Source organism: Citrobacter werkmanii, from assembly GCF_008693645.1.
Lineage (GTDB): Bacteria > Pseudomonadota > Gammaproteobacteria > Enterobacterales > Enterobacteriaceae > Citrobacter > Citrobacter werkmanii.
The window spans coordinates 574,743-690,085 of the sequence record NZ_CP044101.1; the positions used below are offsets into that span (position 1 = coordinate 574,743).

103 protein-coding genes, 5 tRNA genes and 3 rRNA genes (2 of these 111 cut by a window edge) are annotated in these 115,343 nt (G+C 53.1%); 51 read left to right on the top strand and 60 right to left on the bottom strand.

The features are described from left to right. The 3 genes from nrfF to gltP all read left to right on the top strand — a co-directional run. Positions 1-1,223: the 3' portion of a heme lyase NrfEFG subunit NrfF gene (nrfF, locus tag FOB24_RS03430; protein ID WP_150344512.1), read on the top strand. Its footprint begins 991 nt before the window's first position; only the last 1,223 of its 2,214 coding nucleotides appear in the window; the start codon falls outside the window, past its left edge; the stop codon is at positions 1,221-1,223. Continuing rightward, on the top strand, positions 1,220-1,840 hold the full coding sequence (gene nrfG / locus FOB24_RS03435; protein WP_150344513.1) for a heme lyase NrfEFG subunit NrfG: 621 nt from the start codon (positions 1,220-1,222) through the stop codon (positions 1,838-1,840). Before nrfF ends, nrfG begins: the two co-directional genes overlap by 4 nt. Positions 1,841-2,184: 344 nt before the next feature. Next, the gene (gltP, locus tag FOB24_RS03440; RefSeq protein ID WP_038636320.1) at positions 2,185-3,498 is read left to right on the top strand and encodes a glutamate/aspartate:proton symporter GltP; all 1,314 of its coding nucleotides are present in this window, start codon (positions 2,185-2,187) and stop codon (positions 3,496-3,498) included. 53 nt (positions 3,499-3,551) lie between these two features. Here gltP and yjcO read toward each other — a convergent pair whose 3' ends face one another. Then, positions 3,552-4,241 carry a Sel1 family TPR-like repeat protein YjcO gene (yjcO, locus tag FOB24_RS03445; protein WP_038636323.1) on the bottom strand — a complete coding sequence of 230 codons (690 nt, stop codon included), beginning with the start codon at positions 4,239-4,241 and terminating at the stop codon, positions 3,552-3,554. A 90-nt stretch (positions 4,242-4,331) separates the two neighbouring features. After that, the gene (gene fdhF / locus FOB24_RS03450) at positions 4,332-6,479 is read right to left on the bottom strand and encodes a formate dehydrogenase subunit alpha (RefSeq protein WP_079225655.1); all 2,148 of its coding nucleotides are present in this window, start codon (positions 6,477-6,479) and stop codon (positions 4,332-4,334) included. Positions 6,480-6,767: 288 nt separating this feature from the next. On the opposite strand from fdhF, the gene FOB24_RS03455 reads away from it, so the two are divergent. Then, complete coding sequence (locus FOB24_RS03455; protein WP_121529846.1) at positions 6,768-7,499, top strand: response regulator transcription factor; 732 nt, start codon at positions 6,768-6,770, stop codon at positions 7,497-7,499. 3 nt (positions 7,500-7,502) lie between these two features. On the opposite strand, the gene FOB24_RS03460 is transcribed toward FOB24_RS03455, so the two are convergent. The 6 genes from FOB24_RS03460 to FOB24_RS03485 form a co-directional block, all read right to left on the bottom strand. After that, complete coding sequence (locus FOB24_RS03460) at positions 7,503-8,507, bottom strand: carbohydrate kinase family protein (protein WP_121529848.1); 1,005 nt, start codon at positions 8,505-8,507, stop codon at positions 7,503-7,505. Next, positions 8,504-9,364, bottom strand: a complete 861-nt coding sequence (locus FOB24_RS03465) for a ketose 1,6-bisphosphate aldolase (protein WP_110496213.1) — start codon at positions 9,362-9,364, stop codon at positions 8,504-8,506. Before FOB24_RS03465 ends, FOB24_RS03460 begins: the two co-directional genes overlap by 4 nt. 14 nt (positions 9,365-9,378) lie before the next feature. Then, entirely contained in the window at positions 9,379-10,062 is a 684-nt protein-coding gene (locus FOB24_RS03470) for a D-lyxose/D-mannose isomerase (protein ID WP_087856526.1), read from the bottom strand. A gap of 118 nt (positions 10,063-10,180) precedes the next feature. Continuing rightward, positions 10,181-11,122 (bottom strand): ABC transporter substrate-binding protein, encoded by a 942-nt coding sequence (locus FOB24_RS03475; protein ID WP_042312943.1) that lies wholly within the window; start codon positions 11,120-11,122, stop codon positions 10,181-10,183. Positions 11,123-11,210: 88 nt separating this feature from the next. Then, entirely contained in the window at positions 11,211-12,206 is a 996-nt protein-coding gene (locus FOB24_RS03480) for an ABC transporter permease subunit (RefSeq protein ID WP_150344514.1), read from the bottom strand. Then, the gene (locus FOB24_RS03485; RefSeq protein WP_038636350.1) at positions 12,199-13,722 is read right to left on the bottom strand and encodes a sugar ABC transporter ATP-binding protein; all 1,524 of its coding nucleotides are present in this window, start codon (positions 13,720-13,722) and stop codon (positions 12,199-12,201) included. The genes FOB24_RS03480 and FOB24_RS03485 overlap by 8 nt, the downstream gene beginning before the upstream one ends. A 114-nt stretch (positions 13,723-13,836) precedes the next feature. Here FOB24_RS03485 and FOB24_RS03495 point away from each other — a divergent pair, with 114 nt between their 5' ends. From FOB24_RS03495 to FOB24_RS03510, 4 genes are all read left to right on the top strand, one after another. Further along, positions 13,837-16,101, top strand: coding sequence for a hybrid sensor histidine kinase/response regulator (locus tag FOB24_RS03495; RefSeq protein ID WP_150344515.1), 2,265 nt, complete (start codon positions 13,837-13,839; stop codon positions 16,099-16,101). Between the two features lie 69 nt (positions 16,102-16,170). Further along, positions 16,171-16,500, top strand: coding sequence for a DDRRRQL repeat protein YjdP (yjdP, locus tag FOB24_RS03500; protein WP_069325126.1), 330 nt, complete (start codon positions 16,171-16,173; stop codon positions 16,498-16,500). Positions 16,501-16,655: 155 nt separating this feature from the next. Next, the gene (locus FOB24_RS03505; protein ID WP_038636359.1) at positions 16,656-16,958 is read left to right on the top strand and encodes a type II toxin-antitoxin system RelE/ParE family toxin; all 303 of its coding nucleotides are present in this window, start codon (positions 16,656-16,658) and stop codon (positions 16,956-16,958) included. Between the two features lie 19 nt (positions 16,959-16,977). Then, positions 16,978-17,319 (top strand): HigA family addiction module antitoxin, encoded by a 342-nt coding sequence (locus FOB24_RS03510; protein ID WP_038636361.1) that lies wholly within the window; start codon positions 16,978-16,980, stop codon positions 17,317-17,319. 51 nt (positions 17,320-17,370) lie between these two features. Here FOB24_RS03510 and phnP read toward each other — a convergent pair whose 3' ends face one another. The 16 genes from phnP to FOB24_RS03590 all read right to left on the bottom strand — a co-directional run bounded on the left by phnP (position 17,371) and on the right by FOB24_RS03590 (position 29,218). After that, entirely contained in the window at positions 17,371-18,129 is a 759-nt protein-coding gene (phnP, locus tag FOB24_RS03515; protein ID WP_150344516.1) for a phosphonate metabolism protein PhnP, read from the bottom strand. An 8-nt stretch (positions 18,130-18,137) separates the two neighbouring features. Continuing rightward, positions 18,138-18,572 carry an aminoalkylphosphonate N-acetyltransferase gene (phnO, locus tag FOB24_RS03520; protein ID WP_150344517.1) on the bottom strand — a complete coding sequence of 145 codons (435 nt, stop codon included), beginning with the start codon at positions 18,570-18,572 and terminating at the stop codon, positions 18,138-18,140. Next, a complete protein-coding gene (phnN, locus tag FOB24_RS03525; protein ID WP_137347414.1) occupies positions 18,559-19,113 on the bottom strand; it encodes a ribose 1,5-bisphosphokinase in 555 nt (184 codons plus the stop codon). Before phnN ends, phnO begins: the two co-directional genes overlap by 14 nt. 2 nt (positions 19,114-19,115) lie before the next feature. Beyond that, on the bottom strand, positions 19,116-20,252 hold the full coding sequence (phnM, locus tag FOB24_RS03530; RefSeq protein ID WP_038636374.1) for an alpha-D-ribose 1-methylphosphonate 5-triphosphate diphosphatase: 1,137 nt from the start codon (positions 20,250-20,252) through the stop codon (positions 19,116-19,118). Beyond that, a complete protein-coding gene (gene phnL / locus FOB24_RS03535; RefSeq protein WP_150344518.1) occupies positions 20,249-20,929 on the bottom strand; it encodes a phosphonate C-P lyase system protein PhnL in 681 nt (226 codons plus the stop codon). The genes phnM and phnL overlap by 4 nt, the downstream gene beginning before the upstream one ends. A 106-nt stretch (positions 20,930-21,035) precedes the next feature. Further along, positions 21,036-21,794 carry a phosphonate C-P lyase system protein PhnK gene (gene phnK, locus FOB24_RS03540; protein ID WP_003826710.1) on the bottom strand — a complete coding sequence of 253 codons (759 nt, stop codon included), beginning with the start codon at positions 21,792-21,794 and terminating at the stop codon, positions 21,036-21,038. Next, complete coding sequence (gene phnJ, locus FOB24_RS03545) at positions 21,791-22,582, bottom strand: alpha-D-ribose 1-methylphosphonate 5-phosphate C-P-lyase PhnJ (RefSeq protein ID WP_230592289.1); 792 nt, start codon at positions 22,580-22,582, stop codon at positions 21,791-21,793. The genes phnK and phnJ overlap by 4 nt, the downstream gene beginning before the upstream one ends. 46 nt (positions 22,583-22,628) lie before the next feature. Then, on the bottom strand, positions 22,629-23,696 hold the full coding sequence (locus FOB24_RS03550) for a carbon-phosphorus lyase complex subunit PhnI (RefSeq protein WP_085049655.1): 1,068 nt from the start codon (positions 23,694-23,696) through the stop codon (positions 22,629-22,631). Further along, on the bottom strand, positions 23,696-24,280 hold the full coding sequence (phnH, locus tag FOB24_RS03555) for a phosphonate C-P lyase system protein PhnH (RefSeq protein ID WP_003031824.1): 585 nt from the start codon (positions 24,278-24,280) through the stop codon (positions 23,696-23,698). The genes FOB24_RS03550 and phnH overlap by 1 nt, the downstream gene beginning before the upstream one ends. Then, positions 24,277-24,729, bottom strand: a complete 453-nt coding sequence (gene phnG, locus FOB24_RS03560; protein WP_110496201.1) for a phosphonate C-P lyase system protein PhnG — start codon at positions 24,727-24,729, stop codon at positions 24,277-24,279. The genes phnH and phnG overlap by 4 nt, the downstream gene beginning before the upstream one ends. Then, positions 24,730-25,455, bottom strand: coding sequence for a phosphonate metabolism transcriptional regulator PhnF (phnF, locus tag FOB24_RS03565; protein WP_121529854.1), 726 nt, complete (start codon positions 25,453-25,455; stop codon positions 24,730-24,732). A 20-nt stretch (positions 25,456-25,475) separates the two neighbouring features. Next, positions 25,476-26,255: a phosphonate ABC transporter, permease protein PhnE gene (phnE, locus tag FOB24_RS03570; RefSeq protein WP_038636402.1), complete on the bottom strand. Its 780-nt coding sequence runs from the start codon at positions 26,253-26,255 to the stop codon at positions 25,476-25,478. An 80-nt stretch (positions 26,256-26,335) separates the two neighbouring features. Further along, entirely contained in the window at positions 26,336-27,352 is a 1,017-nt protein-coding gene (gene phnD, locus FOB24_RS03575; protein ID WP_038636405.1) for a phosphonate ABC transporter substrate-binding protein, read from the bottom strand. Between the two features lie 23 nt (positions 27,353-27,375). Beyond that, entirely contained in the window at positions 27,376-28,164 is a 789-nt protein-coding gene (phnC, locus tag FOB24_RS03580; RefSeq protein ID WP_150344519.1) for a phosphonate ABC transporter ATP-binding protein, read from the bottom strand. Between the two features lie 132 nt (positions 28,165-28,296). Continuing rightward, positions 28,297-28,743, bottom strand: coding sequence for a VOC family metalloprotein YjdN (gene yjdN / locus FOB24_RS03585; protein WP_038636411.1), 447 nt, complete (start codon positions 28,741-28,743; stop codon positions 28,297-28,299). 139 nt (positions 28,744-28,882) lie between these two features. Then, entirely contained in the window at positions 28,883-29,218 is a 336-nt protein-coding gene (locus FOB24_RS03590) for a zinc ribbon domain-containing protein YjdM (protein WP_003031835.1), read from the bottom strand. 538 nt (positions 29,219-29,756) lie between these two features. Between FOB24_RS03590 and crfC the strand changes: the two genes are divergently transcribed. Both crfC and FOB24_RS03600 read left to right on the top strand, forming a co-directional pair. Next, positions 29,757-32,114, top strand: coding sequence for a clamp-binding protein CrfC (crfC, locus tag FOB24_RS03595; RefSeq protein ID WP_150344520.1), 2,358 nt, complete (start codon positions 29,757-29,759; stop codon positions 32,112-32,114). Beyond that, positions 32,111-33,004, top strand: a complete 894-nt coding sequence (locus FOB24_RS03600) for a diguanylate cyclase regulator RdcB family protein (protein WP_069325135.1) — start codon at positions 32,111-32,113, stop codon at positions 33,002-33,004. Before crfC ends, FOB24_RS03600 begins: the two co-directional genes overlap by 4 nt. Positions 33,005-33,034: 30 nt before the next feature. Here FOB24_RS03600 and kdgT read toward each other — a convergent pair whose 3' ends face one another. Continuing rightward, complete coding sequence (gene kdgT / locus FOB24_RS03605) at positions 33,035-34,033, bottom strand: 2-keto-3-deoxygluconate transporter (protein WP_051594499.1); 999 nt, start codon at positions 34,031-34,033, stop codon at positions 33,035-33,037. Between the two features lie 699 nt (positions 34,034-34,732). On the opposite strand from kdgT, the gene proP reads away from it, so the two are divergent. Next, complete coding sequence (proP, locus tag FOB24_RS03610; RefSeq protein WP_038636419.1) at positions 34,733-36,235, top strand: glycine betaine/L-proline transporter ProP; 1,503 nt, start codon at positions 34,733-34,735, stop codon at positions 36,233-36,235. A gap of 153 nt (positions 36,236-36,388) precedes the next feature. Then, positions 36,389-36,478 (top strand): LpxT activity modulator PmrR, encoded by a 90-nt coding sequence (pmrR, locus tag FOB24_RS03615; protein ID WP_038636421.1) that lies wholly within the window; start codon positions 36,389-36,391, stop codon positions 36,476-36,478. Here the strand turns inward: pmrR and pmrB are convergent. The 11 genes from pmrB to FOB24_RS03670 form a co-directional block, all read right to left on the bottom strand. Continuing rightward, positions 36,472-37,554: a two-component system sensor histidine kinase PmrB gene (gene pmrB / locus FOB24_RS03620; RefSeq protein WP_038636424.1), complete on the bottom strand. Its 1,083-nt coding sequence runs from the start codon at positions 37,552-37,554 to the stop codon at positions 36,472-36,474. The two genes, pmrR and pmrB, sit on opposite strands and share 7 nt — an antisense overlap. Further along, complete coding sequence (pmrA, locus tag FOB24_RS03625) at positions 37,555-38,223, bottom strand: two-component system response regulator PmrA (RefSeq protein WP_038636427.1); 669 nt, start codon at positions 38,221-38,223, stop codon at positions 37,555-37,557. It lies immediately after the preceding gene. 4 nt (positions 38,224-38,227) lie between these two features. Beyond that, the gene (eptA, locus tag FOB24_RS03630; protein WP_150344521.1) at positions 38,228-39,865 is read right to left on the bottom strand and encodes a phosphoethanolamine transferase EptA; all 1,638 of its coding nucleotides are present in this window, start codon (positions 39,863-39,865) and stop codon (positions 38,228-38,230) included. 117 nt (positions 39,866-39,982) lie between these two features. Then, positions 39,983-41,320 carry an arginine/agmatine antiporter gene (gene adiC / locus FOB24_RS03635; protein ID WP_150344522.1) on the bottom strand — a complete coding sequence of 446 codons (1,338 nt, stop codon included), beginning with the start codon at positions 41,318-41,320 and terminating at the stop codon, positions 39,983-39,985. A gap of 128 nt (positions 41,321-41,448) precedes the next feature. Then, on the bottom strand, positions 41,449-42,210 hold the full coding sequence (locus tag FOB24_RS03640; RefSeq protein ID WP_069325137.1) for an AraC family transcriptional regulator: 762 nt from the start codon (positions 42,208-42,210) through the stop codon (positions 41,449-41,451). A 311-nt stretch (positions 42,211-42,521) separates the two neighbouring features. Next, the gene (adiA, locus tag FOB24_RS03645) at positions 42,522-44,789 is read right to left on the bottom strand and encodes an arginine decarboxylase (RefSeq protein WP_137347434.1); all 2,268 of its coding nucleotides are present in this window, start codon (positions 44,787-44,789) and stop codon (positions 42,522-42,524) included. Between the two features lie 284 nt (positions 44,790-45,073). Then, positions 45,074-45,706: a DUF2238 domain-containing protein gene (locus tag FOB24_RS03650; RefSeq protein WP_087856515.1), complete on the bottom strand. Its 633-nt coding sequence runs from the start codon at positions 45,704-45,706 to the stop codon at positions 45,074-45,076. 147 nt (positions 45,707-45,853) lie between these two features. Then, positions 45,854-47,500, bottom strand: a complete 1,647-nt coding sequence (gene fumA, locus FOB24_RS03655) for a class I fumarate hydratase FumA (protein ID WP_038636444.1) — start codon at positions 47,498-47,500, stop codon at positions 45,854-45,856. Positions 47,501-47,596: 96 nt separating this feature from the next. Next, positions 47,597-48,937, bottom strand: coding sequence for an anaerobic C4-dicarboxylate transporter DcuB (dcuB, locus tag FOB24_RS03660; RefSeq protein WP_003031873.1), 1,341 nt, complete (start codon positions 48,935-48,937; stop codon positions 47,597-47,599). Positions 48,938-49,655: 718 nt separating this feature from the next. After that, positions 49,656-50,375: a two-component system response regulator DcuR gene (dcuR, locus tag FOB24_RS03665; RefSeq protein WP_038636447.1), complete on the bottom strand. Its 720-nt coding sequence runs from the start codon at positions 50,373-50,375 to the stop codon at positions 49,656-49,658. Continuing rightward, positions 50,372-52,003 carry a sensor histidine kinase gene (locus FOB24_RS03670; RefSeq protein ID WP_038636450.1) on the bottom strand — a complete coding sequence of 544 codons (1,632 nt, stop codon included), beginning with the start codon at positions 52,001-52,003 and terminating at the stop codon, positions 50,372-50,374. Before FOB24_RS03670 ends, dcuR begins: the two co-directional genes overlap by 4 nt. A gap of 569 nt (positions 52,004-52,572) precedes the next feature. On the opposite strand from FOB24_RS03670, the gene FOB24_RS03675 reads away from it, so the two are divergent. From FOB24_RS03675 to rrf, 4 genes are all read left to right on the top strand, one after another. Further along, positions 52,573-54,112 (top strand): 16S ribosomal RNA (locus FOB24_RS03675). Positions 54,113-54,197: 85 nt separating this feature from the next. Continuing rightward, positions 54,198-54,273 (top strand) — tRNA-Glu (locus FOB24_RS03680). 209 nt (positions 54,274-54,482) lie between these two features. After that, positions 54,483-57,387, top strand: a 23S ribosomal RNA gene (locus tag FOB24_RS03685). Between the two features lie 98 nt (positions 57,388-57,485). Continuing rightward, positions 57,486-57,601: ribosomal RNA gene (rrf, locus tag FOB24_RS03690) — 5S ribosomal RNA — on the top strand. Together the 16S, 23S and 5S rRNA genes with 1 tRNA gene alongside form the textbook arrangement of a ribosomal RNA operon. A 539-nt stretch (positions 57,602-58,140) precedes the next feature. On the opposite strand, the gene FOB24_RS03700 is transcribed toward rrf, so the two are convergent. The 6 genes from FOB24_RS03700 to aspA form a co-directional block, all read right to left on the bottom strand. Beyond that, positions 58,141-58,216 (bottom strand) — tRNA-Phe (locus tag FOB24_RS03700). Between the two features lie 311 nt (positions 58,217-58,527). Further along, the gene (locus FOB24_RS03710) at positions 58,528-59,103 is read right to left on the bottom strand and encodes a transcriptional regulator (protein WP_006686267.1); all 576 of its coding nucleotides are present in this window, start codon (positions 59,101-59,103) and stop codon (positions 58,528-58,530) included. Between the two features lie 36 nt (positions 59,104-59,139). Further along, the gene (locus FOB24_RS03715) at positions 59,140-60,849 is read right to left on the bottom strand and encodes a protein-disulfide reductase DsbD (RefSeq protein ID WP_150344523.1); all 1,710 of its coding nucleotides are present in this window, start codon (positions 60,847-60,849) and stop codon (positions 59,140-59,142) included. Continuing rightward, on the bottom strand, positions 60,825-61,172 hold the full coding sequence (cutA, locus tag FOB24_RS03720; RefSeq protein WP_003025447.1) for a divalent cation tolerance protein CutA: 348 nt from the start codon (positions 61,170-61,172) through the stop codon (positions 60,825-60,827). The genes FOB24_RS03715 and cutA overlap by 25 nt, the downstream gene beginning before the upstream one ends. A gap of 128 nt (positions 61,173-61,300) precedes the next feature. After that, on the bottom strand, positions 61,301-62,602 hold the full coding sequence (gene dcuA / locus FOB24_RS03725; RefSeq protein WP_038636462.1) for an anaerobic C4-dicarboxylate transporter DcuA: 1,302 nt from the start codon (positions 62,600-62,602) through the stop codon (positions 61,301-61,303). A 114-nt stretch (positions 62,603-62,716) separates the two neighbouring features. Continuing rightward, positions 62,717-64,153, bottom strand: a complete 1,437-nt coding sequence (gene aspA, locus FOB24_RS03730; RefSeq protein ID WP_032940252.1) for an aspartate ammonia-lyase — start codon at positions 64,151-64,153, stop codon at positions 62,717-62,719. 337 nt (positions 64,154-64,490) lie between these two features. Between aspA and FOB24_RS03735 the strand changes: the two genes are divergently transcribed. Next, positions 64,491-64,967 carry an FxsA family protein gene (locus tag FOB24_RS03735; protein WP_006686272.1) on the top strand — a complete coding sequence of 159 codons (477 nt, stop codon included), beginning with the start codon at positions 64,491-64,493 and terminating at the stop codon, positions 64,965-64,967. Between the two features lie 47 nt (positions 64,968-65,014). On the opposite strand, the gene yjeH is transcribed toward FOB24_RS03735, so the two are convergent. Then, complete coding sequence (gene yjeH / locus FOB24_RS03740) at positions 65,015-66,280, bottom strand: L-methionine/branched-chain amino acid transporter (RefSeq protein ID WP_038636468.1); 1,266 nt, start codon at positions 66,278-66,280, stop codon at positions 65,015-65,017. A gap of 274 nt (positions 66,281-66,554) precedes the next feature. On the opposite strand from yjeH, the gene FOB24_RS03745 reads away from it, so the two are divergent. The 3 genes from FOB24_RS03745 (at position 66,555) to FOB24_RS03755 (ending at position 69,143) form a co-directional block, all read left to right on the top strand. After that, positions 66,555-66,848 carry a co-chaperone GroES gene (locus tag FOB24_RS03745; RefSeq protein WP_000027827.1) on the top strand — a complete coding sequence of 98 codons (294 nt, stop codon included), beginning with the start codon at positions 66,555-66,557 and terminating at the stop codon, positions 66,846-66,848. A gap of 43 nt (positions 66,849-66,891) precedes the next feature. Then, the gene (groL, locus tag FOB24_RS03750) at positions 66,892-68,538 is read left to right on the top strand and encodes a chaperonin GroEL (protein WP_006686275.1); all 1,647 of its coding nucleotides are present in this window, start codon (positions 66,892-66,894) and stop codon (positions 68,536-68,538) included. Between the two features lie 251 nt (positions 68,539-68,789). Continuing rightward, on the top strand, positions 68,790-69,143 hold the full coding sequence (locus tag FOB24_RS03755) for a DUF4156 domain-containing protein (RefSeq protein WP_038636474.1): 354 nt from the start codon (positions 68,790-68,792) through the stop codon (positions 69,141-69,143). A gap of 88 nt (positions 69,144-69,231) precedes the next feature. Here the strand turns inward: FOB24_RS03755 and yjeJ are convergent, their stop codons facing one another. After that, positions 69,232-70,095 carry a YjeJ family protein gene (yjeJ, locus tag FOB24_RS03760; RefSeq protein WP_150344524.1) on the bottom strand — a complete coding sequence of 288 codons (864 nt, stop codon included), beginning with the start codon at positions 70,093-70,095 and terminating at the stop codon, positions 69,232-69,234. A 184-nt stretch (positions 70,096-70,279) separates the two neighbouring features. Further along, positions 70,280-71,308, bottom strand: a complete 1,029-nt coding sequence (gene epmB / locus FOB24_RS03765) for an EF-P beta-lysylation protein EpmB (RefSeq protein ID WP_038636478.1) — start codon at positions 71,306-71,308, stop codon at positions 70,280-70,282. A gap of 41 nt (positions 71,309-71,349) precedes the next feature. On the opposite strand from epmB, the gene efp reads away from it, so the two are divergent. From efp to ecnB, 3 genes are all read left to right on the top strand, one after another. Further along, the gene (gene efp, locus FOB24_RS03770) at positions 71,350-71,916 is read left to right on the top strand and encodes an elongation factor P (RefSeq protein WP_006686282.1); all 567 of its coding nucleotides are present in this window, start codon (positions 71,350-71,352) and stop codon (positions 71,914-71,916) included. Between the two features lie 57 nt (positions 71,917-71,973). Further along, positions 71,974-72,108 (top strand): lipoprotein antitoxin entericidin A, encoded by a 135-nt coding sequence (gene ecnA, locus FOB24_RS03775; protein WP_016151394.1) that lies wholly within the window; start codon positions 71,974-71,976, stop codon positions 72,106-72,108. A 107-nt stretch (positions 72,109-72,215) separates the two neighbouring features. Further along, positions 72,216-72,362, top strand: coding sequence for a lipoprotein toxin entericidin B (gene ecnB / locus FOB24_RS03780; protein ID WP_032940256.1), 147 nt, complete (start codon positions 72,216-72,218; stop codon positions 72,360-72,362). A gap of 30 nt (positions 72,363-72,392) precedes the next feature. Here the strand turns inward: ecnB and FOB24_RS03785 are convergent, their stop codons facing one another. Next, complete coding sequence (locus FOB24_RS03785; RefSeq protein ID WP_150344525.1) at positions 72,393-72,992, bottom strand: helix-turn-helix transcriptional regulator; 600 nt, start codon at positions 72,990-72,992, stop codon at positions 72,393-72,395. A gap of 256 nt (positions 72,993-73,248) precedes the next feature. Here FOB24_RS03785 and sugE point away from each other — a divergent pair, with 256 nt between their 5' ends. Then, a complete protein-coding gene (gene sugE, locus FOB24_RS03790; protein WP_038642963.1) occupies positions 73,249-73,566 on the top strand; it encodes a quaternary ammonium compound efflux SMR transporter SugE in 318 nt (105 codons plus the stop codon). Here the strand turns inward: sugE and FOB24_RS03795 are convergent. Then, the gene (locus FOB24_RS03795) at positions 73,563-74,096 is read right to left on the bottom strand and encodes a lipocalin family protein (RefSeq protein WP_038636486.1); all 534 of its coding nucleotides are present in this window, start codon (positions 74,094-74,096) and stop codon (positions 73,563-73,565) included. The genes sugE and FOB24_RS03795 overlap by 4 nt on opposite strands. A 92-nt stretch (positions 74,097-74,188) precedes the next feature. Then, positions 74,189-75,334: a CMY-2 family class C beta-lactamase gene (gene blaCMY, locus FOB24_RS03800; protein ID WP_150344526.1), complete on the bottom strand. Its 1,146-nt coding sequence runs from the start codon at positions 75,332-75,334 to the stop codon at positions 74,189-74,191. A gap of 131 nt (positions 75,335-75,465) precedes the next feature. Here blaCMY and ampR point away from each other — a divergent pair, with 131 nt between their 5' ends. Continuing rightward, positions 75,466-76,341 carry a LysR family transcriptional regulator AmpR gene (gene ampR, locus FOB24_RS03805; RefSeq protein WP_069324727.1) on the top strand — a complete coding sequence of 292 codons (876 nt, stop codon included), beginning with the start codon at positions 75,466-75,468 and terminating at the stop codon, positions 76,339-76,341. A gap of 41 nt (positions 76,342-76,382) precedes the next feature. On the opposite strand, the gene frdD is transcribed toward ampR, so the two are convergent. The 4 genes from frdD to frdA are packed head-to-tail and all read right to left on the bottom strand — an operon-like array spanning position 76,383 to position 79,673. Continuing rightward, on the bottom strand, positions 76,383-76,739 hold the full coding sequence (gene frdD, locus FOB24_RS03810) for a fumarate reductase subunit FrdD (protein WP_003025535.1): 357 nt from the start codon (positions 76,737-76,739) through the stop codon (positions 76,383-76,385). A 10-nt stretch (positions 76,740-76,749) separates the two neighbouring features. After that, positions 76,750-77,145 (bottom strand): fumarate reductase subunit FrdC, encoded by a 396-nt coding sequence (gene frdC / locus FOB24_RS03815; RefSeq protein WP_006686290.1) that lies wholly within the window; start codon positions 77,143-77,145, stop codon positions 76,750-76,752. 10 nt (positions 77,146-77,155) lie between these two features. Continuing rightward, complete coding sequence (gene frdB / locus FOB24_RS03820) at positions 77,156-77,890, bottom strand: fumarate reductase iron-sulfur protein (protein ID WP_006686291.1); 735 nt, start codon at positions 77,888-77,890, stop codon at positions 77,156-77,158. Further along, positions 77,883-79,673, bottom strand: a complete 1,791-nt coding sequence (gene frdA / locus FOB24_RS03825) for a fumarate reductase (quinol) flavoprotein subunit (protein ID WP_038636496.1) — start codon at positions 79,671-79,673, stop codon at positions 77,883-77,885. The genes frdB and frdA overlap by 8 nt, the downstream gene beginning before the upstream one ends. A gap of 324 nt (positions 79,674-79,997) precedes the next feature. Here frdA and epmA point away from each other — a divergent pair, with 324 nt between their 5' ends. Beyond that, the gene (gene epmA, locus FOB24_RS03830) at positions 79,998-80,975 is read left to right on the top strand and encodes an elongation factor P--(R)-beta-lysine ligase (RefSeq protein ID WP_003830517.1); all 978 of its coding nucleotides are present in this window, start codon (positions 79,998-80,000) and stop codon (positions 80,973-80,975) included. 213 nt (positions 80,976-81,188) lie between these two features. Next, a complete protein-coding gene (gene yjeM / locus FOB24_RS03835) occupies positions 81,189-82,691 on the top strand; it encodes a glutamate/gamma-aminobutyrate family transporter YjeM (protein ID WP_038636500.1) in 1,503 nt (500 codons plus the stop codon). Between the two features lie 94 nt (positions 82,692-82,785). On the opposite strand, the gene mscM is transcribed toward yjeM, so the two are convergent. From mscM to rsgA, 3 genes are all read right to left on the bottom strand, one after another. Continuing rightward, on the bottom strand, positions 82,786-86,100 hold the full coding sequence (gene mscM, locus FOB24_RS03840) for a miniconductance mechanosensitive channel MscM (RefSeq protein WP_038636503.1): 3,315 nt from the start codon (positions 86,098-86,100) through the stop codon (positions 82,786-82,788). A 17-nt stretch (positions 86,101-86,117) separates the two neighbouring features. Further along, positions 86,118-87,086, bottom strand: coding sequence for an archaetidylserine decarboxylase (gene asd, locus FOB24_RS03845; RefSeq protein ID WP_061382723.1), 969 nt, complete (start codon positions 87,084-87,086; stop codon positions 86,118-86,120). 91 nt (positions 87,087-87,177) lie between these two features. Continuing rightward, positions 87,178-88,230 (bottom strand): small ribosomal subunit biogenesis GTPase RsgA, encoded by a 1,053-nt coding sequence (gene rsgA, locus FOB24_RS03850; RefSeq protein WP_170973222.1) that lies wholly within the window; start codon positions 88,228-88,230, stop codon positions 87,178-87,180. A gap of 105 nt (positions 88,231-88,335) precedes the next feature. Between rsgA and orn the strand changes: the two genes are divergently transcribed. The 4 genes from orn to FOB24_RS03870 all read left to right on the top strand — a co-directional run bounded on the left by orn (position 88,336) and on the right by FOB24_RS03870 (position 89,543). Then, the gene (gene orn, locus FOB24_RS03855) at positions 88,336-88,881 is read left to right on the top strand and encodes an oligoribonuclease (protein ID WP_006686300.1); all 546 of its coding nucleotides are present in this window, start codon (positions 88,336-88,338) and stop codon (positions 88,879-88,881) included. Positions 88,882-89,122: 241 nt separating this feature from the next. Then, positions 89,123-89,198: transfer RNA gene (locus tag FOB24_RS03860), tRNA-Gly, on the top strand. A 37-nt stretch (positions 89,199-89,235) separates the two neighbouring features. Beyond that, a tRNA-Gly gene (locus tag FOB24_RS03865) sits at positions 89,236-89,311 on the top strand. A gap of 156 nt (positions 89,312-89,467) precedes the next feature. Further along, a tRNA-Gly gene (locus FOB24_RS03870) sits at positions 89,468-89,543 on the top strand. A gap of 268 nt (positions 89,544-89,811) precedes the next feature. Here the strand turns inward: FOB24_RS03870 and queG are convergent. Then, positions 89,812-90,951, bottom strand: coding sequence for a tRNA epoxyqueuosine(34) reductase QueG (queG, locus tag FOB24_RS03875; RefSeq protein ID WP_150344527.1), 1,140 nt, complete (start codon positions 90,949-90,951; stop codon positions 89,812-89,814). Between queG and nnr the strand changes: the two genes are divergently transcribed. The 15 genes from nnr (at position 90,950) to FOB24_RS03950 (ending at position 108,584) form a co-directional block, all read left to right on the top strand. Continuing rightward, positions 90,950-92,497 (top strand): bifunctional ADP-dependent NAD(P)H-hydrate dehydratase/NAD(P)H-hydrate epimerase, encoded by a 1,548-nt coding sequence (gene nnr / locus FOB24_RS03880; protein WP_150344528.1) that lies wholly within the window; start codon positions 90,950-90,952, stop codon positions 92,495-92,497. The genes queG and nnr overlap by 2 nt on opposite strands. After that, complete coding sequence (gene tsaE / locus FOB24_RS03885) at positions 92,469-92,930, top strand: tRNA (adenosine(37)-N6)-threonylcarbamoyltransferase complex ATPase subunit type 1 TsaE (RefSeq protein WP_008786002.1); 462 nt, start codon at positions 92,469-92,471, stop codon at positions 92,928-92,930. The genes nnr and tsaE overlap by 29 nt, the downstream gene beginning before the upstream one ends. 16 nt (positions 92,931-92,946) lie before the next feature. Beyond that, positions 92,947-94,278 (top strand): N-acetylmuramoyl-L-alanine amidase AmiB, encoded by a 1,332-nt coding sequence (amiB, locus tag FOB24_RS03890; protein WP_150344529.1) that lies wholly within the window; start codon positions 92,947-92,949, stop codon positions 94,276-94,278. A gap of 9 nt (positions 94,279-94,287) precedes the next feature. After that, positions 94,288-96,141 carry a DNA mismatch repair endonuclease MutL gene (gene mutL / locus FOB24_RS03895; protein ID WP_150344530.1) on the top strand — a complete coding sequence of 618 codons (1,854 nt, stop codon included), beginning with the start codon at positions 94,288-94,290 and terminating at the stop codon, positions 96,139-96,141. Beyond that, positions 96,134-97,084, top strand: coding sequence for a tRNA (adenosine(37)-N6)-dimethylallyltransferase MiaA (gene miaA, locus FOB24_RS03900; RefSeq protein ID WP_038636521.1), 951 nt, complete (start codon positions 96,134-96,136; stop codon positions 97,082-97,084). Before mutL ends, miaA begins: the two co-directional genes overlap by 8 nt. Before the next feature lie 84 nt (positions 97,085-97,168). Continuing rightward, positions 97,169-97,477: an RNA chaperone Hfq gene (gene hfq, locus FOB24_RS03905; RefSeq protein WP_003025584.1), complete on the top strand. Its 309-nt coding sequence runs from the start codon at positions 97,169-97,171 to the stop codon at positions 97,475-97,477. 74 nt (positions 97,478-97,551) lie between these two features. Then, positions 97,552-98,832: a ribosome rescue GTPase HflX gene (gene hflX, locus FOB24_RS03910; RefSeq protein WP_003025589.1), complete on the top strand. Its 1,281-nt coding sequence runs from the start codon at positions 97,552-97,554 to the stop codon at positions 98,830-98,832. 120 nt (positions 98,833-98,952) lie between these two features. Further along, a complete protein-coding gene (gene hflK / locus FOB24_RS03915; protein ID WP_069324734.1) occupies positions 98,953-100,206 on the top strand; it encodes an FtsH protease activity modulator HflK in 1,254 nt (417 codons plus the stop codon). Positions 100,207-100,208: 2 nt separating this feature from the next. After that, entirely contained in the window at positions 100,209-101,213 is a 1,005-nt protein-coding gene (hflC, locus tag FOB24_RS03920; protein ID WP_003830491.1) for a protease modulator HflC, read from the top strand. Between the two features lie 82 nt (positions 101,214-101,295). Continuing rightward, entirely contained in the window at positions 101,296-101,493 is a 198-nt protein-coding gene (locus tag FOB24_RS03925; RefSeq protein ID WP_085048470.1) for a DUF2065 domain-containing protein, read from the top strand. A gap of 102 nt (positions 101,494-101,595) precedes the next feature. After that, a complete protein-coding gene (gene purA / locus FOB24_RS03930) occupies positions 101,596-102,894 on the top strand; it encodes an adenylosuccinate synthase (protein WP_003025606.1) in 1,299 nt (432 codons plus the stop codon). Positions 102,895-103,110: 216 nt separating this feature from the next. After that, a complete protein-coding gene (gene nsrR, locus FOB24_RS03935; protein WP_038636528.1) occupies positions 103,111-103,536 on the top strand; it encodes a nitric oxide-sensing transcriptional repressor NsrR in 426 nt (141 codons plus the stop codon). Between the two features lie 38 nt (positions 103,537-103,574). Further along, a complete protein-coding gene (gene rnr, locus FOB24_RS03940; protein ID WP_085048469.1) occupies positions 103,575-106,037 on the top strand; it encodes a ribonuclease R in 2,463 nt (820 codons plus the stop codon). Between the two features lie 72 nt (positions 106,038-106,109). Then, complete coding sequence (rlmB, locus tag FOB24_RS03945; RefSeq protein ID WP_038636534.1) at positions 106,110-106,841, top strand: 23S rRNA (guanosine(2251)-2'-O)-methyltransferase RlmB; 732 nt, start codon at positions 106,110-106,112, stop codon at positions 106,839-106,841. A gap of 120 nt (positions 106,842-106,961) precedes the next feature. Next, on the top strand, positions 106,962-108,584 hold the full coding sequence (locus FOB24_RS03950; protein ID WP_150344531.1) for an isovaleryl-CoA dehydrogenase: 1,623 nt from the start codon (positions 106,962-106,964) through the stop codon (positions 108,582-108,584). Between the two features lie 76 nt (positions 108,585-108,660). Here the strand turns inward: FOB24_RS03950 and yjfN are convergent, their stop codons facing one another. Continuing rightward, the gene (gene yjfN, locus FOB24_RS03955) at positions 108,661-108,936 is read right to left on the bottom strand and encodes a DUF1471 family protease activator YjfN (RefSeq protein WP_077223936.1); all 276 of its coding nucleotides are present in this window, start codon (positions 108,934-108,936) and stop codon (positions 108,661-108,663) included. Between the two features lie 147 nt (positions 108,937-109,083). Further along, on the bottom strand, positions 109,084-109,413 hold the full coding sequence (gene bsmA, locus FOB24_RS03960; RefSeq protein ID WP_038636544.1) for a biofilm peroxide resistance protein BsmA: 330 nt from the start codon (positions 109,411-109,413) through the stop codon (positions 109,084-109,086). 181 nt (positions 109,414-109,594) lie between these two features. On the opposite strand from bsmA, the gene yjfP reads away from it, so the two are divergent. Beyond that, positions 109,595-110,344 carry an esterase gene (gene yjfP / locus FOB24_RS03965; RefSeq protein WP_150344532.1) on the top strand — a complete coding sequence of 250 codons (750 nt, stop codon included), beginning with the start codon at positions 109,595-109,597 and terminating at the stop codon, positions 110,342-110,344. Here yjfP and ulaR read toward each other — a convergent pair. Next, complete coding sequence (gene ulaR / locus FOB24_RS03970; RefSeq protein WP_006686325.1) at positions 110,341-111,096, bottom strand: HTH-type transcriptional regulator UlaR; 756 nt, start codon at positions 111,094-111,096, stop codon at positions 110,341-110,343. The two genes, yjfP and ulaR, sit on opposite strands and share 4 nt — an antisense overlap. A gap of 108 nt (positions 111,097-111,204) precedes the next feature. Next, positions 111,205-112,269 carry an L-ascorbate 6-phosphate lactonase gene (gene ulaG, locus FOB24_RS03975; RefSeq protein WP_038636551.1) on the bottom strand — a complete coding sequence of 355 codons (1,065 nt, stop codon included), beginning with the start codon at positions 112,267-112,269 and terminating at the stop codon, positions 111,205-111,207. Positions 112,270-112,635: 366 nt separating this feature from the next. Here ulaG and ulaA point away from each other — a divergent pair, with 366 nt between their 5' ends. The 4 genes in view from ulaA to ulaD are tightly spaced (at most 15 nt apart) and all read left to right on the top strand, a layout consistent with a single transcriptional unit that may run on beyond the window. After that, a complete protein-coding gene (gene ulaA, locus FOB24_RS03980) occupies positions 112,636-114,033 on the top strand; it encodes a PTS ascorbate transporter subunit IIC (protein WP_038636554.1) in 1,398 nt (465 codons plus the stop codon). 15 nt (positions 114,034-114,048) lie between these two features. Continuing rightward, positions 114,049-114,354 (top strand): PTS ascorbate transporter subunit IIB, encoded by a 306-nt coding sequence (ulaB, locus tag FOB24_RS03985; protein ID WP_001577590.1) that lies wholly within the window; start codon positions 114,049-114,051, stop codon positions 114,352-114,354. 11 nt (positions 114,355-114,365) lie between these two features. Continuing rightward, positions 114,366-114,833, top strand: a complete 468-nt coding sequence (gene ulaC, locus FOB24_RS03990; RefSeq protein ID WP_038636563.1) for a PTS ascorbate transporter subunit IIA — start codon at positions 114,366-114,368, stop codon at positions 114,831-114,833. A 12-nt stretch (positions 114,834-114,845) separates the two neighbouring features. Beyond that, positions 114,846-115,343: the 5' portion of a 3-keto-L-gulonate-6-phosphate decarboxylase UlaD gene (gene ulaD / locus FOB24_RS03995; RefSeq protein WP_032940270.1), read on the top strand. Its footprint extends 153 nt past the window's final position; only the first 498 of its 651 coding nucleotides appear in the window; the start codon lies at positions 114,846-114,848; the stop codon falls past the right edge of the window.

Sequence of the window (115,343 nt, forward strand, 5' to 3'; positions counted from 1 at the left end):
TGTACGCCTGGCGAGGCCAGCAAATTCGCCAGAATGCGCGTTTTGGCGGCTGGTCGCGCGAGATGCTGATTCTGGTCGCGCTATTACTTTTTTGCGCGGTGCTACTGATTGTGCTGATTGGCACGCTCTATCCGATGATTTACGGGTTGTTCGGCTGGGGGCGGCTCTCCGTTGGCGCGCCGTACTTTAACCGCGCCACGCTGCCGTTCGGGCTGCTGATGCTGCTGGTTATCGTGCTGGCAACGATCAGAAGCCGCAAAGTCTCTTTGCGTTGTCAGCTTCCGGCACTGCTGGCGCATGCCGGGGTATTGGTGTTTGCGGCTGGGATCGTCTTTTCCAGCGGTAGTCGTCAGGAGATAAGCCTGAACCTGAGTCCGGGGCAGCAGGTCGCGCTTGCGGGCTACATTTTCCGTTTTGAGCGTCTCGACCTGGAAGCAAAAGGTAACTACACCAGTGAAAAAGCGCTGATTACCCTGTGGCAGAATGAGAAGCGCATCGGTAGCCTGCAGCCCGAAAGGCGCTTCTATGCCGCGCGTCGTCAACAGATGATGGAGCCGGGTATCCGCTGGAATCTGATGCATGACTGGTACGCGGTGATGGGCGAAAAAACCGGACCGGACCGTTACGCCATGCGCTTATACGTGCAGACTGGCGTGCGCTGGATTTGGGGAGGAGGATTGTTGATGGTGTTTGGCGCGCTGCTGAGCGCATGGCGAGGGAGGAAGTATCCTGAGTTATTGCCTGATGGCGCTGCGCTTATCAGGCCTACGAGTGAAAAGCAGGGTAGGCCGGATAAGGCGTTCACGCCGCCATCCGGCAAAACGATGTTACTTGTGGCTTTACTGATTTTTCTGCCTTTTGTCACCCATGCCCAGGTGGTGGACACATGGACGTTTGCCAACCCGCAGCAGCAGGAGAAAGCGCTGTCTATTGCCAGTCAGTTGCGCTGTCCGCAGTGTCAGAACCAGAACTTGCTGGAATCCAATGCGCCCGTGGCGGTCAGTATGCGCCATCAGGTTTACAGCATGGTTGCCGAAGGTAAAAGCGAAGCAGAAATCACCGCCTGGATGACCGAGCGTTACGGTGATTTCGTGCGCTACAACCCGCCGTTGAATAAGCAAACGCTGCTGTTGTGGGCGCTGCCGTGCCTGCTGTTATTGCTGGTGGGCGTGGTGATCTGGCAGGTGAGGAAGCGTCAGCACGCAGAAGAGGGCGAACAATGAGCCAGGCCGAACATTCCACTGCGCCGTTACGTCCCATGCCCGTGAAGCGGCTGGCTGCTGCGGCGGTGCTGATGGTGGTGGCCTGCATCGGCGGTTACCTGTTAACGCCAAAATGGCAGGCGGCACGTCAGGAGCAGGCGCGTCTGGCAGACCCCTTACATGCTTTTTCTGATGAAAATATTCAGGAAAAACAGCTATTTTCTCTGCAATCGCAAATTCGTGCGAATCCGCAGGACGCAGTGAAATGGGCGCAACTGGGTGAGTACTATCTGTGGCAAAACGCGTATCATAATGCGCTGCTGGCCTACGAGCAGGCGCTGCGTATACGCGATGAAAACGCCGAAATCTATTCCGCGCTGGCGACGGTGCTGTACTATCAGGCCGGGCAACATATGACGCCGCCCACCCGCGAGATGATTGATAAGGCTCTGGCGCTGGACCCGACAGAGGTCACTGCGCTGATGCTGTTAGCTTCCGATGCGTTTATGCAGGCAGACTACGCTCAGGCTATCTCAGTGTGGCAAAAGGTTATGGATTTAAACTCGCCGAGGGTGAATCGGGCACAGCTCATTGACTCTATTAATATGGCGAAGTTGTTGCAGAATCGGCAAAAATAAATTTGTTTTATTTGTGATTTGTATCATTTTGCCTGTTTAAAAAACAGGCAAACGAACAAGCGAGCAAAAAAAACTCATGCCCTGACTTCTTCATTTTTGAACATATTAAAATTCTTTTATAACAAAAAGTTATTCATCATCACCCCGATAAAATTGCATTTTTATGCAAATAATCAGCGAAAGGCCCTGTTCTCAGAGGGTTGCGCTGAATGCCATGCAGATGATAATGATAATAAGCGTTAAAAAACTCCATAAACGAACGCAACACAAATCATACCCTTTCAGTATGTACTATTCCCACACGCTGCATGTGGAATAGCGCTCCATCGAGGAAGTCCGTTGTTATGAAAAATTTGAAAGTCAGCCTGGCATGGCAGATTCTAATCGCTATGGTGCTGGGCATTCTGCTAGGGAGTTACCTGCATTACCATAGTGACAGCCGTGAATGGCTGATTGTAAACCTGCTGTCTCCGGCGGGCGATATCTTTATCCACCTGATCAAAATGATCGTCGTGCCGATTGTCATCTCTACGTTGATTGTCGGCATAGCCGGGGTGGGCGATGCCAAACAACTGGGCCGTATTGGCGCCAAAACGATTATCTATTTCGAAGTGATCACCACCGTGGCGATTATCCTTGGTATCACGCTGGCGAATGTGTTCCAGCCCGGTACCGGGGTTGATATGTCGCAGCTGGCAACCGTCGATATTTCGAAATATCAGAGCACTACCGCAGAAGTACAGAGCCACGCGCATGGCCTGATGGGCACGATTTTGTCACTGGTGCCGACCAACATCGTCGCGTCGATGGCAAAAGGCGACATGCTGCCGATTATCTTCTTCTCGGTACTGTTCGGTTTAGGTCTGTCTTCTCTGCCGGCAACTCACCGCGAGCCGCTGGTTACCGTGTTCCGCTCGATCTCCGAAACCATGTTTAAAGTGACGCACATGGTGATGCGTTACGCGCCAGTCGGGGTTTTTGCGCTGATCGCTGTTACCGTCGCGAACTTCGGTTTTGCCTCCCTGTGGCCGCTGGCGAAACTGGTGCTGTTGGTGCATTTCGCCATCCTGTTCTTCGCGCTGGTGGTGCTGGGGATCGTCGCGCGCATCTGCGGTTTGAGCATCTGGATCCTGATCCGCATTCTGAAAGATGAGCTGATTCTGGCCTACTCGACCGCCAGTTCTGAGAGCGTGCTGCCGCGTATTATTGAGAAGATGGAAGCCTACGGCGCGCCGGCGTCAATCACCAGCTTTGTGGTGCCGACCGGTTACTCATTCAACCTTGATGGCTCAACGCTGTACCAGAGCATCGCCGCTATCTTTATTGCTCAGCTGTACGGTATCGATCTGTCGCTGTGGCAGGAAATCGTGCTGGTGCTGACGCTGATGGTGACCTCAAAAGGGATTGCGGGCGTGCCGGGCGTATCGTTTGTGGTGCTGTTGGCAACGCTTGGCAGCGTGGGGATCCCGCTGGAAGGTCTGGCGTTTATTGCCGGTGTTGACCGTATCCTCGATATGGCGCGTACTGCGCTGAACGTGGTGGGTAATGCGCTGGCCGTGCTGGTTATCGCCAAGTGGGAACACAAATTTGACCGCAAGAAAGCGCTGGCCTATGAGCGCGACGTGCTGGGCAAATTTGATAAGACTGCTAATCAGTAATTAATGACAGATTGCCGGATGGCGCTTGCGCCGCCATCCGGCAATGCAAACCATTAGCCGTTGGCTAACTTATCAAACTCTTCGCAGCCGGTATCGAATCCTTCCATACAGCTCAGATTCAACCAGTGCAGCGCTTTCTGTTTATTCTTCTCGATAAAACCCTGCTCGCCGTTTAAGAACATCATCCCGGCCCAGTATTCGGAATACCCGGTGCGGGAAATGGCTGAACTACGCTTGAAATACCACGTCGCTTTCTCATCGTCAGCAGGAATACCGACGCCGTTGGCGTAAATCAGTCCGAGCAGCATTTGCGCGTCGACGGCGGAGTCATTTTCCAGATCCTCGGAGGCGTTTTGCAGCAAGGTAATGGCTTTGGGGTAATCGGTGCGGCCTGCCTGGGTGTTCACCAGAATACGCGCCAGCGTAATTTCCCCCGCCTTACTGCCCGCCTGCGTCGCTTTTTCCGCCAGCGTTTTGGCCTGAGGGTAATCCAGACTGACCGGATTGGTTATCTTAATTTGCGCCAGCAAAGCATATGCATCCGCATCACCGTTGTCGGCGGCTTTTTGCGCCCAGTATTCGGCTTTGCTTAAATCGCCGGAACTGAACCAGGTATCGGCGAGGAAATACTGCGCGCGTCGGTCACCTGCCTCTGCTGCCTGTAGATACTGGCTTCCGGGTTCAGTATCACTGGCATGGGCAAAGAATGTCACGAAGAACATCAATGCAAGAAGTTGTTTCATTTTGAGTTTTATTTAGGGTACGGAGTAGACAGTATAAAGAGATCGCGTGCATAAAAAAACGGCCTCCGAATGGAGGCCGTAGGCTCAGGCTTAACCCATCGCGCTTTCGCGCAGGCTGGCTTTCAGCTTGGTGTACTCATCAATAACATACTGTTCGGCAGCGCGCTGATCGGCAATGCGTTCAACGTTAACGGCACAGTATTTGTACTCCGGCGTTTTGGTAATCGGGCTTAAGTTCTCGGTTACCAGTTCATTACATGCCCCAATCCACCACTGGTAGGTCATGTAAATCGCGCCTTTGTTTGGACGATCGCTGACTGCCGCGCGGGTAATAACCCGGCCTTTACGTGAGTTAACCCACACCAGATCTTCATCCTGAATACCCAGACGCTCTGCGTCAGCGGTGTTGATCTGGGCATAGCCCGGCTCATCCGCCAGCGCGGCCAGCGCCGCACAGTTACCGGTCATCGAACGGCAAGAGTAGTGGCCGACTTCACGCACCGTCGACAGTACCATCGGGTACTCTGGGGTGAGTTTGTCGATTGGCGCTACCCAGTCGCAGGTGAAGAACTGCGCCAGGCCGTTCGGGGTGTCAAACTTCTCTTTGAAGAGGTAAGACGTACCCTGGTCGGCATCTGAGGTGTCGCGGCAAGGCCACTGGATATAACCCAGTTCGCCCATTTTCTCGTAAGTGGCGCCGTAGAAATCCGGGCACAGATGACGCAACTCGTCCCAGATTTCCTGGGTGTTGTTGTAGTGCATCGGGTAGCCCATACGGGTGGCGATTTCACTGATAATCTGCCAATCCGTTTTCAGATCCCACTTCGGCTCAACGGCTTTAAAGAAGCGCTGGAAGCCACGGTCCGCCGCAGAGAAGACGCCTTCATGCTCGCCCCATGACGTAGACGGTAAAATAACGTCTGCGGCAGCGGCGGTTTTGGTCATGAAGATATCCTGCACGATGACCAGTTCCAGATCCTCAAAGCCTTTGCGCACTGCGGAGAGCTCAGCATCGGTCTGTAATGGATCTTCACCCATAATGTACGCCGCGCGCACTTCGCCATGCGCTGCACGGTGCGGCAGTTCGCTGATGCGATAGCCGGTATGCGCAGGCAGGCTTTCCACGCCCCAGGCTTTAGCGAATTTCTCACGGTTTTCCGGGAATTTCACGTACTGATAGCCCGGATAGGTATCCGGCAGCGCGCCCATGTCGCATGCGCCCTGAACGTTGTTCTGGCCACGAACCGGGTTAACGCCCACGCTTGGCTTACCGAGGTTACCGGTCAGCATCGCGAGGCTGGTCAGTGAACGCACGGTTTCCACACCCTGATAGAACTGGGTCACACCCATGCCCCACAGAATTGCCGCGCTTTTCGCCGTGGCGTACATACGTGCAGCCTGACGAATATCGTGCGCGCTAACGCCCGTGATATCTTCGACGGACTCCGGCGTATAGCCTTCGACAATCTTGCTGTACTCTTCGAATCCTTCCGTACGGGAGGCGACGAACGCCTGGTCGTACAGTTTTTCTTCGATGATGACATGCCCCATGGCGTTGAGCAGCGCGATGTTCGAGCCGTTTTTCAACGCGATGTGCATGTCGGCAATACGCGCGGTTTCAATTTTGCGCGGATCGCAGACGATAATTTTCGCCCCGTTACGTTTAGCGTTAATCACGTGATTCGCCACGATCGGGTGGGAATCCGCCGGGTTATACCCGAAGATGAACACTAAATCCGTGTTATCAATTTCATTGATAGCATTACTCATTGCGCCGTTACCGACCGATTGGTGCAGACCTGCAACCGAAGGGCCGTGTCAGACGCGAGCGCAGCAGTCGACGTTATTGGTACCAATAACGGCGCGCGCGAATTTTTGCATTACATAGTTGGTTTCGTTACCTGTACCGCGAGATGAACCGGTCGTCTGAATAGCGTCCGGGCCGTATTTCGCTTTGATGGCGCTCAGGCGATCGGCGACGTAATTCAGCGCTTCATCCCAGGAAACAGATTCCAGTTTGCCGCCACGCTGGCGACGGATCATTGGGGTTTTCAGACGAGGGGTCAGGATCTGGGTATCATTAATAAAATCCCAGCCATAGTAGCCCTTCAGACACAGGGTACCCTGGTTGGTTTTCCCCTGCGCCGCCTCAGCCCGGACGATTTTGCCGTTATCGACCACCAGGTTGATTTTGCAACCTGATGCGCAATATGGGCAAACCGTGACGACTTTTTTCATCGGTCTCGCTCCAGTTAATCAAATCGCGCATACGCGCTTGTCGCTTTGCTTATGCATCTTTTATGCCATGTTTTTTTCAGGGGCATTAGTCGATATTACGGGCGATTTTTGGTCAAAACTCTGACGAAAAACAGGCTGTCGTCATATTTGACGTGACGAATCTCCAATACGTGACGGTCCGGCAGTGTGACCGAGGTTATGTTTCCCGCACAACCTTGTGCCTTATCGCTGTCACTCTGTGCAGAATCAATCACACTCATTTAAGTTGGCCAGAAATGGGGAAAAACAATGAAGCCAGCCATACTGGTTGTGGATGATGACGAGGCTGTCTGCACGCTATTACAGGATGTGCTGAGCGAGCACGTCTTTGCAGTGAGCGCGTGCCATAGCGGACAGGATGCGCTGCGCTGCATTGAGACTCAGCCGGATATCGCTCTGGTATTGCTGGACATGATGTTGCCCGATATCAACGGTCTGATGGTGCTGCAGCAGGTGCAAAAGATGAGGCCCGGATTACCGGTAGTCATGCTGACGGGCTTAGGTAGCGAATCGGATGTGGTGGTCGGGCTGGAAATGGGCGCTGACGACTATATTGGGAAACCGTTCAATGCGCGGGTGCTGGTGGCGCGGGTAAAGGCGGTGCTCAGACGCGTTGGCGTGTTGACGGCAGAAAGCGGCAGTCCGCAAACCACGGGGCTTTCATTTAATGGCTGGCATCTGGATACCGCCGGTTGTCAGTTACATAATCCTCAGCAACTGAAGGTGGAACTGACTCAGGGTGAGTACAGCCTGCTGCTGGCGCTGGCGCAAAACGCTCGTCGGGTGCTCAGCCGCGAGCAATTGCTGGAACTGACGCGCAGCGACAGCGTTGAGGTATTTGACCGCACCATTGATGTGTTAATCATGCGGCTGCGGCGCAAAATAGAGAACAACCCGCACCAGCCAATGCTGATCAAAACCCTGCGCGGGCTGGGCTATGTGTTTGCCGCCGATGTGCAGCATCACGATAAGGCGGCGTGAGCGTCAGCCATCAGCCATAGTCGCTTTTAACTCAGCCAGCGTTTTCGCGCCATCTATCGCGTTGGCGCACAGTAGGCTTGCGCGCGCGCAGGCGTGCGCCAGTCTGATGCTGTCTGCCAGCGACCAGCGCTCATGACAGCCATACAAAAATCCGGCGCAAAACGCATCTCCTGCGCCGACGCTGCCGACAATCTCTTCTTGCGCCAGTAACTGTGACGGTATCCAGATGCCGGCTCGATCCGGTTCTTCACCCCAGGCGCCTTCCGGACAGTGAATCACCACCCGCTGGCGCACGCCTGCATCCAGCAGTTCGCGCGCGGCGGTAGCGATATGGGGAATATGCAGCTCGCCGTTGGGCTGGCGAATCTCCAGCCCGCTGAACTCTCCGGCCTCCAGCTCGTTAATCACCAGATAGTCGAGATGGCGCAGGGCCGGCATCACCAGAGGCTGGTAGCGCGGGTCGCCCTTACGCGATACCAGATCCAGGGACGTTTCAAAGCCGTTGTCGCGCATTTGCGCCAGCAGCCGTGCGCTACGCGTCCCGTACTCCTCATCCGGCATGTCCAGACTGTCGAGCAGCAGCAGATAGCCAAGATGGAAGATTTTCATCGAGGTATCCAGTTGCTCAAAGGCGGGTAAGTCCAGTAGTCGATTGGCGCCGGGCGAGTGAAAAAAAGTTCGTTGCCCGCTGGGGTCGGTCATCACCTGCGACATCGACGTGGGGGCGAATGTGGTGCGCTGCACATGCTGGCGATTAACGTGATACTGCTCCAGCATCGCCATGATGTAGTCGCCGTCGCTGTCCTGACCGATTAACCCCACCGCCTGCAGCGGCAATCCGGTGTGCATTTTCGCCAGCGTCAGCAGCACGTTCAGCGGCGCACCACCCGTGGCGCGTTCGCTTCGAGTGATTTCCGCCAGCCAGCCGCGTTCCGGCCATTGCACAATTTGATGGACATGATCGACCAGCATGTTGCCTGCGGCGATAACGCCTTTGCGTTCCATCAGACCTGCCCCGCGCTGCCAAAAATGCGCATTTGTTCTGAAACGGTATCGGTAATGGCCTCTTCAATAGCCAGCAGCAGTTCGGCAAACTCGTCGTACAGCGGCTGGCGATTGGCCATCCGTGACTCTACCGCTGTCAGCGCCGCCTGCGACATGCCGGTGTAGAAGTTGATTTTGTGAATACCGAGTTCAATTGCGCGCTTGAAATCGTCATTGCTGATGCCGGAGCCGCCGTGCAGTACCAGCGGGATCGCCGCCTGCTGGCGAATAGCGTCCAGACGCGGGAAGTCGAGCACCGGTTCGCCTTTATATTTGCCGTGCGCATTGCCAATGGCGACCGCCAGCGCGTCAATTCCGGTTCTGTCGACGAAATCACGCGCCATCATCGGGTCGGTAAACAACGATTCGTCAGCATGACCGTACAGCGCGCCGCCTTCATCGCCACCCACTGCGCCCAGTTCGGCTTCCACCGAGACGCCGATGGCGTGGCACATCTTCACCACTTCGCGGGTCTGGCGGATATTTTCTTCATACTCCAGCGTGGAGCCATCGAACATCACTGAACTGAAACCTAAGCGTAGCGCCCGCACCACTGACTCAAAGTGCAGGCCGTGGTCAAGGTTCAGCACCACCGGAATGTCGTGCCTGGCGGCTTCAAATTTGACCGCTTCGACCAGAGAATCCAGCGAGATATATTTAAAATGTACTTCGGCGATGTTGATAATGAACGGCGAACGTTCCTGTTTAGCCGCGGCAAACAGGGCGCGCAGGAAATGTGAGTCCAGAACGTTAAACGCGCCTAGGGCATAGCGGTGCTCGCGGGCATGGGCCAGGCCATCGGCGAGGGATATTAACGGCATAATGCGCTCCTTGGTTAGCGGAACAGGCGATACTCGTTACACAGCACCAGCTGCGCCGGTTCATCTTCTTCAATGTCGTTATAACGGGTGATAGGTTGCAGAAAATGGTTATCGTGGTCGTCGTCATTAACAGATGAGACCTCGCCAACCAGCACGTCGCCAAAACCTTTTTCCGCCCAGAAGCTGTGATACAGGCCCGGCGGCAGGCAGATGCTCTCCCCCGGCGTCAGGCGTAGTTGGCTGCCCGCGGCATGGGTTTGCCGACAGCCATCAATCACCACGTTCACGTCGCTGTCCTCTGTTTGCTCCCGGAGCCCCGCATTCCACAGTTCCACAATTAAATTACCGCCGCCACGATTGATAATGTCTTCGCGTTTGCGCCAGTGAAAATGCATCGGCGTGACCTGCGCCTCGCGAACATGCATGATTTTCTCGGCGTAGCATTTCTCGTAAGGCATACCTTTCGGCGAGCCATTACGCAGGGTGAACAGCGTTAACCCTTGCGCGGCGAAATTGTTGCCGCCAAATGCGGTGACATCCCAACCGAGCTTAAGGTCGAAAACTTCGCTCCAGGCAGAGGCATCAAGCCTGCGCCATTGGGTCGGCGGGAAACTGGCGAAAGGGGGGAGGTGCACATCGTGCAGAGAAAAAAACTGGCGCGTGTGGCCAAGGATTTCGTTTATTGCGGAGCGTTTCATAGCAGAATTCTCCTTAGAATAATGCCGGATGGCGCTGCACTTCTCCGGCCTACAAATTGATACCGATCTTGTAGGCCGGAGAAGGCATTTTGCCGCTATCCGGCGTTGCTGTGGCGGGTTATTTCACCGTCCAACCTTTATAATTGGCAACGTTGTTTTTATCGATCATTGTTACCGGGATCAGCACGGGCTCTTTTGGGGCGGGTTTCCCCTGCAGTATGTCATAGCCGATTTCGACCGCTTTGGCAGCCATCACCTGCGGATCTTGTGCTGGCGTCGCCACAAATAATGAGTTTTCGCGCTTCAGCGCCTCTTCACCGTCTGGCGATCCGTCGACGCCGACAATAAAGAATTCGTTACGCTGCGCCTGTTTTGCCGCCAGATCGGCACCGATCGCCGTGGGATCGTTAATGGCGAATACACCGTCGATCTTCGGATTTGCCGCCAGCAGCGCGGTCATGATCTCCAGCCCGCCCTCGCGGCTGCCTTTGGCGTTTTGGTTATACGACAGCACTTTGATGTCCGGATGGCGTTTGAACTCGGTCTGGCAACCTTCCACACGGTTCTGGACGGCGGAAACCGGCGGTCCGTTGATGATGACGACGTTGCCTTTCCCTTTCAGACGGTCGGTAATGTATTTGCAGGCCATTTCACCCGCCTGAGTGTTATCGGAGGTGATGGTCGCGTCTGCGCCTTCCGCCGCCACGTCAACGGCCACCACCACAATCCCGGCGTCTTTCGCGCGTTTTACCGCCGGACCGATGCCTTTGGAGTCCGCGGCGTTAAGGATAATCATGTCGACTTTGGCGGCAATAAAGTTGTCGATCTGCGATACCTGCTGCCCGAGATCGTAGCCGCTGGAGACCAGCGTCACTTTGACGCTATCACCCGCCAGCTTGCGTGCCTCCAGCTCCGCGCCTTTGGTTATTTGCACGAAGAACGGGTTCGCCAGGTCGCCCACCGTAACGCCGATCGATTTCAGTTCTTTTGCCTGCACAAACGGAGCTGCAGCAAGCAGTGCGCCTGCACAGAGCGCGGTCACTAATGGCTTCAAACGCATACTCGTTTCCTCACGTAGGGTATTGTTGTTATACGCCTGATGGCGCTGCGCTTATCAGGCCTGCGAAGGGGTAGGCCAGTAAGCTTGTCTATGCACTTTGATGATGTCGGGTACGGTATTTGTCGATCAGCACCGCTATGATGATCACCGCCCCTTTGATCACCAGTTGCCAGAAATAGGAGACGCCCATCAGCGTCATGCCGTTGTTGAGCGTAGCGATGATCAGCGCCCCCACCAGCGTGCCGGTGATGGTGCCGATCCCGCCGACAAAGCTGGTGCCGCCGAGGATTACCGCCGCGATGGCGTCCAGCTCGTAACCCATACCTAAGTTGCCGTTGGCGCTGTACAGCCGCGAGGCGCTCATCACCCCGCCCAGACCTGAAAGCAAACCGCTGATGCCGTAGACGAACAGCAGCACCAGCCACACTTTGATCCCGGTTAAGCGTGCGGCCTGCATGTTGCCGCCGACCGCGTAGATATGAACGCCGAGCGTGGTGCGGCGCAGAATAAACCAGCACACCACCACCACCGCCAGCGCAATGACTACCAGCCACGGAACCGGGCCGAGATAGTTGTTGCCGATCCATTCAAAACTGATGTTGGAGTTAATCACCGTGGTGCCATCGGCCAACAGATAGGCCGCGCCGCGCAGCGCGGTATAGGTTCCAAGCGTGACGATAAACGGCGGAAGCCCGGCAAAAGCCACCAGCGCACCGTTAAACAGCCCCAGCACCAGGCCGAGCATCAGCGCCGCCGGAATCGACAGCATGGCAAACTCAGGAATAAGAGAAACGACCATCGCCGCAACGGCGGTGGTGCCGAGAATCGAGCCAACTGAGAGATCGATCCCGCCGGTCAAAATGATGAAGGTCATGCCAGCCGCCAGCACGATGTTGATCGAGGCCTGGCGGGTAATATTCAGTAGGTTGCTTTCGGTGAAAAAATTGGGCGCAATAAAGCCAAATACCGCCACAATCAGGATCAAAATTGGCAAGATGCCGACTGTTTGCATCAGATCGCTCATCAGCATCTTTTTTGCGGTGGTGGATTTCGCCACCTGCTGGGGAGTGGTTGGACTATTCATGGGACACCGCCTGATGATGGGAGTCGTTCACGCCGGTCGCCAGCGTCATAATATTTTCCTGGGTAATACTTTGTCCGTTCAGCTCGCCGGCAATGCTGCCTTCGCGCATGACGTACACGCGATCGCTCATGCCAACGACTTCCGGCAATTCGCTGGAGATCATCAGGATCGCCACGCCTTTGCGCGCCATGTCGTTCATGATCCGGTAGATCTCGCTTTTCGCGCCAACGTCTACCCCGCGCGTGGGTTCATCGAGGATCAAAATGCGTGGGCCGATCGCCACCCAGCGCGAGATCAACAATTTTTGCTGATTACCGCCGGACAGCCCACCTGCGCGTACCTGCGCGTGCGGAACGCGAATGTTGAGCAGTTTGATAGCGTCATCGGAAATGGCCTGCGCCTTTTTGCGATCGAGCATGCCCCAGTTGGCATCGCGCTCCAGCGTCGCCATAGTGATGTTCTCTGCTGCCGCCAGTTCTAAAAACAGCCCCTGTTCTTTACGGTTCTCGGTCAGAAAGCCGATGCCGTGATCAATCGCCTCGCGCGGGGAGTGGATCACCACCGGTTCACCGTCTACTTCAATCATGCCGCCGACGGCTTTACGCACGCCAAAAATCAGTTGCGCCAGTTCGGAGCGCCCGGCGCCAACTAACCCGGCGAGGCCGACGATCTCCCCGGAGCGCACCAACAAGCTGCACGGCTGGACTTTATGACCGTCGGTCAGGTGGTGGACGTTGAGGCGCGCTTTACCTAAGGGAATATCGCGCTCTTTGTTGAACAGATCGCTTAGCGGACGGCCCACCATCATGCGCACCAGTTCAGGGGCGTTGAGCTTGTCGCGGGTCAGGCTACCGACGTATTGCCCGTCGCGCAGGACGCTGACGCGATCGGAAAGTTCGTACACTTCCGCCATGCGGTGGCTGATGTAAATAATCGCCATCCCTTCATCGCGCAGGCGCATGATCAGTTCGAACAGGCGGTGGGTTTCACGTGAGGAGAGGGCGGCGGTGGGTTCATCCATCACCAGAATGCGGCTGTTACGGTGCAGAGCGCGGGCGATTTCCACCTGCTGCTGTTCGGCGATGGTCAATGTCATCACGCGATCGCTGGCCTTAAACTGGGCGCCGAGTCGGTCGATGACTTTCTGCGACTGCAGCACCATCTCTTTACGCTGGACCAGACCGCCGCGCGACAGCTCGCTGCCAAGAAAGATATTTTCCGCCACCGTCAGGTTAGGCGCCAGCTGCATCTCCTGGTAAATCAGTGTGATGCCCGCGCTGAGCGCATCTTTTGGCCCACGAATGTGGAACGGCTGGCCATCAATCAGGATCTCGCCGCTGGTGGCGGTGTAGGCGCCCGCGAGGATTTTCATCAGCGTGCTTTTCCCCGCGCCATTCTCGCCCATCAGGGCATGAATCTCACCCGGCCAGACGGTTAAATCGACCCCTTTCAGCGCGTAAAATTTGCCAAACGCTTTGGCAATGTTGCGCATCTCCAGAACCGGTGTCCTGCTCATAGCGGATCTCCTGTGGGGTGGCCGATATCAGCAGTCCATCACAGGAATGTAAATGCAAAATGTCAGAAGCCGTTCATATTTGTCATATTGCGATTTTTCTTCACGGAGCGTGATATGCCGCAACCGGGACGTCACTTTTTCGCCAGTGCGCGCGGACGATTACTGTTCTTCAATCTGCTGGTGGTGGCGGTCACGCTGATGGTGAGCGGCGTGGCGGTGCTGGGGTTTCAGCATGCCAGTCAAATTCAGGAGCAGGTACAGCAGCAAACCGTTGATGACATGACCGGCAGCATGAACCTGGCGCGTGATACGGCGAACGTAGCAACGGCGGCGGTGCGACTGTCGCAGGTGGTCGGCGCGCTGGAATACAAAGGTGAAGCGGAGCGGTTGCAGGAGACCCAGCGGGCGCTGAAGCATTCGCTGCAACAACTGGCTGGCGCCCCGCTGGCGCAGCAGGAGCCGGTGCTGGTCGAGCGCATTATCCAGCGCAGCAATGAGTTACAAAGCAGTGTGGAAGGTATGTTGCAGCGCGGACAGCGGCGGCATCTGGAACGTAACGCGCTGCTCAGTTCGCTGTATCAGAATCAAAGCTATTTGCGCCATCTGCAAACGCTTACCGGCGCGCAGGATGACATGCTGCTGGGGCAAATAGACCGCTTGATCGTTGCCGCCATTGAGACTCCCACGCCGCGATCGGTAGTGAAACAACTCGACAGCGTGGTGAGCGCGCTGCCTTTACATCATTCCAGCCCGTTGATAAGCAGAATCCTCAACGATTTCAATCAGGAACTGCATAAGCTGGAGCCGCTTTCTTCCGCGCTGGAGCAGAGCGATCTGGCGATCAACTGGTATATGTTTCATATCAAAGCGCTGGTGGCGATCCTTAATAGCGATATTAATCAATATGCCTCGCAGGTGGCGCTGATTTCTGAGCAGCGGGTGGCGCAAAGCCATCAGGAACTGCAATCCGGCGCGTTGTTTATTATGGTGTTTGCGTTGCTGGCCGTAGTGATTACCGGTTTTGCCGGTTGGTATATCTATCGCAACCTCGGCTCTAACCTGACGGCAATTTCGCAGGCGATGACCCGGCTGGCGCACGGTGAATCGGACGTCAGCGTTCCGGCCCTGCAACGGCGCGATGAGCTGGGCGAACTGGCCCGCGCTTTTAGTGTCTTTGCCCGTAACACCGCTTCGCTGGAGCACACCACCCGATTACTTAAAGAAAAAACCAGCCAAATGGAAATCGACCGCACCGAGCGCCAGGAACTGGAAGAGGCGCTGCTGCACAGCCAAAAGCTGAAGGCGGTGGGGCAACTGACGGGCGGATTAGCGCATGATTTCAATAACCTGCTGGCGGTGATTATTGGCAGTCTGGATCTGGTGAACCCAGACTCACCCGATGCGCCGCGGGTCAATCGGGCGCTTAAAGCCGCCGAGCGCGGGGCGCTACTTACCCAGCGGCTACTGGCCTTTTCGCGCAAGCAATCTTTGCATCCCCACGCGGTGGAGCTGAAAACGCTGCTGGAAAACCTGGGCGAACTGATGCGTCATTCGCTCCCGGCCACGCTGACGCTGGAGATTGAAGCCCAGTCTCCCGCCTGGCCCGCGTGGATTGACGTCAGCCAACTGGAAAATGCCATTATCAATCTGGTGATGAACGCCCGTGACGCCATGGACGGGCAGGCGGGCACGATTAAAATCCGTACCTGGAACCAACGGGTCACGCGCAGCGATGGGCGTAAGCAGGATATGGTGATGCTGGAGGTCGCCGACCAGGGCTGCGGGATGTCGCAGGAGGTGAAAGCTCAGGTCTTTGAACCGTTTTTCACCACCAAACAGACCGGCAGCGGCAGCGGGCTGGGGTTATCAATGGTCTACGGCTTTGTACGTCAGTCCGGCGGGCGTGTGGAGATTGAAAGCGCTCCCGGGCAGGGAACGACGGTCAGGTTGCAGCTTCCTCGCGCCGTAGTGCCGGTACAGGCTGAGGCAGAACCGATAGCGGAACACGCGGCTAATAGTGGCGAAAAACTGGTGCTGGTGCTTGAGGACGAGGCTGATGTGCGCCAGACGTTGTGTGAGCAATTACACCTGCTGGGCTACCTGACATTAGAAGCCGCCAACGGGGAACAGGCGATGCATATGCTGGCAGCTTCATCCGAGATTGATATTTTTATCAGCGACGTCATGCTGCCCGGTGGTTTAAGCGGCGTGGATGTGGTTAATCATGCCCAGACACATTATCCGCAGCTGAACATCCTGCTGATGAGCGGTCAGGATTTGCGTCCGGCCCATAACCCGGCGCTGCCGGATGTGGCGTTATTGCGTAAACCCTTTACCCGCACAGAACTGGCGCAAGCGCTGCGGCATTCGCGTAATTGAGATTCCTCCGCTACCCGCGCAAATTCGCTTTGATTACCGTGGGGCGAGTTTCTCGATGAGGCTGGTTTTATGCAACGCTCCGCGACATTCTTACTTTTCTCTCTGCTGATGATGACCACCGTTTCGGCGCAGGCGGATATTATCGATGATGCCATCGGCAATATTCAGCAGGCGATTAACGACGCATACAAACCGGACAACGGGCGGGATTATGATGACGCTCGTGATGAAAGCTGGCAGCGTCAGATGAGTGACGATCGGCGCAGGCAGTATGATAATCGCCGTCGCCAGTTTGAAGACCGACGTCGCCAACTGGATGACCGTCAGCGTCAGCTTGATCAGGAACGACGTCAGTTAGAAGACGAAGAACGCAGAATGGAAGAGGATTACGATCGTTAGCATCTAACTCCCCAATATGCGTGATAATTTTACTTCCGGTATGAAAGTTACCATTGAGCCCAACACACCAACTTAATGTTAATCAATGCACTTGAGCACAGTGCGTCTATGCACTACAATCTCTTTATGCTTATGCAAAAGGTGTTGGCAATGGAATGTCTAAATCATTAAATATCAGAAATTTTCGGGATACATGGCTTGAAGATTTTTTTGAGCGGGCAACACCGCACAGAAAAATACCCGCGGATATTCACACCGCATTAGCCAGAAAGCTGGATATCATCAATGCGGCGGTTTCGCATCGGGATTTGCGCTCGCCGCCAGGGAATAGATATGAAGAGTTAACCGGAAAGTTACAGGAATATTCTTCAATAAGAGTAAATAAGCAGTACCGATTAATATTTAAATGGGTTAACGGTAAGGCCGAAGATGTGTACTTAGACCCACACATCTACTAGAAAAATGTAAGGTAACGATATGAAACAGGCAACCAGAAAACCAACTACTGTGGGTGATGTCCTGCAATATGAATACCTGGAGCCGCTCGATCTGAAAATTAACGATCTAGCTGAAATACTGCATGTTCACCGTAATACGGTGAGCGCACTGGTCAATAATAATCGCAAATTAACAACGGATATGGCATTTCGCCTGGCGAAAGCGTTTGATACCTCCGTTGATTTCTGGCGTAACCTACAGTCGGCGGTTGACCTGTGGGAAGTTGAAAATGATATGCGGGCGCAAGAAGAACTGAACCGTATTATGTCTGTTAAAGACTTTGTCGCGCAGCGAAATGTCGCCACTAAGAAAGTCGCCTGATAGGCTGCTTATAGGCCGGAGCGGGTGTTTCACAGCGTCCGGCAAATCTCGCTAATCCAGCACAATCTCCATCCCGTCATATCCTGTTTCGATGCCTGTCGGCAGCGGATTTTCCATCAGCCACAGATCAAACTGATGGCTGATATGCGTCAGGATAACCCTTGGACAGCGGATAACCTCGTTCAGCGCGATGACGGTATTGAGATCGCAATGATTGCGCGGCGGTTCGGCGCGCGGGGCATGGCTGCAGTCGATGATAATCACCTGCGGTGGGTTATTGTGGAGAACCTTCAGCGTCTTATCGGGAAGCCCGGCGGTGTCGGAGAGCCACGCCACCCGGCAGTGCGCGGTCTCGAACAAATAGCCAAACGTCAGCTTTGAATGGTTGAGCGGCAGCGGCGTCACCTGCAACCCTTGCAGGTCAAATACCACGAACGGCGCAACGGTATGGCTAAAATCGAGAATACCGGGGTGCTTAAACAGATCGTCGCAACCCTGCTCATCCGGTGGGCCGTACACCGGGATGCTCGCCCCCACGCCCCAGCGCAACGGAAACAGTCCTTGCACATGATCCATATGATAGTGGGTCAGCAGAAACTGCTGAAAGCTGCCCGCTGGCCAGTCGTCCATCAGATGCGGGATCCCCGCGTCCAGCAGGGTTACCGCATGATTGAATTTGACCACCCCGCTACAGGGGCGTCGACGGTATTGCGCCTGTACGCGCGCCCGCTGACAGGCCGCGCAGCCGCAGCCAAATGCCGGCACCAACTGCGCGCCGCCGGTTCCCGTCAGCGTAATGGTCAGACTCATGGCTCCCCCTACAACGGTTTGGTGAAGCGGAAATGGCTCTGGGTATAGCCTTCGCGCTGGTAGAAACGGTGCGCGTTAAGGCGTTGGGTGCTGGTGGAAAGCTCGGTCATTTCTGCGCCTGCTTCGCGTGCGGTGGCTTCGGCCCAGACCAGTAGCTGACTGCCTACCGTTAATCCTCGCGCCTGTGGCATCACCACCAGTTCCTGAATCTCGCCAATCCAGTTGGCGTGGTGCAGATGAAACTGCAGGTGCAGACCGATCAAGCCGACGACTTCTCCGTCGAGCAGCGCCAATTGGTAGTGCATATTAGGATCTTGCAGATTCGCGGCGTATCCGGCGCTAAAGGCCTGGCGATCGAATTGTCCCTGCTTGAGTTCACAGATGAGCGCGTAAACCGCATCGGTATCGTAGAGTGTGGCGCGGCGTAATTCACAGACAGACATGTTTCTTCTCCTTGCGTCCCATCAGTGCGAGCAGTGTATCGACAGACTGTAGCAAACTGCCATCATTGTTGAGGACGTGGCAGTCATACGGCGCGTAGCGTGCCGCGCGTTCAAGGCGGGCGGCGATTTCCGTTTCACTCTCCCGCCCACGCGCCTGCAGACGCTGCCGTAGAATCGCTGGGGAAACCTGTAAGCAAATAGGAAGTAACGACGCGCCATAACGAGCCTGCGCCAGGGGCAGATGGGCGCGCGATCCGTTGACCACCACATCAAAACCGGCGTGCAGCCAGAGGTCAATCTCCACGCCGACGCCGTAGTAGAAGCCGTTTGCATGCCAGCTCAGCGCCAGCAGATTCTGCCCGGCGCGGGTAAAAAATTCTTGTTCACTCAGCGCAATATGATTTTCATTCCCGGCGTTAGCGGCACGGGTGATGTATCGATGCGCCACCAGCAGTTGCGCGGGTTCCTGCAGGCGGAGTTCCGCCAGCAGACTGTCCTTACCAGAGCCGGATGGCCCCATCAGCCAGATCAGTTTCCCCATAGTCAGAATACCCTTTTGCCCTGACGCCAGACGTGGTCGATATGGATGTTGCCGCCTTTGCGATGTGCCAGCACCAGATCCGCCCGTTTACCTTCGGCAACAACGCCGCGATCGTCGAGATTCAATGCCCGCGCCGGATTGCGGGTCACCAGACGAATCGCCTGCGGCAGCGTAAAGCGGTTGGCGTCGTCATCCGCTACGCGAAATGCCGCGTCGAGCAGGCTGGCGGGGTAGTAATCGGAGGAGAGAATATCCAGTAACCCCAGCTCAGCCAGCTTATGCGCCGCCACATTGCCGGAATGAGACCCTCCGCGCACGATGTTTGGCGCGCCCATCAGCACGTTCATTCCGTGCTGGCGCGAGGCTTCAGCCGCCGCGAAAGTGGTAGGAAATTCGGCGATTACGCTGCCAAGTTGGTGCGATTCCAGCACATGTTCGCTGGTGGCATCGTCATGGCTCGCCAGCGCGATATTACGTTCGCGGCAAAGCTGGGCGATGGCGTTACGATTGGGCTGCGACCAGCGTGCGGCGAGGGCCAACTGTTCTTCTTCATAGCGGGCCATCTGCTCGTCGGTGAGCGAATATTTGCCCTGATAATACTCGCGGTACTTTTCTCGATTGGCGAACTGGCGCTGGCCCGGCGAATGATCCATCAGTGAAACCAGCGTCACCGGCTCGCGCCCGACCAGTTTTTCAAACAGCGGCAGGGTGGTGTGGTGCGGCAGTTCGCAGCGCAGATGCAGGCGGTGTTCGGCGCGATTGACCCCGCGTTTTTGCGTCTCTTCCACGGCGTTGATCATCTTCTCCAGATTTTCCAGCCGATCGCCGCCGTCGCGCACGTCGCCAATCGCCACCGCGTCCAGCACGGTAGTAATGCCGCTGGCGACCATTAGCGCGTCATGGCTGCTCATCGCCGAGTGGGCAGGCCAGTCGACCTTCGGGCGCGGGGTGAAGAATTTATCCAGATTATCGGTATGCAGCTCAATCAACCCTGGCAGCAGCCAGCCGCCTTCGCCGTCTAAAGCCTCCGGCAGACGGCTCTGGGTTTCGGCAAAGGCGCGAATAACCCCGCCCGCAATTTCCAGCGATCCTTGCACCACGTCATCTTCCAGAACCAGCTTTACATTGTTGATAATCATGCTGTTGTTCCCATCAGGTGCAGACGGTCCGCTACGCGGTCGCGCACGGTTTGATCGTGAAAAATACCGACAATGGCTGCGCCGCGGGCTTTCGCCTCTTCAATCAACGCCACCACGGCAGCGCTGTTTTTGGCGTCCAATGAGGCGGTCGGCTCATCGAGCAGCAGAATAGGGTAATCGACGATAAACCCACGGGCGATGTTGACGCGCTGCTGTTCGCCACCGGAAAAGGTCGATGGCGCCAGGTGCCACAGGCGTTCCGGTACGTTGAGACGCGTTAACAGGCTGGCGGCTTTCGCGGTGCATTCTTCACGGGATACGCCGAGATCCAGCAGCGGCTGCATCACCACATCCAGGGCGCAGACACGGGGGATCACGCGCAGAAACTGACTTACCCAGCCGATGGTTGAACGGCGAACTTCCAGCACTTTGCGCGCCGGGGCCTGCACCAGATCGACCCATTCATCGCTGTGGCGAATGTGGATGTGCCCTTCATCCGGCAGGTAGTTAGCGTACAGCGAACGCAGCAACGTGGATTTACCGCTGCCCGAGTGACCGTGCAGCACCACGCATTCGCCGCTTTTCACTGCCAGAGTGGCGTTTTGCAGCACTGGCAGACGTACGCCGTTTTGCTGGTGGAGCACGAAGGTTTTACTGACATTTTCAACGCGAATCATTTTTGCCTCGAGATTTTTGCCGGATGGCGGCTGCGCCTTATCCGGCCTACAAAAGTGCGATCCAGGTAGGCCCGATAAGCGCAGCGCCATCGGGCTCAACAAAAAATCAGTTCTGCAATACGGACGACACCAATAACTGGGTATACGGATGATGCGGATCGTCGAGCACGCGGTCGGTTAACCCACTTTCCACCACCTGACCCTGCTTCATCACCAGCAAACGGTCCGCCAGCAGACGCGCCACGCCCAGATCGTGGGTGACAATCACCACCGCCAGATCCAGTTCCACCACCAGGCCGCGCAGCAGATCCAGCAGTTTGGCCTGTACCGATACGTCCAGCCCGCCGGTGGGTTCATCCATAAACACCAGCTTCGGGTGGGTGACGAGGTTGCGGGCGATCTGCAGGCGTTGTTGCATGCCGCCGGAGAAGGTGGTCGGCAGGTCGTCGATACGTGAGGCGGGGATCTCCACCTCCTCCAGCCAACGCTGCGCGGTGGCGCGAATGTCGCCATAGTGGCGCGCGCCGGTGGCCATCAGGCGTTCGCCGATATTGCCGCCTGCGGAAACCTGACGGCGCAGGCCATCCAGCGGATGCTGATGCACCACGCCCCACTCGGTGCGCAGCAGACGGCGGCGGTCGGCCTCGTTCATGCCGTACAACGAACGGTTCTGATACAAAATTTCACCGTTCTGTGGCGTCAGACGTGAAGAGATTGATTTCAGCAGAGTGGTTTTGCCGGAACCGGACTCGCCGACGATACCCAGCACTTCGCCAGGCCACAGGTCAAACGAGACGTCGCTGAAGCCTTTGCCCGGCGCGTAGAGATGAGTCAGGTTGTTGACTGAAAGCAGCGGTTGCGTCATTTGCTGAGAGCCTCGCTCTGTTGGCGGCAGTAGTCGGTGTCGGAACAGACAAACATGCGTTTGCCGGTGTCATCGAGCACCACTTCATCGAGATAGCTGTGGGTAGAGCCGCAGATGGCGCAAGGCTCATCCCAGCTCTGCACGGTAAACGGGTGATCGTCGAAATCGAGGCTCTCTACGCGGGTGTAAGGTGGAACGGCATAGATGCGCTTTTCACGACCAGCGCCAAACAGTTGCAGGGCCGGCATCATGTCCATCTTCGGATTGTCGAATTTCGGGATGGGCGACGGGTCCATGACGTAGCGGTTATTGACCTTCACCGGATAGGCGTAGGTCGTGGCGATATGGCCGAAGCGGGCGATATCTTCATACAGTTTCACCTGCATGATGCCGTACTCTTCCAGCGCGTGCATGGTGCGGGTTTCCGTTTCACGCGGTTCAATAAAGCGCAGCGGCTCAGGGATTGGCACCTGGAAAATGATTATCTGATCTTCCACCAAGGGTGTTTCCGGGATGCGGTGGCGGGTCTGGATCAGCGTGGCGTCTTCGGTACGCTCCGTCGTCGCCACGCCCGTCACGCGTTTGAAGAAGTTGCGGATCGACACCGCGTTGGTGGTGTCGTCCGCGCCCTGGTCAATCACCTTCAGCACGTCCGGTTCGCCAATCACGCTGGCGGTAAGCTGAATGCCGCCCGTGCCCCAGCCGTAGGGCATCGGCATTTCACGTCCGCCAAATGGGACCTGATAGCCGGGGATGGCTACCGCTTTCAGAATGGCGCGGCGGATCATGCGTTTGGTCTGTTCATCAAGATACGCAAAGTTGTAGCCGGAGAGGTTAGCGGTCACGGGCGGCCTCCTGTTGCAGGCGTTTGAGCAGTTCCAGTTCGGCCTGGAAATCGACGTAATGGGGGAGCTTGAGGTGCGATACAAAACCCGCCGCCTCGACGTTATCCGCATGTGCCAGCACGAACTCTTCGTCCTGCGCCGGTCCCGTGACCGTTTCATCGTATTCGGCCGCCTGTAAGGCACGGTCCACCAGCGCCATCGCCATCGCTTTACGTTCGCTCATGCCGAACACCAGCCCGTAGCCGCGGGTAAAATGGGGAGATTCGTTCTCTGGCGCGACAAAGCCGTTGACCATTTCACACTCCGTCATCAGCAGTTCGCCGACGTTCACCGCAAATCCCAGCTCTTCCGGTACGGTTTCCAGTGCGACGTAGCCGCTGCGGATCTCGGCGGCAAACGGGTGGTTGCGTCCGTAACCGCGTTGGGTGGAGTAGGCCAGTGCCAACAGATAGCCCTCGTCGCCGCGCATCAGCTGTTGCAGGCGTGAGGCACGCGAGCACGGGTAAACCGGCGGCGTGCGAGTGATATCATCGGGTGCGTCGCCGTTATCTTCTTCGCGTTTTGCCAGCCCCTGGTTTGCCAGCAGGGAAAAGACGTGCGGGGAGGCATCCTGCGTGTTATCCGCGCAGCGCAGCGGCGGCGTTTCACCATTGGCCAGCAGGGTAAAATCCAGCAGGCGATGGGTGTAATCGTAGGTTGGACCTAACAGTTGCCCGCCGGGAATGTCCTTGTAGACCGCGGAGATTCGGCGTTCAAGGCGCATTTCCGCACTGTTTACCGGTTCGCTGACTGCCACCTTTGCCAACGTCGTGCGATAGGCGCGCAGCAAAAAGATGGCTTCGACGTTATCGCCGCTGGCCTGTTTTAGCGCCAGCGCCGCCAGTTCGCGGTCGGCGATGCCGCCTTCGGTCATCACCCGATCGACCGCCAGGTTCATCTGCTGTTCGATTTGCGCGACGCTCAGTTCGGCAATGGTCTCCTCGCCCCGGCGTCGGTTTTCCTGCAGGGCGTGGGCGCTGGCTATCGCCTTTTCGCCCCCTTTGACAGCGACGTACATCAGCACACCTCCACATGAGTCGTTCGCGGAATAGCCAGCAGGCGTTCGCCGCAGGTGAGGATCAGATCGACCCCCAGCGGGAACGGATGCGGGCGTTCGGTGAGTTCGTGAATCAGGCATTCCGGCAGCTGCGGCGCGATCATGCGTTCCTCGGCGATACCGGCGCCGGTCAGACGCAGCATGCGTCCACCGCTTAAACCAGAGACCTGAACAATCAGCGTGGCGCTGGTCTCTGGCGCGACGGCGGAACCGGCGGAGAGGGCGTTTAGCTGTTCGCTGCTGATGCGTTCGTCGGCGACAGCAAATGCCGCCAGCTGTGGCTGATCCACCAGCGGCGCGTTGGTATGAAAACGCAGATTCTGCCGGGCAATATCGTTATCCATCGACGGCGCCAGCCAGACCGGCGTGTCGCCATCAACCAGCGTCAGCAGCACGCTGGTGGTTGCCAGGCCCAGCGGCTGCCAGCCATGTTTCAGTTGATGCAGGGCGACGATCACGCCCGGTTCACTCATGGCTTTCAGCAGGCGACGAAAGCTCTGCTGCGCATCCTGAACGGGTAAATTAAAAGCGGTTTGTAAGGTCATGCGTTATCTCCGCGTACCAGCGTGAAGAAGTCGACCCGGCTGGCGTTGATTTCGGCACGGCGTGCGCTAATCAGCGCATCGCGTTCCGCTTCCAGCGGGACAATCAAGGTTTCCATTAAGCTTTGGAAATGCGTTTGTTCCTGCAGCAGGGCGTCAATTACCGCGCACTGCTCGGCATGGTGTTTGTTACGTCCCAGCAGGTAGCTGTAACCCAGCGTGCCGCTCGTCAGGCGCACCACCGCGCGGGTGAGCGTGGTGTCGCCAGCAAAGAAGCGATTGCCGGTACCGCCCATGCGGGCCTGGATTTGCATCAGTCCGCATTCCGGTGCGCGGATAAGTTCATAGTCCGGCGTCAGTTTGAGCGCGTTGATGCGGGCGTTCAGCGCATCGGCATTGCTGTAAGCCAGCGCGCGCATCCAGCGCTGGCGGGTGGCGGTATCGAAATGCATTCAGTGCTCCATAGTGAATTCGATCATGTCGGCGCGGGTCAGGCTGACGGAGTATTCCGCCGCCTGCTCTTCGCCTTCACGGTGGTTCAGGGTGCGCACGCACAGCAGCGGCGCCATGTTGGGGATTTCCAGCACCTTGCTCTCTTTGGCCTGGGCCCGGCGGGCGCTGATGCGTGTTTGCGTGCGCAGGAGCGTCAGACCGGACTGTTCGCGTAAGTAGTCATGCAACGAACCGCTGGTAAAGCCCTGCATAAGCGGCCACAGCGTGAGGTCGGAAAAATAGTGGTCGATTTGGCACAGGGCGATGCCGTTAACCCGGCGCAGAGTGCGCAGGTGAATCACGTTGTCGCCTTCGTTAATGCTGAGCGCGTCGGCAATATGGCTGGAGGCCGGGCGCAGCACCGCCAGCAGTTTTTCGCTGGTGGGGTGGCTACCCTGGTCCAGCAGGTTCTGACTGAAACGCGCCTGGGCATTGAGCGGGTAATCAAACGGGCGCATCAGCACCAGCACGCCGACGCCCTGGCGACGTTGAACCCAACCGCGCTCAACCAACTGGTCAATGGCGCGGCGCAGGGTGTGGCGATTCACCTCGTAGCGCGCGGCAAGCTGCTGCTCGGCGGGCAGATAGTCCCCACAGCGATAATGTTGACGAAGCTCCTGCTCAAGTCTCGCGGCAATTTCCTGATAACGCGTTGGATAACTGGTCGGATGTGTAGACAAGTGCATAGCAATCAATGCCTCGTTAATCAGATAAAGTGCTTACGCAAACGCTGGGAAAGGAAATCCAGCAGGCTGACGGTGACGATGATTAACACCATCAGGGCGCAGGTTTGCTGGAACTGGAAGCCGCGGATCGCCTCCCATAAGGTCACGCCGATACCGCCTGCGCCCACCATGCCGACCACCGTGGCCGAGCGAACGTTGGACTCAAAACGGTACAGCGAGTAGGAGATCAGCAGCGGCATCACCTGCGGCAAAACGCCGTAGAGGATCTCTTCAATTTTGTTGGCCCCGGTGGCGCGAATGCCTTCTACCGGGCCCGGTTCAATGGCTTCTACCGCTTCGGAAAGCAGCTTGGAGAGCACCCCGGTAGTGTGGATAAATAGCGCCATCACCCCGGCGAACGGACCTAAGCCGACGGCGACCACGAACAGCATGGCGAAGACCATTTCGTTGATGGCGCGGCAGGCGTCCATCGCTCTGCGCATCGGCTGGTAAATCCACCACGGCACGAGGTTATCGGCGCACATCAGGCCGAAAGGAATCGACAGCACCACGGCGAGGGCGGTACCCCAGACGGCGATTTGCAGGGTGACGGCCATTTCACCGAGATAGTCCTGCCACTGGCTGAAGTCCGGCGGGAAGAAGTCGGCGGCGAAGGTCGCCATATTGCCGGAATCCTGGATCAGCGTGAGCGGAGCCATTTCGGCACCTTTCCACGAGACCACCAACACGGCGAGAAGAATGGCCCAGCTCAGTAGCGAGAACCAGCTACGTTTGGGCGGGGCGACGGTGATGGTTTGCATGTTTAGCTCCGTTGGTACGTGTGTTTGCGTGGTAGGCCGGATGGCGCTGCGCTTATCCGGCCTACAATCCGGTCTACAAATCACTGCACCGCTTTGGTGACGCTGGTCATAGCGCCCAGCGCGGCGGTCAGACGGTCCAGATCGTCGAGCTGCGCTTTCAGCGCCGAGGTTTTGCTGGCTTTCTGTTCCTCGTTCAGCCCTTTGTTGTCCTTCACGCCCTGCATCTCTTTAAACAGCGCCAGTTGACGAATTGGCACCAGTTGCAGGTCGCTGGAGGCACGGAACGGCGCCCAGCCCAGGCGTTCAAGTACGGTTTTCTGTTCCGGCGTTTTGCCGTAGTTCATAAAGAAGTCGTACACCTTGTCCTTGGTGGTTTCGGAGAGGTTTTTACGCCAGACGATCGGATCGCCCGGGATCAGCGGTGACTTCCAGATCACCTTCAGCTCTTTCAGTTTTTCCGGTGCGGAAGTTTTCAGTTTGTCGAGGTTTTCGGTGTTGTTGGTGGCGACATCGACCTGCTTGTTGGCGACGGCCAGCGCGTTGGTTTCGTGTCCGGCGTTAACGGTGCGTTTGAAATCACTGGCGGAGATGTTGTTTTTGGCGAAGACGTAGTAACCGGGGACGAGGAAGCCTGACGTGGAGTTGGGATCGCCGTTGCCGAAGGTCAGATCTTTACGTTTGGCGATCAGATCGTTCAGGTTGTTGATCGGACTGTCTTTGTTGACGATCAACACGCTCCAGTACCCCGGGGATCCGTCGGCGGCGACGGTCTGGGCAAACACTTGTCCGTTAGCGCGATCCACCGCTTCCATTGCCGAGAGGTTGCCGTACCAGGCGATATCGACTTTGTTAAAGCGCATTCCCTGGATGATCCCGGCGTAGTCCGGGGCGAAGAAGGCGTTCACTTTCACGCCCAGTGACTTTTCCATGTCCTTCAGGAACGGTTCCCACTGCGGCTTCAGGTTTTGCTGTGATTCGGTCGAAATAATGCCAAAGTTCAGCGCTTTTTCCTGCTCTTCGGCATGGACCGGGCTGAGCAGGGTGCTGAGACTAAACATGCTGGTAAAGGCCAGCGCGGCAACTGTCTTATAGCTCATTTCCATTCCTCATTGTGGGGATGTCAGGCAGCCTGCGCGTTCTGTTCGACGCGGTTCATGCTGCGGTAGAGATGGTCAAAACGATCGTTATCAAAATGCTGGCTGCTGCCGTCAAAGAAGACATTGCCCTGGCGCAGCGCGACGATGCGTTCGCAATAGCGCAGGGCGTAATCCACCTGGTGCAGCGTGACGACCACGGTGATGCCGTCGGTCTGATTAATGTCGCGCAGGGTATCCATTACGATGCGTGCGGATTCCGGGTCCAGCGAGGCAATAGGCTCGTCGGCCAGGATCACTTTGGCCTGCTGCATCAGCGCCCGGGCGATAGCGACGCGCTGCTGTTGCCCGCCCGAAAGCGTGGAAACGCGCTGATACGCAAAGTGCGCCATGCCAACGCGGGTCAGCGCCTGGAGCGCACGCTGTTTCTGCTCCTGACTGAACCAGCTAAAACAGGTGCGCCAGAATGGCGTGCTGCCGAGCGCGCCAATCAGGACGTTCTCCAGTACTGTCAGACGGTTAACCAGATTGAACTGCTGGAAGATATAGCCGGTGTGGGCGCGGCTTTGGCGGATATCGCGTGCCAGCCGACCTTCGTGTTGGACGGTGCGACCCAACAGCTCAACATGGCTACCGGGCGATTTATCCCCGGTGATCAAACCGCTTAAATGACGTAAAAGGGTGGATTTGCCGGAGCCAGACGGCCCAAGCAGAGCCACCATCTCACCGGAACAGATGCTCAGATCAACCGCATTGAGCGCCTGATGCTGGTTGAAGGATTTGGAGAGTTTCTCGACGTGGATAATCGTTTGCATGATGCGGCCTCCCTAAAAAAGTGGCCCCATCGTGGCGGATCAATGTGACGTTTTCGTTAAGGGATGGTTACTCAACAATGAAGAGTTGAGCGATTTTTGATGACAGTACGGGAGGACAAGCCTCCCGTTGGATTACTCGGTAGGTTGCTGCTGTTTGACGACGTTGATCATCCACGGTACGCCATACTGGTCGCTCACTTTACCAAAACCGTGGGCCCAGAAGGTTTCCTGCCAGTCCATTTCGATTTTTCCGTTTGCCGCGAGGTTATCAAACCAGCGCTTACCTTCGTCGACATTTTGCGTGTCGAGCACCAGCGTGAAGCCAGAGTAGTGGGCATTTCCATCGGGGGCGCTATCGCTCATCATAATGTCGCTGCCCGCAACGCGCAGGTTGGCGTGGGCGATAGCGGTATCGGGGAATTTCATTCCTGAAGGGCAACCTTCTTCACTGTCCTGCGCCGATTTGGGCATTTCACCGAAGTTGATTTTGTAGAGCAGCTCGGCGCCTAATGTTTTTTGGTAGTAGGCGATGGCGTCTGCGCAGTTGCCTGCAAAGGAGATATAGGGACTTAACGGCATGATCTTTACCTCAGGTAAAAGAAACCAGTTAAGTGTAGTTAGCGTCTGCAAAAATAAACCAGGCGGGAAGTATGAGCTTCCCGCCTGGCAGATGAGCTGACACAGGCCTGATTAGCGCAGCGCCATCAGGCAATTTGCATCAGTTCTTTTTCACAAACTCTGATTTCAGCTTCATTGGGCCAAAGCCATCGATTTTGCAATCGATGTTGTGGTCGCCTTCCACCAGACGAATGTTTTTTACTTTGGTACCGATCTTCAGCATTGAAGAGCTACCTTTTACCTTCAGGTCTTTCACTACGGTAACGCTGTCGCCGTCGGCCAGCAGGTTGCCGTTAGCATCTTTAACGATAAGTTCGTCGCTGTCCTGAGCCGGTTCAGCATCGTTCCATTCGTGAGCGCATTCCGGGCAGATGAACATGCCGTTATCTTCGTAAGTGTATTCGGAGTTGCATTGTGGGCAGTGTGGTAATGACATGTGGATTTCCTCAAAAGTCAGCAGGGGCAAATGCGCCCAAAAAATGGCAGATTGCCGAAAAAGGCCGCAATTATACATAAAATCCCTGCTTTTGTCGGGACTACTGCGCGATAAAGCAAAATGATCTGCTGTAAAGATCCTTTGCTTTCACAGCAATGAAGTATGGCGCAATATTTTTTAAGGGAAATTGCTACGCCAGGTTATTTAAGATAAGGTGAGGCGAAATAACTGATATTTATAGGTAACACCGCTTACGGGTGTCTACATCCTGATGGCAGAATATCTCCTGCCCCCTTAATTTTAGTAGGGGAATTCAGCGGGTATTCTTTAAAACTGAACTACGCTGTTTATCTTTCTTACTTATTACATAAGTGAGAGGCATCAGGCCAGCGGTTATATGCCAAATTTATTTTAATAATATCAATTGGTTGTTTCGATTTTAATTATTTCCACACGTAATTATAAAAGCCGAAAATCTATAAATAAAACGATTAGGCTAAATAAAAGTAATGCCATTTGCGTTAAGGAAAAATTTTCCATGCACACACAGACAATATATGAATTAAGTCAGGAAGCTGAACGCTTGCTGATGCTCTCTCTTGAACATCTCCGGCAATTACAAAAATTGCCTATGACGTCGTTGGATAATGTCGCGCTGCAACATGGAGAGCATAGCAGACAGGTTGTTCAGCCCCTGCATTTCAGCGCGCGTGGCATGGACGTCCAGCAGGCGACGCTCAATAATGAGCTGCGCAAGATTACGCGTCTGGAAATGGTGCTGGCCATCGTTGGCACTATGAAAGCGGGAAAATCGACGACGATTAACGCGATTGTCGGCACAGAAGTTTTACCTAATCGTAATCGTCCGATGACGGCGTTACCGACGCTTATTCGCCATACGCCGGGGCAGAAAGAGCCGGTACTGCATTTTTCGCATGTCGCGCCGATCGAAGCCTTAATGAAGGTTTTACAGCAGCGCATGCGGGCATGCGATCGCCAGCGTCTTACGCAGACGCTGGAAATTGATAAGGATATGAACGTCCTGCTGCAGCATATTGAAAACGGCGTGGCATTTGAACGGTATTATCTTGGCGCACAGCCTATTTTCCATTGTCTTAAAAGCCTGAATGACCTGGTGCGTTTGTCAAAAGCGCTGGAGGCTGATTTTCCTTTTGCCGCTTATGCCGCGATTGAGCATATTCCGGTTATCGAGGTCGAATTTGTCCATTTGGCCGGACAGGCAAGCTATCCGGGGCAATTAACGCTGCTGGATACGCCGGGGCCGAACGAGGCCGGACAACCGCACTTACAAAAAATGCTGAATGAACAGCTGGCGCGGGCTTCTGCGGTCCTGGCGGTAATGGATTACACCCAACTGAAGTCGATTTCTGATGAGGAAGTCCGTCGGGCGATTATGGCGGTCGGGAAAACAGTGCCGCTGTACGCGCTGGTCAACAAATTCGATCAGAAAGACCGCAACAGTGATGATGAAGAGCAGGTGCGGGCTTTGATTTCCGGCACGCTGATGCAAGGCGGAATCACCCCTGAACGGATCTATCCGGTTTCCTCGATGTGGGGCTATCTGGCGAACAGAGCGCGTCATGAGCTAACCACCCGCGGGCGGTTGCCGGATCATCAGGTGCAACGCTGGGTACAGGATTTTGCCGAAGCGGCGCTGGGCAGGCGCTGGCGTACCACCGATCTTGAGGATACGGAGCACATCCGTCATGCCGCCGATTTACTGTGGGAAGATTCGTTGTTTGAGCAGCCGATTCAGAACGTGATTCATGCCGCTCACGCCAATGCTTCGCTGTATGCGTTACGTTCCGCGTCGCATAAGTTATTGAACTATGCGCAAAGCGCGCACGAATATCTGGAGTTTCGCGCCCACGGATTAACGGTGGCCTATGAAAAACTGCGGCTGAACATTACGCATATTGAAGAGGATATGCAGCAGTTACAGGTAAGTCAGGGGCGAGTGAGCGATGAAGTTAACCATGAAGTAGAACTGGCGCTCGCATCTGCCGCGACCTATCTCAATGAGCAACAGACTGAGATTCTGTGCGGCATCAATACGTTTTTTGTCAAAGAAAACGTCCTGATGATGTCACCGCACGGCCAGGGATCAGGCGCTATAACGGCTGAAATGGCGGGTGAAATGCTGGTGCTGCATGACGAAGGGCAGGCGAAAATCGTCTTAGATAAAATGCGCTCGTCCTGTGAAGGGGTATTGCTGGCAGCCCAGGAGAGTATTAGCCGGGATTTAGCGCTACGTTTTGAGCAGCTTGAGTCGACCCTGTCCCGGGCACTCAATGACGCTATGCGGCCTATTGAATTGCGGGTGAAAGAGGAGCTGAATCACGCCGGATTTCGTGCGTGTATCCGTTTTCCGGCCTTTCATGCGGCGATGTTTAATTTTAATACCCGCCAGCTATTTAATGAGGCTATTGAACAGGATATTCCGGCGGAAAATACGTCGTCTACTGGCGGTGTGGTGCGTGACACTTTCTCCCGTTGGCTGAATCAACCCAACTGGGGATGGAATGATTACGTCGAAACAAAAACGCGTTATCTCATTGATATGGGCGCGCTGCACAAGAGCCTTGTGCATTACGTTACCCAGTTTTGCCAACAAATTCGTAAAGCTTTGGTTGCTCAGGTCGATATTTCCGTTACGGCAGGCATGACCACGTTTTTTGCTGATTTTTCGCTGTGTCTGGCGCAATTACAGGCGAGCCTGCGTGAGAGCCTGACCCTGCGCCAGCAAAATGAGTCTGCGGTGAATGCGTTGAATGAACAATTACAGCATCGCATTACAACGGCGGCATGGCTTTATGAAGATTCCCGCTTGCTGCGCGACGATATCAACACCCTTTTTGCAACTGAGCACACATGACTAACGTGTTACTGGAAGGCCCCGGGCGGACGCTGGAGTGTGTCTACCCGAAGTTTATGGTCGATCTGGTTCAAGGAGATGAAACCAAACGTTCCGGCGGTTTTCTGCAACAGCAGCAGCGGCTGCGTGCGCGCCTGACGCAGGAGGTGCTATCCCAGACGCAACTTCGGGCGTGGGTGATGGCGGGAGTGTCCAGCGAGCATCTGGTGATGCGTCTGAAGCTGGTGGAGAAGTTGGCGGGCATGATCGACCCGGGCCATCTGGCGCTGGTGCGCATCGCCGAACGGCTAATGTTTTTGCAACAGACCGAACATCCGCGGGGGCTGTCCACCCCCGGTCTCATACAGCAGATAAATTCGCTTACGGACTGGTTCACTCAACGCGGCGCGTATAAAGAGAAGGCATTGACGCAACGCGGCCTGACGGTTCAGGCGGGCGAACACAGCGAGCAAATTTTTACCCGGTGGCGGGCTGGGGCGTATGACGGCTGGTCGTTACCCGGACGCTGTTTTGTCGCGCTGGAAGAACTGCGCTGGGGAGCTTTTGGTGACGCCTGCCGATTAGCGAATGCCGATGTGGTCTCAATGCTTAAAGACAATCTGCGCATCATGGCTGCTCAGACGCTGGCAGACAGCGTGAATGCGGCGCCCGCTACGCGTCATTATTATCATCATTGGCTCAGCGCGCCGACGGTTGGCGGCTCGGGCGAGCACAACGATATGTTGAGTTGGTTAGGCGACTGGTGTGATGCGCAGCGCCATCCGGTGAGCTGGTCGGTGACGCAGCGATGGCAGAATGTGGCGTTGGGAATGCCGCGATTGTGTTCGGCGAAACGGCTGGCTGATGCGATGGTTGAGGAGATTTTTGCACCGTCCCCACTCATCAATTGAGCAGGGGCGGTCAGTGGGGCTAAGGCAGAGTTAGTGGTGCAGAGAGTCTGCCGGGGTAGCCGCCGTCTCGTTGGCGACCAGGTTTTTATTAAAGCGTTTGGCATACAGCGCGGTGATAATTGGCACCAAAATGGCGGTGACAATCACGCTGGCGGCGACCAGCGCTGTGGCGGAGGCGGCAACCGGTTCAAATGCCGGGTTAATCTGGGCGATAATCACCGGGTTTGCCACCGCAGCGCCTGCCGCAGAAGAGGCTGCCACACCTGCCGTACCGTTCCCGCCACCGATAACGCGGTCAGCAATAATCAGCGGGATACCGGTGATAACGATAACCGCGACGCCCAGCAGAATACCCAACAGACCGGTATCAACGATGACGCTCAGGTTAATGGTGTTGCCCAGCGCAAAGCCGAAGAACGGGATCAGCACCGGCGTGGCTTTGCTGAAGAAAGAACGCAGATCGTGATCCAGATTACCCAGCGTAAAGCCAATCAGGAACGGTAATACCGCGCCGATAAAATGGTGTGGCTCGAAGGAGGCCAGGCCCGCTGAACCAAGGATCACCATCGTCATCAACGGACCGGATTCCAGAGACATCAACACAAATGCGCCGGACTCTTCTTTCGTTCCGTACTGGTTCATCAGGCTGGCGTACAGACCACCGTTGGTCATATCCATCGCGGAAACAATTGCCAGTACCGAAAGTCCCGCAAAGAACCCGGTTTGAATACCGGTATCAGGAATAAATGACGCGGCTATCATTGCCACTACCCACGCCACGGCTATTTTGGTGATAACCAGCGTACCGGACTTACGTAATACTGTACCGGTTGCCCGTAAATCAATAGATGCGCCAATACAAAAAAACCACACCGCCAGAATAGGCACCGTTCCGCTGATCATACCTTTGGTAAACGAACCGAAATACGCGCCAGTATCGGGAGCCAAGGTATTTAACACTGCGCCTAATAACAGGGGAATCAACATCATTCCGCCGGGGATGCGTTCAATCGTGGCTTTAATTTTCATAAACGTCCTCATATCTTGTCGCAGGCACTATATGCGCAAGGAGTTAAAAATTAATAAATTCAAATGGTTACTAAAATTTCTTAACAAAGGTAATCGCTATCTCTTTGTTTTATAGAATCTAACGCGGCATACGTTGAGCGTGTCGCTGCTCCCAGGGATATTGCGTCTGGAATTAGTTTGCATTCATGGGAACGTTGATTCAATCAAAATAAAACGATGTTTTAGTTATCTTCATCACATATTCCGCGCAAAAGTTCTCAATCGCTGTGATTATTAAAAAAGCTGTGATCTTTTTGTGAAGGGATTAGGTGATTTTTTTGCTAGCAGAATAATAGTGACCGCTGTGATTGTTGGCGCAATAAAGCGATTTATTCTTGTATTTAATTGTCAGTAAATCGCAAGCATGACATGTAAAAAAGCTGACTCAGAATGACCTTATTTACGCAGGTTGACGAAATGAAATACCATGTGTGAAGTTGATCACAAATTTAAACACTGTTAGGGTAAAGAGGTCATTAACCGCCCAATCAGGCGTCAACAGGTTCGGTTGTACTGCTCGTATCCAGCCAGTGTAAGTAAACCTGCTACGCTTGTTACAGGGATTGCGTCTGTGCATTCCCCGCTCGGCGATGACCTTAGCGCATGTTGCGTTAGGAGCGTCGAACTGTGCGCGACAGGGCTAAGTCTAAGAGGACTGGTATGCTAAAAAGGAAAAAAATAAAACCCATTACGCTGCGCGATGTCACCATCATTGATGACGGAAAATTGCGAAAAGCCATTACCGCGGCGTCGTTAGGTAATGCGATGGAGTGGTTTGATTTTGGTGTTTATGGGTTTGTTGCTTACGCATTAGGTAAAGTGTTCTTCCCGGGGGCTGACCCCAGCGTGCAGATGGTTGCCGCGCTCGCCACCTTCTCTGTTCCCTTTCTGATTCGACCGCTTGGCGGATTGTTCTTCGGTATGCTCGGCGATAAATACGGTCGTCAGAAGATCCTCGCTATCACCATTGTGATTATGTCGATCAGTACCTTCTGTATCGGTCTTATTCCCTCGTATGCCTCGATTGGTATCTGGGCGCCGATTCTGCTGTTGCTGTGTAAGATGGCACAGGGATTCTCGGTCGGCGGAGAGTACACCGGGGCGTCGATTTTTGTCGCGGAATATTCGCCTGACCGTAAGCGTGGATTTATGGGTAGCTGGCTGGACTTCGGTTCGATCGCCGGGTTTGTGCTGGGCGCGGGCGTGGTGGTTCTGATTTCAACCATTGTCGGCGAGGCAAATTTCCTTGAGTGGGGCTGGCGTATTCCGTTCTTCCTGGCGCTGCCGTTAGGGCTGATTGGTTTGTATCTGCGTCATGCGCTGGAAGAGACGCCGGCGTTCCAGCAGCACGTTGATAAACTGGAACAGGGCGACCGCGAGGGCCTGCAGGAAGGTCCGAAGGTTTCGTTTAAAGAGATTGCCACCAAACACTGGCGTAGCCTGCTGGCGTGTATCGGTCTGGTGATTGCCACCAACGTTACCTATTACATGCTGCTCACCTATATGCCGAGCTATCTGTCGCATAACCTGCATTACTCTGAAGACCACGGCGTGTTGATTATTATCGCCATCATGATTGGTATGCTGTTTGTGCAGCCGGTGATGGGTCTGCTCAGTGACCGCTTCGGTCGTCGCCCGTTTGTTATTATGGGCAGTATTGCGCTGTTTGTTCTGGCTATTCCGGCATTTATCCTGATTAACAGTAATGTCATCGGCCTGATTTTTGCCGGGCTGCTGATGCTGGCGGTGATCCTCAACTGCTTTACCGGGGTGATGGCGTCAACGTTACCGGCGATGTTCCCGACGCATATTCGTTATAGCGCGTTGGCGGCGGCATTTAATATCTCGGTCCTGGTTGCGGGTCTGACGCCGACCCTGGCTGCCTGGCTGGTGGAAAGTTCGCAGAATCTGATGATGCCTGCTTACTACCTGATGGTGATTGCGGTGGTTGGTTTAATTACCGGTATCACCATGAAAGAGACCGCAAATAAGCCACTGAAAGGGGCGACGCCTGCCGCTTCGGATATTCAGGAAGCGAAAGAGATCCTTGGTGAGCACTACGATAACATCGAGCATAAAATCGAAGATATCGATCAGGAAATTGCGGAATTGCAGCTTAAGCGTTCGCGTCTGGTGCAGCAGCATCCGCGTATTGATGAGTAATCAGCTTTCAGGCCTGCGGGTAGCGTTGTACTCAGTAGGCCGGATAAGGCGCCAACTGCCATCCGGCGCATTATGTTGATCTATCACAGCGACTTAAGGTTGGCTTAATATCCTTCAGGCAAACTCTCCTCCATAGTTTCGGAGGAGAGTGTCATGAAAACCCGCATTTATGAAAGTTTAACTGCCCTGTGTAGCGTGCTGATCGTCAGCAGCTTTTTGTACGTATGGGTGAGTTCTTACTGAGCTTTCGCTAATTCCACCCAGGCGCGAGTGCCGCTCGTTCCCTGACGATTCTGCAAATAGAAATGCCCGTGATGTAGCTGGGTGATCCGACTGACAATGCTCAGCCCCAGCCCAATCCCGCCAAAACGGCTGTCCATCCGTACAAACGCTTTGCTTAACTCCCCGCATTTACTTTCATCAATGCCTGGACCTTCATCTTCGACGGCCATGACGGCATCATGTTCGGTATTCAGGCCGATCGTAATAGTAGTGCCTTCCGGGCTGTAACGGTGGGCGTTCTCTACCAGATTGCGCAGCAGCATGCGTAACAGCGTTGCGTCGCCACGTACGACAACGTCCGCCGCGCTTTGCGGGAGGAGCAGCGTCTGCTGGCGCTGGTCCAGCATGGTGCTGAGTTCGTCATAGGAGGGCAGAATCACGTCCTCCAGCAGCTTGACATGTTGGTAGCTTCCGGCCGAAAACGACTGCCCGACGCGGGCGAGTTGCAGCAGTTGCGACACGCTGTCCATCATTTGGTCAAGGCGGGCAATTAACGGCGAAACGTCGACTTTATGGGTTTTGGATAATAATTCCAGATGCAGGCGAACGCCTGACAGCGGCGTGCGTAGTTCGTGGGCGACATCGGCGGTAAATAAGCGTTCGTTTTCGATAGTGGTGGTCAGCCGAGTCACCAGCTCGTTGAGCGCTGAGACGACCGCCTGTATCTCAACGGTTGAACTGTGAATTTCAATGGGGGCCAGGTTATCGGCTGCCCGCGCTTCTAACTCTTTTTGCAGATCCGCCAGCGGACGAGTAATACGTCGCACTGCCTGGTAGCAAATCAGCAGCGTCAGGCTGACCATAAAGATGCCGGGGACGATCAGGCTGGCGATGGCCTCGCGGATCTCATGCATGATGTGGCGATCGTTGTTACGGTTATCGCGCAGCGCCTGCTCGAATAACTGTATTTGCTCAGTACTTTCGTGCCACAACCAGAAGGTGCTAATGAGTTGAAAGACCAACAGAATTAGACCTATCGTCAGTATTAACCGTTGGCGAAGAGGGAGCGGTCGTTTTAGATATTGCAGCAGCTTCACTTAGCTTTCCTCAGTGGCGACCAGCATATAGCCAAATCCCCTGACCGTGCGGATACGTGATTTCCCCACTTTATCGCGCAGATTATGGATGTGGACTTCCAGCGTATTGGTCGACGGTTCGTTATCCCAACTGTAGATGTCGTTATACAGAATTTCCCGGTGAACCGGACTGCCAGCCTTGAGCATCAGGCGCGACAGGAGCGCGTATTCTTTCGGCGTTAAGATAATCTCTTGCCCGTCCATCCACACCTGGCGACGACCGATATTCAGCGTCAGGTTACTGACAATTAACTCACTTTCACCCTGATTGTTATGACGACGCAGCAGCGCCCGGATGCGGGCGTGCAGTTCTTCCAGCGCGAACGGTTTAACCAGATAGTCATCTGCGCCCACGTCCAGCCCGCTGACCCGGTCTTTCACCGTATCGCGGGCGGTGAGGATAAGCACAGGTACGGTGTATTTTTTCTGCCTGATCCGGTTCAGGAAGTGCAGACCGTCTTCATCCGGTAAGCCGAGATCCAGAACCACCAGACTGTAATGTCCGGTCTCCAGGCATTGTTCCGCTGCCCGGGCGGTTGATACGCCGTCGCAGGCATAGCCTTCTGTTTGCGCGGCGAGTATCAGTCCCTGTAATAACAACGTATCGTCTTCAACAATCAGAATTTTCATTCGCTTAGCCTCCCCGGCAGGGTTGCAGAATATCATCTGCCGCCTGATATTTCTGTGTTTGCACGCCCGTTAATCCCAGCAGAGTCGAGAACAGATTATCCTGTGAGAAATCTTCTGAGCTTGCCCGTTTTTGCAAACATGTCTGAGAGACCTGATAGCGTTGCTGATAATCTTCTGAGAGCCACAGCAGCATCGGCACATGTTTTTGCGTATCTGGCGCAATCGAATACGGCAGGCCGTGCAAATAGACGCCATTTTCCCCTAAGGATTCACCGTGATCGGAAAGATAGACCAGGCTGGTGGTGAAATTATCCTGATGCTCTTTCAGTATATTGATTGCTTTATCAACAATATAGTCAACATAAAGAATCGTGTTGTCGTATGTATTGACCAGCTGTTGCTGGGAACAGGTCTGGATCTCGTTGGTGTCGCAGGTTGGCGTAAATTTCTTGAACTGCGCAGGATAGCGGTTGTAATAGGTCGGACCGTGGCTGCCGATGGTGTGCAGCACAATCACGCCGTCGCCTTGCAGATTATTAATGTACTCTTCCAGCCCGTGGAACAGGACGTCATCATAGCATTCACCATCAATACACTGTCCCGGCAGGTTCAGCTTAGTCATATTCTGGTGCGGCACCCGATCGCAGGCTCCTTTACATCCACCGTCGTTATCATTCCACAGCACGTTAATTCCCGCCCGCTGGATGATGTCGAGTACGCCTTCCTGATGCTGCGCCAGTTCTTCATCATAATGCGCGCGCGGCATATCGGAGAACATGCAGGGTACAGATACCGCCGTGGCCGTACCGCAGGACGTCGTGCGCGGGAAATAGACCACATTATCTTTTTCCAGTAGCGGGTTGGTCTGGCGCGCATGCCCGGACAGGGAGAAGTTGTCGCCGCGGGAGGTCTCGCCGAGAACCACAATCGTCAGGTTTTTACGCTTTTCTTTTACCATCAATGGATTGCGATGCGCATCTTCGCCAATGCGTACCAACGGCAGGTGGGCCAGCCTCTGGTGCGAATACCATGATGACGTCGCCACAATGCTGTTGGATGGGCTGAGGGATTTCACCAGTTCTTTGTTGTTGCGAAACAGTGAGGCGTAATCTTTATAGAAGAACGCGGCGACCAACACGATCAGCAACGCGGAGATCAGAATGTTCGCGCCACGGAACAACACGCTGCGCAGCACTGGAGTAACAGGCTTGATTCTTATCCAGCAGGCAATGAGCGCGGCCAGAATACCGCTCACCCCGAGCGTAATTACCATTCGCGGTGTCATCAGGGCGAAGGTTTCGGCGGGCGTGGTGTCCATCATATTGGCGATCATCGAGCGGTCGATGATGATGCCGTAGGTCATGATGAAATATTGAGCCGATGCGCCAACCAGAATGAAAACACACGCCACCAGGCGGTTAAGCCACAGGAATGAGGCCAGCGTCAGCACGATGTTCATAACGCTGAAAGCGACGACCGGCATCGATAAAAACACCAACACGTTGCGCACAGAATCCAGGGGCAGGTCTTGCAGCACTTGTTTATAGAACGCAATGTTCAGAAAAGTCGCAAGATAAAATGAGAGCAGCAGAAGCCAGCTGATTAACCCGAGAGTGGGCCTTTTAAACAGGTGCTTTAACATTAAGGGGGATTCCATCGACTAAGTGGTGTAGATCCTCTCAAAGTAAAATTAAGCCAACCTTAAGTTCTTAAGATTGGCTTTTTGCAGGATGGCGGCTATTCACCAGTGCCGCTTGCGTTAACTATTTTTTACCGGGGCATCTAATGGATAGGGGTTTTTATGGATCCGGTTGTAGTTAAGTGCGTACAGCGCGGTAATAATCATCAGCGTGACGAACGACCACATCACCTCTTTGGCGCCAGAACCGATCACTGCCCAGATGCAGTAGACAAAGGCGATAAAGGTTACCGCCAGATACAGCGGGCGCGCTTTGCCGAAGTGACCATGACCGAGCAGCAGCAGCGCAGCGCAGGTGTACAGATATGGCACCAGCGTGAAGATGACCGAAACCGAAGAGACCAGACCAAACTCTTTTGCGGCGTTCGGCGACATGCTGCTGAACTGGAAAATGGTCATCAGGATACCGACGATAATTAACCCGGCCACCGGGGTACCGGCTTTGTTAACGCGGGCAAAAATCGGCGGGAACAAACCGTCATCGGCCGCCGCTTTGGCGGTTTGTCCGGCCAGCAGCGTCCATCCGCCCAGTGAACCAAGACACCCGGCAGCGGCGCAGAAGGAGACGATCGCGCCAGCGGTGTCGCCCAGCGCCATTCTTGCGGCATCACCGAACGGCGAGGCCGAAACACGCAGCGCAGCGTTAGGGATCATCCCCATAATCGCCGTTGTGGAGAGCACGTAACAAACGGCGGCAATCAGCACCCCGCCAATGGTGGCGATAGGCACGTTACGTTTGGGGTTTTTAACCACGCCTGCCGCGACGGAGGCACTTTCCACCCCGATAAATGACCATAAGGTCACGTTCAGGGTGCTTTGAATTGCGCCGAAGGTATTCATACCGCTGACGTTCCAGGCCGCCATATAGGTTTCACCGCGGAACCAGAACCAGCCGAAGACGGCAATCCCAACAATCGGCACCAGCGCCAGCACCGTTGCGACGGCCTGTACACGGGTGATCATTTTCGGGCCGACAATGTTCAGCAATACGAAGATCCACAGCACCGCGACACAGGTCAGCGTCAGGACCAGCGGATCTTTTAAGATGGGGAAAAAGTAGCTCAGGTAACCGACGCCAATGACCACCATGGCGATGTTGCCAATCCAGCAGGCCAGCCAGTACAGGACGTTAGTCTGGTAGCCTAAAAAAGGACCGAAACAGCGGCGGGCATAAGCATAAGAACCACCGGGACTGGAGTCTAAGGACGACATTTTTGCGTACACCATCGACAGTGCCAGAGCACCGATAATCGTGACCAACCATCCGTAGATTGCAATCCCGCCAGTTGACGCAAGGTTTGCGGGTAGCAGGAATACACCGGAACCCATAATATTCCCCGACACCATAAGGGTGACGGGGATTAAGCCCACTTTGTGAGCATCAGCATCCGTCGACATATTTTTTAACTCCTGATAAGGATAAATGACGGACTTATCATACCTCTTCAAAAGACTATTTTATGATGACGGAGCTGGGGTATCGCTAATGCTGATATTATTATGGCTTATCGCTAACTGATTAAAACTCAGGCAGCGGATGGCTCCCGATGTTGACTAACATAATGCAGTGGCGTCATCCCATAAAACTCTTTGAATACGGAAATAAAGTATGAGGTACTGTTATATCCGCACAGTTGAGAGACCTGGGAAATGTTTTTCTCATCCATCAGGAGTTGATTGACGGCATAACGCATGCGACATGTGGTAATTATTTGGCTGTAACTTGTATTTTCGCTTTTGAGTTTCTTCTTTAACAAGCTGGGACTCAGGCATAAGCAACTGGCAACCATGCTTAAATTCCAGTCTTTGTGTATGTCGCTTTCAATAATGTGATAAACGCTGTCGCTGATACGACTACGCAGCATATGCATGAGTAAAGAGATAAATTTTTTGCTGTCAAGGAAGCGTGACAACACCGTGAACAGTAGTGAGCGTGTGCGCTCTCTTTCACCTTCGTCTACTGTTTCCATTACGCTATGTTGGGCGGCCACCCGGAAGACATCCGGCGTCAGACAGGTAGCGGTGATCACTGGGTTAGCACTCCGCTGCCAGAATGGGATCTGTGAAAGGTCCTTATTTAAAAAACGCAGATAGTCTTTAATGATATCGCGGCTGATATGTACGACCAGTGCGTTATTAAGTGATGAGAAGTCGATAATATTATTATCACATGCCACCAATGCCATATGATTAGCTTTTAAACTGATGGCTTCTTTACCGTTAATCCTTAACCAAACATCCTTCTCCGTTAATACGACAACACACGCTTCTTTGCTGCAAAGTCTCATACCCAAACTCCAGGAATATGACATAAACTACCGTAACTTACCATTGGGCAAGAAATAACCGGCAAATGAAATTGTGTGATGAATCAAGACAGGCGATAAAATAGCGATATTTAGATTAATTACAATATCTGTAGGGATTATTGCCGTGTACATAAAATTTTACGCAAGTGGCAACGTGCAATTTTCGTATAAAAAAAGCGCGGGGTGGTCCCGCGCAAAAAGGTATGACAATGTTATTGTTTTGCAGCAATACTCAGGAATTACTCAAGCATGACATGTCATCCTTCAAATCGGACTATCTCAAAAAGACATTATGCTTTCACGCACATGACGTGATACACACCGTCAATAATTTCCGTTCCTTCGGTTTCATGTTCAAATCCAGGGAAATGGTGGTCCCAGGACTGCAACGAACGTAGATAACTAATCTGCGGGCTATTAGCGTCGCCAAAGTTTTCACCGGACAACAGCATCGGAATTCCTGGTGGGTAAGGAATCACAGAGTTCGCTGCTATACGGCCCTGCAGATTTTCAATGGCCACCATCTCAACGTTATCGCTGACTATCGCGTTATAGGCTTCACGCGGTGTAATTTCAGCAACAGGCAGGCCGGAGTAGGCTGCATTGAGACGGCTGCCAGGGTTGTTCTCTTTCAGCCAGGCAAACATGGTGTCGCCAAGATCGTGAATGCCCATGTTTGCGTAAGTGTCTGGATATTCCTCAACCAGTTCAGGCATTACCTGTGCCAGCGGAGTATTCGCATCGTAGTGATGTTTGAAAGAGCACAACGTGTTGATCAGTGTGCCCCATTTCCCACGGGTAATCCCCATTGAGAACAGGAACATAATCTGGAAGTCGGTGGTACGCGTCGGCACGATACCGTGACGGCCAAGCCAGGCGGTGACCAGAGCAGCAGGAACACCAGTCTCTTCCAGTTCGCCATCGTCGCCCATACCTGGTGCCAGAATGCTGACTTTAATCGGGTCCAGCATGCTCCAGTTATCCGGCAGATCTTTAAACCCGTGCCAGGATTCGCCCGGACGCATTACCCAGCAGTTCTGGTCAGTGGTCAGGAGTTGGGTTGGCGCATCGGCAAAGTCATAGGTTTTGCCGGTCTGCGGATCGGTTACCACTTCTTTGTTCCACGGTTTGAAGAACCAGTCGCCTTCGGCGGTGAATTCTTTGTACAGCCGCGCCATGGCCTGACGGAAATCGACTGCTTCGTCAATCACTTCCTGGGTGAGCGACAGGCCGCTGTTACCGTCCATCATGGAAACCGCCACATCGTTTGATGCGCAGATGGCATACAGCGGAGAGGTGGTGGCGTGCATCATGTACGCCTGGTTAAAGCGGGAGAAGTTCACGGCCCCACGACCTTCACGGACGTGAATATAAGATGCTTGGGAGAGCGCATTCAGCAGTTTGTGAGTCGAGTGGGTGGCAAAAACGGTAGGGCCGTTATGATCGCCCGGCGCGCCACGCATGGCGTAGTGGTCGGCATAAATTGGGTTAAAGCGGGCATAGCCGTACCAGGCTTCATCGAAGTGGATACGATCGCTGGTTTGCGCGAGCAGGTCCTGCGCCTCTTTTGCGTTGTAGCAAACGCCGTCATAGGTACAGTTAGTCACGACGCTGTATGACGGTTTTTGTCCGGCTTTGCCTTTTGTCAGTGGGCTTTCACTGATTTTTTTCTGCAATGTTTCAGGCTGCATTTCCTGCGGGTAGATAGGCCCGATAATGCCGTAGCGGTTGCGGCTAGGCACCATGTATACCGGTTTTGCCCCGGTAAGGATCAGCCCCTGTTCAATCGATTTATGGCAGTTGCGATCCAGCACCACGACGTCGTTGTCGGTCATACAGGCTTGCATGATGGTGCGGTTAGAGCCGGAAGTCCCGACCACCACGGACCAGGAGCGGTCAGCGCCAAACACCCGGGCGGCATATTTTTCGCTCTCGCCAAATGCGCCAGTATGATCCAGCAGTGAACCCAGGGAGGTGCGTTCGATACCCATGTCGGTACGGAATAAGTTTTCGCCGTAGTAGTCATGATAGAAACGACCGGCTGGGGTTTTGGTAAAACCGACGCCGCCCTGGTGGCCAGGCGCCGCCCAGGAATATTCATGGATGTCGCCATATTTCATCAGCGCGCTGAACAGCGGCGGCAGAAGCTGCTGGCGGTAACGAGTCATCGCCGCCACGGCGCGCCCGGCGATAAAGTCTGCGGTATCTTCCAGAATCCAGGCGAATTCATCGACAAGCTCCAGCAGGTCGCGATCCAACGATGCGGTGGCTTTTTCGCGATCGCCCAGCAGGAAAACGGGAACGTTTTGCTGGCGCTCGTGGAGCTTGCCGATCAATTGCCTGACATTCAGGTGCTCATCTTGTTGTTCCATTTGATAGCTGAACATCAGGCAATCAATGGCTTCATTTGCGGCGAGGATGGCGTAACCATCGTCGAATGAGGTGGACTTAATGACGGTAACATTCTGGCGGCTTAATGCGTCAGCCAGACGTTCGACAGCGCTACCGACCCAGGTGTCCTGATGCAGAAACTCACTTTCAACAATTAATACTTTCATCATCTTTTACCCGGTTGTGGAAAGGTTGCAATTTATGGATTGCAGACACACCGTATGAATGTGACGCAGGCAAGTATTATCCTGAGAAAATGGGCTGTAAAGCGGGTGAAAAATAGTCTATTTTGTATTTTATATGTTTTTAAACAATGAGTTATGCTGTGTTGAAGGCGGATTTTAACCGCCGTTTATCGACAGGGGGACTATTTTTTTGGCTGATACTGATATTGCTGAATGGCAAGCATGCAGGCCGGATGTGCATCAGCAACATCCGGTAATGATTTCATTCAGTTGGCGGTGATTAACCCATAATGGCGCAGTTGCTTGCAATGCATTCTCGCCAGTAAAATCACGGTGGTTAAGGCCCCAAGCAGGGCGCAAAACATATCGGATTGGGTATCCCATGGGTCGCCCTGCGTGCCGAGAAAATCATCAGCTCCTTGACCCATTGCCAGCGCCGCCCACCATTCGATCAGCTCATAGGTCGCGCTAATCGCCAACGCCACGCAGCAGACTAAAAATGCCAGCATTTTTCGGCCACGGACAATATTACCGCGCACTAAAATCTCTCGTGCCGTCAGCGCTGGCACCAGCCCCTGAAAGAAGTGACCCAACTTGTCATAGGGGTTGCGACTAAGATCCAGCCATTCCTGAACCTGAAAACCGACGGGGACTTTGGCATAGGTATACATACCGCCGACCATCAGAATGATGGCGTGAAAGAAAATTAGCGTGTAGAGCAGCGGCGTCAACGGGTAGCGCTTTACGGTAGTCAGCAACAACGGTACGACGATAATGACCGGCGTGACTTCCATCAGCCAGGTGATTTTCTCAGTGGCACAGATGCCGGTGTAGATAAGGATCAGCGCCAGAATCAGCGCGCCAGACTGCAAAATCATGGGGTTCAGTGTGCGGAGCATTATGAATTCACACGTAATGGAAAAGATTACTATTCCCTGTGAGCAGCAAAAATTCAACGCCAGTAAATGGGGGGATTAAGGTGGCCCGGGGGGATCGCTGGACTGACGCCAAAAGTTTAGTGTCAGTCCAGTGCCGGGCCGAATAGGTTACTTCGCGCAGTTAGCGCATTGTTTGCTGACGATTTGCTGGAAGAAATCGTTGCCTTTATCATCGACCAGGATGAACGCCGGGAAATCTTCTACTTCGATTTTCCAGATAGCTTCCATACCCAGCTCCGGGTATTCCACGCATTCCAGATGCTTAATGCTCTGCTGCGCCAGTACCGCTGCCGGTCCGCCGATGCTGCCTAAGTAGAAACCGCCGTGTTTGTGGCAAGCGTCTGTCACCTGCTGGCTACGGTTGCCTTTTGCCAGCATGATCATGCTGCCGCCGTGTGACTGCAACAGGTCAACATAGGAGTCCATACGACCTGCGGTAGTCGGCCCTAAAGAGCCGGACGGATAACCCGCTGGCGTTTTTGCCGGGCCCGCGTAGTAGATCGGATGATCTTTCACGTACTGCGGCAGACCTTCGCCGGACTCAATACGCTCTTTTAGCTTCGCGTGGGCGATGTCACGACCAACAATAATCGTGCCGCTCAGTGACAGGCGGGTAGAAACCGGGTACTGCGAAAGCTGGGCGAGGATCTCTTTCATCGGACGGTTAAGGTCTACCTTAACCACTTCGCCTTCGCCAGCCTGGCGCAGAGATTCGGGAATGTACTGACCTGGATTATGTTCCAGTTTTTCAATCCAGATCCCTTCGCGGTTAATCTTGGCTTTAATGTTACGGTCCGCGGAACAGGAAACGCCCATACCTACCGGGCAGGACGCGCCGTGGCGAGGCAGACGGATCACGCGGATGTCATGTGCGAAGTATTTCCCGCCAAACTGAGCGCCGAGGCCGAGTTTCTGTGCCTCGATCAGCAGTTCCTGTTCCAGTTGCAGATCGCGGAAGGCCTGGCCGTGAGCATTGCCTTCAGTCGGCAGCGCATCATAGTAGTGCGTGCTGGCCAGCTTCACCGTTTTAAGGGTGCTTTCCGCTGACGTGCCGCCAATGACGAATGCAATATGGTACGGCGGGCAAGCTGCGGTACCCAGCGTACGCATTTTTTCCACCAGGAAGTTTTTCAGTTTTCCGGGAGTCAGCAGCGCTTTGGTTTCCTGATACAGATAGGTTTTGTTGGCTGAGCCACCGCCTTTGGCCACGCACAGGAATTTGTATTCATCACCGTCCACGCTGTACAGATCGATTTGCGCAGGCAGGTTGGTGCCGGTATTCACTTCTTTGTACATATCCAGCGCCGCGTTTTGCGAGTAGCGCAGGTTATCTTCAATATAGGTATTAAATACGCCTCTGGAGAGCGCGGCTTCATCGCCGCCGCCGGTCCACACGCGCTGGCCTTTTTTACCCATGATAATGGCCGTACCGGTGTCCTGGCAGGTTGGCAATACGCCTTTGGCGGCGATTTCGGAGTTTCTCAGGAACTGCAGCGCCACGTACTTATCGTTTTCGCTGGCTTCGGGATCATGGAGAATTGAGGCGACTTGCTGTTGGTGTTCAGGGCGGAGCATAAAGGAGGCATCGTGGAAGGCTTGCTGAGCCAGTAGCGTAAGTGCTTCAGGGGCTACTTTCAGGATAGTCTCGCCTTCAAACTCGCCGACGCTGACGTGATCGGATGTCAGCAGGTAGTACTCAGTTTTGTCTTCCCCCAGTGGGAAAGCCGCCTGGTAAGTGAATTCAACTTTTGACATTTGCTTCCAGCCTTTTCATTTTTATCAGGAATTTAGAAATTCACTGTGTCTTAAGAGTGGCGTGCCGTACCAACGCGGACGGCACGCGAACTGTGATTACAGGAAACCGTACATTGCGGCGAATATCCAACCAAAGACACAGGATACGCTTACGCCGATCAAGCCAGGCAGAATGAAGCTGTGGTTGATAACGAAGCGGCCGATGTGGGTGGTACCGGAACGGTCAAACTGAATAGCAGCCAGATCGCTCGGGTAGGTCGGCAGAATGTAGTAACCGTAACATGCCGGCGCCGAAGCAACGATGTACGCTGGATCAACCCCGATTGCCAGCGCGACTGGAACAATCGCCGCCAGCGCCGCTGCCTGGGAGTTTACAAACTTGGATACCAGCAGCAGAACAATTGCATAGGCCCACGGATACTCTTTCACCATATTACCCAGCACACCTTCGATTTCTGTCATGTGCGCACCGAACATTGTTTCGGCCATCCAGGCAATACCGTACACCGCCACAATCGCGATCATACCGGAACGGAAGACTTCGTTTTTAGATATTGAAGCGGGATTAGTCTTCGTCAGGATAATAATCAGCGCACCGGTCAGCAGCATGAACATCTGGATAACCAGTACCATGGACAGCGGTTTGCCGCTGAAGGTAGGGCGCAGCTCAGAGAATGCGCCGAGCACAGCAACCACGGCGATAGCGGCGAGGAAGATCCACATGGCCAGCCAGTTGCTTTTCGGCAGTTTTTTATCTAACAGCGTGGCGGTGTCGCCATAAACATAGTTGTGGTTTTCAGGGACGGAAATAAACTTCTGGAATTCTTCATCTTTATCCAGATCTTTACCACGGAACCAGCTGAAAATACCGATAGCCAGTATACCCAGCAGGGTAGACGGGATGGTGATGCTGAGCAGGTCGAGGAATTCGAGATGTTTACCTTCAAACGTCACATTACCCAGCATGGCGACCAGTGACACCACGGCTACGGAAACCGGGCTGGCGATAATACCCATTTGCGCACCGATAGAACTCGCCGCCATTGGACGTTCCGGGCGAATATTATTCTTAATGGCAACGTCATAAATGATTGGCAGGATGGTGTATACCACGTGGCCTGTACCACAGAGAATCGTCAGGGTGCAGGTAACAAACGGTGCGACGATAGAAACGTATTTTGGGTTACGGCGCAGCAGCTTTTCAGCGATTTGCAGCATAACGTCAAGGCCGCCGGAGGCTTGCAAGGTTGCCGATGCGGCCACCACGGCAATAATAACCAGCATAACGTCTACAGGTGGTTTACCCGGCTGGAGATGGAAAACGAAAACCAGAATGACCAGGCCGATACCGCCTAATAAGCCCAGTGCGATACCGCCCTTTCTGGCACCATAAAACAAACATATTAATATTATGAGAAGTTGTATACTAAATAACATTTTATTTACCCTCGCGAAAAACCCAGTCAATTTTTTGAAAAATGGATCTGTGGCACATTCTTTTTTGCCAGAATAAGCATCAAAAAATGGTCAGTATTCGATATGTCCGTATTTGCGATTAATGTTCAAATGTCTTGCTAGAATGTTTTTTTAAAGTTATGGCGATATTTAGTTTTTTTCTGTGGCGTTGAACAGAGGAGAAAATCCTCAGGCGATGGGAAGCAGAACTGGGCATCGAGAGCTGCGGTTGACGCTGTAATTTATCTGTTTTGCGTTTTCCGCTATGACATGAACCACGGGCAGAATGAGTGAGTGGGTTATTTGTGTGATCACGGTCACGCCATTTCATTATGTAATGAGATCGGCGTACGGATACTTTTATTTGCTCACAAAAATGTACGGTGTCCATGGTACGTAGCATGGTCTCCATTGCTACCAGTCCAGATTTTGTATGTCTGGTTAATTTCAGACTAATCCTTTATGGGTAAAAATACACACTCTGCGAGTCAGATAATACTTAATTAACTTTTGTTAGCGATTTTGAAATTAAAAACAGTGTGATGTTTATCAATATTGAAATATAGCTTTTGAGATGCTGTGTACAAATATATTTGATCTAACGCAAATTGATAATGCTTCTGCTTCAGCCAGTAAAATAGGGATTTTTCATTATTTTAATAATTGTTACTTTCAAATAACAAATAATCCCAAAATGTATTTATTGGCAATATTGTTTAAGCAATGAGTATTGCTCTGCCTGAACGCGGTAACGATAAACAGGTCTACCGGTCACGCCATAGTGGATGCTGGTAAATAAGATGTGACAATTAACCAGCCAGATAAGGTATTTACGGCAAGAGACGCGGGAGATATTGACCTCATTGGCCAGCTCATCCGTAGAGAACTCCTGATCCTGGTGCTCATCAATCCACTGGCACAGCGTACGTAATGTTTGTGGCGTTAGCCCTTTGGGTAAGCGGCGTACTTCCTGCTCATTGGAGGAGCTGCCGTGAATAAGTTGGTCAAGCTCAGACTGTTCATAGTACTGATGCTTTTCCATCTCTGTTTTCTTATGTAGCCAGCCGGTTAGCGCTTCTTCAAAACGGGAAGCCTGGAAAGGTTTGATCAGGTAGTCAACGACACCATAGTGCAGAGAGTCTTTGATGGTGGTCGCGTCAGCGGCGGAAGAGATGACAATAACATCACACTTGCAGCCTTTGCTGTGCAGAACGGGCAGCAGATCCAGACCGTTTTCTTTTTGCATGTAAATGTCCAGCAAAATCAAATCGATATGATGACCGCTATGAAAGATGATCTCTTTGGCTTTCTCCAGCGTAGAGGCTGTTCCGCAGCAATGAAAACCGGAGAGTTGCGCGACATAACGACGATTTAATTCCGCTACCATTGCATCGTCATCGACAATTAAGACATTGATCATCTGCTGGCCCTCTCACCATTCCACGGTAACTGTACAAAAAATTGGGTGAAGACCCCAGGTTCAGACTCGACGGAAATATTGCCGCCAACACTTTCAACCTGCTGTTTCACAAGTGCTAAACCGACGCCTCGTTCGGTTCCTTTTGACGAGACGCCCTTCTCAAAGATGTGCTCAATGTGTTCAGGGGCGATCCCTGGACCATCGTCATTCACTTCGCAATGCAACCAGCCGTGTCGATAGTGCAAGGATACGCTGATCTCGCCACCGGGTTCTTGACCTAGCGCCTCCAGGGCGTTTTCAATCAAATTCCCCAAAACGGTAATCAGCACCGCTACCTGATCTTCATTGCTGTTTTCCGGCAATTGGCTTTCATTGCTAATGACCAGACTATGACCTAAATCAGATGTGCGATTAATCTTACTGAGTAAAAATCCAGCGATCACCGGAGATTTTATTTTTCCTAACAGTGAGCCAATCTCTTCCTGATAATTGTTCGCGGTCTTCAGGATGTAATTTTCAAGCTGCTTATAACTTTTCAGGTGCAATAATCCCAGAATCACGTGCAATTTGTTCATGAATTCGTGGGATCGTTCACGAAGTGCGTCGGCATAGTTAACCATACCGTCCAGGCGTTGCATCAGTTTCCGAACTTCAGTTTTATCGCGGAACGTTGAAATGGCCCCGATGATTTTTCCGTTGCTGAGTACCGGAACAGTATTAATTAAGAGTAGCCGATCTTTCACCGTGATCTCTTCATCGCGGCGTGGCGTTCCATCGCGTAGTACTTGCGAAAAATCGACCACCTGTGACCACGCGTGGCTGAGCGTTGAGAGCTGGGCATCGTCTTGGGATTTGTGGTAATCAAGCAACTCCTGCGCCGCCTGGTTTATCAGCGTGACTTCACCACACTCATCAACGGCAATGACACCTTCCTTTATAGAGTGCAGCATCGCCTGGCGTTGTTCGAACAGATTGGAGATTTCATAAGGCTCCAGGCCAAACAAAATGCGCTTAAGGACTTTGACGAATACCCATGTGCCGAGTAACCCAACCAGAACGCCAAACAAGATGGACCAGAAGATACTGCCGCGACTGTTATTGATCTGCTCAGTCACTCTACTTAGCTCAAGGCCGATCGCCACCACGCCAATCTGTCGGTGATGCTCATCATAGATAGGGGTAAACACGCGCAGAGCTTTAGCCAGAAACCCGCGATTAATGGCAACATTCTCTTTGCCCTGCAGAGCCAGCAAAATGTCATCACCTTTAAACGGCTGGCCGATCCGCTGCGCTTCGGGATGGGAATAACGAATGCTTTGCATATCGGTGACGACGATGAACAAAAAATCGTTGCTCTTATTCACCGCCTGGGCAATCGCCTGAATGCCGCTTTCCTCAGGTTTTTTCATTAACCCTTGGCGGATCTCCGGCGAGTTTGCCAGCGTCCGCGCGACCGCAAGCGCTTTATCCGCTAATGCATCGCGTGTCATGTTGCTGATTTGCGAAAAGTAAATCAGATGAACAACAAGCAGCACTGAGAAGAGTACTGCACTGACCATGAGGATCACGGTAGTGCCGAGCTTCATTGGGCGTTTGCGTATAGCAGTACGTTGCAGAGAGTGTCTCATCACGGTCCTGGAATCACGGTTTGTGCGGGTATTATCGCCCGACGGCATGCGTAATTCAAAGGTGGTAAGGAATGTGGGCTTAGGCTGCCAATACTTCTTCTATATATAGAGCGTTCTGTGCCGGTTCTCTCCATTTTTCGGTAATGCGTACCGGTAGTTTTTTGATGATTGTGGATAACTCTGTGCGTAAATGGGTATAAGGCGGGGTTTTGCTGTGGAATGCAGCAGTCAGTCATTTTTCTGTCATTTAGGGGTTGCGGGCTGAAGGAAACTCCCTATAATGCGCCTCCATCGACACGGCGGATGTGAATCACTTCACACAAACAGCCCGGTCGGTTGAAGAGAAAAACCTGAAAATGAGGGTTGACTCTGAAAGAGGAAAGCGTAATATACGCCACCTCGCGACAGAGCGCCAAAGCGCGTCGCAACTGCTCTTTAACAATTTATCAGACAATCTGTGTGGGCACTCGAGGATACGGATTCTTAACGTCGCAAGACGAAAAATGAATACCAAGTCTCTGAGTGAACACGTAATTCATTACGAAGTTTAATTCACGAGCATCAAACTTAAATTGAAGAGTTTGATCATGGCTCAGATTGAACGCTGGCGGCAGGCCTAACACATGCAAGTCGAACGGTAGCACAGAGAGCTTGCTCTCGGGTGACGAGTGGCGGACGGGTGAGTAATGTCTGGGAAACTGCCCGATGGAGGGGGATAACTACTGGAAACGGTAGCTAATACCGCATAATGTCGCAAGACCAAAGAGGGGGACCTTCGGGCCTCTTGCCATCGGATGTGCCCAGATGGGATTAGCTAGTAGGTGGGGTAACGGCTCACCTAGGCGACGATCCCTAGCTGGTCTGAGAGGATGACCAGCCACACTGGAACTGAGACACGGTCCAGACTCCTACGGGAGGCAGCAGTGGGGAATATTGCACAATGGGCGCAAGCCTGATGCAGCCATGCCGCGTGTATGAAGAAGGCCTTCGGGTTGTAAAGTACTTTCAGCGAGGAGGAAGGCGTTGTGGTTAATAACCGCAGCGATTGACGTTACTCGCAGAAGAAGCACCGGCTAACTCCGTGCCAGCAGCCGCGGTAATACGGAGGGTGCAAGCGTTAATCGGAATTACTGGGCGTAAAGCGCACGCAGGCGGTTTGTTAAGTCAGATGTGAAATCCCCGGGCTCAACCTGGGAACTGCATTTGAAACTGGCAAGCTTGAGTCTCGTAGAGGGGGGTAGAATTCCAGGTGTAGCGGTGAAATGCGTAGAGATCTGGAGGAATACCGGTGGCGAAGGCGGCCCCCTGGACGAAGACTGACGCTCAGGTGCGAAAGCGTGGGGAGCAAACAGGATTAGATACCCTGGTAGTCCACGCCGTAAACGATGTCTATTTGGAGGTTGTTCCCTTGAGGAGTGGCTTCCGGAGCTAACGCGTTAAATAGACCGCCTGGGGAGTACGGCCGCAAGGTTAAAACTCAAATGAATTGACGGGGGCCCGCACAAGCGGTGGAGCATGTGGTTTAATTCGATGCAACGCGAAGAACCTTACCTACTCTTGACATCCAGAGAACTTAGCAGAGATGCTTTGGTGCCTTCGGGAACTCTGAGACAGGTGCTGCATGGCTGTCGTCAGCTCGTGTTGTGAAATGTTGGGTTAAGTCCCGCAACGAGCGCAACCCTTATCCTTTGTTGCCAGCGGTCCGGCCGGGAACTCAAAGGAGACTGCCAGTGATAAACTGGAGGAAGGTGGGGATGACGTCAAGTCATCATGGCCCTTACGAGTAGGGCTACACACGTGCTACAATGGCATATACAAAGAGAAGCGACCTCGCGAGAGCAAGCGGACCTCATAAAGTATGTCGTAGTCCGGATTGGAGTCTGCAACTCGACTCCATGAAGTCGGAATCGCTAGTAATCGTGGATCAGAATGCCACGGTGAATACGTTCCCGGGCCTTGTACACACCGCCCGTCACACCATGGGAGTGGGTTGCAAAAGAAGTAGGTAGCTTAACCTTCGGGAGGGCGCTTACCACTTTGTGATTCATGACTGGGGTGAAGTCGTAACAAGGTAACCGTAGGGGAACCTGCGGTTGGATCACCTCCTTACCTTAAAGAACCGACCTTTGCAGTGCTCACACAGATTGTCTGATGAAAAGTGAATAGCAAGGCGTCTTGCGATTGAGACTTCAGTGTCCCCTTCGTCTAGAGGCCCAGGACACCGCCCTTTCACGGCGGTAACAGGGGTTCGAATCCCCTAGGGGACGCCACTTGCTGGTTCGTGAGTGAAAGACGCGTACCCTGATATCTCAAAACTGACTTGCGAGTCATGTTTGAGATATTTGCTCTTTAAAAATCTGGATCAAGCTGAAAATTGAAACGACACACTGTGTCTGTTCTCCGTAATAAGAACAGATAAAAGGTGTGTTCGAGTCTCTCAAATTTTCGCAATCAGAAGTGAAACATCTTCGGGTTGTGAGGTTAAGCGACTAAGCGTACACGGTGGATGCCCTGGCAGTCAGAGGCGATGAAGGACGTGCTAATCTGCGATAAGCGCCGGTAAGGTGATATGAACCGTTATAACCGGCGATTTCCGAATGGGGAAACCCAGTGTGATTCGTCACACTATCGTTAACTGAATACATAGGTTAACGAAGCGAACCGGGGGAACTGAAACATCTAAGTACCCCGAGGAAAAGAAATCAACCGAGATTCCCCCAGTAGCGGCGAGCGAACGGGGAGCAGCCCAGAGTCTGAATCAGCATGTGTGTTAGTGGAACGGTCTGGAAAGTCCGACGGTACAGGGTGATAGTCCCGTACACAAAAATGCACCTGTTGTGAACTCGAAGAGTAGGGCGGGACACGTGGTATCCTGTCTGAATATGGGGGGACCATCCTCCAAGGCTAAATACTCCTGACTGACCGATAGTGAACCAGTACCGTGAGGGAAAGGCGAAAAGAACCCCGGCGAGGGGAGTGAAAAAGAACCTGAAACCGTGTACGTACAAGCAGTGGGAGCACCTTCGGGTGTGACTGCGTACCTTTTGTATAATGGGTCAGCGACTTATATTCTGTAGCAAGGTTAACCGTATAGGGGAGCCGAAGGGAAACCGAGTCTTAACTGGGCGTTAAGTTGCAGGGTATAGACCCGAAACCCGGTGATCTAGCCATGGGCAGGTTGAAGGTTGGGTAACACTAACTGGAGGACCGAACCGACTAATGTTGAAAAATTAGCGGATGACTTGTGGCTGGGGGTGAAAGGCCAATCAAACCGGGAGATAGCTGGTTCTCCCCGAAAGCTATTTAGGTAGCGCCTCGTGAATTCATCTTCGGGGGTAGAGCACTGTTTCGGCTAGGGGGTCATCCCGACTTACCAACCCGATGCAAACTGCGAATACCGAAGAATGTTATCACGGGAGACACACGGCGGGTGCTAACGTCCGTCGTGAAGAGGGAAACAACCCAGACCGCCAGCTAAGGTCCCAAAGTCATGGTTAAGTGGGAAACGATGTGGGAAGGCACAGACAGCCAGGATGTTGGCTTAGAAGCAGCCATCATTTAAAGAAAGCGTAATAGCTCACTGGTCGAGTCGGCCTGCGCGGAAGATGTAACGGGGCTAAACCATGCACCGAAGCTGCGGCAGCGACACTATGTGTTGTTGGGTAGGGGAGCGTTCTGTAAGCCGTTGAAGGTGGCCTGTGAGGGTTGCTGGAGGTATCAGAAGTGCGAATGCTGACATAAGTAACGATAATGCGGGTGAAAAACCCGCACGCCGGAAGACCAAGGGTTCCTGTCCAACGTTAATCGGGGCAGGGTGAGTCGACCCCTAAGGCGAGGCCGAAAGGCGTAGTCGATGGGAAACAGGTTAATATTCCTGTACTTGGTGTTACTGCGAAGGGGGGACGGAGAAGGCTATGTCGGCCGGGCGACGGTTGTCCCGGTTTAAGCATGTAGGCGGAGGTTCCAGGTAAATCCGGTACCTTTTAACGCTGAGGTGTGATGACGAGGCACTACGGTGCTGAAGTGACAAATGCCCTGCTTCCAGGAAAAGCCTCTAAGCATCAGGTAACACGAAATCGTACCCCAAACCGACACAGGTGGTCAGGTAGAGAATACCAAGGCGCTTGAGAGAACTCGGGTGAAGGAACTAGGCAAAATGGTGCCGTAACTTCGGGAGAAGGCACGCTGATAGGTAGGTGAAGTGATTTACTCATGGAGCTGAAATCAGTCGAAGATACCAGCTGGCTGCAACTGTTTATTAAAAACACAGCACTGTGCAAACACGAAAGTGGACGTATACGGTGTGACGCCTGCCCGGTGCCGGAAGGTTAATTGATGGGGTTATCCGTAAGGAGAAGCTCTTGATCGAAGCCCCGGTAAACGGCGGCCGTAACTATAACGGTCCTAAGGTAGCGAAATTCCTTGTCGGGTAAGTTCCGACCTGCACGAATGGCGTAATGATGGCCAGGCTGTCTCCACCCGAGACTCAGTGAAATTGAACTCGCTGTGAAGATGCAGTGTACCCGCGGCAAGACGGAAAGACCCCGTGAACCTTTACTATAGCTTGACACTGAACACTGGTCCTTGATGTGTAGGATAGGTGGGAGGCTTTGAAGTGTGGACGCCAGTCTGCATGGAGCCATCCTTGAAATACCACCCTTTAATGGCTGGTGTTCTAACGTGGGCCCGTAATCCGGGTTGCGGACAGTGTCTGGTGGGTAGTTTGACTGGGGCGGTCTCCTCCCAAAGAGTAACGGAGGAGCACGAAGGTTAGCTAATCCTGGTCGGACATCAGGAGGTTAGTGCAAAGGCATAAGCTAGCTTGACTGCGAGAGTGACGGCTCGAGCAGGTGCGAAAGCAGGTCTTAGTGATCCGGTGGTTCTGAATGGAAGGGCCATCGCTCAACGGATAAAAGGTACTCCGGGGATAACAGGCTGATACCGCCCAAGAGTTCATATCGACGGCGGTGTTTGGCACCTCGATGTCGGCTCATCACATCCTGGGGCTGAAGTAGGTCCCAAGGGTATGGCTGTTCGCCATTTAAAGTGGTACGCGAGCTGGGTTTAGAACGTCGTGAGACAGTTCGGTCCCTATCTGCCGTGGGCGCTGGAGAATTGAGGGGGGCTGCTCCTAGTACGAGAGGACCGGAGTGGACGCATCACTGGTGTTCGGGTTGTCATGCCAATGGCACTGCCCGGTAGCTAAATGCGGAAGAGATAAGTGCTGAAAGCATCTAAGCACGAAACTTGCCCCGAGATGAGTTCTCCCTGAGACTTTGAGTCTCCTGAAGGAACGTTGAAGACGACGACGTTGATAGGTCGGGTGTGTAAGTGTAGCGATACATTGAGCTAACCGATACTAATGAACCGTGAGGCTTAACCTTACAACGCCGAAGATGTTTTGGCGGATTTGAGAAGACAGATTTTCAGCCTGATACAGATAAGATTAACCGGCGAAAAGCGGGTTAATAAACAGAATTTGCCTGGCGGCTGTAGCGCGGTGGTCCCACCTGACCCCATGCCGAACTCAGAAGTGAAACGCCGTAGCGCCGATGGTAGTGTGGGGTCTCCCCATGCGAGAGTAGGGAACTGCCAGGCATCAAATAAAAGCGGAAGGCCCGGTCGAAAGACCGGGCCTTTTGTTTTATCTGTGGTCTGTCGGTGAGGGCTCTCCTGAGGAGGACAAATCCGCCGGGAGCGGATTTGAACGTTGCGCAGCAACGGCCCGGAGGGTGGCGGGCAGGACGCCCGCCATAAACTGCCAGGCATCAAATAAAGTGAAGAAGCCCGTCCTGCCGGATGGGCTTTTTTGCGTCTGTGTGAAATGAAACCTGCCGGATGCGGCGCACCTCCTTATCCGGCCTGCCAAAGCGAATCAGGCAATTTCGCACTACGGAAAAGCTTGTCCTGCTACCCACCCCAAGATCGTCCACCGCTGTACGTCCCGTTACGATGAATCCCATTTTTATATAGATCCCTGGCGTCTGCTTACTGAAATTGGCTGTTAACGGCGAGATTGAGTTTACGTGTGGTGTTTGTGAGAGGTGGCGGGTCAGAAATAGGGTAAAACGATCGGCTGGAAGCTATCAGAAACTATAAAAGCAAAAACCCGCCTTTTGGGCGGGTTCTTTAAATAGTGGTGCCCGGACTCGGAATCGAACCAAGGACACGGGGATTTTCAATCCCCTGCTCTACCGACTGAGCTATCCGGGCAACGGGGCGCATTAAACCGTATTCGCGCCTGCCAGTCAATCAAATTTCAGGAAAAGCGGTTCAACCGCTTAATATTACGGCAATCTGTGCGTTTGTGCCTGAAGTTTGCACAAATCTTCCAGATCGCCACGATGCCGACAGGTCATGCTAAGCGCAAGAAGGTCAGTATGGCAAAAGAGTGATTCACTGTATCTTAATCACACGCTGACCAGGGCGGTTAACCGATTAATTCGCACCACCGTGGCGATGGCACGTTTTCAACGACTGATGGCGTTATGCTTACTCACACCGGCCAGGATGGGCTTGTTCGTTTAGGTTAGCGCGCCGCCCATACGGCACTGGGCAAAGCGCAGAATATCTTCCGCCAGACGGTGTGCCGTTTCGACATCAGCATGGCTACGATTCACCAGCATGCGGCTCAGACATCCCTCCAGCACCAGCTCCATCTGTTTGGCGACCATAGCCGGGTCGTCAACTTCCAGCGTAGTCAGTAGCTCATGGGTGAAGTCATGCGCTGCTTTTTTTTGTTGGTCGGCTAACTGGTGGATTGGATGTCCAGGGTCGGGATAAAACGTGCAGGCGGCAATGAACAGGCAGCCGGGATAGCGATTATTGCTCACGCATTCGGACAGCGCGCTGTAGCGTGCCAGTAATTTCTGTTCCGCGCTCAGGGTCTCATCCAGCAAAAGCTGACGCCGCCAGATATCCACCCGCTGGCTGAGGTAACGTAACGCATCATACAGGATGGCCTCTTTATCTGGCCAAAAGCGCTGTAGTTCATCAAGCGGATAATCGATACGTTCGGCCACCATTTCCAGCGTGGTATTGGCTATCCCTTGAACCTCAAGTAATTTCAGGGCTTCTCCCAGGACATCTTCACGTTGCACGGTATTCTCCTCCGTATTTCCTTTTGCAAGTGTCGCTCACGGTTGACGATCGCGCAAATGTGCGCTGAAGGTCGCTGCATCCATAAATCCCGTTACCCGAGCCTCCGGATGCTCTTTACCCTCGGCATCAAAAAACAGGATAGTTGGCAAACCTAAAACCTGTAGATGTTTCAGGAGAGCGACATCCTTGGCATTGTTTGCAGTTACATCCGCCTGTAAAAGCACCGTGTCGCCTAGTGCTTGCTGAACCTGCGGATCGCTGAAGGTGTACTTCTCAAACTCCTTACAAGCCACGCACCAGTCGGCATACAAATCCAACATGACGGGCCTGCCTTTGGCTTGCGCCAGCGCCTGATTTAACGCCTCTACCGAGGCCACCGGCGTAAAGTTAAGGTGTGTCTGGGTTTGAGCATGCGGCGTGCCAAACGCCCAGTCCTGCAATGGACGTACACTGACAAGCGCTGCGGCTAACAGGACAATCTGCACGATACGCATCCAGGCGTGCTTTGCCTGCAGGCTGGTAATGAATGCCCAGCTAAAGAACGCAACGCCCAACAGTGACCACAGGCGCACGCCCCATTCGTCGCCAATGATGCGTTCAAGCAAGAAGACGGGAAGCGCCAGGATGACGAAGCCGAAAGCGGTTTTAACATGTTCCATCCATGGACCGCTTTTAGGCAGCAGGCGGTTGCCAAAGACGGTAATCAACATCAGCGGCAAGCCCATCCCCAGCGCGTACAGATACAGCGTACCGCCTCCCAGCCACATATTTCCGCTCTGAGCGATATACAGCAAAATCGCGCTTAGCGGCGCGGTTGTGCAAGGAGAACAGATGAGACCCGCAATCGCCCCCATCGCAAAGACGCTACCGGGAGAGCCGCCTTGCTGGCGGTTACTCAGCAACGTGAGGCGCGTTTGCAATGAGGAAGGGAGTTGCAGCGTGAACAAGCCGAACATAGACAGAGCCAGCAGCGTAAAGATGATGGCAAGACCGATCAGAACATAAGGATGCTGTAATGCCGCCTGAAACTGTAATCCGGCGGCGGCAACAACCAGACCCAGCGCAGTATAGGTGAGCGCCATTCCCTGGACGTAGATAAACGTCAGCAGCAGCGCCCTACCGGTTGATAACCGTTGCTTGCCGCCCAGCACGATGCCGGAAATCAGCGGATACATCGGCAGTACGCAGGGCGTGAAAGCGATGCCAATGCCGATTAGCAATGCCCACAGCGCGGAAAAGGGGAGCTGGGCTGCGGGCTGTGGTTTCTCTTCCGGGGCCTCAGTGACAGGTGCGGTAGCCGGAGCCCCCCCGACAGCGGCTGACACTTCACTTAAGGGGACAGTTTTAGTTTCCGGCGGATAGCAAAAACCGGCGTCGGCACAGCCCTGGTACGTGATCGTTAATGTTGCGCCAGTTGCGGCCTGATTAACCGTGACCGGAATATTCAACTGTTTACGGTAAATCTCACTTTTGCCGTAAAACTCATCTTCATGCCAGACGCCAGGCGGCAGTTTTACCTCGGCAATATCGGCCTGAGATGGCGTAATGCTTATCTGTTTGCGATAGAGATAGTAGCCATCTTTGACCTGCCATGAGAGGTTCAGATCGTGTTGGTTTTGCTGAAAATCAAAAACAAACGCCCGATCGGCAGGAACAAACTGCGAGCGGCCGGGCGCGTCAAATAATCCGGCAAAGGTAGATGTGCTGCACAGCAGCAGGATCAGCGTAAGGATGCGTTGAGCCATGAGCGGTAATCAAAGTCTCCGTGAGTGACGGGTAAAACCAGAAGTTCAGGTGTTTGATACGGGTGATGTGACTTCAGGCAATCGAGAAGGGCTTGCTGGTGCGTGACGGTGGTTTTTAAAATCATCTGGACTTCATATTCCTGCTCCAGTTTACCTTCCCAATAATAGAGGGAGGTTGCACCGGGCAGAAGTGTCACGCAGGCTGCCAGCTTTTCCGCCAGCACCTTTGCAGCCAGATCCTGGGCGGTTGCTTCATCCGGAGCAGTACAGAGCACCACAACGGTATCGGGGATGGAAATATCCTGACTCTTTACATCAAGCATAAACACCTCGAAAGAACAGAGTAACCAGCTAAAGAGTGGTCACTATACAACGGACGAGGGAAGGATGTTAGCTAAAGCGGGGTGAGGAGGAGGAACTGCAGGGCGCGCGAGCACCCTGCAGAAAAAACTTACAGCATGAAGCTACCCAGCAAGAAGCCGAAGCAGACAGCCAGAACTACACCCAGAGTACCCGGGATGAAGAACGGATGGTTAAAGACGAATTTACCGATGCGGGTTGTACCAGTGTCATCCATCTGAACTGCCGCAACCAGCGTTGGGTAGGTTGGCAGAATGAACAGGCCGGAAACAGCTGCGAAGGAGGCAACAGCGGTCAGCGGGGAAACGTTCAGCGCCAAAGCCATCGGCATCAGTGCTTTAGCGGTTGCTGCCTGAGAGTACAGCAGTGCAGAAGCAAAGAAGAAGATGACGGCCAGCAGCCACGGATGACCCTGAATTACGCTACCTGCAGTATCTTTGATCCAGTCAATGTTGTGAGATACGAAGGTATCACCCAACCACGCAACGCCCAGGATACAAATACAGGCGCTCATACCGGCTTTGAAGGTGCTGGAGTTGAGAATGGAGTCAGTTTCAACGCGGCAGATGATGGTAGTCAGCGTCGCGATGCTCAGCATGATGATCAGGATAGCGTTGGTGGTATTCATCAGCGGTTTAGCGACCAGACCGAGGCTTGGGCTGTTAACGATCGCATAGACAACAACGCAAATTACGCCCAGCAGGAACAGCCAAACGGAAGTTTTTGCGCCTGCTTTGATTTCAACTTGTCTTTCACCGCGCAGTTCAACCAAACCTTCTTCCAGACGTTTACGATAAATCGGATCGTCAGACAGTTTAGAGTTGAATAGCATAGTCACCAGGAAGGACATTACCAGAACGGCCAGCAGGGTGGACGGAATAACCACGGACAGCAGGTGAATATAGCTGATGCCATGACCTTCCATTACGGAAGACATGTAAACCACGGCTGCAGAGATTGGTGATGCTGTGATCGCAATCTGAGCAGAAACCACCGCAGTTGAGAGCGGACGGCAAGGTTTGATCCCTTGTTCCTTCGCAACTTCAGCAATAACCGGCAGAGTTGCCAGAGAGATGTTACCCGTACCCGCAAAGATGGTCAGGAAATAGGTCACGATGGGTGCCAGGATCGTGATGTATTTCGGGTTCTTACGCAGCAGTTTTTCAGTTTGATGAACCAGATAGTCCAGACCACCTGCAATCTGCATAGCTGAGATGGCAGCGATAACCGCCATGATAATGGAAATGACATCGAACGGGATATTACCGGGTTTTACGCCGATAGCGGCGAGAACCAGGACACCCAGCCCACCTGCAAATCCAATACCGATACCCCCAAGTCTGGCACCTAAAAAGATTGCCAGCAAAACGATGATAAGTTCTAAAACTATCATATTAGCCTTCCTTGTTGTTTAACAAGTTGATATTAAATTGTTGTTTTTAAGTAACTTCGTGCAAGAAAAAAGGCACGTCATCTGACGTGCCTTCTCTGGTACTACCCTACACGATTACTGCTCGCTTTCATCAGTATAACGTTTTGCTTTATAAGCCGGGTGCATCAGGTTCTGTACTGAGAAGATATCGTCCAGTTCGGCTTCGGTCAACAGGCCGCGCTCGAGGACAACTTCACGTACGCTCTTACCGGTTTCGGCACAAATTTTACCAACGATGTCGCCGTTGTGGTGGCCGATGAACGGGTTGAGGTAAGTAACGATACCGATAGAGTTGTATACGAATGCTTCGCACACTTCTTTGTTAGCAGTAATGCCGCTAACGCATTTTTCCAACAGGTTGTAGCAAGCGTTGCTCAGAATGTGAATGGATTCGAACATTGCCTGGCCGATTACTGGCTCCATAACGTTCAGCTGCAGCTGACCTGCTTCAGACGCCATGGTGACAGTGATGTCGTTACCGATGACTTTAAAGCACACCTGGTTTACGACTTCCGGAACAACCGGGTTCACTTTAGCTGGCATGATGGAAGAGCCAGCCTGCAGTTCCGGCAGGTTGATCTCGTTCAGGCCGGCACGTGGACCAGAGGAGAGCAAACGCAGGTCGTTACAGATTTTGGACATCTTCACAGCCAGACGTTTCAGTGCGCCATGCACCATAACGTATGCGCCGCAGTCAGAAGTTGCTTCAATCAGGTCTTCTGCAGGAACACAGGCAAAACCGGTAACTTCAGCCAGTTTTTTCACTGCCAGCGGAGAGTATTCTTTCGGTGTGTTCAGACCCGTACCGATTGCCGTTGCGCCGAGGTTAACTTCCAGCAGCAGCTCTGCAGTACGCCCAATGTTTTTCACTTCTTCTTTCAGCAGGATGCTGAAAGCACGGAATTCCTGACCGAGGGTCATCGGCACAGCATCCTGCAACTGGGTACGACCCATTTTCAGGATGTCCTGGAATTCATCGGCTTTTTTCTCGAAGCCTTCACGCAGCTGGTTCAGGGCATCAATCAGTTTAATGATGGATGCGTATACCGCGATACGGAAACCGGTTGGGTATGCGTCGTTGGTAGACTGACATTTGTTAACGTGGTCGTTCGGGTTCAGGTACTGATATTCACCTTTCTGGTGACCCATCAGTTCCAGACCGATATTGGCCAGCACTTCGTTGGTGTTCATGTTGACGGAGGTACCCGCACCACCCTGGTAAACGTCTACCGGGAACTGATCCATGCATTTTCCGTTATTCAGGACTTCATCACACGCCGCGATGATGGCATTTGCCACACTTTTAGGAATGGTTTGCAGCTCTTTGTTGGCCATCGCCGCTGCCTTTTTCACCATTACCATGCCGCGAACAAATTCAGGAATGTCGCTGATTTTGTTGTTGCTAATGTAGAAGTTTTCAATCGCTCTCAGAGTGTGAACACCATAGTAAGCGTCCGCTGGAACTTCCCTGGTACCCAACAAGTCTTCTTCGATACGAATGTTGTTTAACATGTGAACCTTCTTTTTCAAGCTGCCAATGATTTGACTAAACACACAGGATATATGTGATTTCGATTGTTTCTCGACCGACGATTATCCCCTGCATCGGTCTGATACCCGAGATCATATGCTGGTTCAGGATTTCTACCGTAATCTGGATCACTTAAAGCGTGGAATTTACCCCTTATTTATTATTCTGTGAAATAGATCACCCCTTTAGGATTAACACTAAATATTAGTGTACAAGCGACTTGAAATTTTGCTAACCACCTCAATATCTGACTGATGCGAGTCATATAATTTTTGAACAGACGTTGTACAAAACGCCTGTTATTAACAGGAGTCCCCTTTGCGCTGGATACCATTACTTGCCATTTTTCTCTATGTTTACATAGAGATATCTATTTTTATTCAGGTTGCCCATGTGTTGGGTGTTCTGATGACCCTGATTTTGGTTATTTTTACGTCGGTTATCGGGATGTCTCTGGTTCGTAATCAGGGATTTAAGAACTTTTTACTGATGCAACAAAAAATGGCGGCAGGTGAAAGCCCGGCTGCAGAAATGATCAAGAGCGTTTCGCTGATTATTGCCGGTCTGCTATTAGTGCTGCCGGGTTTTTTCACCGATTTCCTTGGTCTTCTTCTTTTATTACCCCCGGTGCAGAAGCATCTGACGATGAAACTGCTGCCACATTTGCGTTTTTCTCGTATGCCCGGCGGTGGTTTTAGCGCCGGAACGGGTGGGGGCGAGACCTTTGACGGTGAGTTCCAGCGCAAAGACGAGCATCGTGACAGTATCGAACATAAAGACGATCGTCGGGATTAAGCATCAGTATGTAGGCCGGATAAGCGTTAGCGCCATCCGGCACGTGTTCATATGCCGGATGATGGCGTCAGCGTCGACTTATCCGGCCTGCCGGGTAAAAATAACCACAGCGCAGCCAGCATAATCAGCGCATACAGGCTCTTCCAACCCACCATCGCCAGCAATAGCAGACATAGCAAACCGCCAACGATCGCCAATGCGCGATAGTGTCCTTTCAGTAATCGACAACCTGCCAGCATGCACAGCAGATAAATCATAATAAAGATGCCGTTAGCGTAGACGATTAACGCATCGAGATTGATTTGCAGCATATAGATGCACAAAGTACTGACCACGCAGCAACCTAGCACGGCGTTCAGCGCATTGCGCGGAAGGTGACGAGGGGAAAGACGCGCCAGATAACTCCCCGGCTTGTATTGTGCTTGCGACCAGACCAGCCGGGCGAAACTTTGAATATAAATGTTGAGACTGGCAAAGCAGGCCAGATAACCAATAATGCAGGCGACCCACAGTGCCTGTACGCCAAACAGCTGTACAACAATTTCTGGCAGTGATGCCGCCGCCGCCATTTTCTCGCCATAAGCGCCAAAATGGAGGACGACGACGGTGCATGCCCAGTAGACAGAACCTGCCAGCAGTAGACCGATCATTAGCGCGCGCGGGAAGTCTCGCTCCGGATTTTTAAATTCAGAGGCCAGGTGGGCAAATGCTTCAAGACCGACAAAGCACCAGAACATCACTGACAGGGCAGCGAACAGTCCGGGAAGCTCAATTTCGCTAATTGCAGGGAAGGGGATTTCACTGGGTTTTAGATCGCCCGCCCACCAGATGGCGACAATCAGGGCCACGATCAGCCCGGCAATGACCGTTTGTAGGTTAGCGCTGGAGCTGGCGCCGCGGGAGCCTATGTACCAGACCAACGCCAATGTACCGAGTTCTGCCAGCAGAAGCTGCTCGTCATGCCAGCCAAACATCGCCTGGCCGAATCCTGCGGCAATATGTAATGCCGCAGGCAAGCCAACCGGGATTACCGACAAAAACAGCCATCCGGTGACGCGCTCCAGGCGCGAGCCAAAGGCCATACCGACAAAATGCGCCACGCCGCCCGCGCTGGGGAAATGGCGGCCGAGCACGGCAAAGACAATCGCCACGGGAAAGACTAAAACAATCAGCACCGGCCAGGCCCAAAGACTGTTGTTGCCAGCGACCAGCGCAGCCAGCGCGGGGACGGCAAAAACGCCTGTACCTAATAATGATGTCGACAACAGGCCAACGCCCTGAGCCAGTCCCAGCTCTTGTTTCAGTCCGCTCATAAGTTGTTATCCGGTTATGCCCATTGACCGGGCTACAGCGCAGATTTTGATGGTATCACAATCGGATTTGCTTATGACGACGTGACTGAAATCGTTATGAAATGTGAGGCGTGTCGGTGTTTTGACGGGATTTTCTGCTGATAAAAAATTTTTTTCGCTTGCCCCCTTGAAGGCACAAAAGCCCATCCCCATCTCTCTGGTCACTAGCCGGGAAACCGTTTACGGGCCGGCGTCACCCATAACTGATAAAGACTTTCTCAAAGGAGAGCTATCAATGAGTATTCGTCCGTTACATGATCGTGTGATCGTCAAACGTAAAGAAGTTGAATCCAAATCTGCTGGCGGCATCGTACTGACCGGTTCTGCAGCAGGTAAATCAACTCGTGGCGAAATCATCGCTGTCGGTAAGGGTCGCATCCTGGACAACGGTACCGTACAGCCGCTGGACGTGAAAGTCGGCGATATCGTTATTTTCAACGATGGCTACGGTGTTAAATCTGAGAAGATCGACAATGAAGAAGTGTTGATCATGTCTGAAAGTGACATCCTGGCAATTGTTGAAGCCTAATCCGCGAACGACACTGAACATACGAATTTAAGGGAAAGAGAAAATGGCAGCTAAAGACGTAAAATTCGGTAACGACGCTCGTGTGAAAATGCTGCGCGGCGTAAACGTACTGGCAGATGCAGTGAAAGTTACCCTCGGTCCAAAAGGCCGTAACGTAGTTCTGGATAAATCTTTCGGTGCACCGACCATCACTAAAGATGGTGTTTCCGTAGCACGTGAAATCGAACTGGAAGACAAGTTCGAAAACATGGGTGCGCAGATGGTGAAAGAAGTTGCCTCTAAAGCGAATGACGCTGCAGGCGACGGTACCACCACCGCAACCGTACTGGCTCAGTCCATCATTACTGAAGGTCTGAAAGCTGTTGCTGCGGGTATGAACCCAATGGATCTGAAACGTGGTATCGACAAAGCTGTCGCTGCTGCCGTTGAAGAACTGAAAGCGCTGTCCGTACCGTGCTCTGACTCTAAAGCAATCGCTCAGGTTGGTACCATCTCCGCTAACTCCGACGAAACCGTAGGTAAACTGATCGCAGAAGCGATGGACAAAGTCGGTAAAGAAGGCGTGATCACCGTTGAAGACGGTACCGGTCTGCAGGACGAACTGGACGTGGTTGAAGGTATGCAGTTCGACCGTGGCTACCTGTCTCCTTACTTCATCAACAAGCCGGAAACTGGCGCTGTTGAACTGGAAAGCCCGTTCATCCTGCTGGCTGATAAGAAAATCTCCAACATCCGCGAAATGCTGCCGGTTCTGGAAGCTGTCGCGAAAGCAGGCAAACCGCTGCTGATCATCGCAGAAGATGTTGAAGGCGAAGCGCTGGCAACTCTGGTTGTTAACACCATGCGCGGTATCGTGAAAGTGGCTGCTGTTAAAGCACCTGGCTTCGGCGATCGTCGTAAAGCGATGCTGCAGGATATCGCTACCCTGACCGGTGGTACCGTTATCTCTGAAGAGATCGGTATGGAACTGGAAAAAGCCACTCTGGAAGATCTGGGTCAGGCAAAACGCGTTGTTATCAACAAAGACACCACCACCATCATTGATGGCGTGGGCGATGAAGCGGCAATCCAGGGTCGTGTGACTCAGATTCGTCAGCAGATCGAAGAAGCTACTTCAGACTACGACCGTGAAAAACTGCAGGAGCGCGTAGCGAAACTGGCAGGCGGCGTTGCGGTAATCAAAGTTGGTGCTGCGACTGAAGTTGAAATGAAAGAGAAGAAAGCCCGCGTTGAAGATGCCCTGCACGCAACCCGTGCTGCGGTAGAAGAAGGCGTGGTTGCTGGTGGTGGTGTTGCGCTGATTCGCGTAGCGTCCAAAATTGCCGGCCTGAAAGGTCAGAACGAAGACCAGAACGTCGGTATCAAAGTTGCGCTGCGCGCAATGGAAGCTCCGCTGCGTCAAATCGTTCTGAACTGCGGCGAAGAGCCGTCTGTAGTGGCTAACACCGTGAAAGCGGGTGACGGTAACTACGGTTACAACGCTGCAACTGAAGAATACGGCAACATGATCGACATGGGTATCCTGGATCCAACCAAAGTAACGCGTTCTGCTCTGCAGTATGCAGCTTCTGTTGCGGGTCTGATGATCACCACCGAGTGCATGGTTACCGATCTGCCGAAAGGCGATGCGCCTGACTTAGGTGCTGCTGGTGGTATGGGCGGCATGGGTGGAATGGGCGGCATGATGTAATTTAATCTTCATACTTCAAGCCGCAGGTTCGTTGGCTGCGTTCGTACACCCCAGTCACTTACTTGTGTAAGCTCCTGGGGTTCATGAACTTGCCGCCTGCCTGCAACTTGAATTATTTGATTAAATACGCCTCTCGCGAAAAATGAGAAACCCCCGGGCAGAAATGTCTGGGGGTTTTTCTTTTGGTCATCTTTTTAGTATATGATTCAGCTACGGACATAACGTCCAACTAATTGATTATGGGGAATGACATGCACGTGAAATATTTAGCAGGGATCGTTGGTGCCGCGCTACTGATGGCGGGTTGTAGCTCCAGCAACGAACTGAGTTCAGCCGGACAAAACGTACGCTTTGTCGAAGACAAGCCAGGCGCAGAGTGCCAGCTGATTGGCACTGCAACCGGTACGCAGAGCAACTGGCTTTCTGGTCAGCATGGCGAAGAGGGTGGGTCTATGCGTGGCGCAGCGAACGATCTGCGTAACCAGGCCGCAGCAATGGGGGGTAACGTAATTTATGGCGTCAGCAGCCCATCACAGGGAATGCTGTCCAGTTTTGTTCCTACCGCCAGTGAGATGAATGGTCAGGTTTATAAGTGCCCAAACTGATAAAAGCTGTTGATGCCGGATGGCGACGCTAAAGCGTCTTATCCGGCCTACGGTATAAATGATCGTAGGCCTGATAAGCGCAGCGCCATCAGGCATTCTGAGCTTTATGCGCAGACTGAACGCGTAAATGATGTAGCGCACGCAAACACTGATCCTGATTGAGCTTTTGGGTTTTATCTCCCGTCAACGTTTTGACAAACACCTGGCACGGGACACCGGCAAGTTTTTTCAGTCGTGGGCTGAAGTCCAGAAGGCGTCGGGTAATGGCCTCAGCTTCTTTACTGCCGGAAAGGGCGCGAGTTTTCACTACTGAGCCACAGAATTGAGCTTTACCCTTTTCATCCTTATAGCGGTAGATAATCGCCAGGTAATGGTTAAACAGGTTATGTTTCCATTCTGGTTGTGTATATGAATCATATTCAAGATTATCGTTTTGCTGGCAGTCAACATCGTACAGAGGCAGGAAATCCAGCAGCGATGTCATTCTTAGCGCTAATTCCTGCATGCCAGCATTTTTTATTGCATGAATGATTGCATAGGCTAATACCTGGATCTGCAGTTCATTAATCAGTAATTCGTGGATTTGTCCGTTATGCAGTGTCAGAGAAAATGCTAAGCTTTCTCCTTTATCATCCACTAACACCAGAGAATTGATGCGACGGTTTATATCCGCATTTTTTAAATCATCTTCCTGAATTAAAGGGATATTCTCGTGCATCTTTTTACTGGCTTTGTCGCGTTCTTTTTCATATCGCAAACGCGCTTCTTCGCTAAGCTGGTGCTTCGCATGGAGTCTGCTCTCCAGAGCGATAAGCAGATCTCTTAGCCCCAACGGTGAGAGGAAAAACAGTGACTCTTTATTTCTTGGTTCTTTGATCTTGAGTGCCAGAGCAATAAATTCATTCTTCTGACGAATAACACCGGTATTAATACCCTTAATACTAATAGCCATCCAGGGTTCTCCCTAACCATATATTTATTGGGGATTTATATTTTTATTAATTTATAAATTTTGCAAATGAGTTGTTGCACAGTACCAGTTAAAATAGCACATATTAAAAGTGCGACTCCACCTGCACGGATATTAAATACTCGGGATTGGTAGTGAGTGTCCATAATCGGACACTCAATAAGCATTATTGCTGGCGTAATTGCAGATCCAACGGCGTTTTACTGGGTTCTCCGCCAATTTCTCGCGCCAGTTTAGGAACCATATAACCGGAAACCAGCGTCAGCAGTTCGCGCACAATCTGACGTGCTTCGTCGTCGCTGACCATAAAGTGGGCGGCACCCTGCACTTTATCCAGTACGTGCAGGTAATAGGGCATAACACCCGCATCAAACAGTGCGTTACTAAGGTCGGCCAGGGTTTGGGCGTTATCGTTAACACCCCGTAGCAATACGCTTTGATTGAGTAGCGTGACGCCTGCTTTGCGCAGTCTGAGCATCGCCTGACGAAACGTCTCATCAACTTCATTGGCATGGTTAATATGATTGACCAGCAGAATTTGCAATGAAGAGTGAGCAAAACGCTCGGTCAGCCCTTCGGTAATGCGCGCAGGGATCACAATTGGTAAACGGCTGTGAATGCGCAGACGCTTAATGTGTGGAATGGTTTCCAGTTGCGTGAGCAGCCAGTCCAGTTCGTGATCCTTGGCCATCAACGGATCGCCGCCGGAGAAGATTACCTCATCTAACTCAGGATGGGCAGTAATGTAGTCCAGAGCGACCTGCCAGTTGCGCTTGTTGCCCTGATTTTCGGCGTACGGGAAGTGTCGGCGGAAGCAATAACGACAATTTACCGCGCAGCCGCCTTTGACCAGCAGCAGCGCCCGGTTGCGATATTTATGCAGCAGGCCAGGAACCACACTGTGTTGTTCCTCCAGCGGATCGGTCGAGTAGCCTGGCGCCGCAACAAACTCTTCCTCGGCGGTAAGTACCTGACGCAGAAGCGGATCGTTCGGATTGCCTTTCTCCATGCGCGCAATAAACGCGCGTGGTACGCGCAGGGCGAAAAGTCGTCTCGCGTCGCGTCCGGCCAACAGTTTTTCATCTGCGTCTATATTCAAAAGATGCAGAAGTTCATCGGGATCGGTCACAACATCGGCAAGTTGCGATAACCAATCTTCTCTGGATGGGGTATTTAGGGTTACAATATGCGCCATTTTGTGGCTTAGCTACCAGTTAACAATTTTCAGAGGGCCTTATGGCAACGTACTATAGCAACGATTTTCGTGCTGGTCTTAAAATCATGTTGGACGGCGAACCGTATGCGGTTGAAGCCAGCGAATTCGTTAAACCAGGTAAAGGCCAGGCGTTTGCGCGCGTTAAGCTGCGTCGCCTGCTGACCGGTACTCGCGTAGAGAAAACCTTCAAGTCTACCGACTCTGCCGAAGGCGCAGATGTAGCCGACATGAACCTGACCTTCTTGTATAGCGACGGTGAATTCTGGCACTTCATGAACAACACCACTTTCGAACAGCTGGCTGCAGACGAGAAAGCGGTAGGCGATAACGCTAAATGGCTGCTGGACCAGGCTGAATGCATCGTGACCCTGTGGAACGGTCAGCCGATCTCCGTGACTCCGCCGAACTTCGTTGAGCTGGAAGTCATTGAAACCGACCCAGGTCTGAAAGGCGATACCGCTGGTACTGGCGGCAAACCGGCTACTCTGTCAACCGGCGCAGTCGTTAAAGTTCCGCTGTTCGTACAGATCGGCGAAGTGATCAAAGTGGATACTCGCTCAGGCGAATACGTTTCCCGCGTAAAATAAAACACTTATTTGATCTTGTGGCGCAGGTTGCTGCGCCATACTTTTTCCAGGACAGGAATGATGAAACGTCTTCTCAGTCTTGTAATGCTAATCCTTTTCACCAGCACCCTACTGGCGGGCTGTAATACCGCGCGCGGCTTCGGTGAAGACATCAAACACCTCGGCAATTCAATCTCTCACGCCGCCAGTTAAACTTCTCACATAATCTGAAAAACGATTGTTTATCCATCACACTTCCGGATCTTGTCTATTATTAAGTAGCTATACACAAACAATATTGGCTAGAAAAGGAAGACGTTATGATTAAGAAGACAATTGCTGCGATCTTTTCTGTGTTGGTACTTTCTTCCGTATTAACCGCGTGTAATACCACGCGAGGCGTAGGGGAGGATATTTCTGACGGTGGTAACGCTATTTCTGGTGCAGCGACAAAAGCTCAGCAATAACGCTCAACGGTACGACGCCGGGTCGTACCGTTAACTCTCCTTATGCGGGAGCGAGAGAAACGGTGAGAAGCGGTTCCCCAGATGAAGCTTCATACGAATATTTCGTTTATAGGTATACACCGTTTTGCCATGAATGCTGAGCGTGGCGGCTATCGCATTGTTGCTCACGCCATCCATCCACATTGACAATACTTTCTCCTCTTGCGGCGTCAGCAGTGGCGTCGGGTTTTCGGCTAATGCTAATGTGGGACGATCTTGTAGCGCTTCCTGAATCGTGTGTGTGAGTGTGTTTAGCGAGGTGTGTTTGGTTAATACCGAATGAGCGATGGCTTGAGAAGTCGGGATGGATGTGTGCTGTCTGTCCGCTGATTGCAGTAAAATCAACGGGATGACGCCACAGCTCATGAAAAAGGGCTTAACTGGCGGAGTGGAATGCGCCTCGCTAATAAAACTGTATAAATCCGCAATGACCAGATGTGGTTTCCACTGCAAAATATGCTCTTTTGCCAACAGAAGATTATTAATTCCTGATACCAGAAATGAGGAGCTGAACCTGCCAGAATGATTAAGCAAGGCCTCAATCCCTGTGCGGGTAAAGTGGCATCGGTCAATCACTAAAATTTTAAGCATAAACTTTTCGCATTCAGAAGAGGGGCAATCGACTTTCTGATTTCAGAAAGCCCTTCATCATAGAGAACTCCGATGAGTGCCAAATGCGGGAACTACGCCGCTAATTATGCTTAATTCTTGCTTTTAACAGACGGTGAATAAAAAGGTTGAAATTCATTTTCTGTCGGGCAAAAATGCCATTTCATACACCAGCTTTGCAGGACGACCTGCAAACGCTTCTTTCACCGGGGACGGCCCCATTGTTCTGGAGCCTCATATGTCCTGGATCATTTTATTAATTGCCGGTTTGCTCGAAGTTGTTTGGGCGATTGGCCTGAAATACACCCACGGCTTCACTCGTCTGACGCCAAGCATTATCACCATTGTCGCGATGATCGTCAGTATCGCCATGCTCTCCTGGGCGATGCGCACCTTGCCAGTTGGGACCGCCTATGCCGTCTGGACCGGTATTGGCGCCGTCGGGGCGGCCATTACCGGGATTCTGCTGTTGGGTGAATCTGCCAGCCCGGCGCGTTTGCTGAGTCTGGGGCTGATTGTGGCTGGCATTATTGGTCTGAAGCTGAGCACTCACTAAGCACCAGGCTGTTTCACCCAAATCAGTTTATTGACGTCAAACCCTTCCCGGGTCGCGATAGCCAACATTTGCTGCTTCATTTCATCTGAAATGGTGGGGGTCCGTGAAAGGATCCACAGGTAATCGCGATCCGGACCACACACCAGCGCGTGGCGATATTCCCGGTCGAGCGCAATCACGTTATACCCACCATAGAAGGGGCCGAAGAATGACACCTTGAGCGCCGCCCGATTTGGGTCGCCGGTGAAATAGGCTTTACCCTCCGTTTTTTGCCACATCCCTCTGTCCGGGTTATAGCCCTTATTGATCACGTTGATACCGCCGTCGTCGCGCAAGCTATACGTTGCGGTCACTTTTTCCAGTCCACGTTCGAAGCGATGGTCTAAACGTGCAATTTCATACCAGGTACCAAGATAGCGTTTGGCGTCAAAGTTATTCACAACGGTAACGCCTTTTGGCGGTGTAGGGGAACTGCAGGCGACAACCAGAAATGCAGCGGTAACTGCAGCAACGACGGGCAGAATGCGCATAAGATTTTCCTTACTGTTTTTTGTTAAGTGTAGATGACAGCAGGAAAAGAAGAGGAAGAAACGAGGTCCGCTATAGCGGACCTCATCGTCAGTTACTGCAATTTTTCAAGAATGCGCCAGGCGGCCTCGACGCGAGCAGGGTTTGGGTAGCTTTTGTTTGCCAGCATCACGATGCCGAGATTTTTTTCCGGAACGAACGCAACGTAGCTGCCAAATCCGCCAGTGGAGCCGGTTTTGTGCACCCATGAGGCTTTCACTGCAGGGGCGGGCGGATTGACCTCAACGGCGGGAAGCGCCGCTAACGCGACTTTACTGTCGCTACCGTTGATTATCGAGTCGGCATTCACCGGCCAGTTCAGCATCTCCCAACCTAATCCCTGGTACATGTCGCCAATATGCCAGTAACGAGCCTGCGCAATTTCAATTCCCTGTCGGAGCGTTTTCTCCTGCACCTGGCTGGCGTCCATGTTGGCCTGAACCCAACGAGTCATATCGACAAGGCTGGATTTCACCCCGTAGGCTTCGGCATCAAGCTGACCCGGAGATACGTGCACGGGCTTCCCTTCGCGATAACCCCAGGCATAATCCTTTTGTTCGCTCTGTGGAACCGTAATCCAGGTATGCGCCAGTTTTAATGGTTGCAGGACGCGTTTGGTCATCGCCTCTTCATAGCCCATTCCTGAAGGTTTCACCGCCAGTGCGCCAAACAGACCAATACTGGAGTTAGCATACAGGCGTTTAGCACCCGGGGCCCATTGCGGCTGCCAGTTTTGATAAAAGCGCAGTAATGCCGCTTTATCTGTAACGTCGTCAGGTACCTGAAGCGGCAGACCACCCGCCGTATAGGTGGCCAGATGCAGCAGGCTGATACCCTGCCATTGTTTGCCAGTTAATTCGGGCCAGTATTGGGTGACCGGATCGCTGAGCTTAATTTCACCACGGGCGATAGCATCGCCGCCCAGCACACCGTTAAACGTCTTACTTACCGATCCAAGCTCAAACAGCGTTTGCCGGGTGACGGGGCGGTCATTGGCGATATCGGCTTTCCCCCAGGTAAAGTAATAGGGTTTTCCCTGGTAGATAATTGCCACGGCCATACCCGGAATAGCCTGTTCTTGCATCAGCGGTGTGATGGTACGGTTTACGATATCGGCAATCTGTTGTTCTGTTTTTGCGGCGGCAAACGTGGAGAAAGAGGCTGTCAGCAGCAACGCGCAGCATAACGATTTTTTCATCATGAAATCAGTTCCGTAATAAAAAGCGAAAGGGTGTCCGGGCCCGTCAGACGCAATCAGTTTGTTTGATTTGCAGTGTGTTGACAAACGGTTAAATTTAGCAGCAGATATAAGTTTTTCTAACAGGCCGGATGATGACGCGTAGCTATATTCCTCTTAACTCACTGCGAGCTTTTGAAGCCGCGGCCAGACACCTCAGCTTTACCCGCGCTGCGATTGAGCTCAACGTGACGCATTCTGCCATCAGCCAGCATGTCAAAGCGCTGGAACAGCAGCTAAATTGTCAGCTGTTTGTGCGCGGCTCCCGTGGGTTAATGCTGACGACAGAAGGGGAAAGTCTGTTACCTGTACTTAATGATTCTTTCGATCGTATGGCGGGGATGCTGGATCGTTTTGCTACTAAAAAAACCCAGGAAAAACTTAAAATCGGAGTGGTGGGAACCTTTGCGGTCGGTTGTCTTTTTCCTCTGCTCAGCGACTTTAAGCGTAGTTATCCGCATATTGATTTGCATATTTCCACCCACAATAACCGCGTGGATCCCGCCGCCGAGGGACTGGACTATACCATTCGCTACGGAGGAGGTGCCTGGCACGATACCGATGCACAATATTTGTGTAGCGCGCTGATGTCCCCGCTTTGCTCGCCAGAATTAGCCGCACAGATCAAGGTACCTGCAGACCTCCTGAAATTCCCGTTATTACGCTCTTATCGGCGAGATGAGTGGACGCTTTGGATGCAGGCCGCCGGAGAAGCGCCTCCGTCACCGACGCACAACGTGGTGGTGTTTGATTCGTCCGTCACAATGCTGGAGGCCGCGCAGGCGGGGATCGGGGTGGCGATTGCCCCGGTAAGAATGTTCACTCATCTGCTTGGTAGTGAACGTATCGTTCAACCGTTTCTAACGCAGATTGATCTGGGGAGCTATTGGATAACGCGTTTGCAATCCCGACCGGAGACATCTGCAATGCGTGAGTTTTCCCGTTGGTTGGCTGGGGCTCTGCACAAATAAAAAGGCCCGCCAATGGCGGGCCTGATAGTTAACGCATGCAATTAGATGGTCAGGATACCAATGGCCGTTACTACGGTCAGGATAGCTGCCAGTCCGTAGAATACCCATTTGCCAGCAGGCACGTGGATTTTCAGGTCATGCATCGCGTGATGCATACGGTGTAAACCGCACCACAGCGGCAGGACGATCATCAGGAACAGGAATGCGCGACCGATAAAGCTCTGAGCGAATGCCAGGACGCGTTCATAGCTGAAGGCATCAGGAACAAAGCCCAGCGGCAGCATAATGCCTACCAGCAGAATCATTACCGGCGCAATGATTGCGCTCCACATACCGCCTGCACCAAACAGGCCCCAGAATACGGGTTCGTCAGAGCGTTTTGGATTTGGATTAATCATTCCGGACTCCTTACCAGAACAGGGCAACAAACAGTATTACTACTGTCGCAACCACAGTAACCGCCCAAAGCCCTTTGATGATTGGCTCTGGCCCCATTTTTTCGTCTTTTACGATGATGTTGGCCGCTTTCGGCGCCAGCTCAAACCAGGTCTTGGTATGCAGCAGCGCGGCTGCCAGGGCGATGATGTTAAGGATCACCACCACCGGGTTCTGCAGGAACCCGACAAAGCCAGCCCAGGATTCCACACCGTGCTTAAGCGCAAACAGGCCGAAGATCAGTTCAATACTGAACCAGACAGCCGGAACGGCTGTGCCTTCACGCAGCATGTAAAAGCGATAAAACGGCAGTTTCTTCCACCAGGTGGACGTCATTGGCCGCACATAGGCGTTGCGTTTAGTCGTCATGTTGCACTCCTTAGCGTGGTTTCAGGGTTGCGATAAGAAAGTCTTTTGAACTTTCAACTTTACCCTGCTGAATGGCCGCAGCCGGATCGACGTGTTTCGGGCAGACTTCGGAGCAGTAGCCCACGAAAGTACAACTCCAGACGCCGTTCGGGCTATTCAATTGAGCCATACGCTCTTTCTTACCGTGGTCGCGGCTATCTTCGTTGTAACGATGCGCCAGCGTAATCGCAGCCGGTCCAATGAACTCAGGGTTCAGGCCGAACTGCGGGCACGCGGCGTAGCACAGACCACAGTTGATGCAACCGGAGAACTGATGATACTTCGCCATCTGCGCCGGAGTCTGGGTGTTTGGACCCTGATCCGGTGTACGCGGGTTACCGATGATGTACGGTTTGATCGCTTCCAGGCTTTCGATAAAGTGCGTCATATCGACGACCAGATCGCGCTCAATCGGGAAGTTGCCCAGCGCTTCAACCTTCATACCGTTGGTGTAATCACGCAGGAAGGTTTTGCACGCCAGCTTCGGCACGTTGTTGACCATCATGCCGCAGGAGCCGCAGATTGCCATACGGCAGGACCAGCGATAGCTCAGGTCCGGCGCCAGGTTATCCTTGATGTAGCCCAACGCATCGAGCAGAGACGTGGTTTCATCGTAAGGAACTTCGTAGAAAGCACTGTGCGGCGCGGTATCGGTTTCCGGGTTATAGCGCACCACCTCAACTTTCAGGTTTTTCATCTCAGCCATTCGCCTTCTCCTTCTTATCGGCTGCTTCCGCTTCGCCACCGTAAACACGTTTAGCCGGTGGCAGAGTGGTGATTTTCACGTCGCTGTATTCCAGGCGAGTCGTGCCGTCAGCATCGCGGAAGGCGAGGGTGTGTTTGAGGAAGTTCACGTCGTCACGCTCGGTGCAGCCTTCATCCAGACGCTGATGCGCGCCGCGGGATTCTTTACGCGCCAGAGCGGAGTGCGCCATACATTCAGCAACGTTCAGACCGTGACCCAGTTCGATGGTGTACAGCAGGTCGGTGTTGAAGACGCTGGAGGTATCAGTGATACGCACGCGCTTGAAGCGCTCCTGCAGCTCAGCCAGCTTATCAACGGTTTTCTGCATGAGTTCCGGCGTACGGTAGATACCGCAACCTTCTTCCATGGAGATCCCCATTTCGTCACGGATCTTAGACCAGTTTTCGTTACCTTCCTGGTTAACCAGATCTTTCAGACGTTTTTCAATACCGGCAACTTGTGCATCAAGCGCGGCACTGTTTGCAGCGCCAGCCGTTGCAGCACGTTCCGCAGCCTGTTCGCCGGCCATACGACCGAAGACCACCAGTTCCGCCAGGGAGTTAGAGCCCAGACGGTTAGCGCCATGCAGACCAACAGAGGAACATTCGCCGACAGCGAACAGACCTTTAATGCGGGTTTCACAGTGCTGATCGGTTTCGATACCGCCCATGGTGTAGTGCGCGGTCGGACGTACCGGGATCGGCTCTTTAACCGGATCGACACCCACGTAGGCTTTCGCCAGTTCGCAGATGAACGGTAAACGTTCGAGCAGTTTTTTCTCGCCGAGGTGACGCAGGTCGAGGTGAACCACATCGCCACGCGGAGTGGAAATGGTGTTGCCTTTGCGCCATTCGTGCCAGAAAGCCTGAGAAACTTTGTCGCGCGGACCGAGTTCCATATATTTGTTTTTCGGCTCGCCCAGTGGGGTTTCCGGACCCATGCCGTAATCTTGCAGATAACGGTAGCCATTTTTGTTGACCAGAATACCGCCTTCACCACGGCAGCCTTCAGTCATCAGGATACCGGAGCCTGGCAGACCCGTCGGGTGATACTGAACGAATTCCATATCACGCAGCGGAACGCCGTGGCTCAGCGCCATGCCCATACCGTCGCCGGTTACGATACCGCCGTTGGTGTTGTAACGGTAAACGCGACCTGCGCCGCCCGTTGCCATTACCACTGCGTTAGCACGGATCTGCACCAGCGTGCCTTCCATCATGTTCATCGCGACGACGCCGCGAGCATGACCATCGTCAACCAGGATATCGAGAACGAAGTGTTCGTCAAAGCGCTGAATCTGTGGGAACTGCAAAGACGTTTGGAACAGCGTATGCAGCATGTGGAAGCCGGTTTTATCCGCGGCAAACCAGGTACGCTCGATTTTCATGCCGCCGAAGCGACGTACGTTGACGCTACCGTCTTCACGACGGCTCCATGGGCAGCCCCATTGTTCGAGTTGCGTCATTTCAGTTGGGCAGTGGTGGACAAAGTAATCCACGACATCCTGCTCACATAGCCAGTCTCCGCCTGCTACCGTATCGTGAAAATGGTAGTCAAAGCTGTCATGATCCTGCGCGACAGCTGCAGAGCCGCCTTCGGCAGCAACGGTATGGCTGCGCATTGGGTACACTTTTGAGATCAGTGCGATTTTAGCGTTGGGATTTGCTTGTGCGGCAGCAATTGCAGCACGTAATCCCGCGCCACCGGCGCCTATAATGGCAAGATCGGCTTGAAAGGTTTGCACGACATTCCTCCAGATTGTTGTTATTTCATCCCCGCCTGAACTCAGATGCTTCATCGGCTTCAAACAGGTTATGAACGCGTTTCCACTGCTCCTTTATAGGTACAATAGTATAGTCTTAGGGATGTGCGGGAAATTTGACGTGTTCGATTTTTTTAGCGTGTCAAAGGGGGGAATTATCATTGAATTTGATTAATTTAATTACTAAACCACCCAATGTCGCTTTTTTTACCCGATTGCCAGTGCTGATTACTACCGCGGGAAATTTGTCTCGTTAGCGCGATACGAGTAGACTTCGTGCCCTTGTCTTAAATCGGAGAAACAACCATGAGCGAAACGGCAACCTGGCAGCCGAGCGCGTCCATCCCCAATCTGTTAAAACGTGCAGCAATTATAGCGGAGATTCGCCGCTTTTTTGCCGATCGTGGCGTGCTTGAGGTTGAGACCCCTTGTATGAGTCAGGCAACGGTAACGGACATCCATCTGTTCCCGTTCGAAACACGTTTCGTCGGCCCTGGACATTCCCAGGGAATGAATCTCTATTTAATGACCAGTCCGGAATATCACATGAAGCGCCTGCTGGTGGCAGGATGTGGCCCGGTATATCAACTGTGCCGCAGCTTTCGCAATGAAGAGATGGGACGTCATCATAACCCTGAGTTCACCATGCTCGAGTGGTATCGTCCCCACTACGATATGTATCGCCTGATGAATGAAGTGGATGATTTGCTCCAGCAGGTGCTGGACTGCTCTCCGGCGGAAAGCCTTTCTTATCAGCAGGCCTTCCAGCGCCATCTGGAGATAGATCCACTGTCTGCAGACAAAACCCAACTGCGGGAAGTAGCGGCTAAGCTGGATCTCAGCAATATCGCCGATACTGAAGAAGATCGGGATACGTTGCTGCAACTGCTGTTCACGATGGGCGTTGAGCCGCATATCGGCAAAGACAAACCGACGTTTGTTTATCATTTCCCCGCCAGCCAGGCATCATTGGCGCAAATCAGTACCGAAGATCACCGCGTGGCTGAGCGTTTCGAGGTGTATTACAAAGGTATTGAGCTGGCGAATGGTTTCCATGAGTTGACCGACGCGCGCGAGCAGCAGCAACGGTTTGAACAGGATAACCGCAAACGTGCCGCGCGTGGCCTGCCACAGCAACCTATCGATACCAACCTGCTTGAAGCGTTAAAAGTGGGCATGCCGGATTGCTCTGGCGTGGCGCTCGGCGTTGACCGTCTGGTGATGCTGGCGCTGGGCGCGGAAAGCCTGGCTGAGGTTATCGCATTTACCGTCGATCGCGCGTAATTTACGTTCTCTCCATACAAAGTGGCGGATAAACAGCCACTTTGTAGCATATTTTTTCATTTACCCTCTAATAGCCACAATTTACATCTGGATGTTTGATATCTTTCAGGTATCAATTCTGTGTTAATTTTTTATCGCTGAACTCCGCAATGAGAGCAGTGCCAATCGGTGAGCGGCGTTTGTGAAACGCTTGCCAGAGTAAGGGATGGTTTAATGACCCAAACAATAAAAAAGATGAGCCTGATTGGTCTCATCCTTATGATATTTACGTCTGTTTTTGGTTTTGCTAACAGCCCCTCCGCGTTCTATTTAATGGGGTACAGTGCGATTCCATGGTATATATTTTCCGCATTATTATTTTTTATTCCATTTGCTTTAATGATGGCGGAAATGGGTTCCGCCTATCGAAAAGAAGAGGGTGGAATCTATTCGTGGATGAATAATAGCGTTGGGCCACGTTATGCGTTTATCGGCACGTTTATGTGGTTTTCTTCCTATGTGATATGGATGGTCAGCACGGCGGCAAAGGTCTGGGTACCTTTTTCGACCTTCTTATTTGGCGCAGACATGACGCAGCACTGGCGTTTTGCCGGGCTTGAGCCTACGCAGGTTGTCGGGCTGCTCGCCGTCGGCTGGATGATTCTGGTGACCTGCGTGGCCTCACGGGGGATTAATAAGATTGCCCGTATTACGGCTGTAGGTGGAATTGCCGTAATGTGTCTTAATTTAGTTTTGTTGTTAGTGAGTGTCGCTATTTTGTTATTAACGGGTGGCCACTTTGCGCAGGATATTAATTTTATCTCCTCGCCTAATCCGGGATATCAGTCCGGTCTGGCAATGTTGTCATTTGTTGTGTTTGCTATTTTTGCTTACGGCGGAATTGAGGCCGTGGGGGGACTGGTAGATAAAACAGAAAAGCCAGAAAAGAACTTCGCGAAAGGGATTGTCTTTGCCGCTATTGTCATTTCTGTCGGTTATTCACTGGCGATATTTTTATGGGGCGTTAGCACCAACTGGCAACAGGTATTAAGTGATGGCTCGGTCAACCTCGGCAACATTACCTATATCCTGATGAAAAGCCTCGGGATGACGTTGGGTAATGCGCTGCACCTTTCCCCGGAAAGCGCGATGGCGTTGGGCGTATGGTTCGCGCGTATCACCGGTCTTTCTATGTTCCTCGCCTATACGGGCGCTTTTTTCACGCTCAGCTACTCGCCGCTGAAAGCGATTATTCAGGGAACGCCGAAGGCATTGTGGCCCGCGCCGATGACCAGGCTGAATGCGGTGGGGATGCCGACGACGGCAATGTGGTTGCAGTGTTTACTGGTGAGCCTGTTTATCCTGCTGGTTTCGTTTGGCGGCGACACGGCCTCAGCGTTTTATAACAAACTGACCCTGATGGCGAACGTCTCAATGACGCTGCCGTATCTGTTCCTTGCACTGGCTTTCCCATTCTTTAAAGCGCGTACGGATCTGGAAAGGCCGTTTGTGATTTTTAAAACGCGGGCGGCGACGTTATTGACAACAGGCGTGGTGGTATTGGTGGTGACGTTTGCCAACGTGTTCACCATCATCCAGCCGGTGATTGAAGCCGGGGACTGGAACAGCGCATTGTGGATGACCGGCGGCCCGATCTTCTTCTCGCTGCTGGCGATGGCGATTTATCAGAACTATAGCCGTCGCATGGCCAACGAACCTGAGTGGGCGGTGGAGTAACCGTCCTGGCGTATCCGGCCTACAAAGAAGCATTTTCGTAGGCCGGATAAGACCCAACGGGTCGCCATCCGGCATGTCTTGCCTGAATTATGCGCTACAAACTTCCTGCCGGGCGGCTGGCTCTGCCCGCAGAACTTAACGTTCTTCCCGTTTGTTTACCGCCAAGGCTCTCCAGACGCATCTGGAACGGCGGGAATGGCATATCAATACCGTGTTCGCGGAAGCCTGCCAGAATCAGCTGGTGGATCTCATGACGCAGCGGCATACGGTGTCCCATCTCTGCGGCATAAATACGCAGTTCGAAGATTTGAATCCCCTGCTGCAGATCTACCAGAAAGACTTCTGGTGCCGGGTTATCGATAACCAGCGAACAGCGCTGCGCGGCAGTCAGCAAAATCTGCGTGACCTCCTCGCTGTTAGCCTCTGACGGCGCCGGGATAGTTAACACCACACGGGTGACCGAATCTGATAACGACCAGTTGATAAACTGCTCGGTGATAAAGGCCTTATTGGGCACGATGATCTCTTTGCGGTCCCAGTCGCTGATGGTGGTGGCGCGAGTGTTAATCTTCGTCACGCTACCGGTAAGATCGCGAATGGTCACCGTGTCGCCAATGCGAATCGGTTTCTCAAACAGGATAATCAGGCCGGAAATAAAGTTGGCGAAGATTTCCTGCAAACCAAAGCCCAGACCAACACCGAGAGCAGCCACCAGCCATTGCAGTTTGGACCACTCAATGCCGATCATCGAGAAGCCAACCAGACCGCCAATCAGCATCAGCAAATACTTGGTAATGGTGGTAATGGCGTAACCGGTGCCGGGGGTTAAATCCAGATGTTGCAGCAGCGCCAGCTCCAGCAACGCGGGGAGGTTGCGCACTAACTGGGTGGTGATGATAAATACCAGTATCGCGATGAGCACCGCGCCCAGCGTGATCGGCTCTAAGCTTTCCACGCCTTGCACCGTAGAGGTGACATCCCACAACGAGATGTTTTCCAGGAAGCCAAATGCGGAATGAATTTCCGACCACAGCACAATGACTGAAAGCAGGGCGATAAGCATCAAAATAGAGCGCACCAGACGCAGCGATTGTGCGCTGATCGCGTCGAGATCCACTTCGCTTTCATCAACGTCAATCGCGCCTTCAAGACTGGTGGAGTGCGGCGGTTCTTCTTCACCTCGCGCACGTTGCGCCAGCATTTCGGCGCGTCGATGCTTGGCGCGGTCGAACGCCAGGCGGCGGCGCTGGATCAGCATCCAGCGGCGGATGACGTGATACACCACCAGTAACAAGAACCAGATAGCCACGGATGTTTCCAGACGCGCCAGCAAAGCTTGCGATGTGGCGAGATAGCCCACTGCGGCCGCGAGGATGGCAATCAGCGGCGCGCCCATCAGCATATTCCATAGCATGCTGTTGACCATGTTATCGCTGTTGCCCTCTTTATCGAGATACAGCGGTATTCCGGCGCGCTTCAGGCTCAGAGTCACGACCGCCAGTGCGCCGCAAATCAGGATGAAGCACAAGCGTCCCAATGAGGCGGAGAATTCCCGGTCATTGAGGTTATCAAACATAATTACTGCCATGATCAGCGGGACAATCAGTCCGATGCTCATCAGGTAATAGTGCATAGCCTTCGCGACGCGATTACGCGGCCAGCCAAAGTGGGCAATGAACAGACCGTTAGGGCGTGCAAAGGTGGCGCAAATCATCACCGCCCATAGCATGGGCACCGTGGCGGTTACGCCATCGCCGATAGCGACGGCCAACGGATAAGGCCAGGCTTCCTGCAAACCGTAACCCAGGGTGGCCCACAGTACCGGTAGCGGCGAGGCGACGAGTATTGACCAGAATACCGTGCGTATCGTCAGCCAGAAGTGGTCCTGGGTCACCTTACCCACCCGCGCGGACGAGCGTTCAAGAAAACGGGTAAAGTGTTTGCGAGAATAGAGGCTAAATCCAACCAGTACCAACGCACCGAACAGCGGTAGTAGCGTTTCTTTGCTGGTCAGCATCATGATGCTGGCTTTACCTAACTGATTAAAGGTATCTAATGAGATCAGACGCCGCAGATCCTGAACAATGTCGACAGGCCATGAGAGGGAGATAGGGCTGACGTCAGACGTCCAGAACAGATAGCGGTGCGTCGCTTCGTTGACCTCTTTTAGCGCATCTTCCAGTTGGCTATTGGAGACTTTTAGCTTGGTCAGCTCAAGGATCAGCGTATCGCCACCCTGTAACAGAGAGTTCAGCAATTCACGCTGAGTGCGCAACTGGGCGTTGAGGATGCTGCTCTGTTCCGCGGTCAGCGGTTGCCCATCGGCCTGATGGATCTGGCGTAGTTGCGGCTGCTTATTGAGGAGATCTTCATAGCGCATACGGTGCACGCGTAGCTGCGCCATTTCGGTATCTAACTGCTGAGGTTTGGGCATTTCGGGCAGACGAGACACCTGTGCGCGTAGCGCTTCCCCCAGCATATTCGAGACCCCAAGCCACTGGGACTGTTCGCGCAGCGTATTCAACGCCTGACGCACCTGCAGCGTTTGGCTGGTGGCCTGACGCTGTTGCGACGCGACCAGATCCATACGCTGCGCCTGCTGGTTTAAGGCCTGGGACAGTTCGCGATTAACCTTGAACTGGTCAACAATGCCTTCGGGCAATCCCGCACTGTTTTCCGCCAGCAGTTCGGTACTCTCCAGTGCTCGCTCAGCTTCACGCTGCCGCTGACTGTTGAGTTGATTACGTAATGCCTGCAGATAGGCGTCGAGCTGTTGGCTCTGTTTTTCCGCCAGTTCTGAGCGCATACGCGCCAGTTCCTGGCGGTTGTTGGCGGAAAGCTGCGCCAGCTCCAGTTCATCGACCAGGGCTTTGAGTTTGGCGGACTCAGCCTGCATCGCCTGATTCTGCGCGGGATTGGCGTTGGCGGTACCAATACGCCGCTCAAGCTCATTTAGTTGGCGGCGGGCATCGGTTTGCTGTTGAGGAAGCTGACTTAACGAGTCGGCGATTTCCCGGGCGCGATCCTGCTCCTGCTGGGCCTGACGACTCTTTTCCAGCAACTGACTGCTGACCTGGAGGATCTCCTGGTTTAACGCATCAGTTGTCAGTCCGGTTGGTACGTTGCGCGGTTCGTCACGCAGATTGCTAAGCTGTGCGCGTAGCGTTGCGGAGAGCTTGGGGAAGTTATCAATAACCTGCTGGTATTGCGCGGCGCGCTCGAGAGAGCCTTTCCGCTCCTCAAGGGCATTCAGCGCGGACTGGAGCGCCTCGACGGTTTCTGGCTGAGCGGGTTTCGCCGCCTTGGCCTGCTCCAGTTCCTGGGTGAGTTGTTTGGCGTCGGGGGCCGTCGCAGCGTACGCCCCCAGGCTGAGGCACCAGGCCATCAGAAAAGTGATAATCAGGCGCACAGCAGCGATTCCTATGTTTAAGTTTCGTCTTTTTTGTCGTCAACCAGCGGGCTGGCGTCGTGTTCTGCTTCGATCTCTTCTTTCGGCAGCGGGGCAGGTTCTGCCTCTGGCGTCACGAAAGTCTCGGTTGAGATGGCCATTGGCTGACCGATTTTCGTGACTGAAAGGTCCTGCAATTGCTCAACCAGGTTAACTTTGCCCGGTGCAAACAGGTTGATGACGGTGGAACCGAGCTTAAAGCGGCCCATTTCCTGACCTTTCAGCAGTGCCACCGACCCTTCGCTTTCGCCTTCAGGCCAGGTCCAGCGTTTAATTACGCCTTCACGCGGTGGGGTAATGGTGCCAGCCCATACGGTTTCAATGCTGCCAACGATAGTCGCCCCGACCAAAATTTGCACCATCGGGCCAAACTCGGTATCAAACAGGCAAATAACGCGTTCGTTACGGGCAAACAGATTCGGTACGTTTTGCGCGGTCAGGATGTTTACAGAGAAAAGGTCGCCTGGCACGTACATCATTTCGCGCAGGATACCGTTACATGGCATATGTACCCGGTGGTAATCGCGTGGTGATAAGTAAGTGGTCACAAACGTACCGTTGCGGAATTTGTCCGCCATCTGGTAGTTGCCGGCCAGCAGCGCTTCAAGCGTATAGCTGTGCCCTTTGGCCTGTAACAGCTTGTCTTCTTCGATGTTACCTAACTGATTGATCACGCCGTCGGCAGGCATGACCAGTACATTCGGATCGGTATTGATTGGACGAGCCTCGTCGCGCAGGGGACGAACAAAGAAGTCGTTAAAGGTGCGATAGCTGGCGGTATCCGGCTTTTGCGCCTCTTTCATATCGACCTTGTAATATTTCACGAACAGATCGATCACCAGTTTGGTCAGCCATCCCGCTCGTTTGCTCGCACCCCAGCCCGCCAGGCGAGTGAGCCATAGTTTCGGCAGAATGTATTGTAGCGAAAGCTTAAATGAGTTTAACAAGGTAGCCTCCAGGCCATAATTTGTTCCCGATCCGGCATATGGGCCGGATCCTGAAAAAGGGGGACGATTCTAGCGATGCTTAGCTTAGTTGTCAGTTGTCAGTATCAGAAAAGTTTTTACGCGTTTTTACCTGCGCCATGCTTTCCAGGATGCGGTGATAATTTTCAAACCGAGTTTCGGCTATTTCCCCTTTTTCTACAGCCTCACGGATAGCGCAGCCTGGATCGGCATCATGCTTGCAGTCGCGATATTTGCAATGACCCAGGTAGTCATGGAATTCGACAAAGCCATGGGTGATTTGTTCCGGTTCCAGATGCCACAGTCCGAACTCGCGTACGCCAGGGGAGTCGATAACGTCGCCGCCGTGCGGGAAGTGATACAGGCGAGAAGCGGTGGTGGTGTGCTGCCCAAGACCGGAGTTGTCGGAGACATCGTTGGTCAGGATCGCTTCCTGCAGGCCGAGAAGGTTATTGAGCAGGCTGGATTTACCTACACCCGACTGGCCGGCAAAAATGCTGATACGACCGGTTAACGCTTCTTCAAGCGGTTTCAGACCGTCTTTCGTGCGGCTTGATACCATCAATACGCGATAGCCAATGTTGCGATAGATATCCATCTGTTCGTTAACGAAGGCCATACCTTCGGCATCCAGCAGATCGATCTTATTCAGTACGATAATCGGTTCAACGTGTAGCGTTTCGCAGGCGACCAGATAGCGGTCGATAATATTAAGCGACAGCTCGGGTAAGATGGCTGAGACAATAACGATCTGATCGATATTGGCGGCAATGGGTTTTACCCCATCGTAAAAGTCAGGACGTGTGAGCACCGAGGTACGTTCGTGAACCGCCTCAACGATGCCTTTGACATTTACCCCTTCTGCTGCCGCTTTACCTGGTCGCCAGACTACGCGATCGCCGGTAACCAGTGAACGAATTGTGCGGCGGATGTTGCAGCGGTGAATGTCGCCGTCAGCAGACTCCACGTCGGCATGCATGCCAAAACGGCTGATAACGATGCCTTCAGCGGTTTCGCCAAACAGGTTGTCGTCGTAGTCTGGCTTCTCCGCGGACGTTTTCAGACGACGCTGGTGATTGGCGTTCACACGGCGCTGTTGGCCTTTGGAGAGTTTATTCTTACTCAATCGGACTGGCTCCTGGTCGCCCATGATGGGCAAAACATTTATGATACACGCAATTTTAGATGAATATAGTCACACTGAATGTGACGCTGAAGGGTGGAAAATAGCATGAGTGCCAATGAAAACAACCTGATTTGGATCGATCTGGAGATGACAGGTCTGGATCCCGAGCGCGATCGCATTATTGAGATCGCCACGCTGGTGACGGATGCCAACTTAAATATTCTGGCTGAAGGACCGACGATTGCGGTGCACCAGTCCGACGAACAACTGGCATTAATGGATGACTGGAACGTACGTACGCACACCGGGAGCGGGCTGGTGGAGCGCGTGAAGGCAAGCACCATGGGCGATCGCGAAGCAGAACTGGCTACGCTGGCATTTTTGCAAGAATGGGTTCCGGCAGGAAAATCACCTATCTGCGGCAACAGCATCGGGCAGGATCGTCGTTTCCTGTTTAAATACATGCCGGAGCTGGAAGCGTATTTCCATTATCGCTATCTCGACGTCAGCACGCTGAAGGAACTGGCGCGTCGTTGGAAGCCGGAGATCCTTGCTGGCTTCACCAAGCAGGGAACGCATCAGGCGATGGATGATATTCGTGAGTCGGTTGCTGAGTTGGCTTACTACCGCGAACATTTTATTAAGCTTTGATTTTGTGGATTGCCGGGTGGCGGTTGCGCCTTACCCGGCCTACGAAAATCGTTCCTGCGAGCTTGCACTAAGTCAGGATTGTCGCTAAATTAAACGACTTGCCGATAAATTCAGCACTTAAACGAAAAAACAAGAAAATCGCTTTTAGGGGGGTTGCAGCTAAACGGATTTCTCGTATAATGCGCCTCCCGTAACGACAGAGAATTACGCGTTACGACAGCAACAAAAGCAGTACAGATTTGCGGGAATAGCTCAGTTGGTAGAGCACGACCTTGCCAAGGTCGGGGTCGCGAGTTCGAGTCTCGTTTCCCGCTCCAAAATTTGAAAGTGCTTATTAAGCACAGACGCACCCAAGCGGGAATAGCTCAGTTGGTAGAGCACGACCTTGCCAAGGTCGGGGTCGCGAGTTCGAGTCTCGTTTCCCGCTCCAAAATTTGAAAGTGCTTATTAAGCACAGACCACCAATCGCAGGATTTCGAATTGCGACAAGGCGGCAACTGAATGAGTCCTCAGGAGCTTACTGAAGTAAGTGACTAAGGCGAGTGAAGGCAGCCAACGCAGTAGCGGTTCGAAAGACGAAGATTATGCGGGAATAGCTCAGTTGGTAGAGCACGACCTTGCCAAGGTCGGGGTCGCGAGTTCGAGTCTCGTTTCCCGCTCCAAATTCTTACCTCAAAAAAATATCCACAACGAAGAATCGCGTTGGGGACGTTTTGTTTCGTCGTTGACATACTCTTGTAAACAGACTTATCCACAGGTTCAGGTATTATTCCTGGAATGCAAAAAACTTCGCCTGGTTAATAGTATCATTTTAACATATTGAAATTACTGGATTAATTATCATTTCAAATTGTTAATGCGATCACTTGACGATTTTTTCCCTCTTGAATATCAATGTGTTTTTATTTTTATACACAAGCTGTGGATGACTTAAGCATCGCGCGGTAGACCCTTTTCGATGACCCTGACTAAACGTTGTTTCTTCGGCAACTGCACCTCAACTACGCAGGCGTTTCGCTTCTCAATTTGCTGAGCAACCGCCCACTCTATGTGTTCGTCGAGAAGTGGGTGCTCACCTCTACGGTTTTCCAGAGCGTTAATTACGGCTTCATCCCAGGGGGCATTGCCCAACGCAACAGCGATATTTCGCAGCCAGCGCAGATGACCGATACGACGAATGGCAGACCCCTCAGTGACTTTTAAAAACCACGCTTCGCTCCAGCTAAACAGCTCTATTAACTCCGGAGCATGAAGCTGCTTGCGTGGGCTAAAGTCATCCTCGACCGTCAACTGCGAATAGCGGTTCCAGGGACAAATGAGCTGACAATCATCGCAGCCGTAAATGCGATTCCCCAACAAGGGACGAAACGCTTCAGGGATAGCGCCTTCCAGTTCGATAGTGAGATAAGAGATACAACGGCGCGCATCTACGGTGTAGGGTTCAACGATGGCCCCGGTGGGACAGATGGTCATACAGGCGACACATTTCCCGCATCCTTCTTCTACTGGCTTATCGACCGGCAAGGGCAAGTCGATCAGTAATTCACCAAGGAAGAAAAATGAACCGGCTTCGCGATTAAGGATAAGTGAGTGCTTACCTGTCCAGCCAAGCCCGGCTTTTTCCGCCAGCGGACGCTCAAGAATGGGCGCGGAATCGACAAAAGGTCTAAAATTCAGCGAAACGCAGTGTTGTTGAATCATCTCGCCCAGCTTTTTTAAGCGGTTACGCAGCAGCTTATGGTAGTCGCGCCCAAGCGCGTAGCGACTGACGTAACCCAGAGAGGGGTTTTTCAACGTGCTGGCAAAGGCCGCCTTGGAAGGGAGATAGTTCATACGTACGCTGATGACACGTAGCGTACCGGGCAATAATTCGTGAGGTCGGGCGCGCATCATGCCGTGACGGGCCATCCAGTCCATCTCGCCGTGATAGTGTTGATCCAGCCAGGCCTGCAGTTTGGGCTCCGCTTCGCTGAGGTCGGTATCGGCAATACCGACCTGCTGAAAGCCAAGCTCCAGCCCCCACTGCTTAATATTTTGCGCTAACTGATTGAGATCGAGGGGCTCTGACATGACGGACCATACAATGAAGAAAAACCCCGCAAGTATACCACACTCCATCTGGTACGCCGATGACATCAGGCGGATGGAGCGAGAGGCGGCAGACAGCTTAGGGCTGACGTTGTACGAACTGATGCAACGGGCGGGAGAGGCCGCGTTTCAGGTCGCCCGCGAAGCCTATCCGCACGCTCAACACTGGCTGGTGCTGTGCGGTCATGGCAACAACGGCGGCGATGGCTACGTAGTGGCAAGGCTTGCCAAAGCGCAGGGGCTTGAGGTCACGCTGCTGGCGCAAGAGAGTGACAAACCACTTCCGGAGGAAGCACAGCAGGCGCGCGATGCCTGGCTTAACGCCGGTGGCGTCATTCATGCTGCGGATATCACCTGGCCTGGTAGCGTGGACGCCATCATCGACGCGCTGTCAGGGACTGGCTTAAAACACGCGCCGCGTGAGGCTCTCTCGGTATTGATTGAACGTGCCAATACTTACCCAGCCCCCATCGTGGCGATAGATATTCCTTCCGGCCTGCTGGCGCAAACAGGGGCGACACCGGGTGCGGTCATCAGTGCGGCGCATACCGTCACCTTTATTGCGCTCAAACCAGGCCTGTTAACCGGTAAAGCGCGCGATGTCACCGGACGCCTGCATGTTAACGCGCTTGGGCTGGACGACTGGCTGGCTGGGCAGAGTGCGCCAATTCAACGTTTTGATGCTCTACAGCTTGCGCACTGGCTGACGCCACGCCGACCTACCTCGCACAAAGGTTCCCACGGTCGGCTGGTGATTATCGGCGGGGACCACGGGACGGCAGGCGCAATACGTATGGCCGGTGAAGCGGCGCTGCGTGCAGGAGCCGGGCTGGTCAAGGTGCTGACCCGCAGTGAAAACATCGCTCCGATTCTGACCGCCAGGCCGGAACTGATGGTTGATACGCTAACGCCGCAGACTCTGGATGAAAGCTTGGCGTGGGCGGATGTTGTCGTCATTGGTCCTGGGCTTGGTCAGCAGGAGTGGGGCAAAAAAGCGCTGCAAAAGGTCGAGAATTTTCGCAAACCGATGCTCTGGGATGCCGATGCGCTGAACCTGCTGGCAATCAACCCCGATAAACGTCACAATCGCGTGATCACGCCGCATCCGGGAGAAGCCGCGCGACTGCTGGGCTGTTCCATTGCAGAAATTGAAGACGATCGCTTACTTTGTGCACAACGTCTGGTAAAACGGTACGGAGGCGTGGTAGTGCTGAAAGGCGCGGGTACGGTTGTTGCTGCTGAACCGGCTGAGTTGGGTATTATTGATACCGGCAATGCAGGCATGGCCAGCGGCGGAATGGGTGATGTGCTTTCCGGTATTATTGGCGCATTGCTCGGACAGAAGCTTACCCCGTATGATGCAGCATGTGCGGGATGTGTTGCGCACGGTGCGGCGGCGGATGTGCTGGCGGCGCGTTTTGGTACGCGCGGCATGCTGGCGACCGATCTCTTTACTACGCTACAGCGTATTGTTAACCCTGATGTGATTGACGTTTATCATGATGAATCGAGTAATTCCACTACCTGATGAACAGGCGACTTTAGACCTGGGACTGCGGGTAGCCAAAGCCTGTGACGGCGCGACGGTAATTTATTTGTACGGCGACCTGGGAGCGGGCAAAACCACTTTTAGCCGTGGATTCCTGCAGGCGTTAGGTCATAAAGGTAATGTCAAAAGCCCGACTTACACGCTGGTTGAACCCTATTCGCTCGATAATTTGATGGTTTATCACTTCGATCTGTATCGACTTGCGGACCCGGAGGAGCTGGAATTTATGGGGATCCGCGATTATTTTGCCAATGATGCCATCTGCCTGGTGGAATGGCCGCAACAAGGTAAAGGTGTTCTGCCAGACCCGGACGTCGAAATACACATCGAATACCAGGCACAAGGTCGAGAGGCGCGCGTAAGCGCAGTCTCCTCATCGGGTGATTTATTGCTGGCGCGTTTAGCCGATTAACCTTAAGGGTGGCGGGATGATTTATCGCATCAGAAACTGGCTGATGGCAACCCTGGTCCTGCTGTGCGCGCAGGCAGGGGCCGCCAGCCTCTCCGATCTTCAGGTTTCCAACGGCGATCAACAGGCGCGGATTACGCTGAGTTTTATCGGCGATCCTGAATACGCCGTTTCGCAGGATGGGAAACGAACCGTCGCGCTGGATATTAAACAAACCGGTGTGATTCAGGGATTACCGTTGCTGTTTAGCGGTAATAATCTGGTCAAATCTATCCGTTCCGGTACGCCAAAAGACGCGCAGTCTCTGCGCCTGCTGGTGGATTTAACCGAGAACGGCAAAGCCGATGCCGTAAAACGCCAGAACGGCGGTAATTATACCCTCGTGTTTACCATCAAGGCCGATGCGCCACCGCCGCCTCCACCGCCTCCGGTGGTCGCGAAACGTGTCGAAGCGCCGGTTGTCGCCCCGCGCCCTGCCGAGCCTGCACGTAATCCGTTTAAAGCGGAAAACGATCGCACTACGGCGGTTACCAGCAGTAATACGTCCACGCGACCTGCGGCGCGCGCCAGCACCAATAGCGGCGACAAAGTGGTTATCGCCATTGATGCCGGGCATGGCGGACAGGATCCCGGCGCAATTGGTCCCGGCGGTACGCGTGAGAAAAATGTCACGATTGCCGTGGCGCGTAAACTACGCAGTTTGCTGAATGATGACCCGATGTTTAAAGGCGTCCTCACCCGCGATGGCGATTACTTCATCTCGGTCATGGGACGTTCCGACGTTGCGCGTAAACAAAACGCCAACTTCCTGGTTTCGATTCATGCTGACGCCGCGCCAAACCGGGATGCCACTGGCGCTTCCGTCTGGGTACTGTCAAACCGCCGGGCGAACAGTGAAATGGCTGGCTGGCTGGAACAGCATGAGAAGCAATCAGAATTGTTAGGTGGTGCGGGCGATGTGCTGGCCAACAGCCAGGCCGATCCTTACCTCAGCCAGGCTGTGCTGGATCTGCAGTTCGGTCATTCGCAACGCGTCGGGTATGATGTGGCGACCAGCATGATCGGTCAGTTAGAACGTATTGGCTCAATGCATAAACGTCGGCCGGAACACGCCAGTCTTGGGGTACTCCGTTCGCCGGATATCCCGTCAGTGCTGGTTGAAACTGGCTTTATCAGTAACAACAGCGAAGAGCGTCTGTTGGCGAGCGATGATTACCAGCAGCAACTGGCCGAGGCGATTTACAAAGGATTGCGTAACTATTTCCAGGCGCACCCGATGCAAACCGGGCCGCAGGGCGCACCGGCGCAAACCGCCAGCGCCGTGTCGCCTGGCAACACGTTAACAAATTAAGGATTAGCCATGCCGATTCAGGTTCTACCGCCACAGTTGGCGAACCAGATTGCCGCGGGCGAGGTGGTAGAACGGCCTGCGTCAGTGGTGAAAGAACTGGTGGAAAACAGTATCGATGCCGGCGCGACGCGTATTGATATTGATATCGAACGCGGCGGCGCGAAGCTTATTCGTATTCGTGACAACGGCTGCGGGATTAAAAAAGACGAGCTGGCGCTGGCGCTGGCGCGTCATGCCACCAGTAAAATTGCCTCGCTTGACGATCTCGAAGCCATCGTGAGCCTTGGGTTTCGCGGCGAAGCGTTAGCCAGTATTAGCTCGGTCTCACGTTTAACCCTGACGTCGCGCACGCAAGAGCAGCCTGAAGCCTGGCAAGCCTATGCTGAAGGACGCGACATGGATGTCACGGTTAAACCCGCCGCGCATCCGGTGGGTACCACGCTGGAGGTGTTGGATCTGTTCTACAACACCCCGGCGCGGCGCAAGTTTATGCGCACCGAGAAAACCGAATTTAATCATATCGATGAGATTATCCGCCGCATTGCGCTGGCGCGTTTTGATGTGACGATTAATTTGTCGCACAACGGCAAAGTGGTGCGTCAGTACCGTGCAGTGGCTGCGGATGGACAAAAAGAGCGCCGTCTGGGCGCGATTTGCGGTATGCCGTTTCTGGAACATGCGCTGGCGATTGAATGGCAGCATGGCGATTTGACGCTACGGGGCTGGGTAGCCGATCCTCACCACACAACGACGGCGCTGGCGGAAATCCAGTACTGTTACGTGAATGGCAGGATGATGCGTGACCGCCTGATCAACCACGCTATCCGCCAGGCCTGTGAAGATAAGCTGGGCGCCGATCAGCAGCCGGCATTTGTTTTATATCTGGAAATCGATCCGCATCAGGTGGATGTTAATGTGCATCCCGCCAAGCATGAAGTCCGTTTCCATCAGTCGCGTCTGGTGCATGATTTTATCTACCAGGGCGTATTGAGCGTTCTGCAACAGCAGCTTGAAACGCCGCTGCCGTTGGCGGATGACGACGAACCTGCCCCACGGCACATCCCGGAAAACCGCGTTGCAGCCGGACGTAACCATTTTGCCGAGCCCGCTCCGGCGCGTGAAGCTGCTGCACCTCGCTACTCTGCCCCCGCTGGCGGTGGTGGTCGTCAGGCGGGCGCCAACTGGCCTCATGCCCAGCCTGGATATCAAAAGCAGCAGGGTGAGATTTATCAGCAACTGCTGCAGACGCCAATTCCAACGCGTAAAGAGCCGGTATCTGAAGCGCCATCGGCTCCTCTGACTGGCAACAGTCAGGGGTTTGGTCGGGTGCTAACGATTGTCGGTGCGGACTGTGCGTTACTCGAATGCGATGGTCATATTCGGTTACTGGCATTACCTGTGGCGGAACGTTGGCTGCGTCAGGCGCAATTAACGCCGGGACAGGGGGCTGTTTGCGCCCAACCATTACTGATTCCTTTACGTCTAAAAGTGACCGCCGATGAAAAAGCGGCGCTGCAGAAAGGGCAGAACCAACTGGCCGATCTGGGCATTGAATTTCAACTGGATGCGCAGCATGTGACCATCCGGGCAGTGCCTTTACCCTTACGCCAACAAAATTTACAAATCTTGATTCCTGAACTGATAGGCTACCTGGCGCAGCAGTCCGTATTCGAGCCGGGCAATATTGCACAGTGGATTGCACGTAACCTGATTAGCGAGCATCCGCAGTGGAGCATGGCCCAGGCGATTACGCTGTTAGCGGATGTTGAGCGGCTTTGCCCACAACTCGTGAAGGCGCCGCCGGGTGGTCTGTTACAACCTGTTGATTTACATTCGGTAATGAATGCCCTGAAACATGAGTGATACCCGTAAGGCGAGCCTGCCAAAGGCGATTTTTTTAATGGGGCCAACGGCCTCCGGTAAAACAGCGCTCGCAATTGAATTGCGTAAAGTTTTGCCTGTAGAGTTGATAAGCGTTGATTCCGCCCTTATTTACAAAGGGATGGATATCGGTACAGCCAAGCCTGATGCAGATGAATTACAGGCCGCGCCGCACCGATTACTGGATATTCGCGATCCGTCGCAAGCGTACTCTGCTGCGGATTTTCGCCGCGATGCGTTAGCCGAGATGGCCGATATCACCGCCGCGGGGCGTATTCCGCTGCTGGTGGGCGGCACAATGTTATATTTCAAAGCCTTGCTTGAAGGGCTGTCGCCGTTACCGTCGGCGGACCCGGACGTCAGGGCCAGAATTGAGCAGCAGGCGGCAGAGCATGGGTGGGATGCGTTACACCGACAGCTTCAGGAGATCGATCCCGTAGCTGCCGCGCGTATTCATCCAAATGATCCGCAAAGACTTTCCCGGGCACTGGAAGTTTTTTTCATTTCGGGTAAAACTTTAACGGAGCTGACGCAAACGTCAGGAGATGCTTTGCCGTATGAGGTGCATCAGTTTGCAATCGCCCCGGCGAGCCGTGAACTGCTCCATCAGCGAATTGAGCAGCGTTTTCATCAGATGTTAGCTTCAGGTTTTGAAGCAGAAGTCCGGGCGCTTTTTGCCCGTGGAGATTTGCATACGGATTTGCCTTCCATTCGTTGTGTCGGGTATCGCCAGATGTGGTCATACATTGAAGGCGAAATTTCATACGATGAAATGGTTTATAGAGGTGTTTGCGCCACGAGGCAGTTGGCGAAGCGGCAGGTGACCTGGTTGCGTGGTTGGGAAGGGGTGCACTGGCTTGACAGTGAAAAGCCTGACCAGGCGCGAAACGAAGTATTACAGGTTGTTGGTGCTATCGCGAACTGAATGTGTACAATTGAAACGTATCGTGCGCAATTTTTCAGAATCGAAAGGTTCAAAGTACAAATAAGCATATAAGGAAAAGAGAGAATGGCTAAGGGGCAATCTTTACAAGATCCGTTCCTGAACGCACTGCGTCGGGAACGTGTTCCAGTTTCTATTTATTTGGTGAATGGTATTAAGCTGCAAGGTCAAATCGAGTCTTTTGATCAGTTCGTGATCCTGTTGAAAAACACGGTCAGCCAGATGGTTTATAAGCACGCGATTTCTACTGTTGTCCCGTCTCGCCCGGTTTCCCATCACAGCAATAATGCCACCGGCGGCACTGGCAGCAACTACCATCACGGTAGCAACGCGCAAGGTTCATCTGCGCAACAGGATAGCGAAGAAACCGAATAAGGTTGATTGCTGTTTTACATACGGGGAGCCAGCGAACCTGCGTTCCCCGTTGATACATATTAAGGGGTTGACGCTTGTTTGACCGTTATGATGCCGGTGAGCAGGCGGTACTGGTACACATCTATTTTTCGCAAGACAAAGATATGGAAGACCTCCAGGAGTTTGAATCCCTGGTCTCTTCCGCCGGTGTCGAAGCAATGCAGGTGATTACCGGGAGCCGTAAAGCACCGCACCCGAAGTATTTTGTTGGTGAAGGCAAGGCAATCGAAATTGCCGAAGCCGTAAAAGCGACTGGCGCTGCGGTGGTGATTTTTGATCATGCTCTAAGCCCTGCCCAGGAACGTAACCTGGAACAATTGTGCCAGTGTCTGGTTATCGACAGGACTGGTCTTATTCTGGATATTTTTGCCCAGCGTGCTCGAACCCATGAGGGTAAGTTGCAGGTTGAGCTGGCGCAACTGCGCCATATGGCTACGCGTTTGGTCCGTGGCTGGACCCACCTTGAAAGGCAAAAGGGCGGGATTGGTTTGCGCGGTCCGGGTGAAACCCAGCTCGAAACCGACCGTCGTTTGCTGCGTAATCGCATTTTGCAGATACAGTCGCGCCTGGAAAAAGTTGAAAAGCAACGTGAGCAGGGGCGACAGTCGCGTAAGAAAGCGGATGTCCCGACCGTATCACTGGTGGGATATACCAACGCCGGAAAATCCACCCTGTTCAACCAGATAACTGAAGCCCGGGTCTACGCAGCGGATCAACTGTTTGCGACCCTGGACCCGACCCTGCGGCGGATCGACGTCGCGGATGTCGGTGAAACCGTGCTGGCGGATACCGTAGGGTTTATCCGTCACTTACCGCACGACCTGGTGGCGGCATTTAAAGCCACCTTGCAGGAAACACGTCAGGCGACATTGCTGCTGCACGTTATTGATGCAGCAGATTTTCGTGTGCAAGAAAACATCGAGGCCGTCGATACGGTGCTTGAGGAGATCGATGCGCATGAGATCCCGACCCTGCTGGTGATGAATAAAATCGATATGCTGGATGACTTTGAACCGCGTATCGACAGAGATGAAGAGAATAAACCCATTCGCGTTTGGGTTTCAGCGCAAACGGGAATAGGTATACCACAGCTTTTTCAGGCTTTGACTGAGCGGCTTTCCGGTGAGGTGGCGCAGCATACGTTGCGTTTGCCGCCGCAGGAAGGGCGTCTGAGAAGCCGGTTTTATCAACTTCAGGCAATAGAAAAAGAGTGGATGGAGGAGGACGGCAGCGTAGGTCTGCAGGTTCGTATGCCGATCGTAGACTGGCGTCGCCTCTGTAAACAAGAACCGGCACTGGAAGACTATGTTGTCTGATCTGACGGATATGGCCTGAAGATTTTTTCGCCTCTATACCTTGTGGATTTTGCGTAGCCAACGCATCGGCAGCACAAAAGACGCAGGTATAGCATCGCATAACAAATATGGAGCACAAAAATGGCGTGGAATCAGCCCGGTAATAACGGACAAGACCGCGACCCGTGGGGAAGCAGCAAACCTGGCGGCAACCCTGAGGGAAATGGAAACAAAGGTGGGCGCGATCAGGGACCTCCCGATCTGGATGATATCTTCCGCAAACTGAGCAAAAAGCTCGGTGGTCTGGGCGGCGGTAAAGGTACTGGTTCTGGCGGCGGTAGTTCATCGCAAGGTCCGCGTCCGCAACTGGGCGGCCGGGTCTTTACTATCGCTGCGGCCGCTATCGTCATAATCTGGGCGGCCAGCGGTTTCTACACCATTAAAGAAGCGGAACGCGGCGTGGTGACACGCTTCGGTAAATTCAGCCATTTGGTTGAGCCGGGTCTGAACTGGAAACCGACCTTTATCGACGAAGTGACTCCGGTCAACGTTGAAGCCGTGCGTGAACTTGCCGCATCTGGCGTCATGCTGACATCTGACGAAAACGTTGTGCGCGTTGAAATGAACGTGCAGTACCGCGTGACCGATCCGCAGCGTTACCTGTTTAGCGTAACCAGCGCGGATGACAGCCTGCGTCAGGCAACCGACAGCGCACTGCGTGGCGTTATCGGGAAGTACACTATGGACCGTATCCTGACCGAAGGGCGTACCGTTATTCGTAGCGATACCCAGCGTGAACTGGAAGAAACGATCCGTCCGTACAACATGGGTATCACCCTGCTGGACGTCAACTTCCAGGCCGCACGTCCGCCGGAAGAGGTAAAAGCCGCGTTTGACGATGCGATTGCCGCGCGCGAAAACGAACAGCAGTACATCCGTGAAGCGGAAGCGTACACCAACGAAGTTCAGCCGCGTGCGAACGGTCAGGCGCAGCGTATTCTGGAAGAAGCGCGTGCTTATAAAACGCAAACCATCCTGGAAGCTCAGGGTGAAGTGGCGCGCTTCGCGAAAATTCTGCCGGAATATAAAGCCGCGCCGCAAATTACTCGCGAGCGTTTGTATATCGAGACCATGGAAAAAGTGCTGAGCAATACCCGCAAAGTCCTGGTTAACGATAAAGGCAGCAATCTGATGGTTCTGCCGCTGGATCAAATGCTGAAAGGCGGTAGTGCGCCAGCAGCAAAGAGTGACAGCAGTTCAAACCTGCTGCGTCTGCCGCCAGCGACGACCTCCAGCACTGGAGCAAGCAACACCTCGTCCACCAGTCAGGGCGATATTATGGACCAACGCCGCGCGAACGCGCAGCGTAACGACTACCAGCGTCAGGGGGAATAACGATGCGTAAGTCAGTTATTGCGATTATCATCATCGTTCTGGTAGTTCTGTTCATGTCTGTCTTTGTGGTCAAAGAAGGCGAGCGCGGTATTACGCTGCGCTTTGGTAAAGTTCTGCGTGACGATGAAAACAAGCCGCTGGTTGTTGCACCTGGCCTGCACTTCAAGATTCCGTTTATTGAATCAGTGAAGATGCTGGATGCGCGTATTCAGACCATGGACAACCAGGCCGATCGCTTTGTCACCAAAGAGAAGAAAGACCTGATCGTTGACTCCTACATCAAGTGGCGCATCAGTGACTTTAGCCGTTACTACCTGGCAACGGGCGGTGGCGATGTTTCTCAGGCAGAAGTCCTGCTGAAACGTAAGTTCTCTGACCGTCTGCGTTCTGAAATCGGTCGTCTCGACGTGAAAGACATCGTTACCGATTCCCGTGGTCGTCTGACTCTGGAAGTCCGTGACGCGCTGAACTCCGGTTCTGCTGGTACGGAAGATGAAGTCGCGACGCCGGCGGCGGATAGTGCGATTGCCGAAGCGGCTGAGCGTGTTCAGGCTGAAACGAACGGTAAAGTACCGGTCATCAACCCGAACAGTATGGCGGCGTTGGGGATCGAAGTGGTTGATGTGCGTATTAAGCAAATTAACCTGCCTGCGGAAGTGTCTGAGGCTATCTATAACCGTATGCGCGCTGAGCGTGAAGCGGTAGCCCGTCGCCATCGTTCACAAGGTCAGGAAGAAGCGGAAAAACTGCGTGCAACGGCGGATTACGAAGTAACGAAAACGCTGGCAGAATCTGAGCGTCAGGGCCGCATTATGCGCGGTGAAGGCGATGCAGAAGCCGCTAAACTGTTTGCCGACGCGTTCAGCCAGGATCCTGACTTCTACGCCTTCATCCGTAGCCTGCGTGCTTATGAGAAGAGCTTTGAAGGTAACCAGGACGTGATGGTCATGAGCCCGGACAGCGATTTCTTCCGCTACATGAAGACACCGAATACCGCGACACGCTAAAATAGTTTCAGCGGTTTTAAACCAGCAAAACCACCGGCGTCCCCAGGGATGCGGTGGTTTTCTTTTTATATAAGGACGATGGATGAATTCAACAATTTGGCTGGCACTCGCGCTGGTTTTGGTGCTGGAAGGCCTGGGTCCGATGCTTTATCCCGGCGCATGGAAGAAAATGATCTCCGCGATGGCGCAACTCCCCGAAAATACTTTGCGTCGTTTTGGTGGCGGTCTTGTGGTTGCGGGCGTTGTGGTCTACTACATGTTGAGGAAAACGATTGGCTGATCAATAAGTAGCCTAATTTGCGGATTTTAGCATGCAAAAAGTGCTGTATATCTGAAAAAGCGGTGGTAGAATCCATTTTTAAGCAAACGGTGATTTTGAAAAATGGGTAACAACGTCGTCGTACTGGGCACCCAATGGGGTGACGAAGGTAAAGGGAAGATCGTCGATCTTCTGACTGAACGGGCTAAATATGTTGTGCGCTACCAGGGTGGACACAACGCAGGCCATACTCTCGTAATCAACGGTGAAAAAACCGTCCTCCATCTTATTCCATCAGGTATTCTTCGCGAGAATGTCATCAGCATCATCGGTAACGGTGTTGTACTGTCTCCGTCCGCGCTGATGAAAGAAATGAAAGGGCTGGAAGATCGTGGTATCCCGGTTCGCGAGCGCCTGCTGCTGTCTGAAGCTTGTCCGCTGATCCTTGATTATCACGTTGCGTTGGATAACGCTCGTGAGAAAGCGCGTGGCGAGAAAGCAATCGGTACTACCGGTCGCGGTATCGGCCCGGCTTATGAAGATAAAGTGGCTCGTCGCGGTCTGCGCGTTGGCGATCTGTTTGATAAAGCAACCTTCGCTGAAAAACTGAAAGAAGTGATGGAATATCACAACTTCCAGTTGGTGAATTTCTATAAAGTCGAAGCGGTTGACTACCAGAAAGTGCTGGATGATGTGATGGCGATTGCCGACATCCTGACTTCTATGGTTGTTGATGTTTCCGATCTGCTGGACCAGGCGCGTAAGCGTGGCGATTTCGTCATGTTCGAAGGCGCGCAGGGTACGCTGCTGGATATCGACCACGGTACTTATCCGTACGTCACCTCCTCCAACACCACCGCGGGTGGCGTGGCGACTGGCTCCGGCCTGGGCCCACGTTATGTGGATTACGTGCTGGGTATCATCAAAGCTTACTCTACTCGTGTTGGCGCGGGTCCGTTCCCGACAGAGCTGTTTGATGACGTTGGCGAGTTCCTGTGCAAACAAGGTAACGAGTATGGCGCAACCACTGGTCGTCGTCGTCGTACCGGTTGGCTGGACTCCGTTGCCGTACGTCGTGCAGTACAGATTAACTCCCTGTCTGGCTTCTGCCTGACCAAACTGGACGTACTGGACGGTTTGAAAGAGGTGAAAATCTGTGTCGCTTACCGTATGCCGGATGGCCGTGAAGTTACGACTACCCCGCTGGCGGCTGACGACTGGAAAGGTATCGAGCCGATTTACGAAACCATGCCAGGCTGGTCTGAATCCACCTTTGGCGTGAAGGAACGTAGTGGTCTGCCGCAGGCGGCGCTGAACTACATCAAGCGTATTGAAGAACTGACCGGTGTGCCGATTGATATTATCTCAACTGGCCCAGACCGTACTGAAACCATGATCCTGCGCGACCCGTTCGACGCATAATTCTGGTTATGGCGTAGCGTCGAATGGCGCTGCGCTTGCACTATCTTAGGCCGGATGAGGCGTTTTGCATTAGAATCCGGCTTAAAATCACGTAAGTTCCTCGCTTTTTTCCTTCCCGAACTGAAATAAATTAGCGACCTGGCTGGTGGCTGGTTTATCATCAATATAATTAATACCACCAGGTTTATCCGTTTTATCCCTTTTCCTGAGGTTGATGTGCAGTTAACAAGTTTCACCGATTACGGATTACGTGCGCTAATCTACATGGCGTCACTTCCCGAAGGACGTATGACCAGTATTTCTGAGGTGACAGAAGTCTACGGCGTGTCCCGTAATCATATGGTCAAAATAATCAATCAACTTAGCCGGGCGGGCTTTGTTACTGCTATTCGAGGAAAAAATGGCGGTATCCGCCTGGGTAAACCCGCTAAGGATATTTGTATTGGTGATGTGGTTCGCGAGCTGGAACCCTTATCGCTGGTCAACTGTAGCAGCGAGTTTTGCCACATAACCCCTGCCTGCCGACTCAAACAGGCGCTTTCTAAAGCAGTGCAAAGTTTTCTCACGGAACTGGACAACTACACACTTGCTGATTTGGTTGAAGAAAATCAACCGCTTTATAAATTATTGCTGGTGGAGTGACGAAAATCTTCATCAGAGATGACAACGGAGGAACCGAGATGTCACAAGATCCTTTCCAGGAACGCGAAGCTGAAAAATACGCGAACCCTATCCCGAGCCGGGAATTTATCCTCGAACATTTAACTAAACGTGAAAAACCGGCCAACCGCGATGAGTTGGCCGCTGAACTCAACATTGAAGGTGAAGAACAGCAAGAAGCGCTGCGTCGTCGCCTGCGCGCGATGGAGCGTGACGGGCAACTGGTCTTCACTCGTCGTCAGTGCTACGCGCTGCCGGAACGTCTTGACCTGCTGAAAGGTACCGTTATTGGCCACCGTGATGGCTACGGCTTTCTGCGCGTCGAAGGCCGCAAAGATGATCTGTACCTGTCCAGCGAGCAGATGAAAACCTGCATTCATGGCGATCAGGTGCTGGCGCAGCCGCTGGGCGCGGACCGTAAAGGTCGTCGCGAAGCGCGTATTGTGCGTGTGCTGGTGCCGAAAACCAGCCAGATTGTCGGCCGCTACTTTACCGATGCTGGGGTTGGGTTTGTCGTCCCGGACGATAGCCGCCTGAGTTTCGATATCCTTATTCCGCCGGAAGAGGTTATGGGGGCGCGTATGGGCTTTGTGGTCGTGGTTGAGCTGACCCAGCGTCCAACCCGTCGCACCAAAGCTGTGGGTAAAATCGTTGAAGTATTGGGCGACAACATGGGCACCAGCATGGCTGTTGATATGGCCCTGCGTACCCATGAAATCCCGTATATCTGGCCGCAGGCAGTCGAAAAACAGGTTGCCGGGCTGAAAGAAGAAGTGCCGGAAGAGGCGAAAGTCGGGCGTGTCGATCTACGCGATCTCCCGCTGGTCACTATTGATGGCGAAGATGCGCGTGACTTCGACGATGCGGTTTACTGCGAGAAGAAACGCGGCGGCGGCTGGCGTTTATGGGTGGCGATTGCTGACGTAAGCTATTACGTCCGCCCGCCGACTCCGTTGGATCAGGAAGCGCGCAGCCGTGGCACGTCTGTCTACTTCCCGTCGCAGGTTGTCCCGATGCTGCCGGAAGTGCTGTCTAACGGATTGTGTTCGCTGAACCCGCAGGTAGACCGTCTGTGTATGGTGTGCGAAATGACCATTTCGTCGAAAGGTCGGTTAACCGGCTTTAAATTCTACGAAGCGGTAATGAGCTCCCATGCGCGTCTGACCTACACCAAAGTCTGGCACATGCTGCAGGGCGATCAGGAACTGCGCGAGCAGTATGCGCCGTTAGTGAAACATATTGAAGAGCTGCATAATCTCTACAAAGTGCTGGATAAAGCTCGGGAAGAACGCGGCGGTATCTCGTTTGAAAGTGAAGAAGCGAAGTTTATTTTCAACGCTGAACGTCGTATTGAACGTATCGAACAGACGCAACGTAACGACGCGCACAAGCTGATTGAAGAGTGCATGATCATGGCAAACATCTCAGCGGCGCGATTCGTTGAGAAAGCCAAAGAGCCAGCCTTGTTCCGTATTCACGATAAGCCGACGACCGAAGCGATTACCTCCTTCCGTTCCGTACTGGCCGAACTGGGCCTGGAACTGCCTGGCGGCAATAAACCCGAGCCGCGCGATTACGCTGAATTGCTGGAGTCGATTGCCGACCGTCCTGACGCGGAAATGCTGCAAACTATGCTGCTGCGCTCGATGAAGCAGGCGATTTACGATCCAGAAAACCGGGGTCACTTTGGTCTGGCGCTGCAATCTTATGCGCACTTTACCTCGCCGATTCGTCGTTACCCGGATCTCTCTTTGCACCGTGCAATTAAATATTTGCTGGCGCAGGAGCAGGGCCATAAAGGCAACACCACGGAAACCGGTGGCTATCATTATTCAATGGAAGAGATGCTGCAACTTGGCCAGCACTGTTCGATGGCCGAACGCCGTGCTGACGAAGCTACGCGCGACGTCTCTGACTGGCTGAAGTGTGACTTCATGCTGGATCAGGTGGGTAACGTCTTTAAAGGCGTAATTGCCAGCGTGACCGGGTTTGGCTTCTTTGTCCGTCTTGACGAACTGTTTATCGACGGTCTGGTGCATGTCTCCTCCCTGGATAACGACTACTATCGCTTTGACCAGGTTGGGCAGCGCCTGACGGGTGAGTCAAGCGGTCAGATGTATCGCCTGGGCGATCGCGTGGAAGTTCGCGTGGAAGCGGTCAACATGGACGAGCGTAAAATCGATTTCAGTTTGATCTCCAGCGAACGTGCGCCGCGCAATGAGGGCAAAACCGCACGCGAAAAAGCTAAAAAAGGCGATGCAGGTAAAACTACCGGTAAACGTCGTCAAATGGGCAAAAAGGTGAATTTCGAGCCGGACAGCGCATTCCGTGGCGAGAAGAAAGGCAAAGCCAAACCTCAGGCGGATAAAAAAACGGCTGAGAAGAAAGGCGATAAAAAAGCGAAAAAGCCATCGGCAAAAACGCGTAAAATCGCTGCCGCCACCAAAGCTAAACGTGCGGCGAAAAAGAACGTCGCACAATAACAGCCATAAACGGTAAGTCGGGCAACTATTATGTTGCCCGGCGTTACGCACAAACTATTAACGAGTACATTCATGAGTGAAATGATTTACGGCATCCACGCGGTGCAGGCTCTGCTGGAACGTGCGCCTGAGCGCTTCCAGGACGTCTTTATTCTCAAAGGCCGTGAAGATAAACGCCTGCTGCCGTTGATCCATGCACTGGAAGCGCAGGGCGTTGTCATTCAGTTGGCTAACCGTCAGTTCCTGGATGAGAAAAGCGAGGGTGCGGTACATCAGGGGATTATTGCGCGCGTGAAGCCGGGTCGTCAGTATCAGGAGAACGATCTGCCGGATCTGATTGCTGCGCTCGATCAGCCGTTCTTTTTGATCCTCGATGGCGTCACCGATCCGCATAACCTGGGCGCATGCCTGCGTAGCGCGGATGCTGCTGGTGTACATGCGGTTATCGTACCGAAGGATCGTTCCGCACAGTTGAATGCGACGGCGAAAAAAGTGGCCTGTGGCGCGGCTGAAAGCGTACCGCTGATCCGCGTAACTAACCTGGCGCGCACGATGCGAATGCTGCAGGAAGAGAATATCTGGATTGTGGGCACCGCTGGCGAAGCCGACCATACTCTCTATCAGAGCAAAATGACCGGACGTATGGCGCTGGTCATGGGGGCTGAAGGCGAAGGAATGCGTCGTCTGACCCGCGAACATTGTGACGAACTGATCAGTATCCCGATGGCAGGGAGCGTTTCGTCGCTAAACGTTTCAGTCGCGACCGGCATCTGCCTGTTTGAAGCTGTTCGCCAGCGCGGCTAATTCATTCTCAATTTCTCTCAAGCCATCCCCTGGGATGGCTTTTTTGTGACCTTCATCCCAGGCACTCTCTTGTCTGGCTGGCCATACTTAAGGCCACGGCCATTGACGGAGGGAAACACAATGCACTGGCAAACGCATACCGTTTTTAACCAACCTGTACCGCTCAATAACAGCAACTTATACCTGTCCGATGGCGCCCTGTGCGAAGCGGTTATCCGCGAAGGGGCGGGCTGGGACAGCGATCTGTTGGCGAGTATTGGCCAGCAGCTAGGTACCGCGGAGTCGCTCGAACTGGGTCGCCTGGCTAATGCTTTTCCACCCGAGCTTTTGCGCTACGATCCGCAGGGGCAGCGACTGGACGATGTGCGTTTTCATCCTGCCTGGCATTTGCTGATGCAGGGGCTGTGCGCCAACCGCGTGCATAACCTTGCCTGGGAAGACGAAGCGCGGCAGGGAACATTTGTTGCCCGCGCGGCGCGTTTCATGCTGCATGCGCAGGTGGAAGCAGGCACGTTGTGTCCGGTAACCATGACTTTTGCCGCCACGCCGCTGTTACTGCAGATGCTACCTTCACAATTTCACGACTGGTTTACGCCGCTGCTAAGTGACCGTTATGACTCGCATTTATTGCCGGGTGGGCAAAAGCGTGGGCTGCTGATCGGTATGGGAATGACCGAGAAACAGGGGGGCTCAGATGTGTTGAGCAATACCACCCAGGCGGAACGCCTCGCAGACGGCTCGTATCGGTTGGTGGGACATAAGTGGTTTTTCTCTGTGCCACAAAGCGATGCCCATTTGGTGCTGGCGCAGGCAAAGGGGGGATTATCCTGCTTTTTTGTACCGCGATTTTTATCCGATGGTCAACGTAATGCTATCCGTCTCGAGAGGCTGAAAGATAAGTTAGGCAACCGCTCCAATGCCAGCTGCGAAGTCGAATTCCACGATGCTATTGGCTGGCTGCTGGGCGAAGAAGGAGAAGGTATACGCCATATCCTGAAAATGGGTGGTATGACGCGTTTTGACTGTGCGCTCGGTAGCCATAGCATGATGCGACGTGCCTTTTCCGTGGCGATTTATCATGCGCACCAACGACAGGTATTTGGCAAGCCATTGATTGAACAGCCGATGATGCGTCAGGTCTTAAGCCGAATGGCGCTCCAGTTGGAAGGCCAGACCGCGTTACTGTTTAGGCTGGCACGGGCCTGGGACCGCCGCGCTGATGCCAAAGAAGCGCTGTGGGCTCGGTTGTTTACGCCAGCAGCGAAATATTCTGTCTGCAAAAGCGGGATGCCGTTTGTCGCTGAGGCGATGGAAGTATTGGGTGGGGTTGGCTACTGCGAGGAGAGTGAGCTGCCACGTCTGTACCGTGAGATGCCGGTAAACAGTATCTGGGAAGGCTCCGGCAATATTATGTGTCTTGATGTATTGCGGGTGCTGGCAAAACAACCCGGTATCTACGATATGCTCAGCGAAGCCTTTGCCGAGGTCAAAGGGCAGGATCGTCATTACGATCGGATGGTTCGTCAGTTGCAGCAACACCTGCGTAAACCCATTGAAGAATTGGGACGGGAGATTACGCAGCAGCTTTTCCTGCTCGGTTGCGGGGCGCAAATGTTGCGCTATGCCTCTCCGCCAGTGGCGCAGGCCTGGTGTCAGATGGTGTTGGATACACGTGGTGGACGACGATTGTCTGAACAGGTACAGAATGATCTGCTGCTACGGGCAACGGGAGGATTACGGTAATAATATGCCTGATGGCGACGCTGGCGCGTCTTATCATCAAAGCAGGCCGGATAAGTTTACCCCATCCGGCAATCTGTTACGCATAGAGTATGGCCTGGACGCGCCAGTTATCGGGGTGCTGATCTTCATACATTTGAATGATCCGATACCATGAAGCACCTTGTTCATCCGCTTTTAACGCAACGACACGTTCTACATCCTGCGGATTTCCTGCAATGTTACTGACGGATATCAGCCCTATTTCGTTCAGGCCGGTAACACAGTCAGCACTGGCGAACTCGGCAGACTGCGCCGTAGTACCTACCAGTCCGGTAGAAAGCAGCAGTGAGGATAAGGCAAGTGATTGTTTCATCGTCAGCTCCATTATTCGTACCCCTACACACGGCAGGGCATTCCATCGCGATAATAAACCTCAAGCTTCCTGCTGTTGGTTTATTGTGCACAGGTAAACGCATAGGGGCGCAAAGCAATGTAAAGCTGACTAAATTTCAAACCAATGTTATTTACGATACAAAATCGCTTGTGAATACCATTGGCCTGTCACAATGGTCTCATCGACTAATAAGACCACATAATAATCAGCTTTTGCCGCGACGGCTTTGTCGCGGATTTCAGCCAGCGCATCATCCGGTGAGCCTCTTACCAGCGCGCTAACCGTCCCTATTCGCTGTAACCCATTACTCTGGTTACGGCGGATCTCCTGCGGGTGGTCGGCAACGGGCGGTGCGGGTTGCGGCGTTCCCTGTAGCACGCTACAGGCGCTTAAAAATAAAACCAGCAACAAAGAGGCAAACCGACGCATAACTCTATCTCGTTTCCTGATAGCCATAGTGTAGTGCCTTATTAATTTCCCTTTAGGGGAATGTTCCCGAATTGTTATCTCTCACGCGATTTTCGAATGAAAATGTTGCGAAAGCGTAACCCAGTTCTCAACATTATGAATCATTGTCGAACACATTCGCTTGCGTTAAGTATTGCTGCATGGCATACCAGAAAGAAAGAGGCGACAAATGATCGAAATTGAAACACGACAGTTGGCGGGTATCCCTGTCCTGCACGCCGTTCCGGCTGGCAAACGCGCATGTTCACTCCCCTGTATTATTTTCTATCACGGATTTACATCTTCCAGTCTGGTCTACAGCAATTTTGCCGTTGCTCTGGCTCAGGCTGGATTCCGGGTAGTGATGCCAGATGCGCCAGACCATGGTGCCCGCTTCAAGGGTGACGCACAGGGGCGGATATACCGCTTTTGGCACATATTGCAGCAAAACATGCAGGAATTTTCGACGTTACGTGCGGCGCTGGTGGCAGAAAATTGGCTGTCAGATGAACGGCTTGCCGTAGGCGGAGCGTCAATGGGGGGAATGACGGCCCTGGGCATTATGGCTCGTCACCCCGAGGTGAAATGTGTAGCCAGCCTGATGGGTTCGGGCTACTTTACCCGGCTTGCGCAGACGCTTTTTCCGCCTTTATTGGTCCAGACGCCAGAACAGCAGGCTGCGTTTGATGCCCTCATCGCGCCGCTGGCCGAATGGGAAGTGACGCACCAGTTGCCACGCCTGGCCGACAGACCGTTGCTACTATGGCATGGGCAGGAAGATGATGTGGTACCGGCTATTGAAACTTTTCGCTTACAGCAGGCGCTGATTCAGGCTGGTCTGGACAATAACCTGACCTGTCTGTGGGAAGCAGGCGTACGCCACCGCATTACGCCAGAAGCGCTGGCTGCGACGGTGACGTTTTTCCGCCAGCACCTTTAAACGCGCATAATGCTTACACCCTGAGCTTCGAGCTGTTGCAGGATCTCAGGGTCCGCATTTTTGCCGGTGATCAGCATATCGATTTGATCGGCGCGGCTGAACAGCATCCCCGCGCGTTCACCGACCTTACTGCTATCGACCAACACCACCAGTTTGCCCACCACGTTAAGCATCTTCTGCTCCGCCATCGCGGTCAGCATATCGGTTTTATACAGTCCATCTGCGGTCAACCCTTTGCCGCTGGTGAACATCCAGTGCCCGGCATACAGGCTATTTTCACTACCTTGTGGGCTAAGCGTGATAGATTGGCTTTTGTTGTATTGTCCTCCCATGATGATCACGCTCTCATGCTCCTGGTCGATCAAATAGTTCGCCAGCGGCAGATAATTAGTGATGATCTGCACTGGCTTGCCGCACATTTCACGTCCGAGCAGGAAGGCGGTCGATCCGCAGTTGATCACCACGCTTTCACCGGCATTCACCAGTTGAGAGGCCGCTTTGGCAATGCGAACCTTTTCATCGTGGTTCTGCGCCTGATGCAGATTCATTGGCGTCCAGCGCGGGCGCTGCTGCGTGATGGCTTCTGCGCCGTTACGAACTTTCTTGAGTTTGCCGCTTTCGTCGAGTTTGTTGATATCCCGGCGGGCTGTAGCGGGGGAAATCCCCAGGCGCTCAATTACGTTCTCAACGGTAACAAAGCCCAACTGCGCCAGCATATCCAGCAATATTTGATGTCTTTGTGCTTCAGTCATGAGCTATTCCGATACAAATTGATTTGAAAAGATGATATTTGAAATAGCCTGGAAATACTAAAGTAAATGGGGAAAAAATGCCGGGTTATGCCCGGCATTTGGTGTGAATCACAAGAAGGATTTAAACGGTAGATCCGGTTCAATCGTGAAACAGTCATCAAAGCCGCGTGGATAGTGATATTCAAAGTTATCTTTATCCAGCGGCCAGGTGAATTTGCCACCTACCTGCCAGATGAATGGCTTAAAGCCATACTTCAGCCGATCTTTTTTCATCTCCCACAGCACGCGAATTTCCTGAGGATCGGCCTGGAAATTTGACCAGATGTCATGATGGAAGGGGATGACGACTTTTGTATTCAACGCTTCGGCCATACGCAGCATGTCGGAGCTGGTCATCTTGTCGGTAATGCCACGCGGGTTTTCGCCATAGGATCCGAGCGCGACGTCGATCTGATGCTCATTGCCGTGTTTTGCATAATAGTTGGAGTAGTGTGAGTCGCCGCTGTGATACAGCGTGCCGCCCGGTGTTTTGAACAGATAGTTAACGGCGCGCGCGTCCATACCGTCCGGCAGCACGCCCGCCGCTTTCTGATCGGCGGGAAGAGTAATCAACGCGGTACGATCAAAAGCATCAAGCGCATGAATTTCAATATCTTTCACTTTAACCACATCGCCGGGTTTTACCACGATGCAGCGATCTTTCGGCACGCCCCAGCCGACCCACAGATCCACACAGGTTTGTGGCCCAATAAACGGCACGTCGTCCGCGCAGTTCTGCATGACCGCAGCCGCGACATTAACGTCGATGTGATCGTTATGATCGTGCGTAGCCAGCACCGCATCGATCTGGCGAATCGCAAACGGATCAAGTACAAACGGCGTAGTACGCAGGTTTGGCTGCAGTTTCTTCACGCCCGCCATGCGTTGCATCTGGTGACCGGTTTTCATCAGCGGATTACCGTGACTTTGCTTACCTGTTCCGCACCAGAAATCGACGCAGACGTTAGTCCCGCCTTCCGACTTTAGCCAAATTCCGGTACAGCCAAGCCACCACATAGCAAAGGTGCCAGGTGCGACCTGTTCCTGTTCGATCTCTTCATTCAGCCAGCTTCCCCACTCCGGGAATGTGCTCAGAATCCATGATTCGCGCGTGATGCTTTTTACTTTACTCATCGCATTTACCTTCATGTTGGTTCAAGTTGAATCAAATTATGATTTATTTTGATTGATACTGACATCAATTTATCAAGAAGGCAATGCGTGGATTTTTCTGATTCCGTCGTAAAGCGTCTATTACTCACAACGTAACGGGATGCTTTGTAGCAATCTATTTTTGTATTTTATTGTTTTTATGAGTTTTATTTTTTGCTCTATGAATGTTCCATAAAACCCTGGCTCGGGTAAGAGATTTATTTGCGTACTCCATCACATTTAATCAAATTCAATCTTGTTGTGATTACTTTTGAAAATTAGAGTGGGGGCACAACATCCTGAACATCTGTAATGAATGTTCAGCAACTTTGTCTACTGGAGATCGTTATGGAGATCCTCTACAACATCTTTACCGTCTTTTTTAATCAGGTCATGACCAACGCGCCGTTGCTGTTGGGTATTGTGACCTGCCTCGGCTACATCCTGTTGCGCAAAAGCGTCAGCGTCATTATCAAAGGCACGATCAAAACGATTATCGGTTTTATGCTGCTGCAGGCGGGATCGGGCATTCTGACCAGCACGTTTAAACCGGTGGTGGCGAAGATGTCCGAGGTTTACGGTATCAATGGTGCGATTTCCGATACGTATGCCTCCATGATGGCAACCATTGAACGTATGGGAGACGCTTATAGCTGGGTAGGTTATGCCGTGCTGTTGGCGCTGGCGCTGAACATTTGTTACGTCTTGCTGCGACGTATTACCGGCATTCGCACCATCATGCTCACCGGGCACATCATGTTCCAGCAGGCGGGCTTAATTGCGGTCTCTTTCTATATCTTCGGCTATTCCATGTGGACCACCATTATCTGCACGGCGGTGCTAGTGTCGCTCTACTGGGGGATTACCTCCAATATGATGTACAAGCCGACGCAGGAAGTGACCGACGGCTGCGGTTTTTCCATCGGCCACCAGCAGCAGTTCGCTTCATGGATTGCCTACAAGGTCGCGCCTTATCTGGGTAAAAAAGAGGAGAGCGTAGAAGATCTGAAACTGCCTGGCTGGCTGAATATCTTCCATGACAACATCGTTTCGACCGCGATTGTCATGACCATTTTCTTCGGGGCGATCCTGCTTTCTTTCGGCATTGATGTGGTTCAGGCGATGGCGGGGAAAACGCACTGGACGGTGTACATCCTGCAGACTGGTTTTTCGTTTGCCGTCGCGATCTTCATCATCACCCAGGGCGTACGTATGTTCGTCGCCGAACTTTCAGAAGCGTTCAACGGTATCTCGCAGCGTCTGATTCCCGGTGCGGTATTGGCGATTGACTGTGCGGCGATATACAGCTTTGCTCCCAACGCGGTGGTGTGGGGCTTTATGTGGGGCACCATCGGCCAACTGATTGCGGTCGGCATCCTCGTGGGCTGCGGCTCTTCCATCCTGATTATTCCTGGTTTTATCCCAATGTTTTTCTCCAACGCCACCATTGGCGTGTTCGCGAACCATTTTGGCGGCTGGCGCGCGGCGCTCAAGATTTGTCTGGTGATGGGGATGATTGAAATCTTTGGCTGCGTCTGGGCGGTGAAACTCACCGGTATGAGCGCGTGGATGGGGATGGCGGACTGGTCAATTCTGGCGCCGCCGATGATGCAGGGCTTTGCCTCCATCGGCATCGCGTTTATGGCCGTCATTATTCTGATTGCACTGGCTTATATGTTTTTCGCAGGACGCACGTTGCGCGCTGAGGAAGACGCAGAAAAACAACTGGCAGAACACTCTGCTTAATAAGGAGTTCCGATTATGACCGTACGTATTCTGGCTGTGTGTGGCAATGGGCAGGGCAGTTCCATGATCATGAAGATGAAAGTGGACCAGTTTTTAACCCAGTCAAATATTGACCATACAGTGAACAGCTGCGCAGTGGGTGAGTACAAAAGTGAACTGAACGGCGCGGATATCATCATCGCCTCTACCCATATTGCCGGTGAAATTACCGTAACTGGCAATAAATATGTTGTTGGCGTACGCAACATGCTGTCGCCCGCCGATTTTGGACCAAAACTGCTGGAAGTGATCAAAGCGCATTTCCCACAGGACGTGAAGTAAGGATACGGCATATGAAATTACGTGATTCGCTGGCAGACAATAACGCCATCCTTCTACAGGCTGAGGCCAACACCTGGCAGGAAGCGGTAAAGCTGGGCGTCGATCTGCTGGTTAAGGCCGACGTGGTTGAACCGCGCTACTACCAGGCCATTCTTGATGGGGTTGAACAGTTTGGTCCGTACTTTGTGATTGCGCCAGGACTGGCGATGCCGCACGGGCGCCCGGAAGAAGGCGTTAAGAAGACCGGCTTTGCGCTGGTGACGCTGAAAACACCGTTGGTGTTTAACCACGAAGATAACGACCCGGTGGATATTCTGATCACGATGGCGGCGGTCGACGCCAACACGCATCAGGAAGTGGGCATCATGCAGATCGTGAATCTGTTTGACGATGAAGCCAATTTCGACCGTCTACGTGCCTGCCGCACCGCGCAGGAAGTGCTGGATTTAATTGATAACGCCACTGCGGCGGCTGTTTAAAAGGATACCGAAATGTCATTACCTATGTTGCAGGTTGCGCTGGATAACCAATCAATGTCTTCTGCGTATGAAACGACGCGTCTGATCGCCGAAGAGGTCGATATCATTGAGGTGGGCACCATTCTTTGTGTTGCTGAGGGCGTACGTGCCGTACGTGACCTGAAGGCGCTCTACCCACATAAAATTGTGCTGGCGGACGCCAAAATCGCCGATGCGGGTAAAATTCTCTCTCGCATGTGTTTCGAAGCTAACGCTGATTGGGTCACTGTTATCTGCTGTGCGGATATCAATACCACCAAAGGTGCGCTCGAGGTGGCGAAAGAATTTAACGGCGACGTACAGATTGAACTGACCGGTTACTGGACCTGGGAACAGGCTCAGGAGTGGCGTGACGCGGGTATCGGGCAGGTTGTCTATCATCGCAGTCGTGATGCGCAGGCCGCAGGTGTGGCGTGGGGAGAGGCGGATATCAGTGCCATCAAACGCCTGTCTGATATGGGCTTTAAAGTC

Coding starts and splice junctions, on each gene's coding strand:
- ecnB (WP_032940256.1), top strand. CDS start 72,216: ATGATTAAGAAGACAATTGCTGCGATCTTTTCTGTGTTGGTACTTTCT.
- bsmA (WP_038636544.1), bottom strand. CDS start 109,413: ATGGCTATCAGGAAACGAGATAGAGTTATGCGTCGGTTTGCCTCTTTG.
- yjeJ (WP_150344524.1), bottom strand. CDS start 70,095: ATGGCTATTAGTATTAAGGGTATTAATACCGGTGTTATTCGTCAGAAG.
- ulaB (WP_001577590.1), top strand. CDS start 114,049: ATGACCGTACGTATTCTGGCTGTGTGTGGCAATGGGCAGGGCAGTTCC.
- sugE (WP_038642963.1), top strand. CDS start 73,249: ATGTCCTGGATCATTTTATTAATTGCCGGTTTGCTCGAAGTTGTTTGG.
- amiB (WP_150344529.1), top strand. CDS start 92,947: ATGATTTATCGCATCAGAAACTGGCTGATGGCAACCCTGGTCCTGCTG.
- ulaG (WP_038636551.1), bottom strand. CDS start 112,269: ATGAGTAAAGTAAAAAGCATCACGCGCGAATCATGGATTCTGAGCACA.
- adiA (WP_137347434.1), bottom strand. CDS start 44,789: ATGAAAGTATTAATTGTTGAAAGTGAGTTTCTGCATCAGGACACCTGG.
- FOB24_RS03795 (WP_038636486.1), bottom strand. CDS start 74,096: ATGCGCATTCTGCCCGTCGTTGCTGCAGTTACCGCTGCATTTCTGGTT.
- FOB24_RS03470 (WP_087856526.1), bottom strand. CDS start 10,062: ATGAAACGCTCCGCAATAAACGAAATCCTTGGCCACACGCGCCAGTTT.
- FOB24_RS03455 (WP_121529846.1), top strand. CDS start 6,768: ATGAAGCCAGCCATACTGGTTGTGGATGATGACGAGGCTGTCTGCACG.
- hfq (WP_003025584.1), top strand. CDS start 97,169: ATGGCTAAGGGGCAATCTTTACAAGATCCGTTCCTGAACGCACTGCGT.
- miaA (WP_038636521.1), top strand. CDS start 96,134: ATGAGTGATACCCGTAAGGCGAGCCTGCCAAAGGCGATTTTTTTAATG.
- adiC (WP_150344522.1), bottom strand. CDS start 41,320: ATGTCGACGGATGCTGATGCTCACAAAGTGGGCTTAATCCCCGTCACC.
- yjdP (WP_069325126.1), top strand. CDS start 16,171: ATGCAACGCTCCGCGACATTCTTACTTTTCTCTCTGCTGATGATGACC.
- FOB24_RS03600 (WP_069325135.1), top strand. CDS start 32,111: ATGACTAACGTGTTACTGGAAGGCCCCGGGCGGACGCTGGAGTGTGTC.
- frdD (WP_003025535.1), bottom strand. CDS start 76,739: ATGATTAATCCAAATCCAAAACGCTCTGACGAACCCGTATTCTGGGGC.
- ampR (WP_069324727.1), top strand. CDS start 75,466: ATGACGCGTAGCTATATTCCTCTTAACTCACTGCGAGCTTTTGAAGCC.
- FOB24_RS03925 (WP_085048470.1), top strand. CDS start 101,296: ATGAATTCAACAATTTGGCTGGCACTCGCGCTGGTTTTGGTGCTGGAA.
- rnr (WP_085048469.1), top strand. CDS start 103,575: ATGTCACAAGATCCTTTCCAGGAACGCGAAGCTGAAAAATACGCGAAC.
- FOB24_RS03640 (WP_069325137.1), bottom strand. CDS start 42,210: ATGAGACTTTGCAGCAAAGAAGCGTGTGTTGTCGTATTAACGGAGAAG.
- proP (WP_038636419.1), top strand. CDS start 34,733: ATGCTAAAAAGGAAAAAAATAAAACCCATTACGCTGCGCGATGTCACC.
- yjeH (WP_038636468.1), bottom strand. CDS start 66,280: ATGAGCGGACTGAAACAAGAGCTGGGACTGGCTCAGGGCGTTGGCCTG.
- FOB24_RS03950 (WP_150344531.1), top strand. CDS start 106,962: ATGCACTGGCAAACGCATACCGTTTTTAACCAACCTGTACCGCTCAAT.
- phnJ (WP_230592289.1), bottom strand. CDS start 22,582: ATGATCCGCCGCGCCATTCTGAAAGCGGTAGCCATCCCCGGCTATCAG.
- pmrR (WP_038636421.1), top strand. CDS start 36,389: ATGAAAACCCGCATTTATGAAAGTTTAACTGCCCTGTGTAGCGTGCTG.
- FOB24_RS03505 (WP_038636359.1), top strand. CDS start 16,656: ATGTCTAAATCATTAAATATCAGAAATTTTCGGGATACATGGCTTGAA.
- nnr (WP_150344528.1), top strand. CDS start 90,950: ATGACGGACCATACAATGAAGAAAAACCCCGCAAGTATACCACACTCC.
- FOB24_RS03475 (WP_042312943.1), bottom strand. CDS start 11,122: ATGCGTTTGAAGCCATTAGTGACCGCGCTCTGTGCAGGCGCACTGCTT.
- FOB24_RS03745 (WP_000027827.1), top strand. CDS start 66,555: ATGAGTATTCGTCCGTTACATGATCGTGTGATCGTCAAACGTAAAGAA.
- efp (WP_006686282.1), top strand. CDS start 71,350: ATGGCAACGTACTATAGCAACGATTTTCGTGCTGGTCTTAAAATCATG.
- FOB24_RS03715 (WP_150344523.1), bottom strand. CDS start 60,849: ATGGCTCAACGCATCCTTACGCTGATCCTGCTGCTGTGCAGCACATCT.
- FOB24_RS03650 (WP_087856515.1), bottom strand. CDS start 45,706: ATGCTCCGCACACTGAACCCCATGATTTTGCAGTCTGGCGCGCTGATT.
- queG (WP_150344527.1), bottom strand. CDS start 90,951: ATGTCAGAGCCCCTCGATCTCAATCAGTTAGCGCAAAATATTAAGCAG.
- phnO (WP_150344517.1), bottom strand. CDS start 18,572: ATGTCTGTCTGTGAATTACGCCGCGCCACACTCTACGATACCGATGCG.
- ulaA (WP_038636554.1), top strand. CDS start 112,636: ATGGAGATCCTCTACAACATCTTTACCGTCTTTTTTAATCAGGTCATG.
- dcuB (WP_003031873.1), bottom strand. CDS start 48,937: ATGTTATTTAGTATACAACTTCTCATAATATTAATATGTTTGTTTTAT.
- yjcO (WP_038636323.1), bottom strand. CDS start 4,241: ATGAAACAACTTCTTGCATTGATGTTCTTCGTGACATTCTTTGCCCAT.
- blaCMY (WP_150344526.1), bottom strand. CDS start 75,334: ATGATGAAAAAATCGTTATGCTGCGCGTTGCTGCTGACAGCCTCTTTC.
- FOB24_RS03510 (WP_038636361.1), top strand. CDS start 16,978: ATGAAACAGGCAACCAGAAAACCAACTACTGTGGGTGATGTCCTGCAA.
- aspA (WP_032940252.1), bottom strand. CDS start 64,153: ATGTTAAACAACATTCGTATCGAAGAAGACTTGTTGGGTACCAGGGAA.
- cutA (WP_003025447.1), bottom strand. CDS start 61,172: ATGCTTGATGTAAAGAGTCAGGATATTTCCATCCCCGATACCGTTGTG.
- phnD (WP_038636405.1), bottom strand. CDS start 27,352: ATGAGCTATAAGACAGTTGCCGCGCTGGCCTTTACCAGCATGTTTAGT.
- nrfG (WP_150344513.1), top strand. CDS start 1,220: ATGAGCCAGGCCGAACATTCCACTGCGCCGTTACGTCCCATGCCCGTG.
- epmB (WP_038636478.1), bottom strand. CDS start 71,308: ATGGCGCATATTGTAACCCTAAATACCCCATCCAGAGAAGATTGGTTA.
- hflK (WP_069324734.1), top strand. CDS start 98,953: ATGGCGTGGAATCAGCCCGGTAATAACGGACAAGACCGCGACCCGTGG.
- epmA (WP_003830517.1), top strand. CDS start 79,998: ATGAGCGAAACGGCAACCTGGCAGCCGAGCGCGTCCATCCCCAATCTG.
- phnL (WP_150344518.1), bottom strand. CDS start 20,929: ATGATTCGCGTTGAAAATGTCAGTAAAACCTTCGTGCTCCACCAGCAA.
- gltP (WP_038636320.1), top strand. CDS start 2,185: ATGAAAAATTTGAAAGTCAGCCTGGCATGGCAGATTCTAATCGCTATG.
- phnE (WP_038636402.1), bottom strand. CDS start 26,255: ATGCAAACCATCACCGTCGCCCCGCCCAAACGTAGCTGGTTCTCGCTA.
- phnH (WP_003031824.1), bottom strand. CDS start 24,280: ATGACCTTACAAACCGCTTTTAATTTACCCGTTCAGGATGCGCAGCAG.
- frdC (WP_006686290.1), bottom strand. CDS start 77,145: ATGACGACTAAACGCAACGCCTATGTGCGGCCAATGACGTCCACCTGG.
- orn (WP_006686300.1), top strand. CDS start 88,336: ATGAGTGCCAATGAAAACAACCTGATTTGGATCGATCTGGAGATGACA.
- phnK (WP_003826710.1), bottom strand. CDS start 21,794: ATGACGCAACCGCTGCTTTCAGTCAACAACCTGACTCATCTCTACGCG.
- FOB24_RS03480 (WP_150344514.1), bottom strand. CDS start 12,206: ATGAATAGTCCAACCACTCCCCAGCAGGTGGCGAAATCCACCACCGCA.
- tsaE (WP_008786002.1), top strand. CDS start 92,469: ATGATGAATCGAGTAATTCCACTACCTGATGAACAGGCGACTTTAGAC.
- FOB24_RS03495 (WP_150344515.1), top strand. CDS start 13,837: ATGCCGCAACCGGGACGTCACTTTTTCGCCAGTGCGCGCGGACGATTA.
- yjfP (WP_150344532.1), top strand. CDS start 109,595: ATGATCGAAATTGAAACACGACAGTTGGCGGGTATCCCTGTCCTGCAC.
- ecnA (WP_016151394.1), top strand. CDS start 71,974: ATGATGAAACGTCTTCTCAGTCTTGTAATGCTAATCCTTTTCACCAGC.
- FOB24_RS03550 (WP_085049655.1), bottom strand. CDS start 23,696: ATGTACGTCGCTGTCAAAGGGGGCGAAAAGGCGATAGCCAGCGCCCAC.
- frdB (WP_006686291.1), bottom strand. CDS start 77,890: ATGGCTGAGATGAAAAACCTGAAAGTTGAGGTGGTGCGCTATAACCCG.
- yjfN (WP_077223936.1), bottom strand. CDS start 108,936: ATGAAACAATCACTTGCCTTATCCTCACTGCTGCTTTCTACCGGACTG.
- FOB24_RS03785 (WP_150344525.1), bottom strand. CDS start 72,992: ATGCTTAAAATTTTAGTGATTGACCGATGCCACTTTACCCGCACAGGG.
- purA (WP_003025606.1), top strand. CDS start 101,596: ATGGGTAACAACGTCGTCGTACTGGGCACCCAATGGGGTGACGAAGGT.
- dcuR (WP_038636447.1), bottom strand. CDS start 50,375: ATGATCAATGTCTTAATTGTCGATGACGATGCAATGGTAGCGGAATTA.
- rlmB (WP_038636534.1), top strand. CDS start 106,110: ATGAGTGAAATGATTTACGGCATCCACGCGGTGCAGGCTCTGCTGGAA.
- ulaR (WP_006686325.1), bottom strand. CDS start 111,096: ATGACTGAAGCACAAAGACATCAAATATTGCTGGATATGCTGGCGCAG.
- kdgT (WP_051594499.1), bottom strand. CDS start 34,033: ATGAAAATTAAAGCCACGATTGAACGCATCCCCGGCGGAATGATGTTG.
- phnM (WP_038636374.1), bottom strand. CDS start 20,252: ATGATTATCAACAATGTAAAGCTGGTTCTGGAAGATGACGTGGTGCAA.
- phnP (WP_150344516.1), bottom strand. CDS start 18,129: ATGAGTCTGACCATTACGCTGACGGGAACCGGCGGCGCGCAGTTGGTG.
- phnF (WP_121529854.1), bottom strand. CDS start 25,455: ATGCACTTGTCTACACATCCGACCAGTTATCCAACGCGTTATCAGGAA.
- pmrA (WP_038636427.1), bottom strand. CDS start 38,223: ATGAAAATTCTGATTGTTGAAGACGATACGTTGTTATTACAGGGACTG.
- phnC (WP_150344519.1), bottom strand. CDS start 28,164: ATGCAAACGATTATCCACGTCGAGAAACTCTCCAAATCCTTCAACCAG.
- FOB24_RS03485 (WP_038636350.1), bottom strand. CDS start 13,722: ATGAGCAGGACACCGGTTCTGGAGATGCGCAACATTGCCAAAGCGTTT.
- FOB24_RS03590 (WP_003031835.1), bottom strand. CDS start 29,218: ATGTCATTACCACACTGCCCACAATGCAACTCCGAATACACTTACGAA.
- FOB24_RS03755 (WP_038636474.1), top strand. CDS start 68,790: ATGCACGTGAAATATTTAGCAGGGATCGTTGGTGCCGCGCTACTGATG.
- groL (WP_006686275.1), top strand. CDS start 66,892: ATGGCAGCTAAAGACGTAAAATTCGGTAACGACGCTCGTGTGAAAATG.
- mutL (WP_150344530.1), top strand. CDS start 94,288: ATGCCGATTCAGGTTCTACCGCCACAGTTGGCGAACCAGATTGCCGCG.
- eptA (WP_150344521.1), bottom strand. CDS start 39,865: ATGTTAAAGCACCTGTTTAAAAGGCCCACTCTCGGGTTAATCAGCTGG.
- crfC (WP_150344520.1), top strand. CDS start 29,757: ATGCACACACAGACAATATATGAATTAAGTCAGGAAGCTGAACGCTTG.
- FOB24_RS03670 (WP_038636450.1), bottom strand. CDS start 52,003: ATGAGACACTCTCTGCAACGTACTGCTATACGCAAACGCCCAATGAAG.
- fumA (WP_038636444.1), bottom strand. CDS start 47,500: ATGTCAAAAGTTGAATTCACTTACCAGGCGGCTTTCCCACTGGGGGAA.
- dcuA (WP_038636462.1), bottom strand. CDS start 62,602: ATGATAGTTTTAGAACTTATCATCGTTTTGCTGGCAATCTTTTTAGGT.
- phnG (WP_110496201.1), bottom strand. CDS start 24,729: ATGCATTTCGATACCGCCACCCGCCAGCGCTGGATGCGCGCGCTGGCT.
- ulaC (WP_038636563.1), top strand. CDS start 114,366: ATGAAATTACGTGATTCGCTGGCAGACAATAACGCCATCCTTCTACAG.
- yjeM (WP_038636500.1), top strand. CDS start 81,189: ATGACCCAAACAATAAAAAAGATGAGCCTGATTGGTCTCATCCTTATG.
- phnN (WP_137347414.1), bottom strand. CDS start 19,113: ATGGGGAAACTGATCTGGCTGATGGGGCCATCCGGCTCTGGTAAGGAC.
- FOB24_RS03465 (WP_110496213.1), bottom strand. CDS start 9,364: ATGCCGTTAATATCCCTCGCCGATGGCCTGGCCCATGCCCGCGAGCAC.
- hflC (WP_003830491.1), top strand. CDS start 100,209: ATGCGTAAGTCAGTTATTGCGATTATCATCATCGTTCTGGTAGTTCTG.
- yjdN (WP_038636411.1), bottom strand. CDS start 28,743: ATGCCGTTAAGTCCCTATATCTCCTTTGCAGGCAACTGCGCAGACGCC.